Raw genomic sequence first — 86972 nt, 5'->3', positions numbered from 1 at the left:
CTGTCAAGTGATTATTTTCAGAAGTTTTCGAAGATTTCTTCAACAACTTCAACCACTTGCGCTTCCGATCTCTCGTTAGCGGGAGGCGAATTCTACAGCGTTACACGCTGCTGTCAACACCTCTTTTCTCCGCTTTCGACCGAGAAGATCGAAACGTTAATAGAGCCAAACAACCCTGCTCTACCAACTCCTTCTGGGCTTCGATGAACTGAAGCAAGTCGCTGTCGAATCTCGCGTAACTCTTTGTTTACCAAGGAGTTTTCCGTTTCGACTACGCCGGAAGTGGGGCGAATTATAGACTTCCAGAATCTGCCGTCAACCCTTAATTTTGCTTTTCTATCAATTAGTTATGATTGGTTAAAAAACCATCAATGAAGCAACACTCGGCCTCTATATAGAAGGGACGCCCCTAGATAACGCCTGCCTCCTTCAACGCCGCGATATTCACCACCCCCAACCCCAACACATCCCTCAACACCTGCGCCGTATGCTCTCCTAATAGAGGAGGCGCACTTCGGTACTCGACAGGCGTCTTGGATAACCGGATTGGACTGGCAACCTGAGGCACCATCCCCGCCAAGGCATGGGGCAGGGCAATCGCCAATCCACGCGCCTGGACCTGAGGGTCGGCAAACACCTGGGCCAAATCATTAATAGGCCCACACGGCACACCTACCTGCTCTAACAATGACACCCACTCGGCCGTGGTCTTGAAGACCGTAACCTGGCGAATCAACGGAATCAGCTCTGCGCGATTAGCCACTCGCATCGTGTTAGTCGCAAAACGCGGATCGTCCGCCCACTGCGGCTGCCCTGCCACGTCCGCAAACTTACGAAACTGGCCGTCATTACCTACCGTCAGGATGAAGTCCCCATCAGCCGTAGGAAAATCCTGGTAAGGCACGATATTCGGATGAGCATTGCCAAGGCGCTTGGGCGACACACCCGTCGTCAGGTAATTCATGGCCTGGTTAGCCAGGCAAGCCACCTGCACATCCAGCAACGCCATATCGATATGCTGGCCGCCGCCGTCATGATCCCGGTGAGCCAGCGCTGCGAGGATCGCCACCGTGGAGTAGAGCCCCGTGAGAATGTCGGTCAGCGCCACACCCACCTTTACCGGCCCAGCGCCTTCATCACCATCACGCCGACCCGTCAGGCTCATCAGCCCACCCAGGCCCTGGATCATGAAGTCATAACCGGCGCGAGACGCATAGGGGCCCGTCTGGCCAAAGCCCGTAATCGAGCAATAGATCAGCTCCGGATTGATCTCCTTGAGCGACGCATAGTCCAGCCCGTACGCCGCCAGACCGCCGACCTTGAAATTCTCGATCAGGATGTCGGACTTGGCAGCCAGATCACGCACCAGCTTCTGCCCATCCGGCTGCGTGAAGTCGATGGTCACCGACTCCTTGTTGCGATTGGCAGCCAGGTAGTACGCCGCCTCACTGGTGTTTTCACCATAGGCATCCTTAAGGAAGGGCGGCCCCCACGCGCGCGTGTCGTCCCCATTACCCGGCCGCTCGACCTTGATCACCTCGGCCCCAAGGTCCGCAAGGATCTGCCCGGCCCAGGGGCCTGCCAGTACTCGTGATAAATCCAGTACCCGCAAATGCGAAAGCGCGCCCATGCCCATGCTCCTATTAATAGAAAGCCTGGAGACCGGTTTGCGCGCGCCCCAGAATCAAGGCGTGCACATCATGGGTACCTTCGTAGGTGTTCACCACCTCCAGGTTGACCAGGTGCCGCGCCACACCAAATTCATCGGAGATGCCGTTACCGCCCAACATGTCCCGCGCCATGCGGGCGATGTCCAGGGACTTGCCGCACGAATTGCGCTTCATGATCGAAGTGATCTCGACCGCCGCAGTGCCTTCATCCTTCATCCGCCCCAGCCGCAGGCACCCTTGCAGGGCCAGCGTGATTTCGGTCTGCATGTCGGCCAGCTTCTTCTGGATCAATTGCGTGGCCGCCAACGGACGGCCGAACTGCTGACGATCCAGGGTGTATTGGCGCGCGGTGTGCCAGCAGAACTCGGCAGCCCCCAGCGCGCCCCACGAGATGCCATAGCGTGCAGAGTTCAGGCACGTGAAAGGCCCCTTCAATCCGCGCACATCCGGGAAGATGTTCTCTTCCGGCACAAACACGTTGTCCATGACGATCTCGCCGGTGATGGATGCCCGCAGCCCGACCTTGCCGTGAATCGCAGGAGCGCTGAGACCTTTCCAGCCCTTTTCCAGGACGAACCCACGAATATCGCCGGCGTCGTCCTTGCCCCACACCACAAACACATCGGCGATCGGGCTATTGGTGATCCACATCTTGGCGCCGGTCAGGCTGTAGCCGCCGTCCACTTTGCGTGCACGGGTAATCATCGCGCCTGGGTCAGAACCGTGGTTAGGCTCTGTCAGACCAAAGCAGCCGATCCATTCGCCGGAGGCCAGCTTCGGCAGATACTTCTGTTTTTGTGCCTCGGTACCGAACTCATTGATCGGCACCATGACCAGTGAGGATTGCACACTCATCATCGAGCGATACCCGGAGTCGACCCGCTCGACTTCGCGAGCAATCAACCCGTAGCTGACGTAGTTCAAGCCACTGCCACCGTACTGCTCGGGAATCATCGCGCCCAACAGGCCGGTTTCGCCCATCTCGCGGAAGATCGCAGGGTCGGTCTTTTCATGGCGGAAGGCTTCGAGTACGCGGGGTGCCAACTTGTCCTGGGCGAATTGCTCAGCACTGTCACGCACCATGCGCTCTTCTTCGGTGAGCTGTTGATCCAGCAGCAGTGGATCGATCCAGTTGAAGCTTGCCTTACCAGCCATGAATGAGTCCTCGCAGGGAAAATCAGAAGTCGTGCATGGAGCCTAGGCCGAGCGAACGCTTAGGGCAAACGAGGTTTCTGCATAGGGTTGTGCTAATTTCTCACTCCGAAGCAGCCAACAAGGGCGCAGACGCGCTTTATAAGTGAGGACTAGGTACATGCGCAGAAAAATACCCAGCACTACTGCACTGGTCAGCTTTGAGGCCGCAGCCCGCCACGAGAGCTTCACCAAGGCGGCGCACGAACTTTCCATTACCCAAGGCGCCATCTGCCGACAGATCGCCAGCCTTGAGGAGTTTTTAAGTGTCGAGCTGTTTCGACGCTCTCGACGCGGGGTCAAGCTGACGGAAGCAGGGCTTTCGTACAGCCGCCGCGTCGCCACGCAGCTGGATGCCGTGGAGCGCGACACCTTGTCCGTGATGGGCCAGCAGGGCGCCAATGTCATCGAGCTGGCCGTGGTACCCACCTTTGGCACTCAGTGGCTGATACCGCGCCTCAAGGATTTCCAACGCCAACACCCGGAAGTCACGGTTAACCTGACCAACCGCACGCGCCCCTTTCTGTTTGCCGACACCGAATTCGACGCTGCGATCTACTTTGGAGATGCTGACTGGTCGGGTACCGAATCCCACAGACTGATGGGAGAAAACCCTGTCCCCGTGTGCAGCCCGCGCCTGATGGGCAATCGCACACATTTCAGCCCCCAGGAGATCGCAGAACTGCCATTGCTGCAGCAGACCACTAGACCCTATGCCTGGCGGCAGTGGTTCAACGCGCAACAACTGAACATACCCCGCGACATGACAGGACCGCGTTACGAGCTATTCTCGATGTTGTCGCAGGCAGCCATGCATGACATGGGTATCGCGCTGATCCCGCCTTTCCTTATCCAGCGCGAGCTGAAAGAGCAGCATCTAGTGATTGCGAGTCCTGAGGCCCTGAGTAGCTCGAAGGCTTATTACTTGATGATTCCGGAGAGAAAAGTCGAATCCGCATCATTGCATGCTTTCAGGGACTGGTTAGTCGATCAGTCACAACGCTACAGCCCAAGCCTTTAAAGGCCTAAAGCTCATAGCTGACTTTGTAGTCAATTAATTTGAAGACCTACAGATATACGTATATGTCGCTTTTAAGCAGACTGTACGGTTCTGTCAAAAACAAGGCTCAAAGCCATGATTTTCATGGCTTGTGGCGACTATCGCAGACTCATACCTGACTATTCACACCGGCCATCGAAAAAGCCCCAACAAATGCCTACAAGCCTTTAAACACCTGTATTTAAAGAGGTTATTCAGGCGCATTGCGACAATCAGTCACAGGCTGACTTGTAGTTAATTTTTCGTCACCCGTCATAATCCCTTGAAGGCCGTAAAGTTCGCCTGCAAAATGCCGCGCCCCGCTGTCATTTCAGCGGGATCGTGCTGATCGGCCGCCCCAGCTGCGCCACTCACGGTGCACTGGCCTTTTTACAAAAAGATCAAAAGCAAAAAGATCATGCAGGAGATTTGACGTGCACATTGGTGTTCCTCTCGAAACCCAGACCGGTGAAACGCGGGTGGCTGCCACCCCAGAAACCATCAAGAAGCTGATCGGCCAGGGCCATAAGGTCACTGTTCAAAGCGGTGCAGGCCTCAACGCCAGCATCGTCGACAGTGCCTATGAAACGGCAGGCGCAACCATTGGCAGCGCCGGCGATGCGTTTGGCGCCGAGCTGATTCTCAAGGTGGTGGCTCCCAGCGATAGCGAACTGGCGCTGATCAAAAGCGGCACCGTGTTGGTGGGCATGCTCAATCCGTTCAGCAACGAAACCATCGCCAAGCTGGCCGGGCAGGGCATCACTGCCTTTGCACTGGAAGCCGCGCCGCGTACCTCACGGGCTCAGAGCCTCGACGTGCTGTCGTCCCAGGCCAACATTGCCGGTTACAAGGCCGTCTTGCTCGCCGCCCATCACTACCCGCGCTTCATGCCAATGCTGATGACGGCCGCCGGTACGGTAAAAGCCGCACGCGTGTTGATCCTCGGCGCTGGTGTCGCTGGCCTGCAGGCCATCGCCACGGCGAAACGCCTGGGTGCGGTGATCGAAGCATCCGACGTACGTCCGGCGGTGAAAGAGCAGATCGAATCCCTCGGTGCCAAGTTCGTCGACGTGCCTTACGAAACCGATGAAGAACGCGAATGCGCCGTCGGTGTCGGCGGTTACGCTCGCCCCATGCCCACCAGCTGGATGCAGCGCCAAGCCTTGGCCGTGCACGAGCGCGCCAAGCAGGCCGACATCGTCATTACCACCGCGCTGATCCCCGGCCGCAAGGCGCCGACCTTGCTCAGCGCCGAAACCGTCGCGCAGATGAAACCCGGCTCAGTGGTCATCGACCTCGCGGCGGCCCAGGGCGGCAACTGCCCGCTGACGGTCGCCGATCAGGTCGTGGTCGAGAACGGCGTGATCATCTGTGGCCCGACCAACCTCGCCGGTGCCGTCGCCGCCGACGCGTCTGCCTTGTACGCACGCAACCTGCTGGACTTCCTGAAGCTGGTCTTCACTAAGGAAGGGCAGTTTGAAATCAACCTCGAAGACGACATCGTCGCCGCGTGCCTGATGTGCCGCGACGGCCAAGTCATCCGCAAAAACGCCTAACAGGGATTCAGACGATGGAAGAGCTTATCTCCCCCGGTATCTACAACCTGATCATCTTTGTGCTGGCGATTTATGTCGGTTACCACGTGGTCTGGAACGTCACCCCGGCCTTGCATACCCCGCTGATGGCCGTGACCAACGCGATTTCGGCGATCGTGATCGTCGGCGCCATGCTTGCTGCCGCGCTGACCGTAACCCCGCTGGGCAAGACCATGGGCACGTTGGCCGTGGCCTTGGCAGCCGTTAACGTGTTCGGCGGTTTCCTCGTGACGCGCAGGATGCTGGAGATGTTCAAGAAGAAAGCCCCGAAAGTAAAAGAAGAGGCGCCGAAGTAATGAGCATGAATCTGGTCACGACGCTCTACCTGATCGCGTCGATCTGCTTTATCCAGGCCCTCAAGGGCTTGTCACACCCAACCACCTCTCGGCGGGGCAACCTGTTCGGCATGCTTGGCATGGCGCTGGCAGTACTCACCACCGTGGGCCTCATCTATAAGCTCGGTGCTGAGCTGGCCACTGCCGGTATCGGCTACGTGATCGTTGGCTTGCTGGTCGGCGGCACCGCTGGCTCGATCATGGCCAAGCGCGTGGAAATGACCAAGATGCCGGAGCTGGTGGCGTTCATGCACAGCATGATCGGCCTGGCCGCGGTGTTTATCGCGATTGCTGCCGTGGTCGAACCGCAATCCCTGGGCATCGTCAAACACCTGGGCGACTCGATCCCGGCGGGTAACCGTCTGGAGCTGTTCCTCGGCGCAGCCATCGGTGCGATTACCTTCTCCGGCTCGGTGATTGCGTTCGGTAAGCTTTCGGGCAAGTACAAGTTCCGCCTCTTCCAGGGCGCACCGGTACAGTTCGGCGGCCAGCACAAGCTGAACCTGATGCTCGGCCTGCTGACCCTCGGCCTGGGCCTGACGTTCATGTTCACCGGCAACCTCACGGCCTTCGCGTTGATGCTGGCCCTGGCCTTTGTGCTCGGCGTGCTGATCATCATCCCGATCGGCGGCGCGGACATGCCGGTCGTGGTGTCGATGCTCAACAGCTATTCCGGCTGGGCAGCGGCGGGGATCGGCTTCTCGCTGAACAACTCGATGCTGATCATCGCCGGCTCGCTGGTAGGTTCGTCCGGCGCGATCCTGTCGTACATCATGTGCAAGGCGATGAACCGCTCCTTCTTTAATGTACTGCTCGGTGGTTTCGGCAATGCGCCGGATGCCGGTGCTGCAGCCGGTACTAAAGAAGCGCGCCCAGTGAAATCCGGCTCGGCCGATGACGCGACTTTCCTGCTGACCAACGCCGACACGGTGATCATCGTTCCAGGCTACGGCCTGGCTGTGGCGCGGGCACAACACGCGCTCAAGGAGCTGACCGAGAAGCTCACCCACCATGGCGTGACCGTGAAGTACGCGATCCACCCGGTGGCAGGCCGCATGCCTGGCCACATGAACGTACTGCTCGCCGAGGCCGAAGTGCCTTACGACCAGGTCTTCGAAATGGAAGACATCAACTCCGAGTTCGGCCAGGCCGACGTGGTGCTGGTGCTCGGCGCGAACGACGTGGTCAACCCGGCCGCCAAGAACGATCCGAACTCGCCGATTGCTGGCATGCCGATCCTGGAAGCGTTCAAGGCCAAGACCATCATCGTCAACAAGCGCTCGATGGCCAGTGGTTACGCCGGCCTGGACAACGAGTTGTTCTATCTGGACAAGACCATGATGGTCTTTGGTGATGCCAAGAAGGTCATCGAAGACATGGTCAAAGCCGTCGAATAACACTGCGCCAGCGCAATACCCGAAACCCTGGCCTCCCGTAGGCTGGGGTTTTTTCGTTCCAATGCCCTGCGTGGGAATGCAGTCAGGGATGCTCTGCGTCCCGCTTTGCGCACTCACATGAAACCCGACCAAAGGCTCTAAATCGCCGCCTGGCATTCGACCATGGTAGCGGGCCGAAATTTTTTGAAATCACTACACTGCCCACCTTGCTTCCGTAGCCTGAGATAACAATTCATGTACCGTGATCGTATCCGCTTGCCTTCGTTGTTGAACAAGGTCATGAGCGCGGCAGACGCCGCCGCACTGATCGAGGACGGCATGACCGTCGGCATGAGCGGCTTCACCCGCGCCGGTGAAGCCAAGGCCGTCCCCCACGCCCTGGCCGAACGCGCCAAGACTTCGCCGCTGAAAATCACCCTGATGACCGGCGCCAGCCTGGGCAATGACCTGGACAAGCAACTGACCGAGGCCGGCGTGCTGTCGCGACGCATGCCGTTCCAGGTCGACAGCACCCTGCGCAAGGCGATCAACGCCGGCCAGGTGATGTTTATCGACCAGCATCTGTCAGAAACCGTCGAGCAACTGCGCAACAACCAGCTCAAGCTGCCGGACATCGCTGTGATCGAAGCCGTCGCGATCACCGAACAAGGACATATCGTGCCCACCACGTCGGTCGGCAACTCGGCCAGCTTCGCGATTTTCGCCAAGCAAGTAATTGTCGAGATCAACCTGGCACACAACCCGAACCTGGAAGGGTTGCACGACATTTATATCCCGACGTACCGGCCTACCCGCACCCCGATTCCATTGGTCAAGGTCGACGACCGCATCGGCAGCACGGCGATCCCGATCCCGCCGGAAAAGATCGTCGCGATTGTGATCACCAACCAGGCCGACTCCGCCTCAACGGTAACGCCGCCTGATGCGGACACCCAGGGTATCGCCAATCACCTGATCAACTTCCTGAAGCAGGAAGTGGACGCCGGTCGCATGACCAACAAGCTTGGCCCGCTGCAGGCCGGGATCGGCAACATCGCCAACGCGGTGATGTGCGGCCTGATCGAGTCGCCATTCGAAGACCTGACCATGTATTCAGAAGTATTGCAGGACTCGACGTTCGACCTGATCGACGCCGGCAAGCTGAGTTTTGCCTCGGGCAGTTCGATCACGCTGTCGGAGCGGCGCAATGCCGATGTGTTCGGCAACCTGGAACACTACAAGGACAAACTGGTGCTGCGCCCGCAGGAAATCTCCAACCACCCGGAAGTGGTACGGCGCCTGGGCATCATCGGCATCAACACGGCGCTGGAGTTCGATATCTACGGCAACGTCAACTCCACCCACGTCTGCGGCACGCGGATGATGAACGGCATTGGCGGCTCCGGGGATTTCGCGCGCAACGCGCACCTGGCGATTTTCGTCACCAAGTCGATTGCCAAGGGCGGCGCGATTTCCAGCGTGGTGCCGATGGTCAGTCACGTGGACCACACCGAGCACGACGTCGATATCCTGGTAACCGAGGTCGGGCTCGCCGACCTGCGCGGCCTCGCGCCCCGCGAGCGCGCGCGGGTGATCATCGACAATTGCGTGCACCCGGCCTATCGCGATGCGCTGAACAGTTACTTCGAATCCGCCTGCGCCATCGGTGGCCACACTCCGCACATCCTGCGCGAAGCACTGAGTTGGCACATCAACCTCGAAGAAACCGGACATATGCTCAAGGCTTGATTGATACAGATTCGAGCTGATGCAAACACAGTTTCATCAGCTCGATGAACCGACCGACCTTTTTTGAAAAAACTGTACTGCTGTACCGGTCATTTCCTACCGAAATTTCCTACGATTGTCGACGAAACTGCCAATTTCGCACCGCCTCAGTGCAGACAGGTACAGTTGCCCCATTTCCGTACAGTACAGCACCCTTAAACAGTTAACTGGCCCCTCACAATACAGGTGAACTGTATCTAGAGAGTCTTGCGTCGGAGGAGGATCATTGGCATCAGTTAAACCACTACCTAATCCCGCCACAAGCGGAAGGATGTCATCATGGAACGTACACTCAGTTCCGAACTGTTCTTCGAAGAAAAAGCTGTAAACACCCAGGCCTCCCTGCCTTTGCGCGTTCTCGCCAACCTGATGTTGTGGCAGCGCCGCATCTCCAGCCGCCACCAACTGGCTCGTCTGGATTCGCGTCTGCTGGCTGACGCCGGTATCAGCGAAGCTCAACGCTACGAAGAGCTGAGCAAGCCGTTCTGGCGCTGATTGGCGCCCGCTGGCCCTGACCCCACGGGTCCACTGCCAGCACTCTGATTTGTCAAAACAAAGCCCGCCCCGGGTCACCGGAGGCGGGCTTTGTTGTTTCCGGGATTCCCGTTTGAGGCGCTAAAACAGAAGGCCTTTGCAGGAACAGGTACAGTTGAATAATTATAACAATTAAGCAGTACAATTTAGCTTGGGTGTATCTGTATCGGTCACAACCTCTCGCCCAACATGGTGTTCCAGGACCTCATCAAAGGCACCCACCATGGCTACGCGCACCTCTCTTTGTAAGCATCTATTACGCCGCACCGCCTGCGTACTGACCAAGTGGGCGCGTCACGCATACGAAAGACGCCAACTGGCCCAACTCGATCCTCGTGAACTGTCCGACTCCGGCATCAGCCATGGAGACCGAATGGCCGAGCTCTCCAAGCCGTTCTGGCGTGACTAGGCAGTCAAGACGCTACCCGAACGGATAAACGGCGGCTTAATATCCGCTCACCACGTGGCGAACCCTTTAGGACGGGCGTCTGATCCCAACAGCTGTCCTGCGCCACTTTATTCGTTCATCTACAGGAGTCACCCCATGTCCCGTCTTCGCCTGCTGAGTGCTGCTGCCCTGTTGGCCCTGGCTGCCAACGCCCACGCGACCAGCTTCATCGTGACCACCGACTCCATCGTCGGTGCACTGAAGGCCACCTCGGATGCCAGCTCCGATGCCACTTCGTCCCTGCGCGACAACAAAGTCGTGCGCGCCGCCCGCGACGACGCCGCCAGCTTTGTTGCCAGTGAAGGCGCCATCCGTGGCGTGAAGCTGGAGAGCGCCCTGGCCCAGATCCGCCAACAGGCCCCGCAATTGAATACCGCGACTGACGCACAACTGGCCCAGGCCATCCTGGCTATCTGATTAAGCTGACACAGGGAGCGCCCGCCGCTCCTTGGTGCCGCCGTACTGGCTCTCGCCCGGGCATTGCGCTAGCCTTGGCGCTCGTTTTCAGTTGTCGAGTCCCATGGCTTTTTCATACCGCCTGTTAATAGTCCCTGTGTTGTTTTCCATCGGTTGGTCGCCAATGGCCTCGGCCTTTGACCTGACCACCCAGAGCACCGTCGCGAGCGCCTACGCCACCAGCAAGGTGACCTCTGCGCCCTTCGACAGAAAAGTAGTCATGGCCGCCCAGGATGATGCAGCCGCTTTCATCGCCACTGACGGCCAATGGCGGGGGGCACGCCTGGAATCAGCGCTGAATTATCTGCGCCGCGCCCAGCCAAAACTTAACGCCAGCGACCTTGAACTGGCGCAAGCAATTCTCGTCCAATAATCATCTTTGTATTTCGGAGTCATTCCATGCGTAGCCCGCTGATCGCCGCCACCCTTGGCCTGCTGTTGTTGGCCGACGTTGCCCAGGCGCATACCCTGGTGGCCACCAGTAACATCATTGTTCGCGCCTCTGGCCGCACCATTGATTTCACGTCGGACACCACCACCTCCATCCGCGACTCCAAAGTCGTGCGTGAAGCCCACGATGACGCGGCAAGTTTCGTCGCCACCAACGGCGAGATTCGCGGCGCGCAGCTGGAAGCGGCGTTCGACACCCTGCGAACCCGCGTGCCGGAAGCCCGCGATGCCAGTGACCAGACCCTCGCCGAAGCTATCCTCGCACTGTGAGGCGACTCGCCGCCTGGCTCCTGGCCGGGGCTGTGCTGCTGTGTGCCAGCGCAGCCCAGGCCAGCCTGCAACTGCAGCTCAAGACCGATGGCTTGAGCCCAGCCGAACAGCAGGCCAGCCAGGCATTGCTCGATGAAGCGATGCGCTCCTTGCCGCCACGTTTTATCGAGCAGCTGGACCGGCGCATCGATGTCGGCTGGACCGACAAGATGCCCGAAAACGCCTACGGCCAAGCCTCCCTGGTGTCCGAGCTGGACCTCAACCGCAACCTGCTCGCCAGCCTGACCGACGGCAGCGCCGCCACCCAGAAAACCAACCGCCCCCACGGCACTGTGCGCCGGGAAATGCTCGCCACCGTGCTGCATGAACTCACCCACATCTATGACCGTGCGCGCCTGTGGTCCAAGGACGAGCGCGCGCTGATCCAGCGTTGCAGCCGCCAGAACAACATCACCGGCCTGATCGGCCTGCCGGATCAATGCCGGGGCCAGAATGACCGGCGCTTCACCCTCAGCGATGACCCGCGCCTGCTGGATCTCGCCGGCTGGCCGCAATACGTCGGCCGTCGCGGCGAACGCGAACAGCACAACCGCCAGGTCGCGCGCAGCCCGGACATCTACGAAACCACCAGCCCGCTGGAATTCGTCGCGGTCAACATGGAGTACTTCCTCCTCGACCCAAGCTACGCCTGCCGGCGCCCCGCGCTGTTCCGCTATTACAAGGAACACTTCGGCTGGGCGCCACCCGAACAGGACACCTGCGCCAAGACCTACGCATTCCTCAACGCCGGCAACGATTTTGCCAAGACCCCGCTGGGCCAGGTTGATCCGGAACGGGTCTACGAAATCGACTACCTGCTGGCCGAAGCCAACCAGAACCTGGTGAGCCGCTGGGGGCACAGCATGCTGCGCCTGGTGATCTGCGCGCCCGGCCGCCCGCGTGGCCCGGATTGCCGGCTCGACCTGGACCAGCATTTGGTGCTGTCCTACCGGGCCTTCGTGGGTGACGTACAGCTGTCGAGCTGGGACGGCCTGGTGGGCAAGTATCCGTCTCGCCTGTTTGTGTTGCCGCTGGCCCAGGTGATTGACGAATACACCAAGACCGAGCTGCGTGGCCTGGCCTCCGTGCCGTTGAAACTCAGCCGCCAAGAGATCAACGACACCGTCGAGCATGCCGCTGAAATGCACTGGAGTTATGACGGCAACTACTATTTCCTGTCCAACAACTGCGCGGTCGAAAGTCTGAAACTGTTGCGCAGTGGCAGTGCCAACCCGCAGCTGACCGGCCTGGACAACATCACTCCCAACGGCCTGCTGGAAGTGCTGCAGGCGCGTGGCCTGGCCGATACCAGCGTGTTGAATGACAAACGCGAGGCCATGCGCCTTGGGTATCACTTCGACTCCTTCCGCGAACGCTACCAGGCGATGTTCGACGTGTTGCGCAAGCACCTGCCGATCAAGCAGACCCAGGTCGAAGACTGGCTGTCCCTGAGTGCCGAGGAGCGCCGCCAGTGGTTTGCCCAGGCTGACCTGCGTACCAGCGCCGCCCTGTTGCTGCTGGAGCAAGCGAGCTTTCGCAAACAGTTGATGCTGGCCCAGGACGAAGTCAAACAACGTTATCTCGGCGCCCGCGAACTCAAGAATGGCGGCATGGAGAAAGCCAACGCCACGCTGCAACAGATTCTCGCCAACAGTGGCTTCCTCAGCCGCCCGGCAGAACTGCTCGGCAGCGGCGGCTACGGCCTGCCGCAACCGTCGGAGTCCAAGCGCCTGGAGTCCGAAAGCGCCGAGCGCCAGAAACAGCTGCAATCACTCACCGGCGAACTGGATAAAGAGGTGAGGGCGCTGCTGGAGCCTTCCCGAGCAGCTGAAATTGCCGCCTGTGAAGCCAACCTCAAGCAGGTCGGCGAACATTTGCGAGCGCTGCACAAAGCAGCGGGCGGCCTGGAACTGCCCTGACAGCTTCACGGCAAACACCCTTCAAATGTGGGATCTGGCTTGCCAGCTCCCACATTGGCGCTGTGTAAATCTGACGACCGTGTATCTACCCTCCATCAACTGTTTGCCCAGCGAAAGCTGGCTGAAAGCTTCCCCGTCTAGGATCGCCCCCACTGCCGGCAACAGACCGGCTGTTAACAACAACAATGGTGATTCCCGATGTCCGCTCGTACCCGCCTGTTCGCCCCGACTCCACCCGTAAGCCACGTGCCTTTCGTTCTGCGCTGACCCCACCCGGTTCGCCATTCCCTAGCCGCGCTACGCCTGGAGTATTCCTATGCTGACTTTCCTTGGCTTTGCCATGGTCATCACGTTCATGTTCCTGATCATGACCAAGCGCCTGTCCGCGCTGATCGCCTTGATCATCGTGCCTATCCTGTTCGCGCTGTTCGGCGGCTTTGCGCCGGAGATCGGTCCGATGATGCTCGCGGGCATCACCAAACTCGCGCCGACCGGCGTGATGCTGATGTTCGCCATCCTCTACTTTGCCCTGATGATCGACTCCGGCCTGTTCGACCCGGCCGTGCGCAAGATCCTCCAGATGGTCAAGGGCGACCCGTTGAAAGTTTCCGTGGGCACCGCCGTGCTGGCCCTGGTCGTGTCGCTGGACGGTGACGGCGCCACCACTTACATGATCTGCGTGGCCGCCATGCTGCCGCTGTACCAGCGCATCGGCATGAGCCCGCGGATCATGGCCGGCCTGATCATCCTCGCCGGTGGCGTGATGAACATGACGCCCTGGGGTGGCCCGACCGCCCGCGCCGCCAGTGCGCTGCATGTGGACCCTTCGGATATTTTCGTTCCGATGATCCCGGCCATGGCCGCCGGTGTGATCGCGATCCTGGTGATCGCCTATATGTACGGCAAGCGCGAGCGTGCACGCCTGGGCGAACTGCACCTGCAAGGGGACGAGATCGACCACAGCGAAATCAGCGTGTCGCAATACCCTGACGCCCGCCGTCCGAAGCTGATCTGGTTCAACGGCGCGCTGACTTTTGCCCTGATGTGCACCCTGATCGCCGGCCTGCTGCCATTGCCGGTCCTGTTCATGGTGGCGTTCAGTATCGCGATGATCGTCAACTACCCGTGCCTGCAAATGCAGAAAGACCGCGTCGCCGCCCACGCCGGCAGCGTATTGGCAGTGGTCGGGCTGATCTTCGCCGCGGGTATCTTCACCGGCATTCTCTCCGGCACCGGCATGGTCGATGCGATGTCCAAGAGCCTGCTGGCCGTCATCCCCGATGCCATGGGCCCTTACCTGGCGGTGATCACCGCACTGGTGAGCATGCCGTTTACCTTCTTCATGTCCAACGATGCGTTCTACTACGGCGTACTGCCGGTGCTGGCCGAAGCCGCCAGTCATTACGGCATCACCGCCGTGGAGATGGCGCGTGCCTCTATCGTTGGCCAACCCGTGCACTTGCTCAGCCCGCTCGTACCGTCGACCTACCTGTTGGTGGCGTTGGCCGGTATCGAATTTGGCGATCACCAGCGCTTCACCCTCAAGTGGGCAGTACTGGTATGCCTGTGCATAATGTTCGCCGCGTTGCTGATGGGGATTTTTCCGCTGTTCAGCACTCTATAATCGTACCGACTCACCGCGCGGCGCTGCAGCTTGCGCGGTTTAACACTTGCTCAAAGGAATACACATGGAATGGCTGACCAATCCGGAAATCTGGATTGCCTTCTTCACCCTGACGGCCCTCGAGATCGTCCTGGGCATCGATAACATCATCATGATTTCGATCCTGGTCAGCCGCATGCCCAAGCATATGCAAGCGCGCACCCGGATTTTCGGCCTGGCCCTGGCCATGGTCACGCGCATCCTGCTGTTGCTGTCGATCACCTGGGTCATGCAACTTACCGCCGACCTGTTCGTGGTATTCGGCCAGGGCATTTCCGGGCGCGACCTGATCCTGTTCTTCGGTGGCCTGTTCCTGCTGTGGAAAAGCTCCCAGGAGATGTACCACGCCCTGGAAGGTGAAGACGAAACCCACGACGAGCCGAAGGGCGCCGGTGGCAAGTTCATCTACACCATCATCCAGATCGCCATCATCGACATCGTGTTCTCCCTGGACTCGGTGATCACCGCCGTGGGCATGGTCTCGCACGTGCCGGTGATGGTGGCGGCGATCGTGGTCGCGGTGCTGGTGATGATGCTCGCGGCCGGCACCATCAGCGAATTCATCGACAAGCACCCGTCGCTGAAAATGCTCGCGCTGTCGTTCCTGCTGGTAGTGGGTACCGTGCTGATCGCCGAATCCTTCGACGTGCACGTGCCAAAAGGCTACGTCTACTTCGCCATGGCGTTCTCGCTGGCGGTGGAAGCGGTGAACATCAAGATGCGCACTGCCATCGCGAAAAAGAAGAAACAGCAGGATCCTGTGAAACTGCGCAAGGACATTCCGGGTCAATAAACCTGACCCGCTGCTGAAAAGGGGCTTTCGAGCCCCTTTTTTCCCTCTGCAAAAAGCTGATTTCATGACAGTTTTATTTCAATCACGACTTTAGCTATGCGATGCTGGCGCACAGCCCATTCGCCAACTACAGCTTAAGTACAAGACGTAGAGTGGCACGCGGCAATTCTCATTTGCTCTTTTTGAGCTAACCCACACGGGGGGCCGAGCATGCTGACCTTGCTCAATCTGCTTTCCGCCGTGACCCTGCTTATCTGGGGCACGCATATCGTCCGTACCGGCATCCTGCGGGTCTACGGCTCTAACTTGCGCCAAGTCATCGGGCAGAACATGTCCAAGCGCTGGCTGGCGTTTGTCGCCGGCATCCTGGTGACCGCCATGGTGCAGAGCAGCAACGCCACCGCGATGCTGGTGACTTCTTTCGTGGGCCAGGGCCTGATGGGCTTGATGCCCGCGCTCGCGACCATGCTCGGCGCCGATGTCGGTACCGCGCTGATGGCGCGGGTGCTGACGTTTGACCTGTCATGGCTGTCGCCGCTGCTGATCTTTCTCGGGGTGATCTTCTTCCTGTCACGCAAACAGACGCGGGCAGGGCAGTTGGGCCGTGTAGGCATTGGCCTCGGGCTGATCATCCTCGCGCTGCAGCTGATCGTTGAGGCCGCCGGGCCGATTACGCATGCCCAGGGTGTGAAAGTGCTGTTCGCCTCGCTGACCGGCGACATCCTGCTCGATGCCCTGGTCGGCGCCTTGTTCGCGATGATTTCCTACTCCAGCCTGGCGGCCGTGTTGCTGACCGCGACCCTCGCCGGCGCCGGCGTGATCGGCCTGCACGTGGCCATCGGCCTGGTGATCGGCGCCAACATCGGCAGTGGTGTGCTGGCCTTCCTCAGTACCAGCATGCAGAACGCCGCCGGTCGCCAGGTGGCGCTGGGCAGCCTGTTGTACAAATTGATCGGCCTGCTGCTGATCATCCCGGTACTCGACCCGCTCGTATTGTGGATGGACGGCCTGGACTACAGCGCCCAAGGCATGGTTATCACCTTCCACCTGCTCTACAACGTCAGCCGCTGCCTGATCCTGCTGCCGAGCATCGGCCCGATGTCGCGCTTGTGCGCCTGGCTGCTGCCGGAGCGCGAGGAGGTCAATGGCACGGCCAAGCCGCGTCACCTTGACCTCGCCGCGCTCACCACCCCCAGCCTGGCACTGGCCAACGCCGCACGGGAAACCCTGCGCCTGGGCGACCTGATCGACAACATGCTCACCGCCATGCAGGAAGTGCTGCGCGGCAAGCAGACCGCCATTACCCAGGAGATGCGCAGCCTCAGCGACGACGTCGAGTCGCTCTACAGCGCGATCAAGCTCTACCTGGCGCAAATGCCGCGCGAGGACCTCAGTGAGCAGGACAGCCGCCGCTGGGCCGAGATCATCGAGCTGTCGATCAACCTGAAACTGGCCGGCGACCTGATCGAACGCATGCTGCGCAAAGTCCAGCAGCAGAAAACCTCGCAACGCCGGCAGTTCTCGGAAGTCGGCCTGGAAGAACTCAGCGGCCTGCACTCCCAGCTGATCGCCAACCTGCGCCTAGGCCTGTCGGTGTTCCTCAGCGCCGACCCGGAAAGCGCCCGCCAACTGCTGCGCGAAAAGCGCCGTTTCCGCGCCCAGGAACGGCGCCTGGCCCACGCCCATGTCAGCCGCCTGCAACGCAAAGTCGTACAAAGCCTGGAGACCAGTTCCCTGCACCTGGAGCTGATTGCCGACATGAAGCGTCTGAACTCGTTGTTTTGCAGCAGTGCTTATGTAGTGTTGGAAACGTCCGACACCGGCGCGCTCTCCGCCGAAGATATTGCCGACATCACGCATTCACCCTGAACGGATGATGGCGCGTGAAGTCAGTTAAAACTGACCTCACACGCCAGGAAGCTTGTTATGCGTCGCCTGTTATTCGCTTGCCTGCTCATGGGTTCCGCCCATGCCTTTGCCTTTGACCGCCTGCAAGTCGAGGGCTACACCTTGCCCAATGGCCTGCAATTGCTGCTCAAGCCGGGCACCGAGCGCGGGCACGTGGCGATCCGACTGGTGGTCGGTGTAGGCCTGGATGACTTCAGTTGCGAAGACAAGGAGCTGCCGCACCTGCTCGAACACTTGCTGTTCAGCGGCCTCGACGGCGGCGGCGAAGGCGAACTGGAAGACCGCATGCAGGCCCTGGGCGGCGAGTGGAACGCCTACACCAGCAATGCCGACACCACCTTCGTGATCGAAGCCCCCGCGCAAAACCAGCGCAAGGTGCTCGACCTGCTGCTGGCGATCATCACCCGCACCGAACTGACCGACGCCAACATCCAGGCAGCCAAGCAGGTGGTGGAGCGCGAGGACGGTGGTCATTACTCACACCTGCAACGCCTGCTCGACCGCCAGGACCTGGGCCACACCGCCAGCAATCAACTGGCCGTCGAACTGGGGCTCAAATGTGCCGAACGCGCCGAGGTCAATCAGCTGACTCGCGACCAGTTGGAGAACCTGCGCAAAAACTGGTACGCGCCCAACAACATGACGCTGATCATCGTCGGCGACCTCGACAAACTGCTGCCCGCCTACCTGGAGCGCACTTACGGCCAACTTGAGCCGGTGGAGCCCAGCGAGCATTTGGCGCTGCCGGACATCCAGCACGCCGCCGCCAGCCATCGCGAGTTGATCCACGGTTGGGTCGGCGACAGCGCCAAGCTGCACTGGTTATTCCCCGAGCCGGTGCTGGATGACCAGCATGATGAAACCTACGACCTGCTCAAGGACTACCTCGACTGGGCGCTGTACCGCCAACTACGGCTCAAGCACGCCTTGTCCTACGGCCCATGGAGCGAGCGCGAAGTGCTCGGCGGCGTCGGTTTCCTCAGCCTGAATGCCGACCTCGAGCGAGAAAATCTCCCCGAAGCCGAACACGTGCTGCAAGCGCTCAAGGCGCAACTGCTCAAGGACGGCCTCGACCCTGCCGTGTTCAGTCGCCTCCAGCAGGCCGCCGTCGCCCGCCAGGCCTGGGCCGTGCAGGGCAACAGCGCCCTGGCCGATTATTACTGGAGCGCCTCGGGCGATTACCACAATGGGCACTTCAGCGACCCGGTCAAACGGATCAAGGCCGTGAGCCTGGACCAGACCAACCAGGCCATGCGCGAGGTTTTCAAGCAACCGGGCTACTGGCGCATCGAGAAGCCGCTGCTGAGCTACGACATGCTCAGCTGGATCGGTGCCGGCCTGCTCGGGCTGATCGCCATTGTGTTGATCGGCGTGCGGGTTTATCGCAAACGAGTCGCGTAATGAGGCACCGAACCCAGGGCTAAGACGTTATTCTGTCTGGGATTTTTTCCTACAAAGACTGCGAACTGCCGAATGCCAAACCTGACCCGTCTTATCCAGCGCGTCCTCGAACTGATGAAGCGCTACCCAGGGGTGATTGCACTCGGCGGGTTTATCTCGGGTGTGTGCAGCTTCATCCTGGTGGATCGCCAGCAGGGCATGGCCAGCTGGATCGCAGTGATCATGCTGGTGAGCTGGCTGTGGCTGATGCTCGAAAACAGCTTTACCCAGCTGTTCACCAAAGTCTTCAAGCGCGAAATCCCCGAACCCTTGCTGCGCTACGCGACCCAGATGATCCACCAGGAAAGTCTGTTTTTCGTGCTGCCATTCTTTTTCGTCACCACCGCCTGGAACAGCGGACAGTCGGTGTTCACTGGCCTGCTCGGCGCTGCAGCGCTGGTGTCGATCACCGATCCGCTCTACTACAAGTGGCTGGCGCCCAAGCGCTCGCTGTTCCTGGCGTTGCACACCCTGACCCTGTTCGCCGCGCTGCTCACCGCGCTGCCGATCATCCTGCACCTGACCACCGCCGAAAGTTACAAGCTCGCCCTCGGCGTGGCCATGGCGTTGTCGATTCCAAGCCTGGCGGTAAGCCTGCCGCTGCGCAGCCTCAAGGGCTGGGCGATGCTGCTGGGGGTCACCGCCGCTATCGGCTGCGCCGGCTGGTTCCTGCGCAGTTGGGTGCCGCCGGCCACCCTGTGGATGACCGAAGTGGCCATCAGCACGCAGTTGCAAGACCGCACGCCGGGTGACGATCTCAAACAAGTCACCGCCGCCCAGCTGCGCAGCGGCGGGCTGTACGCCTACACGGCGATCAATGCGCCACGTGGGCTGGATGAGCGCATCTACCATGTGTGGAAATTCAATGGCAAAGAAGTCGACCGCATCGCCCTGGATATCCACGGCGGGCGCAAGGAAGGCTATCGCGCCTGGACCCACAAGCAGAATTTCCCGGCTGACGCGGTAGGCCGCTGGCAAGTGCAGGTGCTGACCGAGGACGGGCAAGTGATCGGCGTCCTGCGCTTCAAAGTGGCGGACGCAGCACAAACGGACAACCCAAAGTAGGCCGGTTCGTGCTATTACGTAGCAATTGTGGATAGCCAGACAAGCTCGGAGCTTATGACCAGCAGCACAACGGCCGGCGCCGCCCATCTCGATACGTCTACCGCCCCTCCGTTACTCAGGATTACGGGGGACTGGACGCTTGCCCACTACGCCAGCCTGAAAAAGCTTTCCGACAAACTCGACGGCCAATACGACGCCGGCGCGCGCATCGACCTCAACGGCCTCGGCGCCCTGGATACTGCCGGTGCCTCGCTGCTGGTGGAGCTGCTGGGGCCCGACCGCATCGAGCAATCCGCCGAACAGACCGACTGCAGCCTGAGCGCTGCCGACCGCGCGCTGCTCAAGACCGTCTACCGCTCCCTCAATGACTTTTGTGTGCCAGACAAAGCCCCGGAAGAAACCGCCGGCATCCAGGTGCTGGCGCGTATCGGGCGCGCGGTGGACACCGTCTGGCAGGACAGCAAGAAACTGCTGGGCTTCATCGGCCTGATCCTCGAAACCTTCGCCCGCGGCATCTTCCGGCCCAAGCGCTGGCGCCTGACGCCGATGGTTGCGCACCTCGAACAGGTCGGCCTCGACGCCGCCCCCATCGTCGCCTTGCTCACCTTTCTGGTCGGCGCCGTGGTGGCGTTCCTTGGGGCCACGGTCCTCAAGAGTTTTGGCGCGACGATTTTCACCGTGGACCTGGTGGCGTTCTCGTTCCTGCGCGAATTCGGCGTGCTGCTCACCGCGATCCTGATTGCCGGCCGCACCGCCAGTGCCTTTACCGCACAAATCGGCTCGATGAAGGCCAACGAGGAAATCGATGCGATCCGCACCCTCGGCCTCGACCCAATGGAGCTGCTGGTGTTGCCACGGGTACTGGCGCTGCTGGTGGCGCTGCCGATGCTGACGTTCCTGGCAATGCTCTCGGGCATCGTCGGCGGCGGCGTGGTGTGCGCGGTGGCCCTGGATATTTCGCCGGCGATGTTCCTCTCGCTGCTGCAATCGGACATTGGCGTACAGCACTTCCTGGTGGGTATGGTCAAGGCGCCGATCTTCGCCTTCCTGATTGCCGCCATCGGTTGCCTGGAAGGCTTCAAGGTCAGCGGCAGCGCCGAATCGGTCGGCGCCCACACCACCTCCAGCGTGGTGCAATCGATCTTTGTGGTGATCGTGCTGGATGCGGTCGCCGCGCTGTTCTTCATGGAGATGGGCTGGTGAGTCGTCTACACCGTGCGCCCGCCGAGGCGGTGATTGAGGTGCGTGGCCTGTGCAATCGCTTTGGCAAACAGAGCGTGCACGAGAACCTCGACCTGGATTTGTACAAGGGCGAGATCCTCGCGGTGGTCGGCGGCTCCGGCAGCGGCAAGTCGGTGCTCTTGCGCAGCATCGTCGGCCTGCGGCGCCCCAGCGCGGGCGAGGTGCGGGTATTCGGCAAGAACCTGCCGAGCTTGTCGGAACACGAGCGCTCGAAGGTGGAACGGCGCTTCGGTGTGCTGTTCCAGAAGGGCGCGCTGTTTTCCTCGCTGACCGTGACCGAGAATGTCGCGCTGCCGTTGATCGAACACGCCGGCCTCAGCCGCGCCGACGCCGAGCACCTGGCTGCCGTCAAGCTGGCCCTGGCCGGGCTGCCGCTGTCGGCGGCCGACAAATACCCGGCGTCGCTGTCCGGCGGCATGATCAAGCGCGCCGCCCTGGCCCGCGCGCTGGCGCTGGACCCGGACATCCTGTTTCTCGACGAACCCACCGCCGGCCTCGATCCGATCGGCGCGGCGCAATTCGACCAACTGATCCTGACCCTGCGCGATGCGCTGGGCCTGAGCGTGTTCCTGGTCACCCATGACCTCGACACGCTGTACACCATCACCGACCGCGTGGCGGTGCTGGCGCAGAAGAAAGTGCTGGTGGCCGATGCCATCGATGTCGTCTCGGAAACGGACGACGCCTGGATTCACGAATACTTCCACGGCCCCCGGGGCCGCGCGGCATTGGATGCCGCTCAACCGCTCAACGAGGTATGACATGGAAACCCGAGCCCATCATGTGATGATCGGTCTGTTCAGCGTGATCGTGGTGGTCGGCGCGATGCTGTTCGGCCTGTGGCTGGCCAAGTCCAGCGTCGATACGGCCTTCCAGGATTACGAAGTGATCTTCAACGAGGCGGTCAGCGGCCTGTCCCAGGGCAGTTCGGTGCAATACAGCGGGATCAAGGTCGGCGATGTGATCAGCCTGCGCCTGGACCCCAACGACCCACGCCGGGTGCTGGCGCGCATCCGCCTGGCCGGCCAGACGCCGATCAAGGAAGACACGCAGGCCAAGCTCGCCCTGACCGGCATCACCGGCACCTCGATCATCCAGCTCAGCGGGGGCACGCCACAAAGCCCGGAACTCAAGGGCAAGGACGGCAACCTGCCGGAGATTATCGCTTCGCCATCGCCGATTGCCCGCCTGCTGAATAACAGCAACGACCTGATGACCAGCATCAACCTGCTGCTGCACAACGCCAACCACATGTTCTCGCGGGAAAACGTCGAACGCCTGAGCAACACCCTGGACAATCTGCAGCAAACCACCGGCGCCATCGCCGACCAGCGCGGCGATATCAAGGTGGTGATGCAGCAACTGATGCAGGTGAGCAAGCAGGCCAGCGCCGCGCTCGAGCAAACCACCACGCTGATGCGCAACGCCAACGGCCTGCTCAACGACCAAGGCAAACAGGCCTTCGGCAGCGCCGAGCAGGCGATGAAATCCCTGGAGCAAAGCACCGCGACCATCAACACCTTGCTGACCAACAACAAGGACTCGGTGAACAGCGGCATGCAGGGCCTCAACGAACTGGCGCCGGCCGTGCGCGAACTGCGTGAGACCCTAGGCTCGCTGCGTGCCATTTCTCGCCGCCTGGAAGCCAACCCCAGCGGCTACCTGCTGGGCAGCGACAAGAACAAGGAGTTCACGCCATGAAGCGTGCTTACCAACTGATCATTCCCGTGGCCCTGGCGCTGGTCAGCGCATGCTCGATATTGCCCAAGGCCGACCCTTCGGACGTGTACCGCCTGGCCTCGAGCCAGACCGCGAGCCAGGGCACCCCGGTGAGCTGGTCGCTGCGCGTGAACAAGCCGCAGACCAGCGAATTCCTCGACAGCCCACGCATTGCCGTGGTGCCCAATGGTGACCTGATCAGCAGCTACGCCAACTCACGCTGGAGCGATCCGTCGCCGGTGCTGCTGCGCAATCGCTTCATGGATGGTTTCCAGCGGGATGGCCGAGTGACGCTGCTGAGTACCGACGACACCAACTTGCAGTCCGACTATGAGTTGGGCGGGCAATTGCTGGCGTTCCAGAGTGAATATCGCGGCAGTGCGGTGGAGGTGGTGATACGCCTCGACGCACGCCTGGTACGCGGCAGTGACCAGCGCATTATTGCCAGCCGCCGCTTTGAGATTCACCAGCCGGTAAGCGACACCAAGGTGTCGGCGGTGGTGGCCGGGTTTGGGCAGGCGGGGGATCAGTTGAACAAGCAGGTGGTGGATTGGGTGGTGCAGCAGGGCAATGCAGCCCCTAAACGCTGAGGACCTCTTCGCGGGCAAGCCCGCTCCCACATTTGAACGGTGAATACATTCTGAGTGGGAGCCGGCCTGCGATAGCGGTATCAGCCAAAGAACCAGTAGCACACCGCAATCGCCGCCACCACGCCGGCCAACTCCGCCAGCAACGCACACCCCACCGCATGCCGCGCGCGCTGGATGCCGACCGAGCCGAAGTACACCGCCAGCACATAGAAGGTGGTCTCGGTACTGCCCTGAATCGTCGCCGCCACCAACGCCGGGAAGCTGTCCACGCCCTGTGTCTGCATGGTCTCGATCAGCATCGCCCGTGCGGCGCTGCCTGAGAACGGCTTGACCATCGCCGTCGGCAACGCGTCGACAAAGCGTGTGTCCATACCGGTCCAGGCGACCAGATGACGAATGCCTTCCAGGCCGAAATCCAACGCCCCGGAAGCGCGCAGCACGCCCACGGCGCACAGCATCGCCACCAAATACGGCAGCAGGTTCTTGGCGACGTCGAAGCCTTCTTTGGCGCCTTCGACAAACGCCTCGTACACCTTGACCTTGCGCAACGCGCCGATCACCAGAAACAGCATGATCAGGCCGAACAACGTGAGGTTACCGAGGATCGACGACAACCCCGCCAACGCGGTGGCAGACAATGTCGCCAGCAGCGCCATGAAACCGCCCAGCACCAGCGCGCCCGGAATCAGGTACGCCAGCACCACCGGGTCCCACAGCCGCAGCCGCTGCATCACCGCCACCGACAGCAGGCCCACCAGGGTCGACGCGCTGGTCGCCAGCAGGATCGGCAGGAACACCAGCGTCGGGTCCGCGGCGCCTTGCTGGGCGCGGTACATGAAGATCGTCACCGGCAACAGCGTCAGCGAGGACGCGTTGAGCACCAGGAACAGGATCTGCGCGTTGCTCGCGGTGTTGGGGATGGGGTTGAGTTCCTGCAGCGCCTTCATGGCCTTGAGGCCGATGGGCGTCGCGGCGTTGTCCAGGCCCAGGCCATTGGCGGCGAAGTTGAGCGTGATCAGGCCGATGGCAGGGTGACCGGCAGGCACCTCCGGCATCAGGCGACGAAACAGTGGGCCGAGGGCCTTGGCCAGCCAGTCGACGATCCCGGCTTTTTCGGCGATGCGCAGAAAGCCCAGCCACAACGTGAGCGTGCCGAACAGCAGCACCATCACTTCCACCGACAATTTGGCCATGGCGAAAATACTTTCCACCATCGCTGCAAAAATCCCGGCGTTACCGCCGACCAGCCATTGCGCCAGTGCTGACACCATTGCCACGACAAAGAAGCCAAGCCACAGGCCATTGAGCATCAGTTGAATCCCCCGAAAGATGGGGCGAATGATAGCGGGGCTGGCAGAAACGACAAACCCCGGATTTCCCGGGGTTTGTTCAGATCACGCCAGCATCAGCCGCGGCTGGTCTCGCCGGCCGGCAGCGCCTGCTTGCTGCGCCAGTGCGGCAGGGAGTTCCAGTAGCGCTCGCCCTTGGCGTCGTCGTACATGCCTTCCCAACGCGAGATCACCAGCACAGCCAGCGCGTTGCCGATCACGTTGAGCGCGGTGCGCGCCATGTCCATGATGCGGTCGACACCGGCGATGAACGCCAAGCCTTCCAGCGGAATACCCACGCTGCCCAGGGTGGCCAGCAGGACCACAAAGGACACGCCCGGCACGCCGGCGATGCCTTTGGAAGTGACCATCAGGGTCAGCACCAGCATCAGTTGCTGGCCGATCGACAGGTCGATGCCATACAGCTGGGCGATAAAGATCGCCGCGATGCTCTGGTACAGGGTCGAGCCATCCAGGTTGAACGAGTAGCCGGTCGGTACTACGAAGCTGCAGATAGCCTTCGGCGCGCCGTAGGCTTCCATCTTCTCGATCACCCGTGGCAGCACGGTTTCGGAGCTGGCGGTGGAGTAGGCCAGCACCAGCTCATCCTTGAAGATACGCATCAGCTTGAGGATCGAAAAGCCGAACAGGCGTGCGATCAAGCCCAGCACCGCGAAGGCGAAGAACAGGATGGCCACGTAAACCAGGATCACCAGCTTGGCCAGCGGCAGCAGGGAGGCGAAGCCGAAGTTGGCGACAGTCACCGCGATCAGCGCGAATACACCGATAGGGGCGTATTTCATGATCATGTGGGTGACTTTGAACATGCTCTCGGACACGCCCTGGAACATGGTCACCAGCGGCTCGCGCAGCTCCGGCTTGAGGCTCGACAAACCGAGGCCGAACAGCACGGAGAAGAAGATGATCGGCAGCATTTCGCCACGGGCGACGGCGGCGAAGATGTTCGACGGGATCAGGTTGAGGATGGTCTGGATAAACGCATGCTCATGCTGCACTTCGGCAGCGGTGGCGGTGTACTTGGAGATATCGACGGTGCCCAGGGTACTCATGTCGATACCGGCACCGGGGTGGAACAGGTTGGCCAGCAACAGGCCGACCACGATGGCGATGGTGGTGACCACTTCAAAGTAAAGGATGGTTTTGACACCGATACGCCCGAGCTTTTTCGCGTCACCGACCCCGGCAATGCCGACGATCAGCGAAGAAATCACAATCGGGATCACGATCATCTTGATCAGGCGGATAAAGATATCGCCCGCTGGCTGCAACACATTGCTGATCCACCAGGCCTTTTCAGCACTGAAATGGTTGAGCACTGCACCGATTGCAATCCCCAGCACCAAACCGATGAGGATCTGCCAGGCGAGGCTTAGCTTTGCCTTCTTCATGTCATTACCCTTACTTCAAGTGGACTTAAGGCAAATGCGCCAGCTGGAACGCTCGAGAGCGAAAAAGTGTGTGCATCTGCCTCCATGGAAGGTCACCGCAGCGTGGCCGAAATGGCTTACTGGCAGGCGAAAAAAGGCGCAACTATTCCGATGCAAGGGGGCGACGTCTAATGCCGTAAACGCCTACCCTATGCCGAATCGGCATGGCTTTTTTTCATAATAACTGTCTGATCGGTCAGTTCAAATGCGACATTTTGGCAGGTGAACATGCCGTGAACCGGCCAATTCAGGCTCGCTCAGAGATTCAGGACGACTTCAGGCCATTGGCAAAAATGCCTGGAAATTCATGGGCGTCGTGTCAGAAATGTCCTATAGCGAGGGCAAAACTTTCTCGATAGATGGTCGCTCGTACACACCAAGTAATGGTTAAGTGCAGGCAGAAAGGAAATTCTCGGCTATGAGCGGTATGAGGAGGGAAGTCAGCAGCGTAAGCCCGCCGCAAGTTCAGCAAGCTTGAGGACTTGTGAACCTGCGTCGCAGCTTTTCGCCTGACCCGGCCCTTGCGCAGGCACTCCCTGTACCCGTAGGTCACGCCGATCTCGATTGATCAGAGCAACCCGGCCCCCTGGTCATGCCTCACCCGTGGCGAGTGAGGCAGACAGAAAGAAGCGAGGGGCTTCTTTCTATGGACGCTGATCCCGCAGACGACAAGCGCGTCAGACGGAACCTAGTACCAATTCGGATCTTTCTTCAGCTGTTCCATCAGCAGCTTCTGCATGCCTTCATCCGGCTTACCGATAAACCGGTAATCGGCGTGCCGAGTCGGCGACTTGTCCGCCGGCAAGCCGGCAGGGACTTCGACCAACATGGCGTAGGCATCATCCTTGTCGAAGCTGAAGGCAACGATCAGGCGCTTGTTCAGGCATGTGTCTGCGGTTTCACAGAGCGGACCGACCAAGTACTTGTCGCCATCTTCTTCCACGGCATTCATTTGTTCGGCCGTGCCTGAAAGGTTCATCACCCATTCAGGCAGGCGCTCTTCTTTCTTCACCACGCTTTGCCAGGTCTCACGGTATTGCGGGTCCGCGCTGAGCAGTTCGTTGGCCCGGGATTGACCGTCATTGGCGGCCATCGCCAGGCCGCTGCCGCCCAGGAGCAGGGCGGCAGCCATGGCTTTAAAGGAAGTGGTCATGTTCAGCCTCGGCCGCGACGACCAAAGAAGAACGAAGCGATGAACATCACCAGGAAGACGACAAAGAGAATCTTGGCGATACCCGTGGCGGTGCCCGCGATACCACCGAAGCCCAGGACTGCAGCCACAATGGCGATGATCAGAAATGTGATTGCCCAACTCAACATGGTGATTCTCCTTACGCTTCTTTTAGAGGTAACAGCGGTAGTGCGGTACGGACGCTCAAAACGAGCCCCCGACGTTCTTGCCTAGAACACCCAACGCTCTTGGGTTGGCAGCTCGCCCAGGGTTGAATCCTGGTCGGCTACGCGCAATTGCGGGGCTGTCACATCGGCAGTCACGCTACCGACGGATCGAAAATGCGTCTGGGTCATCACCGGACGTTCGAATTGCGGGGTCTGCTGCTGACTCTGCTGCCAATGCTGAAACTGCTGGCCTGCAATCAGCGTGACCATCAAGGCCAGGCTGGCAAACAGACCTTGTTGCAAGCGCAGTGGCGATACACGCAGTTGGTTGAGGCTTTGGCGAGTCATGCTGCATTTCTCCCGCATTCTGATTATTCGTTGGGATAGCTATTGCAGAGCGCATGCCAGCTTTTTTGCAAAAAAAAACTCAATAAAATCAATAAGTTAAATATATGCGTTAGGGCAATCGCCTAGCATCCTGCACGATGCCCCCCTGTGCGCCGTGCGAAATGCACGATGGTCAGTGGTCGGGTCGAGGGATAGAAAGCAGAGGGAGTGTTGCCGAAGGGGCAAGACGGCATGAAAACGCCATCAGGCAAGGCTTTGTAGGACACCGCGCAGATAGCTGCACGATGCTGCCTATTATCGATCAGAATAGACCATGCAACTTGCCCGATTATTCCGGGACTAAACACCATCATTCATAGTTAAGGAGCGCGGGACAGATGGAATCAGCCAAGGAACTTCAAGGCCGCATTCTTTTAGTGGATGACGAATCCGCGATCCTCCGCACCTTCCGTTATTGCCTGGAAGATGAAGGCTACACCGTGGCCACCGCCAACAGCGCCGCCCAAGCCGATACCTTGATGCAGCGCCAGGTATTCGACCTGTGCTTCCTCGACCTGCGCCTGGGCGAAGACAACGGCCTGGATGTCTTGGCCCAAATGCGCATACAAGCACCGTGGATGCGCGTGGTCATCGTGACCGCCCATTCGGCAGTGGATACCGCCGTGGACGCGATCCAGGCGGGTGCGGCCGATTATCTGGTCAAGCCCTGCAGCCCCGACCAATTACGCCTGGCCACCGCCAAGCAACTGGAAGTGCGCCAACTCTCTGCACGCCTGGAAGCATTGGAAGGCGCAGTGCGCCAGCCCAAAGACGGCCTCGATTCCCACAGCCCCTCGATGATGGTGGTACTGGAAACCGCGCGCCAGGTGGCCGGCACAGATGCCAACATCCTGATTCTCGGCGAGTCGGGTACCGGTAAAGGCGAGCTGGCCCGGGCCATTCACGGCTGGAGCAAGCGGTCGAAGAAGTCCTGCGTGACCATCAACTGCCCTTCGCTGACGGCAGAGTTGATGGAGAGCGAGCTGTTCGGCCATAGCCGGGGTGCGTTTACCGGTGCCAGTGAAAGCACCTTGGGCCGCGTCAACCAGGCAGACGGCGGCACGCTGTTTCTCGACGAGATCGGCGATTTCCCCCTCACCTTGCAACCCAAGTTGCTGCGTTTTATCCAGGACAAGGAATACGAGCGCGTGGGCGACCCGGTCACCCGCCGTGCTGACGTGCGGATCCTGGCGGCCACCAACCTGAACCTGGAAGACATGGTGCGCGACGGCCGCTTCCGTGAAGACTTGCTCTACCGCCTCAATGTGATCACCTTGCACCTGCCGCCGCTGCGCGAGCGCAGCGAGGACATCCTGACCCTGGCCGACCGTTTCCTGGCACGCTTCGTCAAGGAATACGCACGGCCGGCGCGCGGTTTCAGCGATGAAGCGCGTGAGGCGCTGTTGAACTATCGCTGGCCGGGCAATATCCGTGAGTTGCGCAACGTGGTCGAGCGCGCCAGCATTATCTGCCCACAGGAAAAAGTTGAAATCAGCCACCTCGGCATGGCCGAGCAGCCGACCAACAATGCGCCGCGTATCGGCGCGGCACTGAGCCTGGACGAGCTGGAGAAGGCCCACATCGGCGCCGTCCTAGCCACCAGCGACACCCTGGACCAGGCCGCGCGCACCCTGGGTATCGACGCCTCGACCCTGTACCGCAAACGCAAACAGTACAACCTGTGAGCACTCTATGAAGCTAGCGATGAAACTGCGCACTCGTTTGTTCCTGAGTATTTCTGCGCTGATTACCGTCGCCCTGCTGGGTTTGATCCTGGGTCTGGTGAGCGTCATGCAAATGGCCAAGACCCAGGAGTCGTTGATTCGCAGCAATTTCATCACCCTGGACCTGGGCCTCAAGCTGCGCCAGAGCCTGGGCGACCAGTTGATCATGATGCTCGAAGAGCCGCCGGACCCGGAGGCCCTGCAAGCCTCCAAACAGCGCTATTTCGACTTGCTGGACCAAGGTATCGCCCATGAACAGCGCGACGGCCACGGGACCGGATTCAGCCAGGCACGAGGCCAGTACCAGGCATTGCTGGAGGCATTTGACCAATCCCAGCAAGCAGAACCACCGCCGGGTACCAAGGAAAAGCTCACCGAAACCTTCAATGAGCTGCGTAACGGCCTGATCAACGAGCACAAGCAAGCGCTGGAAAACATCAGCAACAGCGAGCATAAGTCCCGTGAGCGGGCGCTATTGATCGCAGGTCTACTGGGGCTGGTGGGGCTTGCGGTATTGATCATCGGATTTGTGACCGCGCATGGCATTGCCCGGCGATTTGGCGGGCCGATCGAAGCGCTGGCCAAGGCGGCGGACAAGATCGGGCAGGGCGATTTCGAAGTGACGCTGCCGATCTCATCGGCGGCAGAGATGAACCAGCTGACCCGTCGCTTCGGCATCATGGCCGAAGCCCTGCGCCAGCATCAGGCAACCAACGTCGATGAACTGCTGGCCGGCCAGCAACGCCTGCAAGCCGTGCTCGACAGCATCGACGATGGCCTGCTGATGATCGATCGCCAGGGCCGCCTGGAGCACCTCAACCCCGTCGCCCAGCGCCAATTGGGCTGGGATGAAGAACGCCTCGGCCAAGGCCTGGGTGAAGCTCTGGTGCGCCCGGAACTGGATGAACAACTGCAATTGGTGCTGCGTGGGGGCAACCTGGAGCGCGCTCCGGACGACCTGGAAGTGGAAGTCGAAGGCGAGCTGCGCCTGCTGACCTATAGCCTGACGCCCGTCAGCCATACCCAGGGGCATATCCTCGGTGCCGTGATGGTGTTGCATGACGTCACCGAACAACGCGCCTTCGAACGCGTGCGCAGCGAGTTCGTGTTGCGCGCCTCCCACGAGCTGCGCACGCCGGTGACCGGCATGCACATGGCGTTCGGCCTGTTCCGCGAGCGCGCGAAATTTCCGGCGGATTCGCGCGAAGCGGACCTGCTGGATACGGTCAATGAAGAAATGCAGCGCCTGATGCAGCTGATCAACGACTTGCTCAACTTTTCGCGCTACCAGAACGGCCTGCAAAAACTCACCCTGGGCGCGTGCGATGTCACCGACTTGCTTGAACATGCGCGTGCGCGCTTCGTCGAACCGGCCAACGCGCAACGCATCGAACTGCTGGTAGAAGCCCAGTCCGACCTGCCGCGCTTGTATGCCGACCAGGCACAACTGGAGCGCGTACTCGACAACCTGCTCGGCAACGCCCTGCGCCACACCGCCGAAGGCGGGCAGATCCGCCTGCAGGCACGTCGCCACGGTGAGCGGGTAATAATCAGTGTCGAGGACAACGGCGAAGGCATCGCCTACGGGCAGCAAGGGCGGATCTTCGAACCGTTCGTACAGGTGGGCCGCAAGAAAGGCGGCGCCGGCCTGGGGTTGGCGCTGTGCAAAGAAATCGTGCAACTGCACGGTGGCCGCATGGGCGTGTACTCGCGGCCAGGGCAGGGCACACAGTTCTACATGGCGTTGCCGCTGTAACCTGTCCGGTCACGGCAAAAAAAGTGGGAGCGGGCTTGCCCGCGAAGGCGGTGGATCAGTCCATGCATTTGATGACTGACACACTGCCTTCGCGAACAAACCCGCTCCCACTTTTTTGAATCGGTTACCACCTTAACTGCGGTTCAAGGCCCGCAGGATCGCAGCACTTTCGGCGTCCGGTGTGCCATCAAACAGCGATGGCCGGAAGTGCATCTGGAATGCCGCGATCACATGCCGCGTGGCGACATCCAGCTCGCCGGTCTGCGGTGTCTGGTAGCCCAGGCGCGCGAGCTCTTCCTGGAACCACGTGATACTTGGTAGATCCGCGGCGTACTGCACCTGGAATCGGGCAACAGCCTGCGCGTCCGGCCAGACCCCCAACCCTTCAGCGGCGAGTCGCTTCCACGGGAACAGCGGACCCGGATCCAGCTTGCGCAGCGGCGCGATGTCGCTGTGGCCAATGATGTTCTTGGGGTCGATGCCATTGCGCTTGCTGATGTCCTTGAGCAACACCACCAGCGATTTCACCTGGGCTTCGGAGTAGGGGTACCACAGGCGACCGGTCGGTGTGTCCTTGTAGCCAGGGTTCACGATTTCAATACCGATTGAACTGGAATTGAGCCAGGTCCGGCCCATCCACTCGCTTTCCCCGGCATGCCATGCGCGCTGGCTCTCGTCGACCAGCTTGTAGATGGTGGCAGAGGCGTCATCGCCGATCAGGTAATGGCTGCTGACCTGGCCGTGGGTGAGCAGTGCCAGGGAGCGTTCAAGGTTGGTCGAGGTGTAGTGGACAACCACGAACTGCACGCGGTTATCGTGGTTCACCGAGGGGTGAGTGGTGTCCAGGCGCGGGCCACTGGCGCAGCCCGCGAGTAAAAGGAACAAAAAGGCGAAGTACAGGGATTTCATGGCAGAAGGCATTACGCTGAAGACGATAATGCAACAGTGTAACGTACCGTTTGTGGCTCGGCGGTCAAATTACAAAATGGAACATCTTTTACGCCGCCTGCACCTGGTTGCGTCCCGCAGCCTTGGCCCGGTACAACGCCGCATCCGCACGCTTGAGGGCCAGGTCACTGCGCTCGCCCGCCTGGAACTGCGCGACGCCCATGGACACGGTGATCGTCACCGGCTCGCCCTTGAAGTGAAACGGGCACGCCTCAATCGCTGCGCGCAACGCATCACCTGCCGCCACGGCCTCTGCCAATGAGGAGTCCGGCATCAGCAACACAAACTCTTCTCCGCCAAAGCGTGCGATAAAATCGTTCGGCCGCAGGCGCTTGCGCAGCACGTTGGCGATGATCTTCAGCACCTTGTCGCCGGCCAGATGGCCGTAGCCATCGTTGATGCGCTTGAAGTGATCCAGGTCGAGCATCGCCAACGACAGGCTGTTGCCGCGCTGGTGCCAGAGGTTGACCTCCAGATCGAGGCGCTCGCTCCAGGCTGCGCGGTTAGGCAGGCCGGTGAGTGGATCGATCAAGGCCTTCTGGCGTTGCACCTCCAGGTGTTCGCGATAGCCCTGGGCCTCCTGCTCCATATTAGCGACCCGCTCGGCCAGCCCTTTCAAGCGCGCGGCCACTTCCTGCTCGCGCTGGTCGCGTTGCTGCTGGTGCTCGTCCATGGTGCCGAGCAAGCCTTCGAGGTGGCTTTCCAGCACGTGCTTGAGGCTGTCGAGGTCGGCGGCGTCCTGCACACTGCTTTGCAAGCCGTCGACCTGTTCGCGAATCTGCGTGTCCAGCTCGCGGGCAGCGGATCGGCTGTCCGCATGCCCGTCGCTGGCGACCTGCAAATGCCCCTGGAAGGCTTCGAGGCGCTCGTTGAGCTGCTTGAGGTACGCCTCGAACTCATGCTGGCCGCTGTCGGTGATCGCCAGCATCAGCACGGCCAGATCATCGAGAATCGGTAGCAGTTCGTACCAGTTCAGGCCGTGGGCCAGGCGCTCACGCATGGCTTCGGCCTGGGGCCTGTGGCGCTCGGGCAAGGACAGGTCTTCGAGCAGGCCGAGCAGGGTGTCTTCAATATGTTTGGCGACGGAGCTGTAGGACGGCTCCGGCGAGTCCGGCAGGGAATAGGCGGCATCCGCTTGCAACTCGTCGGGATCGGGCTCGTCGGGCTCCAGCACAGGCGGCAGCGACAGACTGCCGATAGTGGTTTCGTCCGGCGCCTCGACCTCATCCGATGGCACGTCGATAAAAGCCGCGAGGGCGCTTTCGGGAGCGGGTTCTTCGCTCTGCGACTCGGGCACCCTGGATACTGCGGGCACGTCAACGGGCGCCACCGCAGGCGGGGCCTCGAAGGCCAACGTCTCACTGGGCGCCTCGACAACGCTGGCCGGCGCGACGGGTTCAGGGGGCGGGGCAACCGCCTCTTGCGGCTGTGGCGCAAAAGCCCGCAAGGCCTGGGTGAGTTCCTCGGATTGCTCGGGCTCCTGAGCCACGGAGACCGGCTTGGCTGCAACAGGCGGCGGGGCCGGCTCACTGGCCACCGCTTCGTTGGCCGTCTCCTTGGCGCCGAACAGGCGCTGCAACAACCCGGGACCTGAGCGCGTGGTCTCGCCGTCCGGTTCCAGATTATCCAGCGCCTGCCCTTGCAAGTTGCTCAACTCGCTGAGCAGCAAGGGGATCTCACGGGCCTGGCTGACACGCCCGTCCAACTGCTTGGCGAAGGTCTTCAGCGGGCGTGCGACCTCACGCGGCAGTGGCAGCTTTTGCAACTGCGCGACCAGGGAGGTCAGCGCAGTGCTCATCTGGTCCACCCGGGTTTCGCGGCGCTGCTCCGAATCCAGCACGGCTTTTTCCAGGCGCGGCAGCAAGGCCGCGAGGGCCGCGTCCATATCATCACTACGGACAACGTCGCGCATTTCCTTCATGCATTGATCGACCGCACGGTCGGTGCCTTCAGCGGCCAGCGTGCTGCGCACCAGCCCACGGCGCAACAGGTCGAGGCGCGCAGCCCAGCGGCGTTCGAGCTTTTCTTGTTGCTCGATACTCTTCAGGTATTTTTCTTTCCAGCGCTGGGCGTCGTCGCTCATGCAAGGGGTCCGCGAGGGCCGGGGCTCAACGCGGGCAATGCATCAGCCGTGAGCGAACCCGGCAGACGAATCTCTACCGCGACCGGCAGGTGATCGGAGATGGGCTGCGCCAGCACCTTCACGCTTTCCAGCGTGAGGGTCGGGCTGAGCAGGATATGGTCAAGACAGCGTTGCGGGCGCCAGCTGGGGAACGTGGCTTCGGCTTGCGGTGCCAGTAGCCCAAGGTCGCGCAACGGAGAATTCTGTAGCAGGTCGTTGGCATGGGTGTTCATGTCACCCATCAACACCTGGTGTTTGTAATTGCCAATCAACTCGCGGATGTAGGCCAGCTGCATCGTGCGAGTGCGTGCACCCAACGCCAGGTGCATCATCACCACCACCAAGGCCTCAGGCCCTTCGCCAAAACGCACGAGAATCGCCCCGCGCCCCTTGGGGCCCGGCAGCGGATGATCTTCGATGGCGGATGGTTTCAAGCGACTGAGCACGCCATTGCTGTGCTGCGCCAGGCGCCCCAGGTTGCGGTTGAGTTGCTGATACCAGTAGGGGAAGGCACCGAGCTGGGCCAGGTGCTCGACCTGGTTGATGTAGCTGGAGCGCATGCTGCCACCGTCGGCTTCCTGCAGGGCAACCAGATCGAAGTCATGCAACAGGTTGCCGATCTTCTGCAGGTTGCCGGCACGCCCATTGTGCGGCAGCAGGTGCTGCCAGCCACGGGTCAGGTAGTGCCGGTATTTCTCGGTACTGATCCCCACCTGGATATTGAAGCTGAGCAGGCGCAAGCGGCTGTCTGCCGGCAGGCCTGTGGATTCCAGGTGATGTTCGTTGACCTGCGGGTCATGCAGGCCAACAACGCGTTCGGTACCCCAGCGGCGCATGGCGGGCCCCTTACTTGGCTGCGCGCTCTTTGGCGATCAGCTGGTCGGCAACGTTGAGGGTCTGTTCAGGACCACCGGTAGTGCCCAGGTCGAAGCGGTATTTGCCGTTGACGATCATGGTCGGTACGCCTTGCACACCATACTTCTGCGCGAGTTCCTTGGCCTGCTTGATCTGGCCCTGGATGGCGAAGGAGTTGAAGGTGGCGAGGAACTTGTCCTTGTCGACACCCTGGGTGGCAACGAAGTCAGCCATTTCGTCCGGCTTGGTCAGGCGCTTGCCTTGTTTCTGGATCGCGTCGAATACCGCGTTATGCACCTTGTGCTCGACACCCATGGCTTCCAGGGTCAGGAACAGTTGGCCGTGAGCATCCCATGGGCCGCCGAACATGGCGGGGATACGCTTGAAGTTCACGTCCTTAGGCAGCTTCTCAACCCATGGGTTGATGGTCGGTTCAAACGCGTAGCAATGCGGGCAGCCGTACCAGAACAGCTCCACCACTTCGATCTTGCCGGGTACCGACACGGGTACAGGGTTGGCCAATTCAACGTAGGTTTTACCGGCTTCAAGCGGCACGTCGGCAGCTTGTGCGGTCATGCCGAAGAGGCTGGCAGTGACGAGAGCGGCGCTGAGGATCAGATTACGCATGCTTTACTCCTGGACAAATAAAGTCGCCTCACGCGACCTTTGTTGTGACAGGTCTACGCGGGCATGAGTTCGTTAGTGTAACGGCACCGGCCACAAAAAAGGGCGGCCTGGGCCACCCTTTTTATGCTTGCATCACGGGATTAATCGAGTGTTAACGTTGCCAGGCTGATCAGTGCAGACCCTGAATGTAGCTGGACAGCGCTTCGATATCTTTGTCCGAGAGCTTGGCCGCGATGTCGGTCATCATTTTGTTGCCGGCATCGCCGTCGATGTAGCGCACTTTTTCGCGGAAATCCTTCAGCTGCTTGGCCGTGTATTGAGCATGCTGGCCACTCAGGTGAGGAAAGCCTGCAGCGGCGAGGCCGCCGCCGTCCGGAATGTGGCACGCCTTGCAGGCGGGCATGCCGCCGATAGGCTGGTCTTCAGCGAGCTTGCCGCCGCGAAACAATGCTTGGCCTTTTTCGACCAATTTCGGATCGGCAGCTCCCACACTGCCTTTCTGGCTGGCAAAATACGCCGCGATGTCTGCCAGGTCCTGGTCGCTGAGGTTGGTCAGCAAGCCGGTCATTTCCAGTACCGTGCGCTTGCCATCCTTGATGTCGTGCATCTGCTTGGTCAGGTAACGTTCGCCCTGGCCGGCCAGTTTGGGGAAGTTCGGAGCCGGGCTGTTACCGTCCGGTCCATGGCAGGCACCACACACGGCAGCTTTCGCTTGGCCGGCAGTGGCATCACCTTTAAGGGGGCCCTCTGCAGCAAAGGCAACACCGGTGACGCCCAAGGTCAACAGCAGACTCACGATCAGTTTGTTCATCAGCTAATCCAACTACGGCTAAGGGTTTAAGAGTTATCTACCGGGTTTACTCGCCATCAACTCAATGACGGCCTGGTAATCCTCAGTACTGCAGTCCATGCACAAACCACGCGGCGGCATTGCCTTGAAACCCTGGTCTACGTGCTGCACCAGCGTGTCCATGCCCTGCGCCAGTCTTGGCGCCCAGGCTGCCTGGTCACCCCGCTTGGGGGCGTTCGGCAGCTGGCCGGCATGGCAAGCCACGCAAACTCGGTTGTACACCGCTTCCGGATCCTGTGTAGCCTGAGCGCCGAAAAGCGGAATCAGGACACCGAAAGCGAGCAACCATCTGGTCATACATCGACCTTTTCAGGGTTTGAGAGCGTTTTGCGTTCTAATGCGCAATGAAGGTCTTTCGCTCCCGTGAACTTCATCCTTCGCTGGGACAAAGCACACACAAAATCTGCGGCATTATATACTGGCGCTACTGAAACGGAAACGACACCGCTTGCCGCACCCTTTCTCGGCACCGCCCACATCGGAAATCTCATGCAACTCAAGAACCCCATCCTCGGCCTGTGCCAACAGTCCACCTTCATGCTCAGCGCCGCCAAAGTTGACCAATGCCCCGATGACGAAGGTTTTGAAGTCGCCTTTGCCGGTCGTTCCAACGCCGGCAAATCCAGCGCCCTGAACACCCTGACCCATGCCAGCCTGGCGCGCACCTCGAAAACCCCGGGCCGCACGCAGCTGCTCAATTTCTTCAAGCTAGACGATGATCGGCGTCTGGTCGACCTGCCGGGCTACGGTTACGCAAAAGTACCTATCCCGCTGAAGCTGCACTGGCAGCGTCACCTGGAGGCTTACCTGGGTGGCCGGGAGAGTTTGAAAGGCTTGATCCTGATGATGGACATCCGTCATCCAATGACCGACTTCGATTTGCTGATGCTCGATTGGGCCGTCGCCAGCGGCATGCCGATGCACATCCTGCTGACCAAGGCCGACAAGCTCACCTATGGCGCAGCCAAGAACACGCTGCTCAAGGTGCAGTCCGAAATCCGTAAGGGTTGGGGCGATGCGATCACCATCCAGCTGTTCTCGGCGCCCAAGCGCATGGGCCTCGAAGAGGCTTACACCGTGCTGGCGGGCTGGATGGAATTGGCTGACAAGGGCGCGGAACTCACGGAATAACTTTTCTGCGGGCAAAAAAAACCCCGGACTTCGTATGGGGAGGGGAAGTTCGGGGTTCAAGTTCCGGACCGCTAGGGCGGGGTCCAGATATCTGCCAACACTTAACACAACATAGGAGCATTGAAGGGCTTCACCACCCATTCAGTAACTCTGAGTTGCATTTCATGGGTTAAGTTCCGGCACGTTCAAAAAACTATTGGTAATAACCCACGGCGTTTTCTGTACTAAAGCACTCTGCCACCACCTCGGGTGGCGGCAAAGGCCCGAAATCAGTGGGCCTCGTCCCAGTTATCGCCCACGCCTACGTCCACGACCAACGGCACATCCAATTGCGCCGCCGCGCTCATGTACTCGCGGATCTTCTCGCTGACGGCTGCCACCAGGTCCTCACGCACCTCCAGCACCAATTCATCGTGCACCTGCAGGATGACCTTGGCATCCAGGCCCGATTCGGTCAGCCAGTTATCCACCAGCACCATGGCCTTCTTGATGATGTCTGCCGCCGTGCCCTGCATCGGCGCGTTGATCGCCGTGCGTTCGGCGGCCGCGCGCTCCTGGGGCTTGTTGGAATTGATATCCGGCAGGTACAGCCGGCGACCGAAGAAGGTTTCCACGTAGCCCTGGTCGGCAGCCTGGGCACGCGTGCGCTCCATGTACTCGCGCACGCCCGGATAGCGGGCAAAGTACACATCGATATAGGCCTTGGCGGTCTTGGTGTCGACGCCGATGTCCTTGCCGAGCTTCTGCGCGCCCATGCCGTAGATCAGGCCGAAGTTGATCGCCTTGGCACTGCGACGCTGGTTGGACGTGACCTGTGCCAGTTCAACCTTGAACACTTCAGCCGCCGTCGCAGTGTGCACGTCCAGGTCGTTGCGGAACGCATTCATCAGCCCCTCGTCCTTGGACAGGTGCGCCATGATCCGCAGTTCGATCTGCGAATAGTCCGCCGCCAGCAGTTTGTAGCCCTTGGGCGCGACAAACGCCTGGCGGATCCGCCGTCCTTCGGCGGTGCGCACGGGGATGTTCTGCAGGTTCGGGTCGCTGGACGACAAACGCCCGGTCGCGGCCACGGCCTGATGATAAGACGTGTGAATGCGCCCGGTACGCGGGTTGATCTGCTCTGGCAGACGGTCGGTGTAGGTGCTTTTCAGCTTGCTCATGCTGCGGTACTGCATCAGGACCTTGGGCAACAGGAAGTCATCTTCGGCCAACTTGGCCAACACTTCTTCAGCCGTGGACGCCTGGCCCTTACCGGTCTTCTTCAGCACCGGCAGGCCGAGTTTCTCGTAGAGAATCGCGCCGAGCTGCTTAGGCGATCCCAGGTTGAACGCCTCACCGGCAATCTCGAACGCCTGGCGTTCCAGCTCGACCATCTTGTCGCCCAGCTCAATGCTCTGGATGCCCAGCAGATCCTTGTCCACCAGCGCGCCCTGGCGCTCGATACGCGCCAGCACCGGCACCAACGGGATTTCGATATCCGTCAGCACACTGGCCAGGCTCGGGATGGCCGCCAGTTGCGCGTGCAGGGCCCGATGCAAGCGCAGCGTCACGTCGGCGTCTTCGGCGGCATAAGGGCCCGCCTGCTCCAGCGGGATCTGGTCGAAGGTCAACTGCTTGGCGCCCTTGCCGGCGATGTCCTGGAAGCTGACGGTGTCGTAGTCCAGGTACTTCTTCGCCAGGCTGTCCATGTCGTGCCGGGTCGCAGTGGAGTTCAGCACGTAGGACTCAAGCATGGTGTCGAAGGCAATACCTCGCACGGTAATGCCCTGGGCGGGGTCGCCGCCGATGGCGCAGTTGGCCAGGATGTTCATGTCGAACTTGGCGTGCTGGCCGACCTTGAGCTTGGTCGGGTCCTCCAGCAGTGGCTTCAACGCCAGCAACACGGTGTCGCGGTCCAGTTGCTGTGGCGCACCGATGTAGGAATGCGTCAGCGGGATGTAGGCAGCTTCGTGAGGCTCTACAGCGAAGGACACCCCGACCAGCTGCGCTTGCTGGGCATCGATCCCGGTGGTCTCGGTGTCGAACGCGAACAATTTTGCAGCATTGAGCTTCTTCAACCAGGTGTCGAAGGTCGCCTGGTCGAGGATCGTGGTGTAGTTCGTTTCTACGGGCGCCGCAGGCATCGCTTCGAGAAGATCAGCGGCGGCAGGCACCACGTCGGCGGAAGCCTTGAGCTCCACGCGCTTGGCATCGCGCTGAATCTCGTCGATCCAGCTCTTGAACTCCAGCAGGGTGTACAGCTCCAGCAGTTTTTCGCGATCCGGCTCGATCAGGTGCAAATCATCCAGGCCCACGTCCAGCGGCACATCGACCTTGATCGTTGCCAGTTGATAGGACAGGAACGCCATCTCGCGGTGCTCCTCGAGCTTGGCCGGCAACGTCTTGGCGCCACGGATCGGCAGGGTCGGCACGATATCCAGCTGCTCATACAGCTCTTTGAGGCCGCCATTCACGCCTACCAACAGGCCGGAAGCGGTCTTCGGACCAATGCCCGGGACGCCCGGAATGTTGTCGGACGAATCGCCCATCAACGCCAGATAGTCGATGATCTGCTCCGGAGCGACGCCGAATTTCTCCTTTACGCCCTCGATGTCCATCGAACTACCGGTCATGGTGTTGACCAAGGTAATGTGCCCGTCCACCAGCTGGGCCATGTCCTTGTCACCGGTAGAAATCACCACCGGGCGGCTGGCGGCCGCGCTGCTGCGGGCCAACGTGCCGATCACGTCATCGGCCTCGACGCCTTCGACGCACAGCAACGGGAAGCCCAGCGCGATCACGCTCTGGTGCAGAGGCTCGATTTGCAGGCGCATGTCATCGGGCATGCTCGGGCGGTTGGCCTTGTATTCGGCGTACATCTCATCGCGAAAGGTCCCACCCTTGGCGTCGAACACCACCGCGAACGGGCTGTCCGGGTACTGCTTGCGCAGGCTTTTGAGCATGTTCAACACGCCCTTGACCGCACCGGTCGGCAGGCCTTTGGAGGTGGTCAGCGGTGGCAGCGCGTGGAAGGCGCGGTACAGATAAGAAGAACCGTCCACCAGGACGAGGGGGGCTTGGCTCATGAGCAGGATCAACCTTTTCGGCGGGTCAGGCGCTAGAATAGCCGGACCAATGACGACAAAGGGACAAGGTTATCATGCGTACATTCAATCGCCTGCTGTTGACTGGCTTGATTGCACTCGCTCCGATGGCTGCCATGGCGGCAGACAGCGCCCCTTCCGGGGATCCGGACGTTACCATTCGCACGGAAGGCGACCGGACTATCCAGGAGTACCGCCAAAACGGTTTCCTGTACGCAATCAAGGTGACCGTAAAGGGTGCGCCACCGTACTTCCTGGTGCGCGCGGACGGAACCGACGCGAACTTCATCCGCTCTGACCAGCCGGATATGCTGATCCCGTCATGGAAGATCTTCGAATGGAAATGATTTCTTAACTTAAATTGGCGCCGCGCACTGCGGCGCCCGTACTGGCAGTTTTAACCATGTCTGTGTTCACCCCCCTGGCTCGGCCCGAGCTGGAAACCTTTCTCGCCCCTTACGGGCTCGGCCGCCTGCTTGACTTCCAGGGGATTGCCGCTGGTAGCGAAAACACCAATTTCTTTATCAGCCTGGAACAGGGCGAATTCGTCCTGACCCTGGTTGAACGCGGCCCCGTCGCAGAAATGCCATTCTTCATCGAGCTGCTCGACGTGCTCCACGACGCCGACCTGCCGGTGCCTTACGCCTTGCGCACCACCGACGGCGTCGCGTTGCGCGAGCTGAAAGGCAAACCGGCGCTGTTACAACCGCGCCTGGCCGGCAAGCACATCAAGGACGCCAATGCGCAGCACTGCGCCCAGGTCGGTGACCTGCTGGGCCACCTGCACCTGGCGACGCAGGGCGAGAAGGTGCTGGAGCGCAAGACAGATCGCGGGCTGGACTGGATGCTCAGCGAAGGTGCGCAGCTGATTTCGCACTTGAACGACGCACAACAGCAGTTGCTGCAAGCGGCATTGACCGAGATCGAAGCCCACAAGGCCGACATCCTTGCCCTGCCGCGCGCCAACGTTCACGCCGACCTGTTCCGCGACAATGCGATGTTCGAAGGCACGCACCTGACCGGCCTGATCGACTTCTACAACGCCTGCTCGGGCCCGATGCTGTACGACGTGGCGATCGCGCTGAATGACTGGTGTTCGGACACGGACGGCGTGATCGATGGGCAACGTGCGCGCGCACTGCTGGGCGCCTATGCGGGCCTGCGACCGTTTACGGCCAAGGAAGCGGAGCTGTGGCCGACCATGCTGCGGGTAGCGTGTGTACGCTTCTGGCTGTCTCGCCTGATCGCCGCTGAGTCGTTCGCAGGCCAGGATGTGCTGATCCACGACCCGGCGGAGTTCGAGCACCGGCTGGCGCAGCGTCAGCAGGTCACCGTTCACCTGCCGTTCGCGCTTTAAAGATCGACTCGGTCACTGTGGGAGCAAGCCAGCTCCCACAGGAGATCGGTGCAGCGGTCAGAGCGACTCCAGGCACCCCGCCAAGTCATTCCCCAACTTCTCCAGCACCTGCTCGTAACCCTGAGCGGTAGCCGGCGTGTAACCACCCAGCGCATCCAACTCCGCCAGCTTCACTGGCAGGCCGGCTACCAGCGTTTCAGCCAGCCGCGGACGCAACGGCGGCTCACTGAACACGCACGTCTTGCCCACTTCCTGCAGACGCGTGCGCATCGCCGCCACATGCTGGGCACCCGGCTGAACCTCGGCGGCCACGCTGAACACGCCGGCATGCTTGAGACCGTAGGCCTCTTCGAAATAATCAAAGGCTTCGTGGAACACGAAGTAAGGCTTGTTGCCGATTGGCGCCAGGCGGGCTTTCAAGCGCGCGTCCAGGGCGTCCAGGCGCTCGTCGAAGGCCTTCACGTTGCTCTGGTAACGCGCGGCATTTTCCGGATCGGCGGCGCTGAGGTCAGTCGCCATGCGCGCGGCGATCACCCGTGCGTTGACCGTCGACAGCCACAGGTGGGCATCCAGGCTGCCTGGACGGTGATCGTGATCATGTTCGTCGGCATCGTCGGCGTGCGAATGGCTATCTTCGGCGAAACGGCGCAGTTTCATGCCCGGCAGGTCTTGTACCGCGACCGTCGGCGCCGTACGACCTTTGAGCACGCGGGGCAGGAAGCTCTCCATATCCGGACCAATCCAGTAGAGCAGGTCCACCGACTGCACGCGCCGTACGTCGGATGGGCGCAAGGCATAGTTATGCGGCGAGGCACCCGGCGGCAGCAGCACCTCCGGAATCGCCACGCCGTCCTGCACAGCCGCGGCAATCAACTGCAACGGCTTGATGCTGGTCAGCACCTTTACCTCGGCCTGAGCGGTAGCGGTAATGAACAAACTGGTGACAAATACGACAAAAACGGGAAAAAGTCGGGACACGATGACCACTCAATGGCGTAGGAACGGGTAACATAATAACGTCTCTATCAAATATCTGTCGCCGCTCATGCCTAAAACACCGCTTGCCAGCCGTCCCCACGACCACTCTCACTGCGTGCATACCGCGCTGTCGGAGGCCGATACCCTGTGCACACAGAAGGGCCTGCGCCTGACTGCCTTGCGTCGCCGGGTGCTGGAGCTGGTGTGGCAAAGCCACAAGCCGCTGGGCGCCTACGACATCCTGGGCGTGCTCAGCGAGCAGGACGGTCGCCGCGCGGCGCCGCCTACCGTGTACCGCGCGCTGGATTTCCTGCTGGAAAACGGCCTGGTGCACCGCATCGCCTCGCTCAACGCCTTTGTTGGCTGCAATCACCCGGAACACGCGCATCAGGGCCAATTCCTGATCTGCCGCGAGTGCCACGCCGCCATCGAACTTGAACAAAAAAGCATCAGCGACGCCATCATCAAGAGCTCCGCCGACGTCGGCTTCCAGGTCGAAGGGCAGACGGTCGAAGTGGTCGGTCTCTGCTCGGGCTGCCAGGGGGCTTGATGAGCAACGCGTTAATCCGCCTGGAGCAGGTTGGGGTCACGTTCGCCGGGCAAAACGTGCTGGATAACATCGCGCTGAGTGTGGAACCAGGACAGATCGTCACGCTGATCGGCCCGAATGGCGCCGGCAAGACCACCCTGGTGCGCGCCGTGCTCGGCCTGCTCAAGCCCGACACCGGCAGCGTGTGGCGCAAGCCCAAGCTGCGCGTCGGCTACATGCCGCAAAAACTGCACGTGGACCCGACCTTGCCGCTGTCGGTCCTGCGTTTTCTGCGCCTGGTCCCCGGCGTGGATCGCACTCGCGCCCAGGCCGCGCTCAAGGAAGTCGGCGCCGAACAAGTCATCGACAGCCCCGTGCAGAGCATCTCCGGTGGCGAGATGCAGCGCGTGCTGCTGGCCCGCGCCCTGCTGCGCGAGCCGGAACTGCTGGTACTCGATGAGCCCGTGCAAGGCGTCGACGTGGCCGGCCAGGCCGAGCTGTACAGCCTGATCACCCGCCTGCGCGACCGCCATGGCTGCGGCGTGCTGATGGTCTCCCACGACCTGCACCTGGTAATGAGCACCACCGACCAGGTGGTGTGCCTGAATCGCCACGTCTGCTGCTCAGGTCACCCGGAACAGGTCAGCGGCGACCCGGCGTTCGTCGAGTTGTTCGGCAAGAATGCCCAGAGCCTGGCCATCTACCACCACCATCACGACCACGCCCATGACCTGCATGGCGCCGTGGTCGACGACCCCACCGCACCTCACACCCACGTTCACGGAGATAGCTGCAAGCATGGCTGATTTTCTGCTCTACGCCCTGCTGGCAGGCTTGGCTTTGGCGCTGGTGGCGGGCCCGCTGGGCTCGTTCGTGGTCTGGCGACGCATGGCCTATTTCGGCGACACCCTGTCCCACGCCGCGCTGCTGGGCGTGGCCATGGGCTTTTTGCTGGATGTAAGCCCGACCATCGCCGTGACCGTAGGCTGCCTGCTGCTGGCGGTGCTGCTGGTGACCCTGCAGCAGCGCCAGCCGCTGGCCTCCGACACGCTGCTGGGCATCCTGGCGCCCAGCACCCTGTCGCTGGGGCTGGTGGTGCTCAGCTTCATGCACGAAGTGCGCATCGACCTGATGGCCTACCTGTTCGGTGATCTGCTGGCGATCAGCCCGACCGACCTTGCCTGGATCCTCGGCGGCAGCACCGTCGTGCTGGTGTTGCTGGTCGCCCTGTGGCGTCCGCTGCTGGCGATCACCGTGCATGAAGAGCTGGCCACGGTGGAAGGGCTGCCCGTGCCGACCCTGCGCATGGCGCTGATGTTGTTGATCGCCGTGGTGATCGCTGTCGCGATGAAGATTGTCGGCGTATTGTTGATCACATCGCTGCTGATCATCCCAGCCGCCGCCGCCCAGCGCCACGCTCGCTCACCCGAGCAGATGGCCATCGGCGCCAGCCTGCTGGGGATGCTCGCCGTGTGTGGGGGCCTGGCGTTGTCCTGGTTCAAGGACACGCCGGCCGGGCCGTCAATTGTGGTCACGGCCGCCGCCCTGTTTCTGCTGAGTTTTGTCCTGCCCCGTCGAGGGGTGTAGACTTGCTCGCTTTTTGCGCAAATAGAGAGTCGCAGGAATGAAGCTGTTCACCTCCCGTTATCTGCTCCTTGCCGCATTTTCCCTGCTGCTTGGCGCCTGTCAAAGCACACCGCCCGCCGCCCCCGAGGCCCCGGACGCGCGCGCTGCGGCCATCGCACAGCTGGAGCAAAACCTGGCCAGCAGTGAGCTGGCCACCGCCGAAGACCAATTGGCCGCGTTGCAGGCCCAGTCGCCCAACGACCCGGCCCTGGAGACTTATCAACGTCAGCTGGCCGAGGCCTACCTGCAGCGTAGCCAGATCGTGCTGCAAAAAGGTGACGTCAACGCCGCCGCCACTGCCTTGAGCCGTGCCCGTGCGCTGATGCCCAAGGCGCCGGCCCTGACCGGCGGCGTCAACAGCGCCATCACCCATGCGCGCAAAGCCGAGCTGGACAAGGCCGAGGCCGCCCTCAAGGCCGCCGAAGCCAAGCCTGCCGCCAAGGTCATCGACCCGGCCGCGCAAAGCACCACCGTGGCGCTGAACCTCACCGACATTGAAGCGCTGCGCCATCAACTCGATGCCATCGCTACCGACGTGGTGAATTACCAGTGTGACGTGAGCATCCAGGCGCCGCGCACTCAGGATTACCCGTGGTTGGCCACGTTGCTGACCAAACGGGTGAAGCGAATTGATTCGGGGTATGACCTGAAGATCCACCGGCAGATTCTGAAGAATATTCCGGCGCAGGTTGTGCTGATTCCGCGCAAGGCGCAATAAAAGCATCGCAGGCAAGCCAGCCCCCACATTTGAATCTATTCACAATTCAAAATGTGGGGGCTGGCTTGCCTGCGATAGCGGTCTAACGGTCAATCAAGCGTTTAAGCCGGAATCGCCTTGGCCTTCGGCTCGCGATCCCAAACCCGGTGCTGCGCAATCGCCGCAAAGAAGGCCTTGAACGCTTTCGCATCCGACCCCACGATCAAGCCCGCATCCGCCTCCAGCTTCAGCAGATCCAGCAATGGCTTGGCGTCATTGGCGACCGTGATCGCCTTCAGGTGCTTATACGCCTCCAACAGGAAGTGCAACGCCACACCGTCGCCGCTCAAGGCCTGCACCGACTTGGCACCCCCTGGCACAAATACCGCGTCAAACGCGATGGACGGCATGCCTTCCATCGACGCATCGACCTTCAAGCTCTTGCCATCGGCGGTTGTCACCGGTGCCGAGGTCGGTCCCAGCAACTTGGCGTGGGCACCCTCGGCTTCCAACGCCTTCTTCAACGCGGCAATCGCCACGCCATCCACGCCGTTGGCGGCCAGAATCGCGACTTTGCGCGTCTTGATATCGCCCGACAGCAGGTTCACCTGGCTCAACGCCGGCGACTCCTTCAACGACGACTTGCGTGGCGGCACGGTGCCTTTGGTCGGCGCCGGCAAGCCCAGGTTCTGCGCAACGCGCTTGGCCAGTTCCAGATCGATGTTGGCCAGGATCTCGTTCACCTGACGGGCACGAATAAACTCGCGTTCAACCTTGCCCAATTCGAAGCTGTAGGCCGCAATGATGTGCTCTTTCTCGTGGTGGCTCATGCTGTGGAAAAACAGCGTGGCCTGGGAGAAGTGATCGCCGAACGACTCACTGCGCTCACGCACCTTGTTGGCATCGACGCGCTCGTAATAGGTCTCGAACCCACCATCCTGTGCGGCAGGAGGGGTTTCCTTCGGCCAACCGCCGTCAATGGAGTTGGGCTCGTAGGCCGCGCGCCCCTTGTCGATCACCGTGCGGTGCTGGGCGTCGCGCTGACCGTTGTGGAAAGGCACCACTGGCCGATTGATCGGCAACTCATGAAAGTTCGGGCCACCGAGACGGCTGATCTGCGTATCCGTGTAGGAAAACAGACGACCTTGCAGCAACGGGTCGTTGGTGAAGTCGATACCCGGCACGATATGGCCCGGGCAGAACGCCACCTGCTCGACTTCGGCGAAGAAGTTGTCGGGGTTGCGGTTAAGCACCATCTTGCCCAGCGGCGTAATCGGCACCAGCTCTTCGGGGATGATCTTGGTCGGATCGAGCAGGTCGAAGTCGAACTTGTGCTCGTCCTCTTCGGCGACGATCTGCACGCCCAATTCCCACTCAGGGTAGTCGCCGCTTTCAATCGCTTCCCAGAGGTCGCGACGGTGGTAATCGGTATCTTTACCGGCAAGCTTTTGCGCTTCGTCCCACACCAGGGAGCAGGTGCCGACTTTTGGATGCCAGTGGAATTTCACGAAACTCGACTTACCTTCGGTGTTGATCAACCGGAAGGTGTGAATGCCGAACCCCTGCATTGCGCGCAGGCTTTTTGGAATGGCGCGGTCGGACATTGCCCACAGCACCATATGCGCCGATTCCGGCTGCAGCGAGACGAAGTCCCAGAACGTATCGTGGGCCGAGCCGCCGGTTGGAATTTCATTGTGCGGCTCAGGTTTTACCGCGTGGACGAAGTCGGGAAACTTGATCGCGTCCTGAATGAAAAAGACCGGCATGTTGTTGCCCACCAGGTCGAAGTTGCCTTCGTCGGTGAAGAACTTCACTGCAAAACCGCGCACGTCGCGCACCGTATCGCCGGAACCACGCGGGCCCTGCACGGTGGAAAAGCGCACAAACACCGGGGTTTTATGCTCGGGGTTGCGCAGGAAGCCGGCCTTGCTCAGCGCCGAATGGTTTTCATAGGTCTGGAAATAACCATGCGCGCCAGTACCGCGGGCATGCACGATGCGCTCCGGGATGCGTTCATGGTCAAAGTGCGTGATTTTTTCACGCATGATGAAGTCTTCCAGCAGCGACGGGCCACGGGAGCCGACTTTCAGGGTGTTCTGGTTGTCGGAAATCTTCACGCCTTGGTTGGTACGCAGGGCCTGGCCGGTCGCATCGGAGCGGAATTCCTCCAGGGCCTGCAGCTTGGCGTTGGTGTTGCCACGGTCCAGGGTATCGGTGCCGGCAAGTTCACTCTTCGGCGGGGTGGCTGGCTTCTTGGTACTCATCAGACAAAACTCCTTATTCAAAGTGGCCAGAGCGGTCCCCGGCTCGTTTGAGCAAAACCCCAGGCACGGCACCTGGGAAATCGAGTTGCTTAAGTAGTGACTGACACGGTTTTGTACCGTTCCTTTTTTATGACCTTTGATCGCGTTATTGCCAAATCACTGGTTGAATGCGAAATAAATGCTAAGAAACGCTATACGGACAGGCTAAAATGCGCGCCCGGCTAACCGCTGATCCCTTTTCCATGCGCCCCACAAGGTTCGCTACGTGATCGAGTTTCATAACGTCCATAAAACCTACCGCGTCGCCGGTAAGGAAATCCCCGCCCTGCACCCCACCAGCCTGCGCGTCGAAAACGGCCAGGTGTTTGGCCTGATTGGTCACTCGGGTGCGGGAAAAAGTACTTTGCTGCGTCTGATCAATCGCCTGGAACAGCCCAGCGGCGGTCAGATCAATGTCGACGGTGAAGAAGTCACTGCACTGGACGCCAACGGCCTGCGCCGTTTCCGTCAGCAGGTCGGGATGATTTTCCAGCACTTCAACCTGCTGGCGTCCAAGACCGTTGCCGACAACGTGGCGCTGCCGCTGACCCTGGCCGGCGAATTGTCGCGCAAGGAAATCGACCAGCGCGTGGCCGAACTCCTCGCCCGCGTAGGCCTGTCGGATCACGCCAAGAAGTACCCGGCGCAGTTGTCCGGCGGCCAGAAGCAACGCGTCGGCATTGCCCGCGCCCTGGCGACCAAACCCAAGATCCTGCTGTGCGACGAAGCCACCAGCGCCCTCGACCCGCAAACCACCGCCTCGGTGCTGCAATTGCTGGCCGAGATCAATCGCGAACTGAAGCTGACCATCGTGCTGATCACCCACGAAATGGATGTGATCCGCCGCGTATGCGACCAGGTCGCCGTGATGGACGCCGGCGTGATCGTCGAGCAGGGCTCGGTCGCCGATGTGTTCCTGCACCCCAAGCACCCGACCACCAAGCGTTTCGTGCAGGAGTCCGAGCAGGTCGACGAAGGCGAGCAGCGTGATGACTTCGCTCACGTGCCAGGGCGCATCGTGCGCCTGACCTTCCAGGGCGAAGCGACCTACGCGCCGCTGCTGGGTACCGTCGCCCGCGAAACGGGTGTGGACTACAGCATCCTCGCCGGGCGTATCGACCGCATCAAAGACATCCCCTACGGGCAACTGACCCTCGCCGTCACGGGTGGCGATATGGAAGCCGCGTTTGCGCGCTTCACCGCCGCTGACGTCCACATGGAGGTCCTGCGCTAATGGAAGTCCTGTTGAGTTTCTTCGCCAATATCGACTGGTCCGAAATCTGGCTGGCCACCGGCGACACCATGACCATGCTGTTCGGTTCGCTGTTCTTTACCGTCGTGCTGGGCCTGCCGCTGGGCGTGCTGTTGTTCCTGACCAGCCCGCGCCAACTGTTCGAGCAGAAAGGGCTGTACGCACTGCTGTCGCTGATCGTGAACATTCTGCGTTCGCTGCCGTTCATCATTCTGCTGATCGTGATGATCCCGTTCACCGTGCTGATCACCGGCACATCGCTGGGCGTGGCAGGCGCCATTCCGCCACTGGTGGTGGGCGCCACGCCGTTCTTTGCGCGCCTGGTGGAAACGGCCTTGCGTGAAGTGGACCGCGGCATCATCGAAGCCACTCAGTCCATGGGCGCCAGCACCCGCCAGATCATCACCAACGCCCTGCTGCCTGAAGCCCGCCCGGGCATTTTCGCGGCGATCACGGTGACGGCGATTACACTGGTTTCCTACACGGCGATGGCCGGCGTAGTCGGTGCCGGCGGCCTGGGCGACCTGGCGATCCGCTTCGGTTACCAGCGTTTCCAGACCGATGTGATGGTGGTCACCGTGGTGATGCTGTTGGTGCTGGTGCAAATTCTGCAAACCGTCGGCGACAAGCTGGTGGTGCACTTTTCTCGAAAATAACGGCCATTGCCGGCCAACTGCCGGCAGATGTCCGAACAAGGAGCTTGTTGGATGAAAAAACTACTGGTTGCTTTCGCCGCCGTTGCCGCGTTTTCCGCCCACGCCGCCGAGACCATCACGGTCGCCGCGTCGCCGGTGCCGCACGCGGAAATCCTCGAATTCGTGAAGCCTGCCCTCGCCAAAGAAGGCGTGGACCTGCAGGTCAAAGTCTTCACCGACTACGTGCAGCCCAACGTACAGGTGGCCGAGAAGCGCCTGGACGCCAACTTCTTCCAACACCAGCCGTACCTGGATGAGTTCAACAAGGCCAAGGGCACTCACCTGGTGAGCGTCGGCGCGGTGCACCTGGAGCCCCTGGGCGCCTACTCGAGCAAGTACAAGAAGCTGGAAGACCTGCCAAGTGGCGCCAACGTCGTGATCCCGAACGACGCCACCAATGGTGGCCGCGCGCTGTTGCTGCTGGCCAAGCACAATCTGATCACCCTGAAGGACCCGACCAACATCCTGTCGACCATCAAGGACATCACCGCCAACCCGAAAAACCTGAAATTCCGCGAACTGGAAGCCGCCACCCTGCCGCGCGTGCTGACCCAGGTCGACCTGGCGCTGATCAACACCAACTACGCGCTGGAAGCCAAGCTGGATCCATCCAAGGATGCGCTGGTGATCGAAGGCAATGACTCGCCTTACGTGAACATCCTGGTGACCCGCGAAGACAACAAAGACTCGGACGCCGTGAAGAAGCTGGTTGCAGCCCTGCACACGCCTGAAGTGAAAGCCTTCATCCTCGAGAAGTACAAAGGCGCGATCCTGCCGGCGTTCTGATTCGAAACACCGAAGAGCAAAAAATGTGGGAGCGGGCTTGCTCGCGAAAGTGCAGTGTCAGTCGACTTATCAGTGACTGAACCGATGCTTTCGCGGGCAAGCCCGCTCCCACATTTGTTTTTGGGTTGCCCGCAGATCAGGGTTTCTACAAGGCCGCGGGTAGAAGCGCCGGGCTTATGGACGCTTCAACAATCCCGGCAATTGCGCCACCAGCTTCTGGTTGTTCAACGGTGCGCGGATGAATCCACGCTGTGTACCGTCAGGACCGATCAGCGCAAGGTTGCCGCTGTGGTCGACGGTGTAGTTGGGCTTGCTGGTATCGGCCGGGATAAACGGGATGCTCACGGCATTCGAGACCTTCTGCACATCGTCCACATTCGCGCCGGTCAGGCCTTCGAACTGCGGATCGAAGTAACCCAGGTACTGCTTGAGCTGGGCCGGGGTATCGCGGTTCGGGTCGACGCTGACCAGGATCACTTGCAGCTTATCCACGGCCTCCTTGGGCAGCTCGCTCTTGATCTGGCGCAGCTGGGCGAGGGTGGTAGGGCAGATGTCCGGACAGAAGGTGTAGCCGAAGAACAGCAGGCTCCACTTGCCCTTCAACTCATTGACCACCACCGGCTGGCCGTCCTGGTTGGTCATGCTCACCGGCGGCAGCTGACGGCTCTGCGGCAGCAGGATGATGCCGGCGTCGATCAGCGCGGTCGGGTCGCCCTGGCCTTTGCCCGAGAGCACTTTGTTGACGGTCAGGCCCATGATCAACGCGACGATGGCCACCAGGATAAACACGGTTTTTTGAGTTCGAGTCATAGGTTCAACAGTAAGTAGTGGTCTACGAGCAGGGCGATAAACAGAAGGAACAAGTACGCGATAGAGTACTTGAACGTGTTGATCGCCGCGTGCGGCTGAGCGCCACGGTACAGCACCCAGGCCCATTGCAGAAAGCGTCCGCCCAAAACCAATGCACAGGCCAGGTACAGCAGGCCGCTCATGTGGATGACGTAGGGCATCAGGCTCACCGCCAGCAGGACGAAGGTGTAGAGCAGGATATGCACCTTGGTGTAGTGCTCGCCGTGGGTGACCGGCAGCATCGGAATATCGGCCTTGGCATATTCCTCCTTGCGGTGGATGGCCAGGGCCCAGAAATGCGGCGGGGTCCAGGCGAAGATGATCAACACCAGCAGGAGGGGTTCGGCGCTGATATGGCCGGTGACGGCGACCCAACCCAGCAACGGCGGCGCGGCCCCCGCCAAACCGCCGATGACGATATTCTGCGGCGTCGCGCGCTTGAGAAAACCGGTGTAGATCACCGCATAGCCGAGCAGGGAAGCCAGCGTCAGCCAGGCGGCCAGCGGGTTGGTGAACGCCAGCAGCAAGGCCAGGCCCGCAACCGCCAGAAACCCTGCAAAAGCCAGCGCCGCCAACGGCGATACCCGCCCTTCGGCCATCGGCCGTTTGTGCGTGCGCGCCATCACCGCATCAATGCGCCGATCCACTACATGGTTGACCGCCGCCGCGCCGCCGGCACACAGGGCAATACCCAGGTTGCCGAAAATCAGCACCGCCCACGGCACGCCGGCGCGAGTGGCGAGAAACATCCCCACCAGCGAGGTGATGAGCATCAACACCACCACTTTCGGCTTGGTCAGCTCCAGGTAGTCACGCCAGATCGCCTGGCCGTGACGCGCGCCAATCAAGGTCGCCATGGCATCTCTCCTTTAAGGGTGATCAGGCCTGACACCTGTTTGCGCGGGATAAACCGCCAGCCGAACGGCAGCTGGTTGCGCACCCGTACCAGGCTGGTACGCGCGTGGTAATTGACCAGCACCAGGGTCAGCAGCAACGCCGCGCCCCCGGCGTTATGGCCGACGGCTACCGGCAGCGGCAGATGGAAATACACATTGCTCAGGCCCAGGCCGATCTGCGCCGCCAGGGCAATCAACAACAGGCCCGCGAGCCGCGTCATGCCCACCGCGCGCAGCTGCCAGGCCAGCCCCAGCAACACCAGGGTGACCAACACCGCGCCGATGCGATGGGTGAGATGGATCGCGGTTCGCGCATCGCTGTCGAGCTGGCCGCCGAGATAATTGGGGCCGATGTGCTGGGTCAGGTGGAAACCATTGGCGAAGTCCGCCGCCGGCCACCACTGGCCGTGGCAGGTAGGCAAATCGATACAGGCCACCGCCGCATAGTTGGAACTGACCCAGCCGCCCAGGGCGATCTGGCCGATCACCAGCACCAGGCCAGCCGTCGCCCAATATTGCAGGCGCTTGGGCACGATCAACGCGGGCAGCACTCCAGACAGGCGCAGGGTCAGCAGGAACAACAGGCTCAAGGTCGCGAAACCGCCCAGCAAATGGCCCGTGACCACTTGGGGCCACAGCTTCAACGTCACCGTCCACATGCCAAAGGCCGCCTGCGCGAACACCACCGCCAAAACAAACAACGGCAGCTTCACCGGCTGGCCCGGATCACGTCGATGACTCCACGAACGCGCCGCCAGCAGCACGATCAGCAGGCCCAAGGTACCGGCGAAGTAGCGATGGGTCATCTCGGCCCAGCCCTTGTCCGCCTCCACCGGCGTGTCCGGGAAATGCAGCTCGGCATGCGCCAACTGGGCCTCGGTCTTGGGCACGCTGATAAAGCCGTAGCAACCCGGCCAGTCCGGGCAACCGAGACCGGCATGGGTCAGGCGCGTATACGCGCCGAGCAGCACCACAATCAGCGCCAGCAGGGTGGCAAACAACGCGAGGCGAAATCCAGGCTTGGCCATGACGATGCCCTTATCCGATATTCGACAGTTTCAGCAGATGGCGCAGGTCGTTGAGCAAGTCCTTGCCCTTGACCTTGGCGTCGTAGCGCAACACCAGGTTGCCGTGCGGGTCGACGATCCACAGTTGCGCATCGCCCGGCGCGGCGGCGTCCTTGGTGAAGGCCGACAGGTCCAGCGAGTAGCGCTGCAGTTGTGGATATTCAGCCTTGAGCTTGGCCTCGTAGTCGGTGCTCACCGGCTGCGCGCTGGCCAAGGCGTGGCTGGCGCGCGATGCATCCCGGCCGAGGCTGATTTGCAGCTGGCGCGCCAGGTACACCAGTTGCTGGCAATCGGCGGCGCAGGCCGTGGGCGCCGTGACCAGCAGTTGCCAGCGCTCTTCATCCGCCTGCACGCCGATATCGGCGCGGGTCTGGCCGTTGCCGATCAGTTCGCCGTGGTAACTGCGGTTGTCCGGCACCCAGAACTGCAGCTTGTACATGAAGGTAGCCAGCGCCATCGGACCGATCACCATCATCAGGATCAGGATCAGCTGCCAGCGGCCTTTACGCCGATTGAGCGGTTCAGACATGTTGAGTGGATTCATGGCCGCTCCCATGGTGCTTCTCCTTTGTGTTGTGCCATCCGAGGTAGAGGTAAAGGGCCAGCAGCGCCAATGCCATGGCGAACCACTGCACCGCGTAGGCCAGGTGCTTTTCCGGGCCCATGGCTACGATGGGCCAGGTGATTTCGTACGTACCAGGGCCAGCTTCGGCGCGCAGCTCGTAGGCAAAACCGCTACGCCCAAGCTCGGCCCACAGCGCGCCGGGGTGCAGGGCGGTCAGCAAGCGCGGCCATTGCGCGCTCGTCGGGTCGGCGTGCAATTGGAAGGTTTCACCCGGTGCGACGTACACCCAGGCGTCGAGATTCACCGGCTGTTGAGGTGTGGTGAACACCGGCGGGGTGCGCCGGTCGGGCCAGGGCAGCCAGCCACGATTGAGCAATAACCACAGGCCGCTGGCCTGGTCGTGGAAGGGTTGCAGCAGCTCTACGCCGGCCTTGCCATCGCGCATGCGGTTGTCTAGCAACACGCTGTGTTCGGCGTCGAATTGCCCGCGCAGACGGACCCGGCGAAAAGCCGGATCAGCCATCTCGCTCAGTTGTGTGCTGCTGACGGGATCGGCCACCCGCCGCTCGGCATAACTGTCCACCAGCAGCTGTTTTTCATGCCCGCGAGACAGCTGCCAGAACCCCAGGCCCACCATCAACGGCAGCAACACCAGCACCACCAATGTCGGTGCGAGCCCTGGGCGAAAGCGTTTCATGGCGCTGGCTATACTTGTTTTCATTGCCCGCCCATCCCATTGGAGCCAGACCATGCTCAAAGCCGTCATTGCCCTGATGCTGATCGCGACTGTCGTGAGCCTGTTCAGTGGCTTGTTCTTTCTGGTCAAGGACGAGGGCAACTCCAACCGCCTCGTCACTGCCTTGACTGTGCGTGTGGTGCTGGCCGCGATCACCGTGGGGCTGATCGCCTGGGGCTTTTTCAGCGGCCAGCTGGTATCGCATGCACCGTGGTAAGGCGCGCTAGAGCACGTAGACGAAGAAAAACAGCCCGATCCACACCACATCCACAAAGTGCCAGTACCAACTGGCGGCCTCGAAACCAAACTGGTGCTCGGCATTGAAATGCCCGCGCAAGATGCGCATCAGCATCACAAACAGAATGATTGTGCCGATGGTCACGTGGGCACCGTGAAAGCCGGTGAGCATGAAGAACGTCGCGCCGTACACACCCGAACCGAGTGTCAGGCCGAGCTCTTTGTAGGCATGCATGTACTCCTCGGCCTGGAAGCCCAGGAACGCCCAGCCCAGCAGCACCGTGAGCGCCAGCCAGATTTTCAGCGCGCCGCGATGGCCTTTGCGCAAGGCATGGTGGGCCAGGGTGATGGTCACGCTGGAGCTGACCAGCAAGATCGTGTTGACCAGCGGCAGGCCCCACGGGCTGATGGTGCCTTCCGGTGCGGGGTACATTTTCGGGTCAGGGTTGTTGAGCAGCGGCCAGGTGAACTCGAAGTTCGGCCACAGCATGTGCGCGATGCCCTTGTGCCCTTCGCCGCCCAACCAGGGACCGGACATGTGCCGCACGTAAAACAGCGCACCGAAGAACGCGACAAAGAACATCACCTCGGAAAAGATGAACCAGGTCATGCCCCATCGAAACGAGCGGTCCATCTGCGGGCTGTACAAACCGGCGCGGCTTTCCTTGATCACCGCGCCGAACCAGCCGAACAACATGTAGGCCAGCAGCAGGCCACCGACGAAAAAGATCCACGGGCCGTGGGATTCCGGGCGCGCCGCCTTCAGGTCGTTGAACCACACAGCCAGGCCGTACACCGTGATGAGCATGCCCAGGGTAGCAATTATTGGCCATTTGCTTTGCGCTGGTACGTAGTACGTATCATGAGTCGACATGTATTCGCTCTCCTGATTGAGCGGGCAAACAGTAGCTAGCCGCCGCTATGGACAGCCACCGGCGGTTGGCGCGCAGTGATATCAAACAGCGTGTACGCCAGGGTCAAATGCTTCACATCCTTGGGCATGTCGCGGTCGACAATGAAACGCACCGGCATTTCGATGCGCTGGCCTGGCTGCAGCACTTGCTGGGTGAAGCAAAAGCATTCGGTCTTGTGGAAGTACATCGCCGCTTCGGCCGGGGAAATGCTCGGTACGGCCTGGGCGGTCATGGCTTTGTCGGTAGGGTTGTAGGCCACGAACAGCATTTCGGTGACGGCACCCGGATTGACCACCACCTCATCGGCCTTGGAATGAAATTCCCAGACCATGTCGATGGCATTGGTCGACAGGAACTGCACCCGCACCTGCCGCGTGGCGTCGACGACCTGCTCGCCCTCGTACTGCCCGGCGGTCTTGCCGTTGATACCGAACGCCTTGCACATCACGTCGTAGATCGGCACCAGCGCAAAGCCGAAGCCGAACATCGCCACCACCAGGATCAGCAGGCGGGTGACCAGGCGCTTGGTGGGGATCGACTCAAGCATGACGATCACCCGCTCTTGGCTTTTCTGTAGGAGCTGACTTGCCTGCGATAGCGATGTACCAGTCGCCCAATCCATCAACTGTCAGGCCCTCATCGCAGGCAAGCCAGCTCCCACAGGAGACCCTGGCAGCCTGCGCCAAGCTGTTCACTTGACCTCCGGCGGAGTAGTAAAGGTGTGGTAGGGCGCTGGCGAGGGGATGCTCCACTCCAGGCCTTCCGCGCCATCCCAGGGCTTGGCCGGCGCGGGCGGGCCGCCACGGATGCACTTGATCACGATGAACAGGAAGAAGATCTGCGTGGCGCCAAACATGAAGGCGCCGATCGAGGAGACCATGTTGAAGTCGGCGAACTGCAGGTTGTAGTCCGGCACACGGCGCGGCATGCCAGCCAGCCCGACGAAGTGCATCGGGAAAAACGCCATGTTCATGCCGATGAAGGACAGCCAAAAGTGCAGCTTGCCGAGGGTTTCGTCGTACATGTGGCCGGTCCATTTCGGCAGCCAGTAGTAGGCCGAGGCGAAGATGCCGAAGATCGCACCGGGCACCAGCACGTAATGGAAGTGCGCCACCACGAAATAGGTGTCGTGGTATTGGAAGTCCGCCGGGGCAATCGCCAGCATCAGCCCGGAAAAGCCGCCGATGGTGAACAGGATCACGAAGGCCACGGCAAACAGCATCGGTGTCTCGAAGGTCAGCGAGCCTTGCCACATGGTGCTGACCCAGTTGAATACCTTCACCCCCGTCGGCACCGCAATCAGCAGCGTGGCGTACATGAAGAACAACTCGCCCACCAGCGGAATGCCGACCACGAACATGTGGTGCGCCCACACGATGAACGACAGGAACGCGATGCTCGCCGTGGCGTACACCATCGACGTATAGCCGAACAGCGGCTTGCGCGAGAACGTCGGGATGATCGAACTGACGGCACCAAAGGCCGGCAGGATCATGATGTACACCTCGGGGTGGCCGAAGAACCAGAACACATGCTGGAACAGCACGGGGTCGCCACCGCCGGCAGCACTGAAGAAGCTGGTGCCGAAGTGGATGTCCATCAGCATCATGGTCACGCAACCGGCCAGCACCGGCATCACCGCGATCAGCAGGAAGGCAGTGATCAGCCACGTCCAGACGAACAACGGCATCTTCATCAGGGTCATGCCGGGGGCGCGCAGGTTGAGGATGGTGGCGACCACGTTGATCGCGCCCATGATCGAACTGATACCCATCAAGTGAATCGCGAAGATGAAGAAGGTCACGCTTTCCGGCGCGTAGGTGGTGGAGAGGGGCGCGTAAAAGGTCCAGCCGAAGTTCGGCCCGCCACCCGGAGTGAACAGGGTCGACACGAGCAACAGGAACGCCGCCGGCAACAGCCAGAAACTGAAGTTGTTCATGCGCGGCAAGGCCATGTCCGGCGCGCCGATCATCAGCGGAATCATCCAGTTGGCCAGGCCGACGAACGCTGGCATCACCGCGCCGAACACCATGATCAGGCCGTGCATGGTGGTCATCTGGTTGAAGAACGCCGGCTCGACAATCTGCAGGCCGGGCTGGAACAACTCGGCGCGGATCACCATGGCGAACGAACCGCCGAGCAGGAACATGGTGAAGGCGAACCACAGGTACATCGTGCCGATGTCCTTGTGGTTGGTCGTCAGCACCCAGCGCATCAAACCCTTGGCGGGGCCGTGGGCATGGTCACTGGCGTGGCCATGGTCGTCGATCACAGTGCTCATGGCCGTTCTCCTGCAAGCGAGTGGGCGGGGCGGTTCGGGGCATACGCAATGAAGGAGGTCATTTGCTTTCCGCCTGCTTAATGGCCAGCACGTCTTTAGGCGTGACCATATCGCCTTTGTTGTTGCCCCAGGCATTGCGCTCATAGGTCACCACCGCGGCGATATCCACTTCCGAGAGCTGCTTGCCGAACGCCGCCATGGCGGTGCCGGGCTTGCCGAAGTAAACGCGGTGCAGGTGATCTTCCTTGGGCCCGGTGGCAATCGGCGAGCCCTTGAGCGCCGGGAACATCGGTGGCAGGCCCTGGCCTTCGGCCTGGTGACAGGCCACGCAAGTGGTGTGATAGACCTTGTCGCCGCGCGCCACCAGCTCTTCCAGCGTCCATTCCTTGGAGGTCAGTTCCTTGAGCTTGGCCGCCTCTTCCTTGCGTTCGCCGAGCCAGGTGTCGTAGTCCGCCTTGGACTTGACCTCGACCACGATGGGCATGAAGCCGTGATCCTTGCCGCACAACTCGGCGCACTGGCCGCGGTAGATGCCGGGCTTCTCGATACGGGTCCAGGCCTCGTTGACAAAACCGGGGATGGCGTCACGCTTGACCGCAAAGGCCGGCACCCACCAGGAGTGGATCACGTCGGCGGCGGTCACCAGGAAACGCACCTTGGCGCCCACCGGCAGCACCAGTGGCTGGTCGACCTCCAACAGGTAATGCTCGCCCTTGACCGCCTGGTTATGGATCTGCTCGGCGGGCGTGGCCAGGTTGCTGAAGAACTCCACGTCCTGGCCCAGGTATTTGTAATGCCACTTCCACTGATAGCCGGTGACCTGGATATCGATGTCCGATTCACTGCTGTCGTAGATATTGATCAGGGTCTTGGTCGCCGGGATGGCCATCGCGATCAGAATCAGCAAGGGCACCACGGTCCAGAGAATTTCCACGGTGGTGCTCTCGTGGAATTTGGCCGCGACCTGGCCCGTGGACCGGCGGTGAACGATCATCGACCAGAACATCGCGCCAAACACAACAATGCCGATCACCACACAGATCCAGAAAATGGTCATGTGCAGGTCAAACACAGCGTGACTGACTTCAGTCGCCCCTGGCGCCATATTCGTTGTCCAGGCGGCGTGCGCCTGGCCGAATACCGACCACAACAGGAGGCCCATCCAAACGTGTGGATGTCGCATCATTGCGGGTTCCCCTTATCGTTCTTGTTATCCCGCCGGTTTGCACCTGCGTCGAAGGGAGCGGCTTCCATACTGCCTACAACCGCTTAGCCTTGCCTGCTCATGCAGTCTGGCGTCATCAGCTAATCGCGTACAAATCCGAGTATAGACAGGCTCTGCAACCCCGCAATGTGTAGGGGCAAATGAGCAAAAATGACTGGTCGAAGCCAATAAAACCGGGGGCGGAATCGTTTATCCGACGAACGATGGCAATTCGATATAACGCACGCGCATAACCATGAAATAATTATGACAAATGCGTCTTAGGCGCTCGTATAAACGAGCTACCTTATCCTCTCCCTTTTCCTACGCCTGTTTCACTGGAGCTTTCATGAACACCGCCGCATTGCGCGAGCAGATTTCCCGTGCCCATCAACACGAAGCCAGCACTGGCCAGCTTGCCCAGCAACTGGAAAAACAATTGCCGCACCTGCATTCGGCCATTTCCCTGGCTGACGGTGATCGCAAGATTGTCATGACCCGCTTTGTCACCGCCTACATTGAGCTCGTCCCGGACCTGCTGGAAGCTGCCAACGACGTGGCCCGCGAAGCCGGTATCGAAAGCCAGATCAAGCCGGTGCTGAAAATCGCCGAGCATTTCTTCCTGCAACCGCCGGCGATCCTGGCCGGTCACGAAGGCCTGGACGGCTTGCTCGACGAGGCCTATCTGGCCCATCGCCTGGTGGAAGAAGTCAACGATCTGTATATCAAGCATTTCGGCCAGCCGTTGATTCCGGCCGACACCACCGTAGCCAACCTGATTGCCCACCAGCTGATCGGCGAAGAATTCGCCAACCAGCTGGATGAGGCCGTGCACCTGGCGGTAGATGAAATGCTCAACGAGGAGAGCTTTGCGCTGGAGTCAGTCGAGGCCTATCGCGAAACCTTCAAGAGCCCCAACACAGAAGCTGCGTGGAAGCGCTGGCCGTGCCTGTCGCGCCAGTTGGGGGTTGAGTTGGCGCTGGAACAGCCGGCGTAACGCTTTAGCCTGACGCAGAACAAATGTGGGAGCGGGCTTGCTTGCGAATGCGGCGTGCCAGTCACTGAATATTTGACTGATCCGCCGCCTTCGCGAGCAAGCCCGCTGCCACTTTTTTGATCCGGTTTCGTCAGCCAGCAGAAGGTGCCGAACCGATTCCCACCGTCGTACGCACCCGGCCTTCCAGCCTGCGCTTCAACCCACGTGCCTCGATCACCAGCGTCGAGCCCTTGGCGGCATTCGCCCGGCCCCATTCTTCCAGCAGCTCCAGACAGGAATGGTCGATGTAACTCAAGTTACTCAGCGGCACATGCACCGTGGTTCCCGCAGGTACCGTCGACAGCACCTGGGTCAGCATCGGCACTTTCAGGAAGGTCGCCGCACCGGTCAGGCGCAACTCCATTTCACCTGCCTGAGGCAGGTCGACCAGGCTGACTTTCAAGCGCGACGCCTTCAAGGCCAGCTTCACCAGTGTCAGCCCGAAACCCACCAGTACGCCGGTCAGCAGGTCGGTAAAGATGATCGCCAGCGCCGTCGCCGCATAGGTGAACATCGGCATCCGCCCATAGCGTCCCAACGCCCGGAACGCCTTGACGTCGACCAGCTTGATGCCGGTGTACACCAGCACACCCGCGAGGCTCGCCACCGGAATGCTTTGCAGCACACTCGAGAGCAACAGCACGAACGCAAGCAGCCACAGCCCGTGGAACATCGCCGACAAGCGCGTGGTGGCGCCCGCCTGTACGTTGGCCGAACTGCGCACGATCACACCGGTCATCGGCAGGGCGCCGACCAGGCCACAGAGCATATTGCCTACACCCTGAGCGGACAATTCCTTGTCAAAATCAGAACGCTGCCCACTGTGCATGCGGTCGACCGCCGCCGCAGACAGCAAGGTTTCGGCGCTGGCGATAAACGCCACGGCGAACGCAGCGATCAACAGTTGTGGATCGGCCAGGTTCAGCAGGTCGCTGGGACGCAGCCAGTCGATGGCATCGGCGAGGTTTTCCGGGACCTCCACGCGCTTGACCTGTAACGCCAGCAACAAGCTGGCACCCGTTGCCAGGCCTACGCCCAACAGGGCGCCTGGTACAAAGCGCAGGGTTTGCGGGCGGAACTTGTCCCACAGGTACATCACCAGCATCGTCGAAAGCCCCAGCAAACCGGCCTGCCAACCCAGGCCGCCGCCAACAGTCGGAATGGCCTCGACCAGCGTCGCCGGGAAGCCGGCCAGGTTATCCAGCCCCGATGGCTTGGGGGCACCATCGAGCATCACATGCACCTGCGACAGCACAATCAGTACCCCGATCCCCGCCAGCATCCCGTACACCACCGCCGGCGCCGTGACACGAAACCAGCAGCCCAGGCGCAGCCGCCCAGCCACTAATTGCAGGAAGCCGGCCAGTAACAGGATCGGCCCGAGCATCAGCATGCCGTGCTGGCGCACCAGTTCGAACACCAATACCGCCAGGCCCGCCGCCGGACCGCTGACCTGCAGCGGCGAACCTGCCAGCCAACCCACCACCAGGCCACCGATGATCCCGGTGATCAGGCCCTTGGCCGGCGGCATGCCCGAAGCAATCGCAATGCCCATGCACAACGGCAGGGCGACCAGAAACACAACCACGGACGCAAGCAGCTCCCGTGGCAGTACAGCTTTCAATTGAGCAGCACGCATGATGACTCTCCCGAGGCATTCGCCGGGCGCGGCAAAGCCTGGCTGCGTCCATGGCAGCCACCGCTTTACCCGGCAGGGAAGTGTGTTAGAAGCGCGCTTTAGGCGTCGCGGAAGGAATCGGGCCTTCGCCGCCCAACGGTCGGAACGTCGATTGATCCGCGTCGTAAGCCCGGATTTCGCTGGTCTCGATGTTGTAGATCCAACCGTGGATGAACAGGTGACCATTAGCCATGCGCGATGCCACAGAAGGGTGGGTGCGCAAATGCTGCAACTGGGCGATGACGTTTTCTTCGGTCAGCACCTTCATGCTCTCGCCTTCATTGGCGCAGTCGCAATTGTCGTGGACCATGGTCTTGGCGACCTCGGCATGCCGCAGCCAGGCCTTGACCGTGGGCATCTTCTCGAGGCTCTCAGGGTTGAGTACCGCGCGCATGGCGCCGCAATCGGAGTGCCCGCACACAATGATGTGCTGCACGCCCAGGGCGAGCACGGCGTACTCGATGGCGGTGGAAACACCCCCGTTCATCTGACCATAGGGCGGCACTACGTTGCCGACGTTACGCGTCACGAACAGGTCACCAGGCGAGCTCTGGGTAATCAGCTCCGGCACGATGCGCGAGTCGGCGCAAGTAATGAACATCGCCCGTGGGCTCTGGGCCGTGGCGAGTTTCTTGAAGAGTTCTTCCTGCTGGGGGAAGACGTCGTGATGGAAATGCAAAAAGCCGTCGACGATGTGCTTTAGCGCTGCATCGGCGGATTCCGCCACCTGAGGGGCAGAAGCCGACGCAGCCAACGGCTGTTTATCCTTGTCACTCATGATTCATCCTCTTGATTAATGCAGGGGGAGCTTGCAGGCAAGTTCGACGCCGGGCCATTGGAATAGTTGTAAACATCCAAAAACCCGGCTTGCGACTCATCAGTCACTCGCTGAACAAGGTAACCGCCGAAACTTAACTCAAACTGAATGAACCGCTCTAGACCGCGGGTTTCAGTGATGTCAAAACGCGACTATTCCTACCAGGAAGCAGGATGCGCCTCTACAGTTTACAACAATGCCATCTGCCTGCCCGGTGGGCAAAACGCGGTGCAATCCAGATTAAACCCTTCCCGTCGGTTAAGCCCCAGGCGCTTGATCGCCTTGCTGAAACGCTGGGCGAGCAAATCGGCAAACGGCCCCTCGCCGCGCATGCGTACGCCGAAACGGCTGTCATACACTTCGCCGCCGCGCACCTGGCGCACCAGGCTCATCACATGGGCCGCGCGCTGCGGGTAATGCGCCGCCAGCCACTCCTCAAATAACGGCGCCACCTCCAGCGGCAGGCGCAACATCATGTAGGCCGCGCTCTGGGCCCCCGCGGCGTGGGCTTCGGTGAGCAGGCTTTCCAACTCGCTGTCGTTGATCATCGGGATCATCGGCGAACACAGCACGCCGACCGGGATTCCCGCCTCGCGCATCACCCGAATCGCTCGCAACCGCGCCTTGGGCGCCGCCGTACGCGGCTCCAGGATGCGCTTGAGCTCGTCGTCCAGGCTGGTGAGGCTGATCATCACGGCAACCAGGCGCTGCCGGGCCAGCTCGGTGAGCAGGTCGAGATCCCGCAGGATCAACGAACCCTTGGTGATGATGGTCACCGGGTGCCGATAACGCAGCAACACTTCGAGGGTTTGCCGGGTGATCCTGTACTCGCGCTCGATGGGCTGGTACGGGTCGGTATTGGAGCCCAGGTTGATCGGCGCACACACGTAGCCCGGCTTCGACAGCTGCTGTTCCAGCACGTCGGCGGCATTGGTCTTGGCGATCAGTCTGGTTTCGAAATCCAGCCCTGGCGACATATCCCAGTAAGCATGGCTGGGCCGCGCATAGCAGTAGATACAACCATGCTCGCAGCCCCGATATGGGTTGATGGAGCGATCGAACGGCAGGTCCGGCGAGTTGTTGCGGGTGATGATGCTCTTGGCCGTTTCGATGCGCACTTCAGTGCCCTGGGTCGGCGGCACTTCCTGGAACCAGCCGTCGTCCTCGACCACGCTGACGGTCGGCGCAAAGCGGTTGTGCAGGTTGGTGGCCGTGCCCCGACCCCGGGGCGGCAGCGGAGTAGACATGAAAGCGCCTCGATACTGTTTTTATATACAGTATCGAGGCGCGAGGTTCCTGACCAGTGCCGTTTGGCGGTCAGGGCAGGATCAGTGCTTTTGCGTCACTTGGCCCAGGTCATCGCCCGAGGTCGTGCGCATATCACTCTTGCGCAAGTCCGCCACGTCGCTGGCCTTGACCGGCGCGCCCTTGTTGCCCCAGCTGCCGCGAACGAAACTGACCACATCCGCCACTTCCTGGTCCGACAGACGCCAGGCGAAGGCCGGCATGGTGAAGGTCGACGGTGCCGTGTGCGTCGCCGGCAAGGTGCCGCCGTTCAGCACGATGTTGATCAAGGACGTGGCATCCGCCGTCTGCACCACCGGGTTGCCCGCCAGCGCCGGGAACACCCGCGTGTAGCCATGGCCGTCGGTCCGGTGGCAGGCCGCGCAGTTGTCGATATACACCGACGCGCCCGGCTTGCTGTCATCACCCTTCCACAATGCTTCGGCCACCTGCTTGTCGTACGCATGCGGCTGATCCTTGGGGTCCACCGCCGGCAAGCTCTTGAGGTAGCGAGCGATAGCGGTCAGGTCGTCTTGCGACATGTATTGCATGCTGTGCACGACCACGTCGCTCATGCCGCCAAACACCGCGCTGCGATCACTGCGACCGGTCTTGAGAAATTGCACCAGTTGCTCCTCGCTCCAACTGCCGAGGCCGTCCTTGTGGTCGCCGCGCAGGCTCTTGGCGATCCAGCCTTCCAGCGGCGCGCTGCCGGACAGGAATGCATTGCCGTCAGTCGCACTCAGGGCTTTTTCCTGCATGGTCAGCGCCCGTGGCGTATGGCACGCGCCGCAGTGGCCGAGGCCTTCAACCAAGTAGGCACCGCGGCTAATCACCGGGTCGGCACCCGCCGCTGCCTGGTAGTCCGCCACCTCGGGGGCGAACATCCAGCGCCACGCCGCCAACGGCCAGCGCATGCTCAGGGGCCACGGAATATCGCTGTCCTTGTTCTCCTGCGCGACCGGCTCGACGCCCTTCATGAAGTACGCATACAACGCCTGCATATCGCTTTCGCTGACGCGCGCATAGGACGGATATGGCATTGCAGGGTAAAGCGTACTACCGCTCTTGGCGACGCCATGGCGCACGGCCTTGTCGAAGTCCTCAAAGCTGTAGTCACCCAGGCCGGTCTTGTCCGGGGTGATGTTGGTGGAATAGATCACCCCGATCGGGGTTTCCATCGGCAGGCCACCAGCGAATGGCTTGCCGCCTTTGGCGGTATGGCAGGCCACGCAGTCACCGGCGCGGGCCAGGTATTCACCCTGCTTGACCAGGTCGGTTTCAGCGGCGCTGATCGAACAACTGCTGAACAGCGCCAGGGAGGCGATAACGAGTGCTTTCATGGTCATCGCTCCTTATGCCTGAACCAGTGGGCCGGGGTTTTTCAGGTACTGCTCGCGGATCGCCCGCGCCGACCAATAGGTCAGGGCAGCGACCAGGCCGGTAGGGTTGTAGCCCAACCCTTGTGGGAAGGCGGACGCGCCTGGGACAAACACGTTGTGTACATCCCAGGACTGCAGGTAGCGGTTCAACGCACTGGTCTTCGGATCGGTGCCCATGATCGCGCCACCATTGAGGTGGGTGGTCTGGTAAGAGGCAGTGTTGAAGTGCTCACCGACCTTTTTGCCGAGCACGGCAATCGCCTTGGGGTTCATTGCCTGAGCGACCTTGCCCATCTTTTCCATCATGAAGCGGTTCATCTTGATGTCGTTTTCCTGCCAGTCGAACGTCATCCGCAGCAATGGCAAGCCGTAGGCATCGCGGTACACCGGGTCCAGATCCAGGTAGTTGCCCCGGTAGGATTGATGCGCCCCGTGGGAGTCCATCGACACCTGGTGGGTGTAGTAATCGGCGGTAGCGCGTTTCCAGGCACTGCCCCAGGCCGGGGTGCCCGGCGGGTTGGACGTACCGGCAATCGGCCGGCTGCCAGCCTGGTTGACCCACATCGGCGAGCCGCCCACAAAGCCGTGGGGCCCGTGGTCGAAGTTATCGGCGTTGAAGTCATCGATGGCCACGCCATTGCCGCCCGCGCCGATGAAGTTGTTGGTGTGGGTGTCCTTGTCGAAGAACGCCTTGATCGTGCCCATGTTCTGGTAGGCAAAGTTCCTGCCCACCACGCCCTCGTTGGTAATCGGGTCGTAAGGCTTGCCGATACCCGAAAGCAACATGAGGCGCACATTGTTGAACTGGAAGGAGCCGATGATCACCAGGTCCGCCGGTTGCTCGCATTCGCGACCCTGGCCGTCGATGTAGGTCACGCCAGTGGCCTTGCTCTTGGTGCTGTCGAGATTGACCTTGAGCACGTGGGAATTGGGCCGCAGCTCAAAGTTCGGCACCTGGCGCAGCGCCGGCAGGATGTTCACGTTCGGCGAGGCCTTGGAATACATGTAGCAGACATAGCCGCTGCAGAAACCGCAGAAGTTGCACGGGCCCATCTGCGCGCCGTAGGGGTTGGTGTACGGCCCCGAGGTATTGGCCGACGGCAGGTTGTAGGGTTTGTAGCCGACTTCGGCCGCCGCTTTCTGAAACAGCTGTGCGGAGACGGTGTTTTTCTGCGCTTCCAACGGGAACGGGTTGGAGCGATCCGGCGCATACGGGTTGCCGCCACGGCCTTCACCTACGAGCTGACCTTTCACGGTCCAGGCCTGGCCAGAGGTGCCGAAGACTTTCTCCGCATAATCGAAAAACGGCTCCAGCTCTTCGTAACTGACGCCGAAGTCCTGGATGGTCATGTCCCTGGGAATGAAGTTCTTGCCGTAGCGCTCTTCATAGTGACTGCGCATGCGCAACTCGATCGGGTCGACGCGAAAGTGCACCCCCGACCAGTGCAGGCCCGCGCCGCCCACGCCGTTGCCGGGCAAGAACGCGCCCAATTGGCGGTTGGGCAGGGCGACATCATTCACGCTATGGCGAATGGTCACGGTCTCCTTGGAGATGTCCTGGAAGAGTTTTTTACGCACGCTGTAGGTCAATTCGTCGATGACCTGCGGATAGTTGCCGTCCGGGTAAGTGTCCTGCATCGGGCCGCGCTCCAGCGCTACCACGTTGAGGCCGGCTTCCGTCAGCTCCTTGGCCATGATCGCGCCGGTCCAGCCGAAACCCACGATCACTGCATCCACTTTCTTCATGATGGTCGCCACGTTTATGCCCTCTCGCCGCGGATGGAAACAGCCGGGAAGGGGTATTGCTCGTTGCGTTCCACCCAATCCATGAAATCGGCGCGGGCGCCGGGGAAGCCGATCATGGTCCAGCCGACCATGCCTTTGTTGCCGCCGTGAATCGGGTCGCAGAAGAACCCTTCCTTGGTGTTTTGCAGCAGCAAATTGAAAAACATCTTCGCCGGCACTGTGTCGAAATGCGCGCTGACTTCACTGCCACCGGCTTCCAGGCGCCGCAACATATCGTCCTGGGTAGCGCTGTCTTGCGCAGCAAAAGCCTTACCGTTGAACGCCTTCGACCAGGCATCCGTGGCAGCAATGCCCAGGCGATAAATCTCCTTGGGCACCAACTTGCTCTGCCAGCCCATCTCGGGCGCGGCATCGGCATTGAATGGACCTTGCATGAACCACAGTGCGCCGCTGGCGTAGGGCGTGTTCATCTGGCGGTCGATGTACTCCGGCGCGCCGGCTTCCAGCGCACCGGGGCCTTGGGCGTCGGCAGGGATCAGGCGGGCGACGGCGGCGTTGAGAAACGCCCACTCTTCGGCGCTGAAATAGCTCGGTTCATAGGCCTTGTCGCTGGACGCAGGCTTGGCCGGCGCAGCCTGGGCAGGCTCGGGCGTGGCCATCAGCATCGAACCGCCAAGGCCGGTACTGGCAACCGTGACCACCGGGATCAAGGTCAAGGATTTGCGCAGAAAGTCACGCCGGGGGTTGTCTTGATCTTGATCAGACATGGGTGCACCTCATCATGTGGTCACGGGTTTTATCAGCCGCTTCTGGGAGCAGCGTGAAGGCTTGCCAGGAAATGGGATCCAAAGGGATAGAACATATTGGCAATCAATAGTTACAAATGATAGCAGGCTAAGGATTTGAAGAATCGATTCAGCGAGAAAAACAGCCGATCCGGCGCTTCAATCACGATTCTTTGACGAGCCCCTCACGCGCCGTTGACCGCCGACAAACGACGCTAGGGCTCATCAATCAACGCCCTGCTCGGTCACTCACCCATGTTCAAGATTCGATTGCTGCCAGCGCTCGGCCTGGCCTGTATGGCGCTGCTCGCCATCGTCCAAGCCCAAGCCGACGAGACCACGTCGCTGCGCTCCCCGGAGTGGGCCCAACCCGTGGGCAATCAATTCAACCTGCACCAGATGACGCCCACGCTCTATCGCAGCGCACTGCCGGACAGCAATGCGCTGCCGGTCTTGAAAAACCTGAAGATCGGTACGGTGATCAACTTTCTGCCGGAATCCGATTCGGCCTGGCTGAAGAACGCTGATATCAAGCAGGTGCAACTGACCTACCGCACCAACCATGTCGATGACGCCGACGTTCTCACTGCACTGAGGGCCATTCAGGCTGCCGAGGCCAACGGCCCGGTGCTGATGCATTGCAAGCATGGCTCAGACCGCACCGGCCTGATGGCGGCGATGTATCGCGTGGTGATCCAGGGATGGAGCAAGGAAGACGCGCTGAACGAGATGACCTTAGGGGGGTTCGGCGGCAGCAGTGGCTTCAAGGACGGTGTTCGCTACATGATCCAGGCGGATGTCGACAAGTTGCGCACGGCCTTGGCGAATGGTGACTGCAGCACCAGTGCGTTTGCACTGTGCTCGATGAAGGATTGGATTTCGACAACGAACAAGACTGAAGAGCAACTGTAGGAGCCTGCCTGCGAAGCAAGTACGCGGTGTTTCAGTCACACCGCGTTGGGGCTATCGCAGGCTAGCCAGCGCCTCCAGGAAGCAGGCTTCAGTCTTTTTTCAGCTTGGGATTGGGAAAGAACTGCACCGCCTGCACCTTCGGGTCCGGCGCTTTCAACGCCGAGGTGTTGACCCGCGTACCCAACTCCTTGGGCACCGACAACCCCTGATCATTCAGCGTATCGGTATACCCGCAGGCCACACACTCGCGGTGCGGCACGTTGTCTTCGGTCCACATCTTGAGCTTGTCCGGCTCGCTGCACGCCGGGCAGACCGCCCCGGCGATAAATTGCTTTTTGGTAATCACAGGCCCTTCACTCATGCTGCCGCGTCCTCACTCAGGCCGCTGTGGCGCAAGAGTGCGTCAATCGACGGCGCCCGTCCGCGGAAGTCGACGAACAGCACCATCGGCGCCTGCGAGCCGCCACGGGCGAGGATCGCCTCGCGGAATGCGCGGCCGGTCTCGGCATTGAGCACGCCTTCTTCCTCGAACTTGGAGAAGGCATCCGCCGACAGTACTTCGGCCCATTTATAGCTGTAGTAACCCGCCGCATAACCGCCGGCGAAGATGTGCGCAAAGCTGTTCGGGAAGCGGTTGTAGGCGGGCGGACGCATCACCGACACCTCGTCACGCACGCCTTCGAGCACCTGCGCCACGCTGCGGCCGTCGCCGTGAGTGGCATGCAATTCGAAGTCGAACAGCGAGAACTCCAGCTGGCGCACCATCATCAGGCCCGACTGGAAGTTTTTTGCCGCGAGCATTTTTTCCAGCAGGTCCTGAGGCAGCGGCTCGCCGGTTTCATAGTGGCCGGAGATCAGTGCGAGGCCTTCCGGCTCCCAGCACCAGTTCTCCATGAATTGGCTCGGCAATTCCACCGCATCCCAAGCCACGCCGTTGATACCGGACACGCCGGCATGTTCGACGCGGGTCAGCAGGTGGTGCAGGCCGTGGCCGAATTCGTGGAACAGGGTGGTCACTTCATCGTGGGTCAACAGGGCAGGCTTGCCGCTGTCGGCCGGGGTGAAATTGCACACCAGGTTGGCGACCGGGCTTTGCAGCACGCCGTCGAGGGTGCGACGACGATCGCGCGCGCCGTCCATCCAGGCACCGCCACGCTTGTTGGCGCGGGCGTACAGGTCGAAGAAGAAGCGGCCGACATGCTGGCCGTTTTCCTTGATTTCAAACAGGCGGACATCCGGGTGCCAAGTGTCGAAGCCTTTCTGCTCGGCAATTTCGATGCCGTACAGGCGCTGCACGATGGCAAACAGGCCGCCGAGCACTTTGTCGATCGGGAAATAGGCGCGCAGGGCTTCTTGCGACACGCTGTAGCGCTGCTCGCGAAGTTTTTCGCCGTAGAAACCGCTGTCCCAGCTTTGCAGGTCGGCGCAGCCTTGTTCGGCGGCGTAGGCCCGCAGCTGCTGCAGATCCTGGGCGGCAAACGGCTTGCTGCGCTTGGCCAGGTCACGCAGGAAGGTCAACACCTGGTCGCTGGACTCAGCCATTTTGGTCGCCAGGCTCAGCTCGGAGAACGAGGCGTAGCCGAGCAGCTTGGCCAGTTCCTGACGCAGGTCGAGGATTTGTTCCATCACCGGGCCGTTATCATTCTGACCAGCGTTCGGGCCTTGGTCCGACGCACGGGTGCAGTACGCCGCGTAGACTTCTTCACGCAGGGCGCGCTCCTGGGCGTAGGTCATCACCGCGTAGTAGCTTGGGAACTCCAGGGTGATCAGCCAGCCATCCAGGCCTTTGGCCTGGGCGGCGGCAGCCATCTGCGCCTTGGCCGAATCGGTCAGGCCGGCGAGGGTGGCTTCATCGGTAACGTGTTTGGTCCAGGCCTGGGTGGCGTCCAGCAGCTGGTTGGAAAACTTGCTGCCCAACTCGGACAGCTTGCTCTGCACTTCGGCGTAGCGCTTTTGCTGCTCAGGCGGCAGATCGATACCCGACAGGCGGAAGTCGCGCAGGGAATGTTCCAGGATGGTTTTCTGCGCCACGTCGAAACCGGCAGCCTCCGGGCTGTTGGCCAGGGCTTCGAAGGCCTGGAACAGTTCGCGGTTCTGGCCCATCTCGGTGGAATAGGCGCTCAACGCCGGCAGGCAAGCCTCGTAGGCTTCGCGCAGTTCGGCGCTGTTGCACACGGCGTTGAGGTGGCTGACCGGGCTCCAGGCGGCACCCAGGCGGTCGTTCAGTTCGTCCATGGCCAGCACCAGGCCTGCCCATGTCGGATTTTTACCCTGGCTTTGCAGGATGCCTTCGATGGCGACACGGTTGTCGGCGAGGATCTGTTCGATGGCCGGCTGCACGTGCTCGGCACGGATCGCCGAGAACGGCGGCAGGTCGTAGGACTGCAGAAGAGGGTTGTTCGCGCTCACGGTTGGCACCTTGGCTGAAGAAACATGTAAGAACAAAGATGGGGCCATCTTAATTACAATCAACGCCCACCGCAGCTATCAGCACATAAGAGAGAGGCTATCGTGACCCTTCGCACCTATCAGAACCACACGCCAACCCTGGGCGCCGGGGCTTTTGTCGATATTTCGGCGGTGGTGATCGGCGATGTCGAAATCGGCACCGACAGCTCGGTCTGGCCGCTGACCGTGATTCGCGGCGACATGCACCGCATCCGTATCGGCGCGCGCACCAGCGTGCAGGATGGCTGCGTGCTGCACATTACCCACGCCGGGCCCTTCAATCCTGACGGCTTCCCGCTGCTGATCGGCGATGACGTGACCGTCGCCCACAAAGTCATGCTGCATGGTTGCAGCGTCGGCAACCGGGTGTTGATCGGCATGGGCAGCATCGTGATGGACGGCGCCGTGGTGGAGGACGACGTGATCATCGGCGCCGGCAGCCTGGTGCCGCCTGGCAAGAAACTCGACAGCGGCTTTTTGTACGTGGGTAGCCCGGTTAAACAAATCCGCGCGCTGACTGACAAGGAGCGTGCCTTTTTCACCTACAGCGCCGCGAACTACGTGAAGCTTAAAGACCTGCACCTGGCGGAAGGATTCGATCAATGACCCTCAACTACTCAACCGTCCTGTTCGACCTGGATGGCACCCTCACCGATCCACGCGAGGGCATCACCCGTTCGATCCAGTACGCCCTCGGCAAGCTGGGGATCGATGAGCCGGACCTGACCAAGCTCGAACACTTCATCGGCCCGCCGCTGTTGCAGGCGTTCATGCAGTTTTACGGCTTCGACGAGGCCAAGGCCTGGGAGGCGGTGAATTTCTACCGTGAGCGCTTCAAGGTCACCGGCCTGTATGAAAACCGCGTGTTCGACGGCGTGATGCCACTGCTGGAAGACTTGGGCAACCAGGGTCGCCAGCTCTATGTAGCAACCTCCAAGCCCTGGGTGTTTGCCCGCGAGATCGCTCGGCATTTCGACTTCGCCAAGCACTTCAAGGTGATCTACGGCAGCGAGCTGGATGGGACGCGGACCAACAAGGTTGAGCTGATTGCGCACTTGATCAGCGAGGAAGGCCTTGATCCTTCGGCCACCCTGATGATTGGCGACCGCAAGCATGACCTGATCGGCGCCCGCAGCAATGGCCTGGATTCGGCGGCGGTCGGCTATGGATTTGGCAGTTTTGCAGAGTTGAATGCCGAGGCGCCGACCTGGCATTTCGAAACGCTGGCCGAGATGCACCAGGCATTTTTGCCGCGCGCTTGAGACCGCCTTCGCAGGCAAGCCAGCTCCCACACTCGATCTTCATACACCCGAGGCCCCGAGTCATACCCGGAGCCCCCTGTGGGAGCGGGCTTGCTCGCGAAGGCGGGCTGTCAGTTGATGCCGTGCATGCCTGACCCACCGCCTTCGCAGGCAAGCCAGCTCCCACATTTGATCTTCTTACACCCGAGGCCCCGAGTCATACCCGGATCCCTCTGTGGGAGCCGGCTTGCCTGCGAGAGGCCCTGATGGCCCCGTACCCTCCAACTGCCTCAACGCCGCCTTGCGCTGCGCCTGCGGCAACCGCCCCAGTTGCTCGACCGCCGCATAAAACTTCAGCCAATCCCCGCCCTGCTGCGCATACAACGCCGCAAACGCCGGCACCCATTGGTCATACAGCCCAAACGGCAGCAACCGCGCATTGTTCATCGGCTGGTTGATCCACACGTCATAACGCTTGTCGCCGCCCCACTGGCTATCACGCAGTTGCCGATAATCACTGCGCAAACGCTCGAATTCCGCCGCCTTGGCCTGACGCATCACCTCGCCAGACAGTGGCTGCGCATAGAGTTTTTCCAGGCGTTGACGGGTCTCGAGGATCAGCCGGGTGAATTGGTCACGCTGCGCCACCGCGGAGTCGCTGAGGGGCGCCAGGCCCCGTGCCGCGCGCCATTGGCGGGTGCCTTCCTGTTCGACGAAATTGGCGAATGACTCGTTGAACTCGGTGTCGTCCTTCACATAGAAACGCTGGTGCGCCAACTCGTGGAAGATGAGCGTGGCCAGGCGCTCGTCACCCCAGTTCATCATCGAATTCATGATCGGGTCGTCGAACCAGCCCAGGGTGGAATAGGCCTCGACACCACCGATCGAGACATCCATGCCCTGTTGCTTCAACAGCGCCGCCTCACCGCGCGCCGCACCTTGGTTGTAGTAGCCGCGATAGGCCACGCAACCGGCAATGGGGAAACAGTGGGTCTCAGGCGACAGGGAAAATTCCTGCGTGGCAAAGACATTCCAAACCACGTAAGGCCGGCCAATATCGGCGTACAGACGGTAACTCTGGTTGTCAGGAAGGTGCAGGTGCTCGCTGGCGAATGTCCGCGCTTTTTGCGATTGCACCAGGTGCTCACGCAGTGACTGTGGGCGGGACGGGTCGGCGATGACCTCGGCCACCGGCTCGCGGGCACGCAACAATTGCCATTGTCCGCTGGCCAACTGGCTGTAATAACTGAGGCTGGAACAGCCGCTGAGCAACACAACCACCGCCCCTGCAAGAAAACGCCTGACCATGCCCCGACCACTCCTGGCTGATTTGCTCGCCAGACTATCCTGCCTATACGGAATTTTTCCATGACGTGACGTGTTTATACTCATAGCGAGTCTGTTGCCGTGCGCGCCAGGCTCAATTCTTTCCCTGCGATGAGTGCCTGCCATGCGTCAGCTCTTGCTCCCCGTCACCGCGCTGTTCCTGAGTGCGTGTGCTTACACCCCCATCCCGCCGGTTGACCCGCACCAGGCCTGGATCGATTTCGCCACCCCGACACCGGGTGCCAAACTGGTGATGGCCCAGCGCCTGGACGGCAAGAACCTCCCCGACGGGCGCTACTTCCAGGTCCCGCCCGGCAGTCATGAGTTGATGGTGCGCTTTGATTTCGAGGTGCCGACTGGCGGCAGTTTCAGCGGGTTTGGGCAAACGACGGATCGGACGTGCTTCATTACCTTGCAGTACGACCATTTCGAAGCCGGCCAACGTTATAGCCTGGAAGGGCGCTCATTGGCCTACACGCCGAATATCCGCCTGTACAACGCCGCCCGCCAATTGCTGGCCGAAGAGCGCAGCGTCAACTGCCTCTGATCAGTCGTTGTTCTTCTGGTAGACGATGGCTTTGGTGCCGTTCTCACAGCTGCCGACGACCATGGCGGAGTCGTGCTTGTCGGCTTCTTCCTTGCTGACAATTTCCAGGGTGTAGGACGGAACGGCGTTCGCCTGGATCTTGACCTCAATCTCTTTCCTGAGCTCTTCGCAGTCTTTTGGCGCGGCCACGGCCGAAGTGGCCAAAACACCGCAGATGATCGCCAAGGCAAAACGTTTCATGTGTGAAGCTCCCTGAATGCATTGCGCACGGGTGTGCGTCTAAGGCTGCATAGGCTATAGGACCACATGGGTGAAACACGAGTTCTGATTTAACGCAGATGTTTTGGCGCCGCCTAGAAACAACTGCAGGCGCCGGCTTGCCGGCGACCTACAGGTAGCGGTGTCAGTTTACGAGGGTGGCATCCAGGCTGATTTTCGCATTCAGCACTTTCGATACCGGGCACCCTTCCTTGGCTTTCTTGCTCAGTTCATCGAACTGCGCCTGGCTCGCGCCTGGAATCTTGGCCTTGAGGATCAAATGCACAGCAGTGATCGCAAAGCCGCCATCGACCTGGTCCAGGGTCACTTCAGCCTGGGTGTCGATGCTGTCAGCCTTGAGGCCGGCATCACCGAGAATCATCGAAAACGCCATCGAGAAACAGCCGGCATGCGCCGCACCGATCAGCTCTTCAGGGTTGGTGCCTTTGCCGCCTTCGAAACGCGCCTTGAAGCCATAGGGGGCTTCGCGCAGCACGCCGGTCTCGGTGGAAATGGAACCCAGGCCAGTCTTCAGATCACCTTCCCAATGCGCGGATGCCTTTTTAACAATACTCATAGCTTTCTCCTCGAACGGTGGTTTTGCGTCAGTAAGGTTCTGAGGATAGAAGCTTTGGCAAAGTTCACTTGTAAGAGAAACCTAGCGATTAAGTAGGAAATTTCGGGCTAGCTATTGAATCTCGGGTATATGCCCTCATTGCATAGGACATGCACATGAAGCGGCAGGTTTTGGTTCGTCTATGAAGCCTGCGCCCCCATTGGAGAAGCAGGCTTATGAAATCGCTGTCCGACGTAAAGTTCTCGACCCTCGACCTCGTGCCCGTGCGGGCCAACGGCAGTCCGGCGCAGTCGTTACGCAATTCCCTGGACCTGGCCCAGCACGTGGAAAGGTTCGGCTACAACCGTTTCTGGGTGGCGGAACACCACAATATGGACGGTATCGCCAGCTCGGCCACTTCGGTCTTGCTGGGCTATCTGGCTGGCGGCACCTCGACGATTCGCGTCGGCTCCGGCGGCGTCATGCTGCCCAACCATGCACCGCTGGTGATCGCCGAGCAGTTCGGCACCCTGGAAAGTCTCTACCCGGGCCGTATTGACCTGGGCCTGGGCCGCGCGCCCGGTTCCGACCAAATGACTGCGCGCGCCCTGCGCCGTGAGCGCTCGGGCAGCGCGGATGACTTCCCCGAAGATGTCGCCGAGCTGATGGCCTACCTGGGCCCACGCACGCCCGACCAACGGGTGATCGCCGTACCGGGCACCGGCACCAATGTGCCGGTGTGGCTGCTGGGTTCCAGTCTGTTCAGCGCCCAGCTGGCGGGGGAGCGCGGTTTGCCCTACGCCTTCGCCTCCCATTTCGCACCGCGCCTGATGCATGAAGCGATTCGTGTGTACCGCAATCACTTCAAGCCATCGGCCGTGCTCGACAAACCCTACGTGATGCTCGGCATTCCACTGGTCGCGGCGGACACCGATGAGCAGGCGGACTACCTGGCCACCTCCGTATACCAGCGCATCCTTGCGCTGATGCGCGGGCAAAGCCTGGTGCAGCGCCCGCCGGTGAAAACCATGGACGGCCTGTGGCTACCGCATGAAAAAATATGCGGTAGGCAGCTTCCTGGGCCTGGCCATGGTCGGCAGCCCGGCGAAGATCCGCGCCAAACTGGAGGTGCTGGTCGAACAGACCGGCGCTGACGAGCTGATCTTTACCTGCGACCTGTACGAGCATGCCGATCGGATTCATTCCTACGAGCTGCTGGCACAGTTGATGAAGGGCTAAAACTTCAGGCGAAAAAAAACGACGCACCTGTGGCCAGGGAGCTTGCTCCCGCTGGGCTGCGCAGCGCCGCCGAAAAAGGCAGTGCTGCGCACTCCAGCGGGAGCAAGCTCCCTCGCCACAAGTGCGTCGATTTTATATGTGAAGCACGGGATCACCCGCGCTTGTAGGCGATTTCCTTGGTACCGGCTTCGCAGCTGCCGACCACTGTGTGATCGCTCGGCGCTGCGCCCTTGTCCACGACTTCCAGCGAATAACCCGAAGCGCCCTTGGCGTCGATTTTCGCTGCAATTTCGCTTTTCAGCTCTTCACAAGGCTTGCCCGCCGCCAGGGCAGTGCCCGCAATGCTCAACAAACCTACCGCTAACAGGAACTTCTTCATCCGTTACTTTCCTTGCGCTGATCGAAAAGAGCGTGCCGACGCTTTCGCCTCGGCACCCATTGGTTGTAGCGCAGGTTATGGCAATCGGCCAGTCGGCAAGTTCAACCGACGTGATCAACTACTGGCAATTCGGAACCCGACTTTGAGGGTGACCTGAAAGTGCGCGGCCTTGCCGTCCTTGATGTGGCCACGGGTTTCGGTCACCTCGAACCATTCCAAGTGCTTGATGCTCTTGTTGGCTTCAGCCAGGGCGTTGTTGATCGCATCTTCAATGCTGGTCGCCGACGAGCCAACCAGTTCGACTTTCTTGTACGTGTGATGATCAGACATAGCGTTTCTCCTGAGGTCTCTAGTGAGCGTAGCAGTCAATGTTCGTACTGCTTCTGGCGACCGTTCCTACCTGAAAGTTCAGATTTACTGCACTTTCTGAAACGGGCGCAGTCGGTATCTACACCTGCCACTCAATCATTTCAGGAGAGTCCACATGGCCAACACTTCTTTACGCAAAGCGTCGCTGGAAAGCATGGAAGCCGAGATTTCGAGCCTGCTCAAGTCCCTTGAGAGCCTCAAGGACGATGCGTCCGATGAGTCGCGCAAAACGCTGAAGGCCCTGAAAAGCAATGCCGAGAATGCCCTCAAGCACTCCCGCCACCTGATCAGCGACGCGTACGAAGAAAGCAAAGTCAAACTCCGCGAAACCGGTGTTGCGACCCGGGACTACGCACAAGAGCACCCATGGACCACCGCCGGCGTCGCCGTTGGCGCACTGGGCCTGCTGGCGGCTTACCTGCTGTGCAAACGCGGCGACTAAACATCCTGGTGCGCCAGCTCAGCCTTGAGCCACTGCGCCAGTTGCCCGGCGCGCCCATCCGCGGCGCGCTTGGGTAGCCACAACGCCAGGTGCGCCGGGGTTTCACTGAAGCCCCACGGCGCCACCAGGCGACCCGCGCGCAGATCCTCTGCCACCAGCGGTTCCGGCGCAATTGCGACCCCAAGACCTGCCACCGCCGCCTCCAGCAAATAATACAAATGCTCGAACCCCTGGCCGTGTTTCAACGTGCCGGGCGCGATGCCGTGTTGCTGCGCCCAACTGGGCCAGGCCTGCGGGCGGGAAGTGGTGTGCAACAAGGCTTCTGCGCACAGCGCTTGCGGCGGCGCCTGGCGCAAGCGCTCGTAACCGGCAAAACGCGGGCTCATCACCGGGCCGATACGCTCGCTGGCCAGTTCATACACCTGCATATCCGCCGGCCATGGCGGCTCGGCAAACACCAGCAAAGCGTCCAGGCCGGGGCGCCTGGGGTCGAGGTCGCCGTCACCCGCCGACAGATGCAGGCGCAAGTCCGGCAAGTCGGCATTCAAACGACCCAGGCGCGGAATCAACCAGCGCGCCAGCAAACTGCCCGAGCAGCCCAGCACGAAGGGTGCGTCGGCGCTGGCCTGGGTGAGTTCGGCGCAGACATCTCTCAGACGCTCGAACGCTTCAGCGCTGGCATCACGCAGCCGGGCGCCGGCATCTGTGAGTTTAAGGCCGCGTCCATCCTTGGCGAACAGGCTGACACCCAAGTGCTCTTCCAGCACCTTCAACTGGCGGCTGACGGCACCATGGGTCACATGCAATTGCTCGGCCGCCTGGCTGACACTGTTGAGGCGGGCAGTGGCTTCGAACGCACGCAAGGCATTCAGGGGCGGAAGGTCTCGGCTCATCTGTGAGTTTTCCTGACAGGTTGATGCGATCTTATCGGTTTTCAGTGCAGGATGTGAGGGGTAGAGTGGCCGTCATTGCTGGTTACCCAAATTCCTACCTGGAGCGTCCCATGACTCAGTCCCAGACCGATCTGCGCAACGGCCCTGACGCCAACGGCCTGTTTGGCGCGTTCGGCGGCCGCTACGTCGCCGAAACCCTGATGCCGTTGATCCTCGACCTGGCCCGCGAATACGAAGCGGCCAAGATCGATCCGGCGTTCAACGAGGAATTGGCCTACTTCCAGCGCGACTACGTCGGCCGCCCGAGCCCACTGTACTTCGCCGAACGCCTGACCGAGTTCTGCGGCGGCGCCAAGATCTACCTCAAGCGCGAAGAGCTGAACCACACCGGCGCGCACAAGATCAACAACTGCATCGGCCAGATCCTGCTGGCGCGGCGCATGGGCAAGAAACGCATCATCGCTGAAACCGGTGCGGGCATGCACGGCGTGGCTACTGCCACCGTTGCCGCACGGTTTGGCCTGCAGTGCGTGATCTACATGGGCACCACCGACATCGAACGCCAGCAGGCCAACGTGTTTCGCATGAAGCTGCTGGGCGCTGAAGTGATTCCAGTCGTCGCCGGCACCGGCACCCTGAAGGACGCGATGAACGAAGCCCTGCGCGACTGGGTCACCAACGTCGACAGCACCTTCTACCTGATCGGCACCGTGGCCGGCCCGCACCCGTACCCCGCGATGGTGCGCGACTTCCAGGCCGTCATCGGCAAGGAAACCCGCACCCAGCTGCAAGCCCAGGAAGGCCGCCTGCCGGACAGCCTGGTCGCGTGCATCGGCGGTGGTTCCAACGCCATGGGCCTGTTCCACCCGTTCCTGGATGACACCAGTGTCGAGATCATCGGCGTTGAAGCCGCCGGCTACGGCATCGAAACCGGCAAGCACGCCGCCAGCCTCAACGGCGGCGTACCCGGCGTCCTGCACGGCAACCGCACCTTCCTGCTGCAGGACGACGACGGCCAGATCATCGACGCCCACTCGATTTCCGCTGGCCTGGACTACCCCGGCATCGGCCCGGAACACGCCTGGTTGCATGATATCGGCCGCGTCCAATACACCTCGGTGACCGACGACGAAGCCCTCGATGCGTTCCACAAATGCTGCCGCCTGGAAGGGATTATTCCTGCACTGGAAAGCGCCCACGCCCTGGCTGAAGTGTTCAAGCGCGCTCCGACCTTGCCCAAGGATCACCTGATGGTGGTGAACCTGTCCGGCCGTGGCGACAAAGATATGCAAACCGTGATGCACCACATGGAACAGGCTTCACAAGAGCCATCTCAGCAGGAGAAACACTAAATGAGCCGCCTGCAAACACGTTTTGCGCAACTGAAAGAACAAAACCGCGCGGCCCTGGTAACCTTCGTTACCGCCGGCGACCCGGGTTATGACACCTCGCTGGCGATCCTCAAGGGCTTGCCGGCAGCCGGCGCCGATGTGATCGAGTTGGGCATGCCCTTCACCGATCCGATGGCGGACGGCCCGGCCATCCAACTGGCCAACATCCGCGCACTGACCGCCAAGCAGAACCTGGCGAAAACCCTGCAGATGGTCCGTGAGTTCCGCAAGGACAACACCGAGACGCCGCTGGTGCTGATGGGTTACTTCAACCCGATCCACAAATATGGTGTGCCGCAGTTCATCGCCGATGCCAAGCAAGCCGGTGTAGACGGCCTGATCGTGGTCGACATGCCGCCCGAGCATAACGGCGAGCTGTGCGACCCGGCCCAGGCTGCGGGTATCGACTTTATCCGCCTGACCACGCCGACCACCGATGATGTGCGCCTGCCTACCGTGCTCAACGGCAGCTCCGGGTTTGTGTACTACGTGTCGGTGGCCGGTGTGACCGGCGCCGGCGCGGCGACCCTCGAGCATGTCGAGGAAGCCGTAACCCGCCTGCGCCGGCATACCGACCTGCCGATCAGCATCGGTTTTGGTATCCGCACGCCGGAACAAGCTGCCGCCATCGCGCGCCTGGCAGACGGTGTCGTGGTGGGGTCGGCCTTGATCGATCACATTGCGAATGCCAAAACTGATCAGCAAGCGATTGATGGCGTGTTGGGCCTCTGCGCGGCACTGTCGGAAGGTGTCCGCAACGCCCGTAAGTAAGCGGCTCGTAAGCGGTAGGTAAAGTTCCTGATACAGAGGAATCATACCGTCGATTCAGTACCTAAACTGACAAGACCAAGGGATTTCGAACCTCGTTCGAGGTCCCTTTTTTGTTCGTGCAGTACTGAGGAAACACCCCATGAAAATGCCTAAACGCTTGATAGCTGGTCTCGGCGTGCTGATGCTCGGCGCAAGTGCCCTGGCGCAGGCCGCGCCTTACGACCAAGGCGGCCCAGACCGTGGCGGCCCGCAAGGCCAGCACGAGCAACATGGCGACGACCACCGCGGCCCACAGGACAACCGTCGCGGCGGCCCGCCCCAGGACTTTGGCCCGGTGCGGCAGATCATCCACGACAACCATGGTCAGTTCGCGCGCGGCGCCCCACCGCCGCCGAATGTGCGCCTGGTACGCGGCCAACCACTGCCCCGTGGCTACTACGGCGAACGCCTGGACAACCGAGCGCTGGCGCGCCTGCCGGTGTACCCAGGCTACGAATGGCGCCGCTCCGGCCCGGACGTGGTGTTGATTGCGGTGGGTACCGGCATCGTCTACGAGATCCTTGACGGCGTCCTCAACTGAAACCGAGGGACAGGGTGAGCTTGCAAGGCAAGCAGGCTGTCTGTCTGTCTGTGGCAAGCCTGCTTCCTGTGACAAGAAGACTCCCTGTGACAAGCCCGCATCCTGTGCAAGAAGACTCCCTGTGACAAGCCCGCTTCCTGTGCAAGAAGACTCCCTGTGACAAGCCCGCTTCCTGTGGCAAACCCGCATCCTGTGGCGAGCGGGCTTGCCCCGCGTTGGGCTGCGCAGCAGCCCCAATAGAAGCTACTGCGGTATTTCAGGAATAACGCGTCGACAGATTTTGGGGGTGCTTCGCACCCCAACGCGGGGCAAGCCCGCTCGCCACAGGATGCGGGCTTGCCACAGGGTGCGGGCTTGCCACAGGGAGCCCATCTGCTAAAGAGGTTCACCTGCTAAAGAAGCCCCCATCAGCGACAAACACCCATCCGCCACAGGCTATTCATTCAGTTCAATACGCTCGACCTTACCCACCAACAGCACGTAGGACAGCGCACCGAGCAACGCCAGCACCGCGATATAGGTGATCGCCGGCGCAAACGAATCGCCGCTGGCCAAAAAGCCAATCACGATCGGCGTGGCAATCGCCGACAGGTTGCCGATGAAATTGAACACCCCTCCCGTCAGCCCGAGCAGACGCGCAGGCGCCAGGGTCGAGACCAGCGACCAGGTGATCGACGCCAGGCCATTGCCGAAAAACGCCAGCGCCAGGAACGCAATCACCCATGCCGTCGAGTCCACGTAGTTGGCGCCGATGATCGCCGTGGAAATCAGCAATCCACCGATGATCGGCAATTTGCGCGCGAAACCCACCGACGCCCCCCGGCGAATAAGCCAGTCGGAAAATATCCCCGAGCAGAGCACCCCAACAAACGCCGCCAGAAACGGCAGCGACGCCAGCAGGCCGGACTTTATGAAGTCCATGCCGCGATATTTCACCAAGTACGTCGGGAACCACGTCAGGAAGAACCACAGCGTCGAGTTCAGGCAGAACTGCCCGAGGTAGATGCCCCAGAGCTTGCGCTTGCTCAGCACGATACCCAGGTCGACCCAACTGAACGGCGCCTTTGTGGCTTGCGCCTGCATGTCGACCAGCCCGCCACCTTCGCGGATCAGGTCGATTTCAGCGGCGTTGGCGCCTTTGAAATCCTTCGGCTCGCGGTACACCGCGTACCAGATCACGGCCCACAGGATGCCGACGCCACCGGTGGCGACAAACACCATGTGCCAGCCGAACGCGTGCTGCAGCCACGCCAGGACCGGCGTGAGAAAGGCCAGCCCGACAAACTGCCCGGAGGTATAGACGCCAATCGCAGTGGCGCGCTCGCGTTCGGGAAACCAGGTGGTGACCACACGGCTGTTGATCGGGTAGGCCGGCGCCTCCAGGGCGCCGACGGCCATGCGCAGCACAAACAGCGCGATGAAACTGGCGGCAAACCCGAGCATTACGGTGGCGATCGACCACAGCAGCAGGGCAGCGGTGTAGAGAATGCGGGGCGGAACCCGGTCGACCAACCAGCCGCCAGGGATCTGCATGGCGGCATAGGTCCAGCCGAATGCGGAAAAGATCAGCCCGACGTGCACCGGGTCGATCCCCAGTTCACTGGTCAGGGCCGGGGCGGCAATCGACAGGTTGCTGCGGTCGAGGTAGTTGATCACCACGGTGATAAACAGCAGCACCATGATGAAGAAGCGCTTTCGGGTAGGCGTGACTAAAGATGCCTGCCCGGTGAAGGATTCAGGGTGCATGGGGGTTGCCTCTTGTTATGTTTATTGAGGACGGGTCGACGCGGTCAATGTGGGAGCTGGCTTGCCTGCGATGGCGGTGCGACCGCTGACTCATCTGGCACAGGCAGACCGCTATCGCAGGCCAGCTCCCACATTCGAACAGGTCCCTTCAGGTCAATATCACCACTCGGCAAAACTGCCGTCGGCATGCCGCCAGATCGGGTTGCGCCAGCGGTGGCCGATGGCCGCGCGTTCGATCACGTATTCCTCATTGATCTCGATGCCCAGGCCAGGCCCGTTGGGGATCTTCACGAAGCCCTGGTCATAGTCGAACACGCCCGGGTCGCGCACGTAGTCGAGCAGGTCGTTGCTCTCGTTGTAGTGAATGCCCAGGCTTTGCTCCTGGATAAACGCGTTGTAGCAAACCGCATCCAGTTGCAGGCAGGCCGCCAAGGCAATCGGGCCCAACGGGCAGTGCAGGGCCAGGGCCACGTCGTAGGCTTCGGCCATGTTGGCGATCTTGCGGGTCTCGGTGATGCCGCCGGCATGGGAAGCATCCGGCTGGATGATGTCGACGTAGCCTTCGCTGAGCACGCGCTTGAAGTCCCAACGCGAAAACAGGCGCTCGCCCAAGGCAATGGGCGTGCTGGTCAACGGTGCCAGTTCCTTGAGGGCTTCGTAGTTTTCACTGAGCACCGGCTCTTCGATAAACATCAGTTTGTACGGGTCCAGCTCTTTCATCAGCACCTTGGCCATAGGCTTGTGCACCCGGCCATGGAAGTCGACGCCGATGCCGACGTTAGGGCCGACTGCATCGCGCACGGCCGCGACGTTGGCCAGGGCCAGGTCGACTTTCTCGAAGCTGTCGACGAACTGCAATTCTTCGGTGCCATTCATTTTCACCGCAGTAAAACCACGGGCCACGGCCTCTTTGGCAGCGCGCGCGGTATCGGCGGGGCGGTCGCCGCCGATCCACGAATACACGCGGATCTTGTCACGCACCTGGCCACCGAGCAGGTCGCTGACCGACACACCGAGGGCCTTGCCCTTGATGTCCCACAGCGCCTGGTCGATACCGGCGAGGGCGCTCATGTGCACGGCGCCGCCTCGGTAGAAGCCACCGCGATAGAGCACGGTCCAGATGTCTTCGATATTGCGTGGGTCTTTGCCGATCAGGTAGTCGGACAGTTCCTCGACCGCAGCAGCCACGGTGTGGGCGCGGCCTTCGACCACGGGTTCACCCCAGCCGGTGACGCCCTGGTCGGTCTCGACCTTGAGGAAGCACCAGCGCGGCGGGACGATGAAGGTCGTCAGTTTGGTGATTTTCATCTGTTATCTCTCTTATAGATGCAGCGCCTGCAGGCGCGGAACTTGATATCAGCTCAGGGCTTTCCAGGCGGCGACATAAGCCTGGGCGCGGCTCGCTACCTGATCCACTGTCATACCCGGTTTGAACAATCCCGACCCCAACCCGAAGCCCTTGGCGCCGGCGTCGATGAACACCTGCATGTTGTCCGGGGTGATACCGCCCACCGGCAGCAGCAACGTGCCTGCGGGCAATACCGCCAGCCACGCCTTGATCACCGAAGGGCCCATTTGCTCGGCCGGGAACAGCTTCAACACGTCGGCACCTTCGGCCAAGGCGGCGAAGGCCTCGGTAGGCGTGGCCACGCCGGGCGACAGGTACAGGCCGGCGGCTTTCGCCGCGCGCAACACCTTGGCATCGCTGTGGGGCATGACGATCACCTGGCCTCCGGCGGCCTGCACCTGCTCGACCTGCTCGGGCGTCAACACCGTGCCGGCACCGATCAGGCAATCGGCGGGCAGGCTGTCGCGCAAGGTGCGGATGCTGGTGTACGGGTCGGGCGAGTTCAGCGGGACTTCGATCACCCGAAAGCCCGCCTGGTACAGCACTTGGCCGATGGCTTGGGCTTCGTCCGGTCGTACCCCGCGCAAAATCGCGATCAAACCGTTTTGTGCGAGTGCTTGCTTGAGCATGTCAGGCCTCCGTTGCAGGTTGAGTGAGCCCGGCCGCCACGGCCAATTGCCACAGGCCACGCTCGGTCGCTTCCTGCGCCAGGCTGACGTGGGCGAAACCGCACAAGGCGAGGGCGCGTTGGTAGCGGGCGCAGAGGGCGCCAGCACCGACCAGGATGATCGGCGTTTGCTTGGCGTGGCCAGGCAAGCCGGCGAGTTCATGGCCGATCAGCAGGCCAGACAAGTAATCGGGTTGTTGCTCCGGGGCGAGTTCGGCGGTGAGGCCCAGGGCGCGTGCGCTGAACAGCGTCGACAGCACGCCACGCTGGCCGTCCCTGGAGAGCGCCACCTGCACGCCGCGATCAAACGCGTCGGCCTGAAACTGCTCGGCGACCTTTTGCGTACGCCCGAGAATGCTGTGCTTGCTCAGTACCGCGAACAGCTCGCCGGTCATGAAGGTGTCGAAGTGAGTGATGCAACCGTCGACCACCTCGACCCATTTGGAATGGCTGCCGGGCAGGCCGATCAACACTTCAGCGGTGCTCGGTAGGCTTTGCAGCACGCCCAGCACCTGGGTTTCTTCGCCGCGCATCACGTTGGGCAAGCCGACCTGCTCGATCACACCCGGCACGATGTGCACCGCCACGCCGCGCAGGCTGCGCACGGTGTGCAAGGCCTTGCCGAGGCTCGCGACGTCCACGGGGGTATTGCGATAAGCCGCTTCGCTCCAGCCCTGGGCGCTGCCGACCATACCGCAGGCGATCACCGGCAAGCCTGGCTCGGCGTCGAGCCAGTCGCCGCACGCCGCATCGAACGCCAACTCGAAGCCATCGCTGCAGCGCACGCCGGCAATATCCCGGGGCTCGCTGGGCAAGTGCATGATGCCGGACGCCAGCGCGCGCTGTTCCAGCACCACACCCGCCGGGCCGAGTTTGTAAGCACGAAGGGAGCTGGTCCCCCAATCGAGCGCGATCAATTGCGCCTGCATCGCTTCACCTGAGTTCTGAGCGGATGCAGCGAATATAAACCCAGGCGCACGCAAGTCTCAATATATAAATATACATCCCATATATAGGGAGTGCGCGTGCAAA

At 61.2% G+C, this 86972-nt stretch carries 85 protein-coding genes and 1 pseudogene; 43 read left to right on the top strand and 43 right to left on the bottom strand.

Translation table 11 applies throughout. From position 1 onward, the window contains the following. Positions 1-409: 409 nt before the first annotated feature. Together QMX97_RS01190 and QMX97_RS01185 are read right to left on the bottom strand one after the other, a co-directional pair. Positions 410-1630 (bottom strand): CaiB/BaiF CoA-transferase family protein, encoded by a 1221-nt coding sequence (locus tag QMX97_RS01190; RefSeq protein WP_282395644.1) that lies wholly within the window; start codon positions 1628-1630, stop codon positions 410-412. 13 nt (positions 1631-1643) lie between these two features. Continuing rightward, positions 1644-2825: an acyl-CoA dehydrogenase gene (locus tag QMX97_RS01185; RefSeq protein WP_003187423.1), complete on the bottom strand. Its 1182-nt coding sequence runs from the start codon at positions 2823-2825 to the stop codon at positions 1644-1646. 157 nt (positions 2826-2982) lie between these two features. Between QMX97_RS01185 and QMX97_RS01180 the strand changes: the two genes are divergently transcribed. From QMX97_RS01180 to QMX97_RS01085, 20 genes are all read left to right on the top strand, one after another. Next, positions 2983-3882, top strand: coding sequence for a LysR family transcriptional regulator (locus tag QMX97_RS01180; RefSeq protein ID WP_106805521.1), 900 nt, complete (start codon positions 2983-2985; stop codon positions 3880-3882). Positions 3883-4334: 452 nt separating this feature from the next. Then, entirely contained in the window at positions 4335-5456 is a 1122-nt protein-coding gene (locus QMX97_RS01175) for a Re/Si-specific NAD(P)(+) transhydrogenase subunit alpha (protein WP_065902877.1), read from the top strand. A gap of 14 nt (positions 5457-5470) precedes the next feature. After that, the gene (locus QMX97_RS01170) at positions 5471-5791 is read left to right on the top strand and encodes an NAD(P) transhydrogenase subunit alpha (protein WP_003187417.1); all 321 of its coding nucleotides are present in this window, start codon (positions 5471-5473) and stop codon (positions 5789-5791) included. Further along, entirely contained in the window at positions 5791-7227 is a 1437-nt protein-coding gene (locus QMX97_RS01165) for an NAD(P)(+) transhydrogenase (Re/Si-specific) subunit beta (RefSeq protein ID WP_106805522.1), read from the top strand. The genes QMX97_RS01170 and QMX97_RS01165 overlap by 1 nt, the downstream gene beginning before the upstream one ends. 234 nt (positions 7228-7461) lie before the next feature. Continuing rightward, positions 7462-8955, top strand: a complete 1494-nt coding sequence (locus tag QMX97_RS01160) for an acetyl-CoA hydrolase/transferase family protein (RefSeq protein ID WP_065902871.1) — start codon at positions 7462-7464, stop codon at positions 8953-8955. Positions 8956-9273: 318 nt separating this feature from the next. Further along, the gene (locus tag QMX97_RS01155; protein WP_003187413.1) at positions 9274-9489 is read left to right on the top strand and encodes a DUF1127 domain-containing protein; all 216 of its coding nucleotides are present in this window, start codon (positions 9274-9276) and stop codon (positions 9487-9489) included. 262 nt (positions 9490-9751) lie between these two features. Further along, on the top strand, positions 9752-9937 hold the full coding sequence (locus QMX97_RS01150) for a DUF1127 domain-containing protein (protein WP_106805523.1): 186 nt from the start codon (positions 9752-9754) through the stop codon (positions 9935-9937). Between the two features lie 135 nt (positions 9938-10072). Then, positions 10073-10393 (top strand): DUF2388 domain-containing protein, encoded by a 321-nt coding sequence (locus tag QMX97_RS01145; protein WP_282395639.1) that lies wholly within the window; start codon positions 10073-10075, stop codon positions 10391-10393. A 103-nt stretch (positions 10394-10496) separates the two neighbouring features. After that, positions 10497-10805, top strand: coding sequence for a DUF2388 domain-containing protein (locus QMX97_RS01140; RefSeq protein ID WP_065902868.1), 309 nt, complete (start codon positions 10497-10499; stop codon positions 10803-10805). Between the two features lie 26 nt (positions 10806-10831). Next, positions 10832-11152 (top strand): DUF2388 domain-containing protein, encoded by a 321-nt coding sequence (locus tag QMX97_RS01135; RefSeq protein ID WP_065902866.1) that lies wholly within the window; start codon positions 10832-10834, stop codon positions 11150-11152. Beyond that, entirely contained in the window at positions 11149-13110 is a 1962-nt protein-coding gene (locus QMX97_RS01130) for a DUF4105 domain-containing protein (protein ID WP_065902860.1), read from the top strand. Before QMX97_RS01135 ends, QMX97_RS01130 begins: the two co-directional genes overlap by 4 nt. Before the next feature lie 316 nt (positions 13111-13426). After that, positions 13427-14734: a CitMHS family transporter gene (locus QMX97_RS01125; RefSeq protein WP_065902853.1), complete on the top strand. Its 1308-nt coding sequence runs from the start codon at positions 13427-13429 to the stop codon at positions 14732-14734. 64 nt (positions 14735-14798) lie between these two features. After that, positions 14799-15566, top strand: coding sequence for a TerC family protein (locus QMX97_RS01120; protein ID WP_014716354.1), 768 nt, complete (start codon positions 14799-14801; stop codon positions 15564-15566). Between the two features lie 210 nt (positions 15567-15776). Next, positions 15777-17435, top strand: coding sequence for a Na/Pi cotransporter family protein (locus QMX97_RS01115; RefSeq protein ID WP_065902852.1), 1659 nt, complete (start codon positions 15777-15779; stop codon positions 17433-17435). A 57-nt stretch (positions 17436-17492) separates the two neighbouring features. Continuing rightward, on the top strand, positions 17493-18875 hold the full coding sequence (locus tag QMX97_RS01110) for an insulinase family protein (RefSeq protein ID WP_120447340.1): 1383 nt from the start codon (positions 17493-17495) through the stop codon (positions 18873-18875). Between the two features lie 72 nt (positions 18876-18947). Next, the gene (locus tag QMX97_RS01105) at positions 18948-19979 is read left to right on the top strand and encodes a DUF5924 family protein (RefSeq protein ID WP_120447339.1); all 1032 of its coding nucleotides are present in this window, start codon (positions 18948-18950) and stop codon (positions 19977-19979) included. Positions 19980-20033: 54 nt separating this feature from the next. Further along, positions 20034-21182 (top strand): ABC transporter permease, encoded by a 1149-nt coding sequence (locus QMX97_RS01100; protein WP_065902846.1) that lies wholly within the window; start codon positions 20034-20036, stop codon positions 21180-21182. Continuing rightward, positions 21179-21982 carry an ABC transporter ATP-binding protein gene (locus QMX97_RS01095; RefSeq protein ID WP_282395633.1) on the top strand — a complete coding sequence of 268 codons (804 nt, stop codon included), beginning with the start codon at positions 21179-21181 and terminating at the stop codon, positions 21980-21982. The genes QMX97_RS01100 and QMX97_RS01095 overlap by 4 nt, the downstream gene beginning before the upstream one ends. A gap of 1 nt (position 21983) precedes the next feature. Beyond that, the gene (locus QMX97_RS01090) at positions 21984-22922 is read left to right on the top strand and encodes an MlaD family protein (protein ID WP_065902843.1); all 939 of its coding nucleotides are present in this window, start codon (positions 21984-21986) and stop codon (positions 22920-22922) included. Further along, a complete protein-coding gene (locus QMX97_RS01085) occupies positions 22919-23530 on the top strand; it encodes an ABC-type transport auxiliary lipoprotein family protein (protein WP_065902842.1) in 612 nt (203 codons plus the stop codon). The genes QMX97_RS01090 and QMX97_RS01085 overlap by 4 nt, the downstream gene beginning before the upstream one ends. Before the next feature lie 80 nt (positions 23531-23610). On the opposite strand, the gene QMX97_RS01080 is transcribed toward QMX97_RS01085, so the two are convergent. The 5 genes from QMX97_RS01080 to QMX97_RS01060 form a co-directional block, all read right to left on the bottom strand. Further along, positions 23611-24840: a spore maturation protein gene (locus QMX97_RS01080; RefSeq protein ID WP_120447338.1), complete on the bottom strand. Its 1230-nt coding sequence runs from the start codon at positions 24838-24840 to the stop codon at positions 23611-23613. A 95-nt stretch (positions 24841-24935) separates the two neighbouring features. Then, positions 24936-26267 (bottom strand): glutamate/aspartate:proton symporter GltP, encoded by a 1332-nt coding sequence (gltP, locus tag QMX97_RS01075; RefSeq protein WP_065902840.1) that lies wholly within the window; start codon positions 26265-26267, stop codon positions 24936-24938. Positions 26268-26994: 727 nt separating this feature from the next. Continuing rightward, positions 26995-27459 (bottom strand): inhibitor of vertebrate lysozyme family protein, encoded by a 465-nt coding sequence (locus QMX97_RS01070; protein WP_282395631.1) that lies wholly within the window; start codon positions 27457-27459, stop codon positions 26995-26997. 2 nt (positions 27460-27461) lie between these two features. Continuing rightward, positions 27462-27626 (bottom strand): DUF1328 domain-containing protein, encoded by a 165-nt coding sequence (locus QMX97_RS01065; protein ID WP_003170804.1) that lies wholly within the window; start codon positions 27624-27626, stop codon positions 27462-27464. An 81-nt stretch (positions 27627-27707) separates the two neighbouring features. Next, positions 27708-27992 carry a hypothetical protein gene (locus QMX97_RS01060; RefSeq protein WP_065902836.1) on the bottom strand — a complete coding sequence of 95 codons (285 nt, stop codon included), beginning with the start codon at positions 27990-27992 and terminating at the stop codon, positions 27708-27710. A 377-nt stretch (positions 27993-28369) separates the two neighbouring features. Here QMX97_RS01060 and algB point away from each other — a divergent pair, with 377 nt between their 5' ends. Next, entirely contained in the window at positions 28370-29716 is a 1347-nt protein-coding gene (gene algB / locus QMX97_RS01055) for a sigma-54-dependent response regulator transcription factor AlgB (RefSeq protein WP_064053131.1), read from the top strand. Between the two features lie 7 nt (positions 29717-29723). After that, the gene (locus QMX97_RS01050) at positions 29724-31511 is read left to right on the top strand and encodes a KinB sensor domain-containing domain (protein WP_120447336.1); all 1788 of its coding nucleotides are present in this window, start codon (positions 29724-29726) and stop codon (positions 31509-31511) included. Between the two features lie 132 nt (positions 31512-31643). Here the strand turns inward: QMX97_RS01050 and QMX97_RS01045 are convergent, their stop codons facing one another. The 6 genes from QMX97_RS01045 to QMX97_RS01020 all read right to left on the bottom strand — a co-directional run bounded on the left by QMX97_RS01045 (position 31644) and on the right by QMX97_RS01020 (position 37210). Continuing rightward, on the bottom strand, positions 31644-32420 hold the full coding sequence (locus tag QMX97_RS01045) for an N-acetylmuramoyl-L-alanine amidase (protein ID WP_120447335.1): 777 nt from the start codon (positions 32418-32420) through the stop codon (positions 31644-31646). An 88-nt stretch (positions 32421-32508) separates the two neighbouring features. Beyond that, positions 32509-34542 carry a GGDEF domain-containing protein gene (locus tag QMX97_RS01040; RefSeq protein WP_282395630.1) on the bottom strand — a complete coding sequence of 678 codons (2034 nt, stop codon included), beginning with the start codon at positions 34540-34542 and terminating at the stop codon, positions 32509-32511. Further along, positions 34539-35417 (bottom strand): endonuclease/exonuclease/phosphatase family protein, encoded by an 879-nt coding sequence (locus QMX97_RS01035; protein WP_282395629.1) that lies wholly within the window; start codon positions 35415-35417, stop codon positions 34539-34541. Before QMX97_RS01035 ends, QMX97_RS01040 begins: the two co-directional genes overlap by 4 nt. A 10-nt stretch (positions 35418-35427) precedes the next feature. Continuing rightward, complete coding sequence (dsbA, locus tag QMX97_RS01030) at positions 35428-36063, bottom strand: thiol:disulfide interchange protein DsbA (protein ID WP_078826720.1); 636 nt, start codon at positions 36061-36063, stop codon at positions 35428-35430. 169 nt (positions 36064-36232) lie between these two features. After that, a complete protein-coding gene (locus QMX97_RS01025) occupies positions 36233-36874 on the bottom strand; it encodes a c-type cytochrome (RefSeq protein WP_065902821.1) in 642 nt (213 codons plus the stop codon). A 33-nt stretch (positions 36875-36907) separates the two neighbouring features. After that, the gene (locus tag QMX97_RS01020; protein WP_282395626.1) at positions 36908-37210 is read right to left on the bottom strand and encodes a c-type cytochrome; all 303 of its coding nucleotides are present in this window, start codon (positions 37208-37210) and stop codon (positions 36908-36910) included. 192 nt (positions 37211-37402) lie between these two features. Between QMX97_RS01020 and yihA the strand changes: the two genes are divergently transcribed. Further along, positions 37403-38044: a ribosome biogenesis GTP-binding protein YihA/YsxC gene (yihA, locus tag QMX97_RS01015; RefSeq protein WP_282395625.1), complete on the top strand. Its 642-nt coding sequence runs from the start codon at positions 37403-37405 to the stop codon at positions 38042-38044. A gap of 269 nt (positions 38045-38313) precedes the next feature. On the opposite strand, the gene polA is transcribed toward yihA, so the two are convergent. After that, positions 38314-41109 carry a DNA polymerase I gene (gene polA, locus QMX97_RS01010; protein ID WP_106805533.1) on the bottom strand — a complete coding sequence of 932 codons (2796 nt, stop codon included), beginning with the start codon at positions 41107-41109 and terminating at the stop codon, positions 38314-38316. 74 nt (positions 41110-41183) lie between these two features. Here polA and QMX97_RS01005 point away from each other — a divergent pair, with 74 nt between their 5' ends. After that, positions 41184-41474 (top strand): DUF2782 domain-containing protein, encoded by a 291-nt coding sequence (locus QMX97_RS01005; RefSeq protein ID WP_065902818.1) that lies wholly within the window; start codon positions 41184-41186, stop codon positions 41472-41474. 56 nt (positions 41475-41530) lie between these two features. Next, positions 41531-42484 (top strand): homoserine kinase, encoded by a 954-nt coding sequence (locus QMX97_RS01000; protein WP_282395624.1) that lies wholly within the window; start codon positions 41531-41533, stop codon positions 42482-42484. Between the two features lie 57 nt (positions 42485-42541). On the opposite strand, the gene QMX97_RS00995 is transcribed toward QMX97_RS01000, so the two are convergent. Further along, positions 42542-43471: a zinc ABC transporter substrate-binding protein ZnuA gene (locus QMX97_RS00995; protein ID WP_065902814.1), complete on the bottom strand. Its 930-nt coding sequence runs from the start codon at positions 43469-43471 to the stop codon at positions 42542-42544. Between the two features lie 46 nt (positions 43472-43517). On the opposite strand from QMX97_RS00995, the gene QMX97_RS00990 reads away from it, so the two are divergent. Genes QMX97_RS00990 through QMX97_RS00975 form a run of 4 tightly spaced genes read left to right on the top strand, consistent with a single transcriptional unit; the run spans position 43518 to position 46335 of the window. Beyond that, the gene (locus tag QMX97_RS00990) at positions 43518-44012 is read left to right on the top strand and encodes a Fur family transcriptional regulator (RefSeq protein ID WP_177343932.1); all 495 of its coding nucleotides are present in this window, start codon (positions 43518-43520) and stop codon (positions 44010-44012) included. Further along, positions 44012-44797, top strand: coding sequence for a zinc ABC transporter ATP-binding protein ZnuC (gene znuC, locus QMX97_RS00985; protein ID WP_065902810.1), 786 nt, complete (start codon positions 44012-44014; stop codon positions 44795-44797). Before QMX97_RS00990 ends, znuC begins: the two co-directional genes overlap by 1 nt. Continuing rightward, entirely contained in the window at positions 44790-45578 is a 789-nt protein-coding gene (gene znuB, locus QMX97_RS00980) for a zinc ABC transporter permease subunit ZnuB (RefSeq protein WP_282395623.1), read from the top strand. The genes znuC and znuB overlap by 8 nt, the downstream gene beginning before the upstream one ends. 37 nt (positions 45579-45615) lie before the next feature. Beyond that, positions 45616-46335: a PA5502 family lipoprotein gene (locus QMX97_RS00975; RefSeq protein ID WP_065902805.1), complete on the top strand. Its 720-nt coding sequence runs from the start codon at positions 45616-45618 to the stop codon at positions 46333-46335. A 101-nt stretch (positions 46336-46436) separates the two neighbouring features. On the opposite strand, the gene katE is transcribed toward QMX97_RS00975, so the two are convergent. Then, positions 46437-48599, bottom strand: coding sequence for a catalase HPII (katE, locus tag QMX97_RS00970; protein ID WP_264319393.1), 2163 nt, complete (start codon positions 48597-48599; stop codon positions 46437-46439). 244 nt (positions 48600-48843) lie between these two features. Here katE and QMX97_RS00965 point away from each other — a divergent pair, with 244 nt between their 5' ends. Genes QMX97_RS00965 through QMX97_RS00955 form a run of 3 tightly spaced genes read left to right on the top strand, consistent with a single transcriptional unit; the run spans position 48844 to position 51350 of the window. Beyond that, entirely contained in the window at positions 48844-49851 is a 1008-nt protein-coding gene (locus QMX97_RS00965) for a methionine ABC transporter ATP-binding protein (protein WP_106805536.1), read from the top strand. After that, positions 49851-50525, top strand: coding sequence for a methionine ABC transporter permease (locus tag QMX97_RS00960; RefSeq protein WP_065902799.1), 675 nt, complete (start codon positions 49851-49853; stop codon positions 50523-50525). The genes QMX97_RS00965 and QMX97_RS00960 overlap by 1 nt, the downstream gene beginning before the upstream one ends. A 51-nt stretch (positions 50526-50576) precedes the next feature. Next, on the top strand, positions 50577-51350 hold the full coding sequence (locus tag QMX97_RS00955) for a MetQ/NlpA family ABC transporter substrate-binding protein (RefSeq protein ID WP_065902797.1): 774 nt from the start codon (positions 50577-50579) through the stop codon (positions 51348-51350). Between the two features lie 174 nt (positions 51351-51524). Here QMX97_RS00955 and QMX97_RS00950 read toward each other — a convergent pair whose 3' ends face one another. From QMX97_RS00950 to QMX97_RS00930, 5 genes are read right to left on the bottom strand one after another with little or no spacing between them, the layout of a single operon-like run. Further along, positions 51525-52160, bottom strand: a complete 636-nt coding sequence (locus QMX97_RS00950) for an SCO family protein (protein WP_065902795.1) — start codon at positions 52158-52160, stop codon at positions 51525-51527. Then, positions 52157-53056 (bottom strand): heme o synthase, encoded by a 900-nt coding sequence (gene cyoE, locus QMX97_RS00945; RefSeq protein ID WP_106805537.1) that lies wholly within the window; start codon positions 53054-53056, stop codon positions 52157-52159. The genes QMX97_RS00950 and cyoE overlap by 4 nt, the downstream gene beginning before the upstream one ends. After that, a complete protein-coding gene (locus QMX97_RS00940; RefSeq protein ID WP_065902791.1) occupies positions 53044-54123 on the bottom strand; it encodes a COX15/CtaA family protein in 1080 nt (359 codons plus the stop codon). Before QMX97_RS00940 ends, cyoE begins: the two co-directional genes overlap by 13 nt. Positions 54124-54133: 10 nt before the next feature. Next, positions 54134-54718, bottom strand: a complete 585-nt coding sequence (locus QMX97_RS00935) for a hypothetical protein (protein ID WP_282395619.1) — start codon at positions 54716-54718, stop codon at positions 54134-54136. After that, positions 54684-55448 carry an SURF1 family protein gene (locus tag QMX97_RS00930; RefSeq protein ID WP_282395618.1) on the bottom strand — a complete coding sequence of 255 codons (765 nt, stop codon included), beginning with the start codon at positions 55446-55448 and terminating at the stop codon, positions 54684-54686. Before QMX97_RS00930 ends, QMX97_RS00935 begins: the two co-directional genes overlap by 35 nt. Before the next feature lie 28 nt (positions 55449-55476). Between QMX97_RS00930 and QMX97_RS00925 the strand changes: the two genes are divergently transcribed. After that, positions 55477-55680, top strand: a complete 204-nt coding sequence (locus tag QMX97_RS00925) for a twin transmembrane helix small protein (protein WP_065902787.1) — start codon at positions 55477-55479, stop codon at positions 55678-55680. A 6-nt stretch (positions 55681-55686) separates the two neighbouring features. Here the strand turns inward: QMX97_RS00925 and QMX97_RS00920 are convergent, their stop codons facing one another. The 4 genes from QMX97_RS00920 to coxB form a co-directional block, all read right to left on the bottom strand. Further along, positions 55687-56574, bottom strand: coding sequence for a cytochrome c oxidase subunit 3 (locus QMX97_RS00920; protein ID WP_065902785.1), 888 nt, complete (start codon positions 56572-56574; stop codon positions 55687-55689). 35 nt (positions 56575-56609) lie between these two features. Continuing rightward, positions 56610-57161 (bottom strand): cytochrome c oxidase assembly protein, encoded by a 552-nt coding sequence (locus QMX97_RS00915; RefSeq protein WP_120447327.1) that lies wholly within the window; start codon positions 57159-57161, stop codon positions 56610-56612. A gap of 144 nt (positions 57162-57305) precedes the next feature. Next, positions 57306-58895, bottom strand: coding sequence for a cytochrome c oxidase subunit I (gene ctaD / locus QMX97_RS00910; RefSeq protein WP_065902781.1), 1590 nt, complete (start codon positions 58893-58895; stop codon positions 57306-57308). 58 nt (positions 58896-58953) lie between these two features. After that, positions 58954-60081 (bottom strand): cytochrome c oxidase subunit II, encoded by a 1128-nt coding sequence (gene coxB, locus QMX97_RS00905; protein ID WP_106805541.1) that lies wholly within the window; start codon positions 60079-60081, stop codon positions 58954-58956. Between the two features lie 367 nt (positions 60082-60448). Between coxB and QMX97_RS00900 the strand changes: the two genes are divergently transcribed. Next, positions 60449-61096, top strand: a complete 648-nt coding sequence (locus tag QMX97_RS00900; protein WP_282395617.1) for a hypothetical protein — start codon at positions 60449-60451, stop codon at positions 61094-61096. Between the two features lie 130 nt (positions 61097-61226). Here QMX97_RS00900 and QMX97_RS00895 read toward each other — a convergent pair whose 3' ends face one another. The 6 genes from QMX97_RS00895 to QMX97_RS00870 form a co-directional block, all read right to left on the bottom strand. Next, positions 61227-62774: a SulP family inorganic anion transporter gene (locus QMX97_RS00895; protein ID WP_282395616.1), complete on the bottom strand. Its 1548-nt coding sequence runs from the start codon at positions 62772-62774 to the stop codon at positions 61227-61229. A gap of 85 nt (positions 62775-62859) precedes the next feature. Continuing rightward, positions 62860-63591 (bottom strand): carbonic anhydrase, encoded by a 732-nt coding sequence (locus QMX97_RS00890; protein WP_065902773.1) that lies wholly within the window; start codon positions 63589-63591, stop codon positions 62860-62862. A 227-nt stretch (positions 63592-63818) separates the two neighbouring features. Next, positions 63819-64877, bottom strand: a complete 1059-nt coding sequence (locus tag QMX97_RS00885) for a PA0069 family radical SAM protein (RefSeq protein WP_065902771.1) — start codon at positions 64875-64877, stop codon at positions 63819-63821. A gap of 81 nt (positions 64878-64958) precedes the next feature. Then, positions 64959-66257: a cytochrome c gene (locus QMX97_RS00880; RefSeq protein WP_201146253.1), complete on the bottom strand. Its 1299-nt coding sequence runs from the start codon at positions 66255-66257 to the stop codon at positions 64959-64961. 12 nt (positions 66258-66269) lie between these two features. Then, the gene (locus QMX97_RS00875) at positions 66270-68054 is read right to left on the bottom strand and encodes a GMC family oxidoreductase (protein WP_282395612.1); all 1785 of its coding nucleotides are present in this window, start codon (positions 68052-68054) and stop codon (positions 66270-66272) included. A gap of 2 nt (positions 68055-68056) precedes the next feature. Then, positions 68057-68809 (bottom strand): gluconate 2-dehydrogenase subunit 3 family protein, encoded by a 753-nt coding sequence (locus tag QMX97_RS00870; RefSeq protein WP_282395611.1) that lies wholly within the window; start codon positions 68807-68809, stop codon positions 68057-68059. Between the two features lie 273 nt (positions 68810-69082). Here QMX97_RS00870 and QMX97_RS00865 point away from each other — a divergent pair, with 273 nt between their 5' ends. Continuing rightward, entirely contained in the window at positions 69083-69739 is a 657-nt protein-coding gene (locus QMX97_RS00865; RefSeq protein ID WP_282395610.1) for a dual specificity protein phosphatase family protein, read from the top strand. Positions 69740-69827: 88 nt separating this feature from the next. Here the strand turns inward: QMX97_RS00865 and QMX97_RS00860 are convergent, their stop codons facing one another. Both QMX97_RS00860 and prlC read right to left on the bottom strand, forming a co-directional pair. After that, the gene (locus QMX97_RS00860; RefSeq protein WP_065902760.1) at positions 69828-70100 is read right to left on the bottom strand and encodes a YheV family putative zinc ribbon protein; all 273 of its coding nucleotides are present in this window, start codon (positions 70098-70100) and stop codon (positions 69828-69830) included. Beyond that, positions 70097-72196 (bottom strand): oligopeptidase A, encoded by a 2100-nt coding sequence (gene prlC, locus QMX97_RS00855; RefSeq protein ID WP_282395609.1) that lies wholly within the window; start codon positions 72194-72196, stop codon positions 70097-70099. The genes QMX97_RS00860 and prlC overlap by 4 nt, the downstream gene beginning before the upstream one ends. 54 nt (positions 72197-72250) lie before the next feature. Between prlC and QMX97_RS00850 the strand changes: the two genes are divergently transcribed. Next, a complete protein-coding gene (locus QMX97_RS00850) occupies positions 72251-72793 on the top strand; it encodes a gamma carbonic anhydrase family protein (RefSeq protein WP_065902756.1) in 543 nt (180 codons plus the stop codon). Next, complete coding sequence (locus QMX97_RS00845; protein WP_282395608.1) at positions 72790-73449, top strand: HAD family hydrolase; 660 nt, start codon at positions 72790-72792, stop codon at positions 73447-73449. Before QMX97_RS00850 ends, QMX97_RS00845 begins: the two co-directional genes overlap by 4 nt. Before the next feature lie 177 nt (positions 73450-73626). On the opposite strand, the gene QMX97_RS00840 is transcribed toward QMX97_RS00845, so the two are convergent. After that, complete coding sequence (locus QMX97_RS00840) at positions 73627-74736, bottom strand: aminopeptidase (RefSeq protein ID WP_120447318.1); 1110 nt, start codon at positions 74734-74736, stop codon at positions 73627-73629. A gap of 142 nt (positions 74737-74878) precedes the next feature. Here QMX97_RS00840 and QMX97_RS00835 point away from each other — a divergent pair, with 142 nt between their 5' ends. Then, the gene (locus tag QMX97_RS00835; protein ID WP_065902750.1) at positions 74879-75301 is read left to right on the top strand and encodes a hypothetical protein; all 423 of its coding nucleotides are present in this window, start codon (positions 74879-74881) and stop codon (positions 75299-75301) included. Here QMX97_RS00835 and QMX97_RS00830 read toward each other — a convergent pair whose 3' ends face one another. Further along, on the bottom strand, positions 75302-75541 hold the full coding sequence (locus tag QMX97_RS00830; RefSeq protein ID WP_010207769.1) for a DUF1161 domain-containing protein: 240 nt from the start codon (positions 75539-75541) through the stop codon (positions 75302-75304). It lies immediately after the preceding gene. Between the two features lie 163 nt (positions 75542-75704). Then, positions 75705-76136: an OsmC family protein gene (locus tag QMX97_RS00825; protein WP_010207768.1), complete on the bottom strand. Its 432-nt coding sequence runs from the start codon at positions 76134-76136 to the stop codon at positions 75705-75707. Positions 76137-76351: 215 nt separating this feature from the next. On the opposite strand from QMX97_RS00825, the pseudogene QMX97_RS00820 reads away from it, so the two are divergent. Next, positions 76352-77354, top strand: a pseudogene (locus tag QMX97_RS00820) (LLM class flavin-dependent oxidoreductase). A gap of 151 nt (positions 77355-77505) precedes the next feature. Here the strand turns inward: QMX97_RS00820 and QMX97_RS00815 are convergent. Then, positions 77506-77733: a DUF1161 domain-containing protein gene (locus QMX97_RS00815; protein ID WP_025854355.1), complete on the bottom strand. Its 228-nt coding sequence runs from the start codon at positions 77731-77733 to the stop codon at positions 77506-77508. 114 nt (positions 77734-77847) lie between these two features. Beyond that, positions 77848-78063: a dodecin gene (locus tag QMX97_RS00810; RefSeq protein ID WP_003187305.1), complete on the bottom strand. Its 216-nt coding sequence runs from the start codon at positions 78061-78063 to the stop codon at positions 77848-77850. A gap of 154 nt (positions 78064-78217) precedes the next feature. On the opposite strand from QMX97_RS00810, the gene QMX97_RS00805 reads away from it, so the two are divergent. After that, positions 78218-78544, top strand: coding sequence for a DUF883 family protein (locus QMX97_RS00805; protein WP_003233664.1), 327 nt, complete (start codon positions 78218-78220; stop codon positions 78542-78544). Here the strand turns inward: QMX97_RS00805 and QMX97_RS00800 are convergent. Continuing rightward, on the bottom strand, positions 78541-79437 hold the full coding sequence (locus tag QMX97_RS00800; RefSeq protein ID WP_201146241.1) for a LysR family transcriptional regulator: 897 nt from the start codon (positions 79435-79437) through the stop codon (positions 78541-78543). The genes QMX97_RS00805 and QMX97_RS00800 overlap by 4 nt on opposite strands. 110 nt (positions 79438-79547) lie before the next feature. On the opposite strand from QMX97_RS00800, the gene trpB reads away from it, so the two are divergent. The 3 genes from trpB to QMX97_RS00785 all read left to right on the top strand — a co-directional run bounded on the left by trpB (position 79548) and on the right by QMX97_RS00785 (position 82179). Further along, positions 79548-80789, top strand: coding sequence for a tryptophan synthase subunit beta (trpB, locus tag QMX97_RS00795; protein WP_282395603.1), 1242 nt, complete (start codon positions 79548-79550; stop codon positions 80787-80789). Continuing rightward, positions 80790-81599: a tryptophan synthase subunit alpha gene (gene trpA / locus QMX97_RS00790; RefSeq protein ID WP_106805554.1), complete on the top strand. Its 810-nt coding sequence runs from the start codon at positions 80790-80792 to the stop codon at positions 81597-81599. A gap of 139 nt (positions 81600-81738) precedes the next feature. Continuing rightward, positions 81739-82179, top strand: coding sequence for an anti-virulence regulator CigR family protein (locus QMX97_RS00785; protein WP_065902741.1), 441 nt, complete (start codon positions 81739-81741; stop codon positions 82177-82179). A 435-nt stretch (positions 82180-82614) separates the two neighbouring features. Here QMX97_RS00785 and QMX97_RS00780 read toward each other — a convergent pair whose 3' ends face one another. The 4 genes from QMX97_RS00780 to QMX97_RS00765 all read right to left on the bottom strand — a co-directional run bounded on the left by QMX97_RS00780 (position 82615) and on the right by QMX97_RS00765 (position 86869). After that, positions 82615-83925: an MFS transporter gene (locus tag QMX97_RS00780; RefSeq protein ID WP_065902739.1), complete on the bottom strand. Its 1311-nt coding sequence runs from the start codon at positions 83923-83925 to the stop codon at positions 82615-82617. A 159-nt stretch (positions 83926-84084) separates the two neighbouring features. Continuing rightward, the gene (gene dgoD, locus QMX97_RS00775; RefSeq protein ID WP_003170741.1) at positions 84085-85233 is read right to left on the bottom strand and encodes a galactonate dehydratase; all 1149 of its coding nucleotides are present in this window, start codon (positions 85231-85233) and stop codon (positions 84085-84087) included. 48 nt (positions 85234-85281) lie between these two features. Beyond that, positions 85282-85902, bottom strand: coding sequence for a 2-dehydro-3-deoxy-6-phosphogalactonate aldolase (locus tag QMX97_RS00770; protein ID WP_120447315.1), 621 nt, complete (start codon positions 85900-85902; stop codon positions 85282-85284). A 1-nt stretch (position 85903) separates the two neighbouring features. Beyond that, positions 85904-86869 (bottom strand): 2-dehydro-3-deoxygalactonokinase, encoded by a 966-nt coding sequence (locus QMX97_RS00765; RefSeq protein ID WP_282395601.1) that lies wholly within the window; start codon positions 86867-86869, stop codon positions 85904-85906. Positions 86870-86972 lie beyond the last annotated feature (103 nt).

Source organism: Pseudomonas sp. PS01298 (genome assembly GCF_029959745.1).
Lineage (GTDB): Bacteria > Pseudomonadota > Gammaproteobacteria > Pseudomonadales > Pseudomonadaceae > Aquipseudomonas > Aquipseudomonas aylmerensis.
The sequence above is the reverse complement of the archived record's forward strand: the minus strand, read 5'-3'. Positions and strand labels throughout refer to the sequence as shown.

Excerpts from the sequence above, each read along its gene's own strand:
- QMX97_RS01190 (WP_282395644.1), bottom strand. The coding sequence starts at position 1,630 with ATGGGCGCGCTTTCGCATTTGCGGGTACTGGATTTATCACGAGTACTG.
- QMX97_RS01185 (WP_003187423.1), bottom strand. The coding sequence starts at position 2,825 with ATGGCTGGTAAGGCAAGCTTCAACTGGATCGATCCACTGCTGCTGGAT.
- QMX97_RS01180 (WP_106805521.1), top strand. The coding sequence starts at position 2,983 with ATGCGCAGAAAAATACCCAGCACTACTGCACTGGTCAGCTTTGAGGCC.
- QMX97_RS01170 (WP_003187417.1), top strand. The coding sequence starts at position 5,471 with ATGGAAGAGCTTATCTCCCCCGGTATCTACAACCTGATCATCTTTGTG.
- QMX97_RS01165 (WP_106805522.1), top strand. The coding sequence starts at position 5,791 with ATGAGCATGAATCTGGTCACGACGCTCTACCTGATCGCGTCGATCTGC.
- QMX97_RS01160 (WP_065902871.1), top strand. The coding sequence starts at position 7,462 with ATGTACCGTGATCGTATCCGCTTGCCTTCGTTGTTGAACAAGGTCATG.
- QMX97_RS01155 (WP_003187413.1), top strand. The coding sequence starts at position 9,274 with ATGGAACGTACACTCAGTTCCGAACTGTTCTTCGAAGAAAAAGCTGTA.
- QMX97_RS01150 (WP_106805523.1), top strand. The coding sequence starts at position 9,752 with ATGGCTACGCGCACCTCTCTTTGTAAGCATCTATTACGCCGCACCGCC.
- QMX97_RS01145 (WP_282395639.1), top strand. The coding sequence starts at position 10,073 with ATGTCCCGTCTTCGCCTGCTGAGTGCTGCTGCCCTGTTGGCCCTGGCT.
- QMX97_RS01140 (WP_065902868.1), top strand. The coding sequence starts at position 10,497 with ATGGCTTTTTCATACCGCCTGTTAATAGTCCCTGTGTTGTTTTCCATC.
- QMX97_RS01135 (WP_065902866.1), top strand. The coding sequence starts at position 10,832 with ATGCGTAGCCCGCTGATCGCCGCCACCCTTGGCCTGCTGTTGTTGGCC.
- QMX97_RS01125 (WP_065902853.1), top strand. The coding sequence starts at position 13,427 with ATGCTGACTTTCCTTGGCTTTGCCATGGTCATCACGTTCATGTTCCTG.
- QMX97_RS01120 (WP_014716354.1), top strand. The coding sequence starts at position 14,799 with ATGGAATGGCTGACCAATCCGGAAATCTGGATTGCCTTCTTCACCCTG.
- QMX97_RS01115 (WP_065902852.1), top strand. The coding sequence starts at position 15,777 with ATGCTGACCTTGCTCAATCTGCTTTCCGCCGTGACCCTGCTTATCTGG.
- QMX97_RS01110 (WP_120447340.1), top strand. The coding sequence starts at position 17,493 with ATGCGTCGCCTGTTATTCGCTTGCCTGCTCATGGGTTCCGCCCATGCC.
- QMX97_RS01105 (WP_120447339.1), top strand. The coding sequence starts at position 18,948 with ATGCCAAACCTGACCCGTCTTATCCAGCGCGTCCTCGAACTGATGAAG.
- QMX97_RS01100 (WP_065902846.1), top strand. The coding sequence starts at position 20,034 with ATGACCAGCAGCACAACGGCCGGCGCCGCCCATCTCGATACGTCTACC.
- QMX97_RS01090 (WP_065902843.1), top strand. The coding sequence starts at position 21,984 with ATGGAAACCCGAGCCCATCATGTGATGATCGGTCTGTTCAGCGTGATC.
- QMX97_RS01085 (WP_065902842.1), top strand. The coding sequence starts at position 22,919 with ATGAAGCGTGCTTACCAACTGATCATTCCCGTGGCCCTGGCGCTGGTC.
- QMX97_RS01080 (WP_120447338.1), bottom strand. The coding sequence starts at position 24,840 with ATGCTCAATGGCCTGTGGCTTGGCTTCTTTGTCGTGGCAATGGTGTCA.
- gltP (WP_065902840.1), bottom strand. The coding sequence starts at position 26,267 with ATGAAGAAGGCAAAGCTAAGCCTCGCCTGGCAGATCCTCATCGGTTTG.
- QMX97_RS01070 (WP_282395631.1), bottom strand. The coding sequence starts at position 27,459 with ATGACCACTTCCTTTAAAGCCATGGCTGCCGCCCTGCTCCTGGGCGGC.
- QMX97_RS01065 (WP_003170804.1), bottom strand. The coding sequence starts at position 27,626 with ATGTTGAGTTGGGCAATCACATTTCTGATCATCGCCATTGTGGCTGCA.
- QMX97_RS01060 (WP_065902836.1), bottom strand. The coding sequence starts at position 27,992 with ATGACTCGCCAAAGCCTCAACCAACTGCGTGTATCGCCACTGCGCTTG.
- algB (WP_064053131.1), top strand. The coding sequence starts at position 28,370 with ATGGAATCAGCCAAGGAACTTCAAGGCCGCATTCTTTTAGTGGATGAC.
- QMX97_RS01050 (WP_120447336.1), top strand. The coding sequence starts at position 29,724 with ATGAAGCTAGCGATGAAACTGCGCACTCGTTTGTTCCTGAGTATTTCT.
- QMX97_RS01045 (WP_120447335.1), bottom strand. The coding sequence starts at position 32,420 with ATGAAATCCCTGTACTTCGCCTTTTTGTTCCTTTTACTCGCGGGCTGC.
- QMX97_RS01040 (WP_282395630.1), bottom strand. The coding sequence starts at position 34,542 with ATGAGCGACGACGCCCAGCGCTGGAAAGAAAAATACCTGAAGAGTATC.
- QMX97_RS01035 (WP_282395629.1), bottom strand. The coding sequence starts at position 35,417 with ATGCGCCGCTGGGGTACCGAACGCGTTGTTGGCCTGCATGACCCGCAG.
- dsbA (WP_078826720.1), bottom strand. The coding sequence starts at position 36,063 with ATGCGTAATCTGATCCTCAGCGCCGCTCTCGTCACTGCCAGCCTCTTC.
- QMX97_RS01025 (WP_065902821.1), bottom strand. The coding sequence starts at position 36,874 with ATGAACAAACTGATCGTGAGTCTGCTGTTGACCTTGGGCGTCACCGGT.
- QMX97_RS01020 (WP_282395626.1), bottom strand. The coding sequence starts at position 37,210 with ATGACCAGATGGTTGCTCGCTTTCGGTGTCCTGATTCCGCTTTTCGGC.
- yihA (WP_282395625.1), top strand. The coding sequence starts at position 37,403 with ATGCAACTCAAGAACCCCATCCTCGGCCTGTGCCAACAGTCCACCTTC.
- polA (WP_106805533.1), bottom strand. The coding sequence starts at position 41,109 with ATGAGCCAAGCCCCCCTCGTCCTGGTGGACGGTTCTTCTTATCTGTAC.
- QMX97_RS01005 (WP_065902818.1), top strand. The coding sequence starts at position 41,184 with ATGCGTACATTCAATCGCCTGCTGTTGACTGGCTTGATTGCACTCGCT.
- QMX97_RS01000 (WP_282395624.1), top strand. The coding sequence starts at position 41,531 with ATGTCTGTGTTCACCCCCCTGGCTCGGCCCGAGCTGGAAACCTTTCTC.
- znuC (WP_065902810.1), top strand. The coding sequence starts at position 44,012 with ATGAGCAACGCGTTAATCCGCCTGGAGCAGGTTGGGGTCACGTTCGCC.
- znuB (WP_282395623.1), top strand. The coding sequence starts at position 44,790 with ATGGCTGATTTTCTGCTCTACGCCCTGCTGGCAGGCTTGGCTTTGGCG.
- QMX97_RS00975 (WP_065902805.1), top strand. The coding sequence starts at position 45,616 with ATGAAGCTGTTCACCTCCCGTTATCTGCTCCTTGCCGCATTTTCCCTG.
- QMX97_RS00960 (WP_065902799.1), top strand. The coding sequence starts at position 49,851 with ATGGAAGTCCTGTTGAGTTTCTTCGCCAATATCGACTGGTCCGAAATC.
- QMX97_RS00955 (WP_065902797.1), top strand. The coding sequence starts at position 50,577 with ATGAAAAAACTACTGGTTGCTTTCGCCGCCGTTGCCGCGTTTTCCGCC.
- QMX97_RS00950 (WP_065902795.1), bottom strand. The coding sequence starts at position 52,160 with ATGACTCGAACTCAAAAAACCGTGTTTATCCTGGTGGCCATCGTCGCG.
- cyoE (WP_106805537.1), bottom strand. The coding sequence starts at position 53,056 with ATGGCGACCTTGATTGGCGCGCGTCACGGCCAGGCGATCTGGCGTGAC.
- QMX97_RS00940 (WP_065902791.1), bottom strand. The coding sequence starts at position 54,123 with ATGGCCAAGCCTGGATTTCGCCTCGCGTTGTTTGCCACCCTGCTGGCG.
- QMX97_RS00935 (WP_282395619.1), bottom strand. The coding sequence starts at position 54,718 with ATGGGAGCGGCCATGAATCCACTCAACATGTCTGAACCGCTCAATCGG.
- QMX97_RS00930 (WP_282395618.1), bottom strand. The coding sequence starts at position 55,448 with ATGAAAACAAGTATAGCCAGCGCCATGAAACGCTTTCGCCCAGGGCTC.
- QMX97_RS00925 (WP_065902787.1), top strand. The coding sequence starts at position 55,477 with ATGCTCAAAGCCGTCATTGCCCTGATGCTGATCGCGACTGTCGTGAGC.
- QMX97_RS00920 (WP_065902785.1), bottom strand. The coding sequence starts at position 56,574 with ATGTCGACTCATGATACGTACTACGTACCAGCGCAAAGCAAATGGCCA.
- QMX97_RS00915 (WP_120447327.1), bottom strand. The coding sequence starts at position 57,161 with ATGCTTGAGTCGATCCCCACCAAGCGCCTGGTCACCCGCCTGCTGATC.
- ctaD (WP_065902781.1), bottom strand. The coding sequence starts at position 58,895 with ATGAGCACTGTGATCGACGACCATGGCCACGCCAGTGACCATGCCCAC.
- coxB (WP_106805541.1), bottom strand. The coding sequence starts at position 60,081 with ATGATGCGACATCCACACGTTTGGATGGGCCTCCTGTTGTGGTCGGTA.
- QMX97_RS00900 (WP_282395617.1), top strand. The coding sequence starts at position 60,449 with ATGAACACCGCCGCATTGCGCGAGCAGATTTCCCGTGCCCATCAACAC.
- QMX97_RS00895 (WP_282395616.1), bottom strand. The coding sequence starts at position 62,774 with ATGCGTGCTGCTCAATTGAAAGCTGTACTGCCACGGGAGCTGCTTGCG.
- QMX97_RS00890 (WP_065902773.1), bottom strand. The coding sequence starts at position 63,591 with ATGAGTGACAAGGATAAACAGCCGTTGGCTGCGTCGGCTTCTGCCCCT.
- QMX97_RS00885 (WP_065902771.1), bottom strand. The coding sequence starts at position 64,877 with ATGTCTACTCCGCTGCCGCCCCGGGGTCGGGGCACGGCCACCAACCTG.
- QMX97_RS00880 (WP_201146253.1), bottom strand. The coding sequence starts at position 66,257 with ATGAAAGCACTCGTTATCGCCTCCCTGGCGCTGTTCAGCAGTTGTTCG.
- QMX97_RS00870 (WP_282395611.1), bottom strand. The coding sequence starts at position 68,809 with ATGTCTGATCAAGATCAAGACAACCCCCGGCGTGACTTTCTGCGCAAA.
- QMX97_RS00865 (WP_282395610.1), top strand. The coding sequence starts at position 69,083 with ATGTTCAAGATTCGATTGCTGCCAGCGCTCGGCCTGGCCTGTATGGCG.
- QMX97_RS00860 (WP_065902760.1), bottom strand. The coding sequence starts at position 70,100 with ATGAGTGAAGGGCCTGTGATTACCAAAAAGCAATTTATCGCCGGGGCG.
- prlC (WP_282395609.1), bottom strand. The coding sequence starts at position 72,196 with ATGGCCCCATCTTTGTTCTTACATGTTTCTTCAGCCAAGGTGCCAACC.
- QMX97_RS00845 (WP_282395608.1), top strand. The coding sequence starts at position 72,790 with ATGACCCTCAACTACTCAACCGTCCTGTTCGACCTGGATGGCACCCTC.
- QMX97_RS00840 (WP_120447318.1), bottom strand. The coding sequence starts at position 74,736 with ATGGTCAGGCGTTTTCTTGCAGGGGCGGTGGTTGTGTTGCTCAGCGGC.
- QMX97_RS00835 (WP_065902750.1), top strand. The coding sequence starts at position 74,879 with ATGCGTCAGCTCTTGCTCCCCGTCACCGCGCTGTTCCTGAGTGCGTGT.
- QMX97_RS00830 (WP_010207769.1), bottom strand. The coding sequence starts at position 75,541 with ATGAAACGTTTTGCCTTGGCGATCATCTGCGGTGTTTTGGCCACTTCG.
- QMX97_RS00825 (WP_010207768.1), bottom strand. The coding sequence starts at position 76,136 with ATGAGTATTGTTAAAAAGGCATCCGCGCATTGGGAAGGTGATCTGAAG.
- QMX97_RS00815 (WP_025854355.1), bottom strand. The coding sequence starts at position 77,733 with ATGAAGAAGTTCCTGTTAGCGGTAGGTTTGTTGAGCATTGCGGGCACT.
- QMX97_RS00810 (WP_003187305.1), bottom strand. The coding sequence starts at position 78,063 with ATGTCTGATCATCACACGTACAAGAAAGTCGAACTGGTTGGCTCGTCG.
- QMX97_RS00805 (WP_003233664.1), top strand. The coding sequence starts at position 78,218 with ATGGCCAACACTTCTTTACGCAAAGCGTCGCTGGAAAGCATGGAAGCC.
- QMX97_RS00800 (WP_201146241.1), bottom strand. The coding sequence starts at position 79,437 with ATGAGCCGAGACCTTCCGCCCCTGAATGCCTTGCGTGCGTTCGAAGCC.
- trpB (WP_282395603.1), top strand. The coding sequence starts at position 79,548 with ATGACTCAGTCCCAGACCGATCTGCGCAACGGCCCTGACGCCAACGGC.
- trpA (WP_106805554.1), top strand. The coding sequence starts at position 80,790 with ATGAGCCGCCTGCAAACACGTTTTGCGCAACTGAAAGAACAAAACCGC.
- QMX97_RS00785 (WP_065902741.1), top strand. The coding sequence starts at position 81,739 with ATGAAAATGCCTAAACGCTTGATAGCTGGTCTCGGCGTGCTGATGCTC.
- QMX97_RS00780 (WP_065902739.1), bottom strand. The coding sequence starts at position 83,925 with ATGCACCCTGAATCCTTCACCGGGCAGGCATCTTTAGTCACGCCTACC.
- dgoD (WP_003170741.1), bottom strand. The coding sequence starts at position 85,233 with ATGAAAATCACCAAACTGACGACCTTCATCGTCCCGCCGCGCTGGTGC.
- QMX97_RS00770 (WP_120447315.1), bottom strand. The coding sequence starts at position 85,902 with ATGCTCAAGCAAGCACTCGCACAAAACGGTTTGATCGCGATTTTGCGC.
- QMX97_RS00765 (WP_282395601.1), bottom strand. The coding sequence starts at position 86,869 with ATGCAGGCGCAATTGATCGCGCTCGATTGGGGGACCAGCTCCCTTCGT.